Below are 115,343 nucleotides of genomic sequence, written 5' to 3'. Positions count from 1 at the left end.
AAATCATGAGATAAATCATGAACAGTTACAAAAGTTGAATGATTTGTTTGTTCGTATAGTGATTTTGAAATACTGATATCTACGTCTTGATCGGTGTCACTAGCAGCAATAAATAGCTTAGGTAAACTAGCTAGTGCATCCTCATCTAGACTATAGTCTTCTAATGTTAAGTTAGGGGCTAAAAGTTGTTTAACCCAAGTACCACGTTGCCTATATGATAAATAAATAGGAAAACGTTGTTCTATTGGTGCATTAGCTAAGATGTCTTTTTGAATAAAATTTTGCACTAGCATATCTGGCAATAATCCGTACTGATTGTAGTGCTGACTTGGCTGTTGTAAGGACATCTCTGATAAATCAAAATAACCATAAAATGAAACAACACCAATTGGCTTTGGAGTTAAGTATTTACTAGATAGTAGTACAGAAAGATATGCACCAGCAGACCTTCCAAATAAAAGATAAGGTTGATTTTCTTGATGAAGATAGTGCCTTGCAAATTCAATCCCACTGGTCAAAGTATTTAAAATAATGTCTAGTGTACTCTCTGGCAGCAAAGGATAATCCAGCATGACCACATCAGAGCCATTACTTGTTAATAATTCAATGTATTCTTTTGGTAAATCATGTCTAGAACCATAAATTAGTCCACCTCCGTGGATGTAATATATAGTTGGTTTCTTTTGTTGATTTGATTTGTTCCCTAAGTAAATAGATAACTCAATGGGTGTTTTTCCAATATGAGTATAAGTTAAGTGTTCAGGAGTCATGAGATTATCCCTTTCTTTAATTTTCAGATAGTTCTAGTGCTAAACGGAGTTTAAAGCTATGCTCTGGGGTATCAATTTCTAGTCCCAGTATTTCTTGAATGTTATCAATTCGGTATTTAACCGTATTACGGTGAATAAAAAGATCGTTAGCCGTTTTTGTGATTTCACATTGATTATCTAAAAAAGTTTTTAATGTTTTTCTAAGTTCTAAGTCCATGTCGGTTTGAGGAGAGTAAAGTGATTTCAAACAATCTTTTGCAAAATAGGTTGCCTCATCTTTTTGAATCGTATCAAGTAACCTTGCCATCCCTTTTGCTTTATACATGTAGACAATTTTTTGTTTAGTTTGTTCTAACATATCATGTTCAACAATTTTAGCTTCTGTTAAAGATTTACTAATTTCGTCTAAATGACTATAAGCTTGTCCGCAACTAAATTGAGTGAAAATAGGAAGTTTTTCATAAATAGTATCGTGGACATTTGTTAAAATTTTGGTTAGTGCAGTAGAACTAATAGGTTGTTGCAGTAAAATAATACAATGGTGTTGAGATTTGTCAGAAAATAGAACAGATTTTGGTAATATATTTGGTAGATTTGTATCGAGCCATTCATAGACAATCTGTTGTTTCTCTTCTAATATTTTATTGGAAATGACACTTGTATCATCTTGAATGATTGAAACAGAAATCATTTGATAGAATTTAGAAATTTCTAAATTAAAATTTGCTTCATAGGTAATCCACTGTTGTTCATCAAAATTGTTTTTTTCTTGTCGTTCAATAATTGTGGCAAGGTAATCACTTTTTCTATGCTTATCGACTTCATATAGTTTATCATTTTTAAGCAGAGTAAAACTAAGCACCATTTGCCCTTGTTCTATGGCAAATTCTGCTACAGGATAGCTCATTTTTTCTGGAGATAAAATAATTAAATAATAAGGATAGTATGTGTTACTTTTAATGGGATAAACATCAACTTCTGTTTGTTCATGTGATAGTGAGGTCACTAAAATATTGTGAGTTTTATTTTCAAATAGGTTTTCAAAACTAAACAATTCTTTCATCAAGTGCTCAGTAGACATATCTTTATTATCCCAATTATTAGATGTTGCAATGACTTCTTTTAAAGGATTCAATAATAAGATAGGTGTCTGGAGTACATCTCCAAATTCTTTTGTTATTTTATCCAAAGAAGCATCACTTAAGAGTAGAGAAGAAAATTTTCTTTGAATATCAAGGGCATAAGCAATTTCTTCTTCTTTAGATTCTCCGATGAAATGAGAAATTTCGGTTAAAATCCCACCTAAAGGCTTTGTAATAGGAATTTCAATAATAGGAAAGTTTTTACTTATAGCATAATCAATAATGTCACGGGGAATAATATCTAAAAATCTTCCAGTTTTGATACAAAGACCAGGGCATTGAATAGTCACTAAAGAGTCAATTAGTTGTATCATCTCTTTAGGTTTATCTTTATAATACATAGCTGTTGTTAGCAATAAAGTGCCACTAGATGTATAATTTGAAATATCAGGTGTTTCAGTGATTTCAACATTGATAACATCAATTTCTAAATCAACATTAGGAGTGATTAAAGTTAAATCATTAAATCTTGGTACACTAAGAATATCTTGTAATGTTTTCAAGTTTATTAAACTCCTTTCATTATTTATTATAAGCGTTTTATTTTGAAAGGAAAGTTAAAACCTATCATTTGTTTAAAATGATTAATAGTAGATTTTTTTTTGTGCAAGATGACAGATGATTAGCTGCTAATAGTGTTAGATAATTAAAGTAAACAAAGGAGAGGACGAAAATGATAGAACCATTAAACACACCAGTACGTACCATTATGACACCAGGACCAGTAGAGGCTTACCCTTCAGTTCTAAGAGCTATGTCTACACCGATACTTGGGCAGTTTGATCCAGCATTTGTCAGTATTATGGATGATGTTAAGGAAATGATTAGTCAAACCTTTCAAACAAAAAATGAACAGTCTTTTGTTGTTGACGGGACAAGTAGATCTGGTATTGAAGCTAGTTTAATTGCACTAATAGAACCGGGGGATAAAGTTTTAATTCCAGCTTATGGACGTTTTGCTTATTTGTTAGTTGAGATATGTGAACGTGCTCAGGCTGAAGTTATTTTACTTGAAAGAAAGTGGAATGGTGTTTTTTCAGAAGACGAAATTATAGAAGCAGTAAAAAAATACCAGCCTAAAGTTCTTGCAATGGTCCACGGAGAAACAGCAAATGCTCAAATGCAACCTTTAGCAAAAATTGGGCAGTTCTGTCAAACAACAGATACTATTTTTGTTGTGGATGTTGTTGCAACTTACGGTGGGACAGCTGTCTTAGTAGATGAGTGGGGTATTGATATTGCTATTGCTGGTACTCAAAAATGTTTAAGTGTTCCCTCAGGCTTATCTCTAGTGACTTACAATCAGCGTGTAGAAGAATTAATTACTAGTCGTTACCAAAAGGAATTAGGATTAGGAGATGATGTTAGAAATAATCATCCTATTAGCAGTAACTATCTTGATTTAAGTCAAATTCAACGCTATTGGAGTAAACAACGTATTAATCATCACACAGAAGCAACAAGTATGCTATATGCTCTTCATGAAGGATTAAGATTATTTTTAAATGAAGGATTAGACGTTAGGTTTGAGCGCCATGCTCTCAATCATTTGGCTATTACTTCTGGAATTGAGGCTATGGGCTTATCCATTTATGGTGATGTTGAAACAAAAATGCCAACAGTCATCCCAGTTGTCGTACCTGCCGGAGTAGATGCTGAAGAAGTTCGTCAGATGTTATTACAAGATTTTGGAGTGGAGATCGCCTCGTCTTTTGGTCCGCTTGCTGGTAAAATCTGGCGTATTGGTAACATGGGTTATAGTAGTCGTAAAGAAAATGTTCTACATGTATTAAGTGCTCTAGAAGCGACCCTAGTTTATTTTGATGTCCCAATTAATCAAGGTAGAGCTGTTCAAAAAGCATTAAGCATTTATGAGCAAGTGAAATAAACGAAAATAGGCTGGCTTTTGAAGTCAGCTTTTTATTATAGAACATTAGTTATAATATAAGTTGTTTTGAAATTTATTAAGCTTTTGCTATAATGATTTATGTGAATTCGCCAACAGAAAATTGTAATAGCTTAGGTTAGTTTAATTCTAGCTAAAAAGGCGAATCAATAAGGGGGGGTGAGAGCAGCAGTAATAAATATGGTTTGAGAACTTTTAGGGAAATAAAAGGATCAAATCAAGTTCAATAGTTTAGTTTGATAGCTATTAAATACATTACTGTTGTCAGTAATAACGTTTATTGAGGGATTTCTTTTTCACATAATGGTTAGTTATGTGCTAGCTATATTTGGCATACAAGGGATAACTCACCATTATGACACCATTACTGGGGAATTATATAGTAAGTAAGAACAGTCTTTATTCTGAGTTTAAGGGAACAAAGAACAAAGACGCATTTTTTACAGTATTAAATCAATATGTAGTTTACAACGGTGTAGGATATAAATCTAGGTAGTCAATGATGATTAACCTAATCATTGGTTTTATTATTATATAGACAATTTAAATGATATTGCTATTAAATTAGCAAGTTTAAGTGTCATGAATTAGAAATAGGGCAAATTATTGTCAAAGTCAGACTAGTACTATTAAGTTGCAACGTTTTAATAACTGGTTATTTGTTATATGCCGTATGACTAGACCATGTGATACATGTATCATTATATATTGCCGAATATTAAATAATGAATCAAGTTAAGAAGTCAGTCCTCTTGGATTGGCTTTTTTTAATACTTAAAAAAATATTAAGCACTAAGGTATTTAACTAAGAGGTTAGAAGATTGGTCGTTGACTAGAGTTTATAAATAAAAATAAATATCTCATTTGTTTGTTATGTTTTTAGTTTTTAGTAACCATCATTAAAAAATTCTCCAAGTGATACTTTTTTGTATCAAATTGTGATATAATATGCAAACTGTGAGTATTTTGAAAGAGGTTAAGAGATGAAAAAGTTAAAAGTTCAAGATTTAATTTTAATTGGTGTCTATGCTGCTATGTATTTTTTAATCGTATCAGTTGCAACGATGTTAGCTAGATTTACCATTCCGATATACAATAGTTTACTGATTCCAAGTGTATCAGCTTTAATTTCTGGTACACTTTATTTAATAGTTATTAATAAGGTGCCTAAATTTGGAGCCATTACTTTAGTTGGTGCGATTATGGCCATATTTTTCTTTGCCTTTGGTTATTTCCCTCTAGCTTTTTTACCTAGTATTTTATTTCCATTATTAGCTGATTTAATTCAGTACAAATCAAAATTTCCGCGTCAGTTAAAATCATATTTGAGTTATACTATTTTTAGTTTTGGATTAACTGGTCCTATTTTGCCTTTATGGTTTATGAAAGATGCTTATGTATCATCTTTATTAAAAAGAGGGAAAGATATGACTTATGTTCAAAGTGTTTTTGAACCTGTAACTAGTGTGAGTTTTATTGTTTCAATGCTTTTGGTTGTAGTAACTAGTTTGATTGGATTAAAAATTGGTTATAGCATTTATAATAAACACTTCTTACGTAAAAAGTGAGGGTAAAGGAGATTTTAATGACTCATCAGTATATATCATTTGATCCTAGAAGTAAGCTAGCAACGGTTATTTTTGCTAGTTTTTTATTAATATCTAGAGCTAGCCAGATAATTGAGCTAGCCTTTATGTTATTTATTTGTCTACTCCTTACTTTGAATGGTGCTGGGAGAAAAGGATTATTTTTAATTTCAACTTATGTATGTTTAATGTGGGTAACTTCCTTTTTTTTACAAAGTATTAAAGGGCCTATTTCGGCCTTTTTTTCTTTTATTTTAGTAGCTTATCTAATGCTACTTCCACCAGTTACAGCAGGCATATTTGCGACAGTCAACGTCTCGGTAGGCCAGTGGGTCTCTGCTATGAAAAAGTGGCATATTCCAAACTGGTTGATTATTCCTTTTGTAGTCGTTTGTCGTTTTTTCCCTGTTATTAAACAAGATTTTAAAGACATTAAGCAAGCTATGAAGTTAAGAGGTATTGGTTTGAGTGTGTGGGAGACATTTCTTCATCCTGTTCAAACCTTAGAATACATCATCGTTCCTTTGCTCATGGCTGTTGAAAAATCAGCTCAGGATCTATCAGCTTCAGCTCTTGTGAGAGGTTTGGGGAATGAAGGTGCGCATACAAGTATTTATGAAACTAAATTTAAAGTACAAGATTATATATTATTAGGCTGTTTATTTTGTTTTGTTATTTTTGAAGGAGCAATGTTATGATTGAATTAGAACATTTAAATCTAAACAAAGAAGGACACACTATTCTCTCAGATATTACTTTAGCGATTAAACAAGGTGAGTGTGTTATTTTAACAGGAGAAAGTGGTAGTGGGAAGACGTCTTTAATAAATAGCTTGAATGGGTTGATTCCTGAGCTGTATTCAGGAGACTTAACAGGAAAGTTATATGTTAATGGTGATAAGCTACCACCTATTGATTTTAATAACTATGTTAGAGAAATTGGCATGGTCTTTCAAAATCCAAAATCACAGTTTTTTACGACGACAGTCTTATCAGAGCTAGCTTTTTCTGTGGAAAATTACGGGGTAAGTCGGCAAGAAATATTAGAGAGAATTGATCAAATTGTAGCAGAATTTGATTTGTTTGATATATTGAATACAAAGATAAGTGATTTATCAGGAGGTCAAAAGCAGAAAGTGGCTTTTGCTTCAGCTTGTATGTTACCCCATCAGTTATTTTTATTTGATGAACCTTCAAGTAATTTAGATGAAGTAGGTATGGTTCAATTAAAAAAATTTATGAAGCAGCTAAAAAATAAAGGTTGTACGATGATTATTGCAGAACATAAATTACATTACTTAAGTGACGTGGCAGATTGGTATATTGTGTTACATGAAGGAAAAATTCGAGAAAAATTTTCAAAAGAAAGAGCACTTAATATCAGTGATAATAAGCGGAAATCTCTTGGGTTACGTTCTTTATCTACGGAAAAAGTTGAGATTAAGGAAGATAAAAGAACTATTCAAACAGGTATAAATACGACAGAATTAAGTTTTAAGTACAAAAAGAAGAACGTTTTGCATTTTGAATCCATGTTTTTTTCTTCTGAAAGTATAGTCGGGTTGATTGGTAAAAATGGTGTCGGAAAAACCACACTAGTTAAGATGTTAACAGGATTATTAAAACCTTCTTCAGGAAGTATTTTATATAACGGAGAATTAATACAGGAGAAAGAAAGACTGACTAAGAGCTATCTTGTTATGCAAGATGTTAATTTACAACTTTTTTTTGAAACAGTTGAAAAAGAAATTATTACAAAAGCAACTCGCCTTGATTTGTTTTCAGAGGTGGTTTCTCAATTAAATTTAATACATTTATTAGATAGGCATCCACAAACACTCTCAGGTGGAGAAAAACAACGCGTTGTCATTGCTAGTGCGATATTATCGGGTAAAAAATGGTTATTTCTAGACGAACCAACGAGTGGACTGGACTATAAAAATATGTTAGAAGTTAGTAATATGTTAAAATGGATACAAACAAATAATTTAACAATCATAGTCATTAGTCACGATCAAGAATTTTTAAATCTGACGTGTGATATGATTTATAAACTTTAACTTTAGGAGAATGTTAACATGTTGATGGGGGTTTTAGGATGAATTTATTGATGGTATTTTTAATTGGTTTAGTTATTGTTTTGATTTTTTTCTTATATTGGAATTATTTTAGGCCGACAAGTCTATGGACAGGTTTTTTCTTTTTAGTAGCACTTGCTGTGATATATCTTGGGCTAGTTGCCCTACTTTATCAGTACCATCCTAATTTAATGCTAGTTGTTGTCATACCCGTTATATTTATTATATTGGTACTAAGTATATTTGGTGTTACTGCTAGTGTTATTGGTCTTTTTTGGAATGAAAAAGTACTAATCAGTAGGGAAGGTAAGTCATTTAGTAACCTATTACCATTTTTACTAGGAGTAAGTGTTCTATTAGTTGAAATCATAACATTTATTTTATCGAGATTTCCGAAAAATCCCTATTTGTCACAATTGACTATGTTTATCTCATTTTGTTTTTTTTATGTTTTTGGGGTATTTTTACTATATACGGTAACATCCTTCCTATTCAATCACTTTCCAATTAAAAGAGAGGTTGATTACATCATTATTTTAGGTGCTGGGCTTATGGGTGGTGAGAAAGTAACGCCTTTACTAGCAGGTCGGGTGGATAGAGGTATTGCTTTATATAATAAACAAGTGGAGCAATTAAATCATCATCCTGTAATCGTTTTGTCAGGCGGACAAGGTAAAGATGAGAAAATATCTGAAGCAAAAGCAATGGAGAATTATATAAAAGATAAAGGTTATAAAGTAGAGACACTGTATTTGGAAGAAAAGTCAAAAAACACTGATGAAAATATTAAATTTTCAGAACACGTTATTGCTCAACGAGATAGTATTACTGATTTTAGGCAAAAAGAAATCATTTTAGCAACAAGTAACTATCATTTATTAAGAGCTGGAAAATTAGCCTTTCATCAGGGGATACCTGTTAGAGGTGTTGGATCAAAGACAAGACTTTATTACCTACCTACTGCTTTTATTAGGGAGTATATTGGTTATTTAGTTTTAACTAGAAAAAAACATTATGTTATTTTAGGAGCCATTACAATCATTTTTATTGCACAACTTCTTTTTACAGTACTCACATAATTATTAAGCTAGACAACAAAGAGGATGATTCAAAAAATCATCCTCTTTGTTTATTTAAGAGCTATTTTTATGAAATAGATAGGTCAGAGCTATTAGGTGAAAAGGCTTATTATTAGGTAATTTTTGTTTCATACAGTAAAATGGATATATAATAGATTAGGGGGATTTTTAATGAAAAAACAAGATACTACTTATACATTAGCAAATGGAAAAACGATTCCAAAAGTTGGTTTTGGTACATGGCAAACATCTGAGGAAGAAGCAGAAGAGGTAGTGAAGACTGCTATTCAAGCAGGCTATAGACATATTGATACAGCAAGTATTTATCATAATGAGGAAGGCGTTGGACTTGGTATTAAAAATAGTGGTGTCCCACGTGAAGAATTATTTATCACAACTAAATTGTGGAACACTGATAGAAGCTATATGGAAACAAAACGTGCTTTAGAGAATTCACTATCTAGGCTAGGTCTTGATTATGTCGATTTATACTTAATTCATTGGCCAAACCCTGCTGAACATAGAGATTCTTGGAAGGAATTGAATGCTGAATCATGGAAAGCTATGGAAGAAGCTATGGAAGAAGGTAAAATTAGAAGTATTGGTGTTTCTAACTTTATGCCTCATCACATTAAAGAATTAGAAAAAACAGCAAAAGTTATGCCTGTTGTCAATCAAATTTATTTAAATCCAAGTGATCAGCAAAAAGATGTCGTAGCATATTGCAAAGAAAAAAATATTTTAGTAGAAGCCTATAGTCCATTTGGAACAGGAGATATTTTTAAAGTTGGTGAGTTAGAAGGGATTGCTAACTATCATAAAAAAACAGTGGCTCAAATTGTCTTAAGATGGGCGATTCAAAAAGATCTTCTACCTTTACCAAAATCGGTAACACCATCAAGAATTAAAGAAAATATTGAGGTGTTTGATTTTGAATTAACAGAAAAAGATATGATGTTAATTGATCAATTACAAGGAAAAGCAGGCCACTCTAGAAACCCAGATGAAGTTGATTTCTAATAAAAATGATAGCCAGAAAAGAAGAAGACTAGCTACAACAGTCTTCTTCTTTTTTTCCTCTTAAATGATAATATTGGTAGATATATAAAGGATGCAATTAATACAGGGCTTGAAAATACCATGTTTTTACTATAAGATATTTTCAAGAAGCTTTTGATTTGGAGGGGATTTATTGAATAATATATTGAAAATTATGTCCAATCGTATTGTATTAATTGTTTTATTGATTGTGATACAGTTAGGGTTGTTATTTGGAGTTATTATTCGTTTCAATGATTATTTTGTTTATTTTTATTCAGTTTATTTAGTAGTATCAATGGCAGTCATTATAAAAATTGTAAATAATCGAAGTAATCCCGCTTATAAAATTGCCTGGATTATCCCCATTATGTTAATTCCAATTTTTGGAACGGTGATTTATTTAGTATTTGGGAATACTGGTTATAGTAAAAAAGAACAAATACGCATGTCAGCAGTTCAGGAAAGAGAAAAAGAAGCAAATCTTTTAACAAGTAATGCAAGTGAGATTATAGATGGTAATCTAGATGCTAAGGTTCAATCTACTTACTTAACGAGCTACGGAGAAGCAGCATTATTTGGACATACAACAAGTGAGTATTATGGTACTGGAGAAGAGTCTTTAAAAGGCATGCTAGATGCATTAGAAGCAGCTGAGCATTATATCTTTATGGAGTATTTTATTGTAGAAGAAGGTAAAATGTGGGATTCCATTTTGGAAGTTCTAGTTAGAAAAGCTGAGGAAGGATTAGATGTTAGATTTGTTTATGATGATTTTGGTTGCTTGCTGACTCTGCCACATCGCTACAATAAAAAATTAGAAGAATTAGGAATCAAGTGTTCTGTCTTTAATCCTTTCATTCCAGTTCTCTCACCTGTTTTTAACAACCGGAATCATCGTAAAATTACTGTGATTGATGGTAAAGTGGTATTTACTGGTGGGATTAACTTGGCTGATGAGTATATCAACAAAGTTGAGCGATTTGGTTATTGGAAGGATAATTCTATAAAAATTGAAGGAGAAGCTGCTTGGGGTTTTACCTTATTGTTCCTATCAATGTGGGATTTTATCAATAATACTCAAACAGACGTGAACCCTTTTATGCCAAATTATAAACCTGGGGAATTACCTGAAACAGATGGCTATTACCAACCTTACGTGGATTCACCTTTTGATGATGAGACAGTCGGGATGAATGTCTACTTAAACATGATTAACAAGGCCAAAGAATACGTATACTTTACAACACCTTATTTAGTGATTGATAATTTGTTAATGGAAGCTCTGTGTAGTGCTGCAAAAGGTGGGGTTGATGTGCGAATTATCACTCCACATATTCCTGATAAATGGTATGTCCATGCTGTAACTAAATCAAATTATGTTAGATTGATTGAAGCAGGTGTTAGAATATATGAATACACTCCTGGTTTTATTCATTCAAAGACTTGTGTCGTAGATGATTTATACGCTACAGTTGGAACGGTAAATTTAGATTTTAGAAGTCTATTTCTACATTTTGAATGTGGTGTATGGATGTATAAGGGAAGTGGGGTTAAGAGTGTCTATGATGATCACATGGCAACAGAGGGTGTTAGCCAGTTGATTACTTTGGAAGAAGCTACAAATATCTTTTGGTTTACTAAAATTGGTCGAGCCTGTTTAGCAGTATTTTCACCCTTAATGTAATCAACCCTCACCAGGTATGATTCAAAAAGCTACAAAACATAAAAGGCTGACTTTTTGGTCAGCCTTTTATACTTTGTATAAATAAGGGGTAGTTAAAATTAAGAAAGAAGAGTGATATAAATGAAACAAGCCGTATATTTAGATTATGCAGCGACAACACCTATGAACAAAGCTGTTATTGAAGAGATGAATCGTATCATGCTTGATTACTTTGGAAATCCTTCAAGTATTCATCAATTTGGAAGAAAGTCTCATTTTGAACTGGAGGAGGCAAGGAGTGTTATCGCTAATTCTATCAATGCTAAAAGTGATGAGATTATTTTTCACAGTGGTGGAACTGAAGGCGATAATACCATTTTATTAGGGGTTGCTAGGGCATTAAAGGAAAAGGGACAACACATTATTACAACTAATGTTGAGCATAGTGCTGTTTTAAAACCTCTGGCTATTTTGGAAAAAGAAGGTTTTGAAATCACGTATTTACCAGTTGATGAATCAGGAGGAATTACTCTTGAGCAGGTTGAATCGGTAGTGAGAGAGGATACTATTTTAGTTTCAGTTATGTATGGTAATAACGAAGTAGGTTCCATTAATCCTATTGCAGATATTGGTGAGTATTTAGCAGATAAACAAGCTTTATTCCATACAGATGCTGTTCAGGCTTTTGGGACAGAAGTCATTGATGTTAGGAAATTAAATGTTGACTATTTAACTGTTTCTGCTCATAAAATATATGGACCTAAAGGAGTAGGGTTTAGTTATTTAAGCTCAAATGTATTAGCTCCTATTTTGATTGTTGGTGGTGATCAAGAGGAGAAAAAACGTGGTGGTACAGAGAACTTAGCTGGTATTTGCGGTTTAGCAAAAGCAGTTGATTTATTAAAACCAGAAGAAAAAGAGCAAGCAAAAGCAGATTATAAAATTTATCAAGATATTATTTTGAGAGAATTAGAAGATGCTGGTATTGATCATCAGGTCAATGGTGGTTTGGAGTATAAGTTAGCACATATTTTAAATCTTTGGATTAAGGGGATTGATAATCAAATTTTGTTATCAAGACTTGATATGTCAGGATTTGCTGTATCAACAGGTTCAGCTTGTAGTTCAGGTACTGTTAGAGCATCTCGGGTTTTACAAGCCATGTACGGAGAAGACTCTCTTGCACCAGCTCAGTCGATTAGAATTAGTTTTGGTCAAGGCTTAACTTGTGATACAATTCAAACATTTGCCTCAAATCTAGTTGAACAGATTTTAGCTATAGGAAATAAATAGCCTTTTTGATGATTATTCTTTATAATAGATATATAACTTACTTAGGAGGATGATTATGTCATTTCTACAAAAAGCTACAGTGGAAGGTTGTCCACAACATTATAAGATTAATTCAAAAGCTAAAGCATATACGTTTAAAGATTATGGGTTTACTGAAACATCATCGGGGAATTTACAATTTAGCAGACCGCTTGATTTAAACCCACAAGTAAAGCAAGGTCCTAAATTTAAAATGACTGTCGCTAGAGATCTACAAACGTTAAAAATGTCAATCACGACAGCTAATGGTTTAAAAGCTATGAATATTTTTAAATCTGAAGCAAATAAAGATAAGCAAGATCAATTTTATTTTATTATGGATGATCTGATTGCTTTTGAATGTTTAGAAAAAGCTTAAAATAACTCTTAAGAATTACCTTTTGGTAGTTCTTTTTGTTTTTTAAGGATGAATTTTTTTAAAATTAGCGTTATAATGTGTGGACTGAAAAAAGATACGACCTTCAAATCGTAGTAGGTTTTCAGAATCTATAAAAGAAATGATGGTGATTAGTTTGACAGATAATAGTCAAATTAAAGTAGTAGTTGGTATGAGTGGTGGCGTTGATTCATCAGTCACAGCTCTCTTACTAAAAGAACAAGGTTATGATGTAGTGGGTGTGTTTATGAAGAATTGGGATGATACAGATGAAAATGGTGTATGTACAGCAACAGAAGATTATAAAGACGTGACAAAAGTTGCTAATCAAATCGGTATCCCTTATTATTCTGTAAACTTTGAAAAAGAATATTGGGATAGAGTGTTTCAGTATTTTTTAGATGAGTATACAAGAGGGAGAACACCTAATCCTGATGTTATGTGTAATAAAGAAATTAAATTTAAAGCCTTTTTAGATTATGCTATGCAATTAGGAGCAGATTTTGTAGCCACAGGTCACTACGCCCAAGTTATAAGAGATGAGTTTGGTGTGTCACATATGTTAAGAGGCATTGATAATAATAAAGATCAAACTTATTTTTTAAGCCAATTATCTCAAGAACAATTATCTAAAACGATGTTTCCTCTAGGTGGGATGGAGAAAAAAGAAGTGCGTGAGATTGCTGAAAAAGCAAATCTTGCTACTGCTAAAAAGAAAGATTCAACAGGTGTTTGCTTTATTGGGGAGAAAAATTTCAAGGAGTTTTTAAGTAAGTATTTACCAGCTAAACCTGGTAAAATGGTGACACTTGATGGTGATATTAAGGGAGATCATGCTGGTCTTATGTACTACACGATTGGTCAAAGGCAAGGGTTAGGAATTGGTGGTGGTCAAGGCGATTCACAAGAACCTTGGTTTGCTATTGGCAAGGACTTAACAACAAATACTCTTTATGTCGGTCAAGGATTTCATCATGAGAACTTATATTCAACTCACTTAGAAGCCAGTGAAATTCATTTTACAACGAATGATGACAAACCACGTGAGTTTACTTGCACTGCAAAATTTAGATACCGTCAACAAGATGTTGGTGTACGCGTTGTTTTAAATGAAGATGAAACAACAGGAACCGTTTATTTTGATGAACCAGTGAGAGCTATTACTCCAGGACAAGCTGTAGTGTTTTATGACGGAATGGAATGTTTAGGTGGTGGCATGATAGATGCTGCTTATTCAAATGAATTAAAAAGGCAATATATTTAACTTAAAGTGTTGTTGACAAGTTACTTTTTATAAGTTATAGTGATGTCTGTAAATAGAATAGATTAGTTAGGTGAGGCTCCTATACAAACATAGGCTACTGCCCAAAAATGTCGAGAGACGCCAATGGGTATAACAGAGATTATCGATATAAGGTTTTCTTTAACGTAGCTAAAGTAGTGATACTTTTACGTTGTATAGTGCTAAAACTCAACGATTAGATCTGATGGTTTATTTGTGATGACATAAATCCAAGTCTTTTGTTGAGGAATCAGCAAAGGACTTTTTTTGTGAATTTTGACAAAAAATTAGGATATATTGTTGTTATTAATTTGTTTTATAAATATATACAATCAAGGGAGATGGAAACACATGGACGACAGTAGTCAGAGTCGAAGTATTAAGGGCCAGTATCAGTGGAAAAGCGGTAAACATGTTTATTATTGTCTATCTGTTTCTATTAGCCAGATATGAGCATTTAAGTCGTAACCACTTATAATGACCCAAGTTGAAAAATTTAGGGAGAAGGTTACAAAAAATGAGAAAAACACAAGTAGAACGATATGAAGAGTATGCAAGAAAAAATATTGACTTTTTATCAGAGCAATACAGATCAAATTTAGAAGGTTTAACAAAAGAGCAGGCAGATAGTTTAAGAGAAGAATTTGGAGCAAACGTGATTTCACACAAGAAAAAACGTCCATTTATTTTAGAAGTATTAAAAGCGTATTTTACACCATTCACAAGTGTACTACTGGCTTTAGCTATTATTTCTTTCATTACTGATTATATGATTGTACCAGTACCAGAACGTGATTTAACAGGTGTCTTAATTATTATTTCAATGGTCATTTTAAGTGGGACTATGACTTTAGTTCAGTCAGTGAAATCAAATAATGCTGCTGAGAAGTTAAGTGATTTGGTTCAAGTTACAGCAACTGTTCTTCGGGATGGTAAAGAAATTGAATTACCAATTGAAGATATTGTTTGTGGAGATATTATCAAATTATCCGCAGGTGATATGTTACCAGCTGATGTGAGATTAATTAAAACAAAAGATTTATTTGTCTCTCAAGCTGCAATGACAGGTGAGAGTTATCCGGTTGAAAAACGTGCCGAGATAACAACTGAAGAGTATCAATCAGAAACAGATTACGAAAATATAGCTTATATGGGAAGTAACGTTGTCAGTGGTAGTGCAATCGGTATGGTTGTAGCTGTTGGTAATGATACATTATTTGGTCAAATTGCTAAAGATGTTTCAGAAGTACAAACAGTAACAAGTTTTGATGTTGGTATTTCAAAAACATCATGGTTATTAATTCGTTTCATGATGGTCATGGCACCAACTGTATTTTTAATTAATGGTTTTACAAAAGGTGATTGGTTAGAAGCGTTTCTTTTTGGTTTATCAGTAGCTGTTGGGTTAACACCAGAAATGTTACCAATGATTGTGACAACAAACCTTGTAAAAGGTGCCTCAACAATGGCTAAAAAAGGAACAATCATTAAAAACTTAAATTCTATCCAAAATTTTGGTGCTATTGATGTATTGTGTACAGATAAAACGGGAACATTAACGCAAGATAAAATTATTTTAGAATATCATTTAGATGTTGATGGAAAAGAAGATAACCGTGTACTACGTCATGCATTCTTTAATAGCTACTACCAAACTGGTTTAAAAAACTTAATGGATAAAGCGATTATTGAATCAACAGAAGAAGAATTAAATATTGATGTTAACAAATACACAAAAGTAGATGAAATTCCTTTTGATTTCCAACGCCGCCGTATGAGTGTTGTGATTGAAGATGAGTCAGGTAAAACTCAAATGATTACTAAAGGTGCCATTGAGGAAATGCTAGAAGTATCTACATATGTTGAGTATAAAGGTGAGGTTGTCCCTTTAACAGAAGGTATTAAATCAACGGTTTTAAAAACAGTTGATGAGTTAAATGAAGATGGCTTGCGTGTCATCGGAGTTTCTCAAAAAACAAATCCAAGTGTAGTTGATGAGTTTTCAGTTAAAGATGAAAGTGACATGGTATTAATTGGTTACCTAGCATTCCTTGATCCACCAAAAGAAACAACAAAAGATGCTCTAGAAGCTCTTAAAAAACATGGTGTAGGGGTTAAAGTATTAACTGGTGACAATGCTTTAGTTACTAAATCTGTTTGTAAACAAGTTGGATTAGAAAATGAAGATATCATCTCAAGTGGTGACATTGCAAAATTAAATGACGAAGGATTAAAAGAAATCGTAGAAAAATATAATATCTTTGTTAAATTAACACCATCTCAAAAAACACGTCTAGTTCGTGTACTAAGAGAAAATGGTCACACGGTTGGATTTATGGGTGATGGTATCAATGATGCCCCAGCTATGAAAGAAGCAGATGTTGGTATTTCTGTTGATACAGCCGTTGATATTGCTAAAGAGTCAGCAGATGTCATCTTACTTGAAAAAGATTTAATGGTTTTAGAGCGTGGTATTTTAGCTGGTCGTACAACGTTTGGTAACATTATGAAATATGTTAAAATGACTGCAAGTTCAAACTTTGGTAACATGTTCTCAGTTGTTGTAGCAAGTATTTTCTTACCATTCTTACCAATGCTGCCACTACAGTTACTATTCTTAAACTTAATTTATGATATTTCTTGTATGTCGATTCCGTGGGATAATATGGATCCTGAATATTTAGAAGAGCCTAAAAATTGGGATGCAACAAGTATTGGCTCATTTATGAAGTGGCTTGGACCAACAAGTTCAGTCTTTGATATTACAACGTATGCTGTTCTTTACTTTATTATTTGTCCAGCTGTTGTTGGTGGTTCATATCACACATTAAGTGTTGAACAACAAGCTATCTTTATTGGTGTTTTCCATGCAGGTTGGTTTGTAGAGTCACTATGGTCTCAAACTTTGGTTATCCATACATTAAGAACACCAAAATTACCATTTATTCAAAGTAATGCATCATTCATTTTAACAACTATTACAACACTAGGTATTGCTATTGGTACAATCTTACCTTTCACTGCATTTGGTCAAGACTTAGGCTTACTACCATTACCAGGAAGCTATTGGGGATTCTTAGCAGTAACTATTATTGCTTACTTAGTGCTTGTTATGTTTATTAAAAAAATATATGTGAAACGTTTTGGAGAATTACTATAATCAATACAAAAGAGATTAACTCACCAGGTTAGTCTCTTTTTTTTATTAGATTGATGTATAATAGTGGTTAAAGGATGGTGCTAGCTGATGACGAAATTAAACCGTAAAATTATCTCTATCATAGTTGGTGTTGTTTTTGCCTCTATTGTAGGTGGTAGTGCTTTATTTCGATTTGTTAGTGAAGGGAATGCGTGGGGAGTAGTTTTAAACAGTATATTCATGTTAGCTGTAGCCTACGTTTGGTATTAATTTGATAATCGTAACCGAGAATTCATAAAAAAGTTAAGTGATTATGTCAATCAGTATCACTTAACTTCAAAAGATTTAGGTGAGATAACGGGATTTAGCCAGTATGATTTTACACTAGATAATAAGAGACAGATGGGATTTGTATACATGTATAATAAAAAATAGGGAACAAGTTTTATTAGCATTACATGCCTATGAGGAAAATTTGAAAGAAAGATAATATGAAATAGCCTTGTTTCACAAACTAACAAAAGATAAACTAGTTAAGTCGTATTATTTGTCAATCTCTGATATTTCAAATAATCTAGACGTATGAGATTATGTGAAAGAGGCGAAAAAGATGTATCAAGTTATTCAAATATATGGAAATGATGAACCGTGGTGGTTTTTTGATGACTGGGAAAAAGACATTATAGAAGAAGCTGAGTTTGACACACTGGAAGAAGCTGAAGACTTATTTTTAGAGCTAAATAAAAAACTAGCCATTGATTTTGAGGAAACAAAATGTAAAAATCCGTATTTAGTTGCTTTTTGGAATCAGGGAGATATGATTTTTTGTGAAGACTGTGATGAAGATTTACAAGCATTTAGAGGATTAATGTTATTAAAAGACTATAAAAAACTTAATATGGAGGAAAACATAACAAATGAAGCAGTTAATTATAGCGGAAAAGCCAAGTGTTGCCAGAGATATAGCCAAAGTTCTAGGGGCAACTAATAAAACTAAAAATTATATTGAGGGAAAAAATGTGATAGTTACATGGGCATTAGGTCATTTGTTAGGACTTAAGATGCCAGAGGATTATAATTCGGCTTGGGCTCAGTGGGAGATGAACTCTCTACCAATGATTCCTAAAAAAGTAGGGATTAAACCTTTACCAAAAACACGTCCTCAACTGAAAGCCATTAGTCAACTTGCCAATCGTCAAGATGTTTCTGAGGCAGTGATAGCAACTGATGCTGGACGTGAGGGTGAACTTGTAGCAAGGTGGATTTTACAATATGTTAAATTTAAAAAACCAGTGAAACGTTTATGGATATCATCACAAACAGATAAAGCAATTAAGCAAGGATTTAATCAATTAAAACCAGCAAAAGATTATGATGATCTATATGCTTCAGCTCTAGCTCGTGCAGAGGCAGACTGGTTAGTTGGCTTAAATGTAACCCGTGCTTTGACGGTCAAATACAAAGATAGTCTGTCTGCTGGTAGAGTACAAACACCAACTCTTGCAATGGTTCGCCGCCAAGAGGAGAAAATTGAAACATTCAAACCTGAAAATTACTTCACTCTTGATTTAGAGAGTATGGGAGTTAAGGGAAGACTGCAATTAAAAAATCCAAAACAATATAAAAATAGACAAGATATTGAAAATCTTGTAACGAGTTTTAAAGGAAAACCAGTTAAGGTTACCAATATATCTGTTAAGGAAAAGAAAGAATATGCACCACTTCCATATGATTTAACCGAAATTCAGCGTGAAGCTAATGCTAGATATCAGTATTCAGCTAAAAAAACTTTATCTCTTGTTCAACGGTTATATGAGATTCATAAAATTGTTACCTATCCTAGGACAGACTCTAAGTATCTAACGACTGATATGAAACAAACTATGAGTGAGAGATTATCAGCTATGATGCAAATGGCTCCACAAATTGTGAAACCTTTAGTTAAACAAGGTGCTGTAGTAAAACAAACAAAAGTATTCCAGAATAGTAAAGTGACAGACCATCATGGTTTAATTCCGACCGAGCAAGTAGCAAGGCTTGAAAAATTAGATAATGATGAGATGCGTATCTATCAAATGATTGTTGAGCGTTTCTTAGGTTTATTTTTAAATGCCAATATCACTCGTCATGAAACGATAGAAGCTACTATCAATGATTCTACTTTTATATTTAAACACTCACGAGTACTTGAAGCTGGTTGGAAATTAAAAGATGCGTTACCAAAGAATACAATTAAAGCATCAGTAGGTGATAAGATAGAGGGACAATTTATTATTAATAAGGAAGTCACCTCACCTCAGCCGCCTTTATCAGAAAGTAGTCTATTAGGTGGTATGGAAAAACATAATTTAGGTACACCTGCAACTCGTGCTGAGATTATTGAAAAATTAATCAGCTCTGAACTTATGGAAAGACAATCTAATAAATTAAGTGTGACACCAAAGGGGAAACAATTGTTAAAACTAGTGAATCCGTCTTTAGTTACGCCAGAGCTAACCCAAGAATGGGAATTATCATTAGAGAAGATTGCTCAAGGTAAATTAAAAAGTGATACTTTTATTAAGGGAATTGAAAAAGAGACAACTCGTTTGGTTAATGAGATTAAAACTAGTGAAGATAAATATGTAGATCATGCTCTAACAAGCAAACCATGTCCAGATTGTCAATCACCATTACGTGAAAAACGTACAAGAGATGGTAAAATATATGTCTGTAGTAGTGATTCTTGTCGATACAGTAGAAGAAAAGATCCAAAAGTTTCTAATAAGCGCTGTCCGCAATGTAAGAAAAAAATGGCGATTTTAGAAAATAAAAATGGCTCATATTTCAAATGTAGCGGATGTCAGTATACAGAAAAGCTTGAAAAGGGTAAAAAAGGCAAGAAAAAAATGTCGAAGCATGAAGAAAGAAAGCTTGTGAAGAAATATAATCAAGCTGAAGAAATGGAGAGTCCTTTAGCTCTTGCTTTAAAGGCAGCTATGGAAAAAGAATAGTTATTTTCAATTTTGGCAAAAGAGGTTGACGAAAAGTTAACCTCTTTTCTTTACGTCTACATGACGATATAAATACTTTTGTGACGATAGTATAGTTAAAAAAATAATGATATGTTGTTAATCTTTATACTTCTATTTGGAGCTTAAAAATGGAGAAAAAAATTTTTTTATATAGTATAATGAATGAAGATAAATGTGGAGGTGCAGATGTGGCTAAGAAAAAGAAAAAAGCACCAACGAAAAAGCAGAAACAACAAAATGAAAAAGTGACTTATTTTATTATTGGAATAGCCTTTATAGTATTTGGCATTATTGGTGGTTTAAAATTAGGCTTTTTAGGGATGTTTATTGCAAATGTATTTCGTGCTTTAGTTGGTAATACGTATCTTATTATGTCAATCTTTTTAGTATTGTATGGTGTGTTAATACTTCTAATGGGGAAAGACCCAAAATTTAAGCGAAAGTCTATTATGGTTGGACTATTTGTTTTTTATTTTAGCTTTTTACTATTTATTGAGATTGGACTTTTTAAACAAATTAGTCGTAGTACAAATATATTAGGTTTAACTTGGGAAAAAATTGTTAGTGATGTGAGAGTGAATAATATTACCCAGTCAGTAGGTGGTGGGATGATAGGTGCTCTTTTATATACGGTAACTTACTTTCTAGTTTCAAAATTAGGCTCTTATGTTATCTCTTTTTTAGGTATGACTATTGGGGTTCTATTAGTTGCAAATGTTGGTATTACTGATGTTATGAATAAATTTTCAGAATGGGGTAGTTCTTTATTTACAACCATTGATAAAAAGAAACAAGAGGTCTCTGAAGAAAAAAAAAAGAAGTCAAAACTGAAAGAGAAGAAGAAACTTACTGAAAATAATAAAGTATCTAAAGTACCTCAAGTAGTGGTGGAAGAAGAAGGGATAGTTATCCAAGAAGAGTCTGGTCAAACTGTACTGGAGATTGATAATTATCAAGATCAATACAAGCAAAAAGAGCAAGCTACGATAGAACGGCCTCAAAAAGAAGTTAATGAGATGACTGACGAGCAGCCTATGTTTTTAGATTTACCAGACGAGGAAAACCTAAATTATGAATTGCCACCTGTTGAATTACTTAGTGCCATTCCGTTAACTGATCAACAGGCTGAATATAAATTGGTAGAAAAAAATGTAGCCGTTTTGGAAAAAACATTTAACAGTTTTGGTGTAGATGCCAAAGTTGTCAGAGCAAGTTTAGGTCCATCTGTGACAAGATTTGAAATTCAACCTGCAATTGGTGTCAAGGTAAGTAAGGTTGTCAGTCTGACAGATGATTTAGCTTTAGCTTTAGCAGCAAAAGATATCAGAATGGAAGCACCAATACCTGGTAAATCACTAATTGGGATAGAAGTACCTAATCAAACAACAAGTATGGTTTCCTTTAGAGATGTTGTCGAATCAGATGATAATCATGAAGAGTTACTTTTAGAAGTACCGTTAGGAAGAAGTATATCAGGAGATGTAACAGTGGCAGATTTAACTAAGATGCCTCATTTGTTGATTGCTGGTTCAACTGGTAGTGGTAAATCGGTTTGTATTAACACTATTATCTCTAGTATCTTGATGAAAGCTAAACCAAATGAAGTGAAGCTTATGATGATTGATCCAAAAATGGTAGAGCTCAATGTTTATAATGGTATTCCTCATCTACTAGCACCTGTTGTGACAAATCCAAGAAAAGCAGCTCAAGCTTTACAAAAAGTAGTTGAAGAGATGGAGAGACGTTATGAATTATTTGCTGGTTTTGGTGTAAGAAATATGACAGGTTATAATGATATGGTAAAAAAACATAACCAGCAAACAGGAGACAAAAAAGCCCCACTACCGTATATTGTGGTGATTGTAGATGAATTAGCTGATTTAATGATGGTAGCTAGTAATGAAGTGGAAGATGCTATTATTCGCCTGGCACAGATGGCAAGGGCAGCAGGCATTCATATGATTTTAGCTACACAAAGGCCTAGTGTAGATGTTATTACAGGGATAATTAAAGCAAACGTGCCATCTAGAATTGCATTTGCAGTTTCAAGTGGAATTGATTCAAGGACTATTATCGATAGCAATGGAGCTGAGAAGTTACTTGGACGAGGTGATATGTTATTTATGCCTATGGGTGAAAATAAACCTATTCGTGTCCAAGGAGCTTTTATTTCAGATGAAGAAGTGGAGCATATTGTCGAATTTGTTACCACTCAACAAGGTGCTGATTATCAAGAAGATATGATACCAACAGAAGATGTTTCAAGTGCTACTTCACAAGAGTCAACAGACGAGTATTATGAAGAGGCAAAGGCTTTGATTATTGAAATGCAGACAGCAAGTATTTCTCTTTTACAACGTCGTTTTAGAATTGGGTATAACCGTGCTGCTAGACTGATTGATGAATTAGAAGAACATGGTGTAGTAGGTGCTAGTGAGGGAAGTAAGCCTAGAAAGGTGCTTATGACCTATACTGAAGAGGCAACTACTGAAAATGATGAATAAAAAAGAGTTAACCCAATTAAAATGTACCCTATAGATTGGACACGAAAAAAAGCGTGCCTTCTATGGGGTATTTTATATGATAAATAAAAAGGACGTGACTAAAATGGGTATTAATAAATTTACCACTGAAGAAATTGAAGAGTTAAAACAAAATCCATATGTCAAACGAGTGAGCAGTTCTTCGATAACTTACACAAAAGAATTTAAAGAATTATTTGTGCTCAAACACTCTGAAGGGCAGTTACCTCATCAAATTTTTAGTGATGCTGGATTTGATATTACTGTGTTGAAACAGCGTAGAATTAATACTGCCAGCCACAGGTGGCGCGAAAAAGCAAAACAAGGAGAAAATCTAGAAGATTTACGACTTGGCAATAGTGGTCGCCCAAGACACAAAGAGTTAACTGAAAAAGAAGAATTAAAACGCTTAAAAGCAGAAGTGGCTTATCTAAAAGCTGAAAATGATTTTTTAAAAAAGCTAGAACAAGCAGAGAGAGAGGCGATTTGGAAAGCAAACTCACGGTCCACGAAAAATTCGAAGTCATAAGAAGACTCAGAGAGAAACATCAGAAAGTAACACAGGTGAAGCACCTGTGCCAGCTAGCAGGAGTGTCTCGTTCGGGTTACTATCATTACCTCCAAACATGCTTAGAGGCCTCTATTAAAAATCACCAAGATTACTCAGACTATACCTTGATTCTAGAAGCATACCGATTCAAGAACCGAAATAAAGGTGCTCGTTTAATCAAGATGACATTAGAAAAATACTTTAATACAGTCATGAACCTAAAAAAGATTAGACGTTTAATGAAAAAATTTAATCTTGTTTGTCCTATCAGAAAAGCAAATCCTTATCGACGAATGGCAAAAACACTCGGCACTAGTAACCATCATCCAAACCATCTTAATCGCCAATTCAATCCACCAAAACCTAGAAAGATATTTTTGACAGATATCACCTATCTACATTATCAAAATAAGCATGCTTATCTTTCAACAATTAAAGATAGTTGTACAAAAGAAATTGTAGCTTATCGTGTTTCACCAAACTTAAAACTTGATTTTGTTTTAGAAACATTAGAAGATTTGACTCCGTATCTAACGAACAGAGAAGAGTCAACTGCTCTCATTCATTCTGATCAAGGATGTCACTATACATCCAATGGATTTCAATCGCGAGTGAAAGAACTAGGTTTAATTCAATCAATGTCCCGTAGGGGCAACTGCTGGGACAATGCACCGCAAGAATCCTTTTATGGTCATATGAAAGATGAACTAAATCTTGACGCCTGTGTGACTTATGATGATGTTGTCACAGAAGTAGACGACTACATGGATTACTACAATCATTACCGTGGTCAGTGGACACTAAACAGAATGACGCCGCAGAGCTACTATGAATCGTTATGCACATAAAAAAGATGACTTCCTCTTTAGGAAATCATCTTGATGACAGACGAACTCTTTTTTATTATGTCCTTGACATAGGGTACATTTTATAAAACGGGTTAACTCTTTTTTATTTACTCTTCGCTTAAACTTCCTTGTAGGAAAGATGTCTCACTATAATTAACAGATTGCCTTAAAAGACTTGCTAAATCTGGTGAGATTCTTCCTTGTTCTAAAAGAGTCTGAATCACAGTTCTCTCCTCATCTAAAGCACGTAAGAAGTAATCTTGATAAAGTGTTTGATATTGATCTTCTTGTCGTAATCGGTAGTTTTTAATTCGATTAATTTTACTTTCATATTCCATGATGATTTGATTTATAATATTACTTTTTAAAATGAAGTAACGATCATTTTGATCAAGATCATCTTTTAACTCTTTTAAGACTCTCACTGCATATTTTGAACTGTCTGTTTCAAGTGTGGTAATATTTTTGACAGCATCATCTGAGTGCTTTTGTTTTTTCAGGAAAGTTTGAAACACAAGCCGTTTGGTTTTTCTTCTAGTTCGGTACATATATTGTCTAAACAAAATTTTAAAATTAGTTGAGTGAGCTCGCATTTTATAATCAAGCATCTCAAGATAATTTTTAGTTAATTGTTTTGGTAAGTTATTAGCTTCAATAACCTCAATAGCTCCTTTTTTTTCACTTTCAACCGCAATTTTACGATATTGAGTTTCTAAATCATGATAAAACTCATTAGAAGTTGAATCATCATCTAAATAAAGGAAGCGAAGTTGTTTATCAAAGTCTCGAAGTAGGTCGTTAACAACCACGCGATTGTCACTATCTTGCTCAGATCTAAGCATACTAATCACTTTTTTAGTCATTAACTTACGAGCTTCTACTTCAGGAAGCGCTGAGTTATCATCTTCTTTGTGTTGAATTTCTTGAAACACATCATCCCCTGTTAAAATAATACGTTTCTTTTGTTTTGTAAAGAAGGGAATAGTCACAACAGCAACTAGTAAACTCATTAAAATAACACCACTGGCTAGGAAAATAATCAAATAGCGTTCTTGGAAAATTTCGCCATCTGGTAAAAAGAAAGGAATAGACAACACCATTGCCATCGTAACGGCACCCCTAACACCAGTTAATCCAGTTAAGACAGCTGTTGAAAATTTAGGTTTTGTTTCTTTAGATTTTGATGTACGAATGTGGTCATACCACATGTACGCGTAAGACCAAAGCGTACGAATTATCATTAAGATTAACCAAATAATGATAACATATAAGATTAATAACCCATTATTAATACTTGGATTGATAATAGCAGCATGCATTACAAACGGTAGAATAGCTCCTAAAACAACGAAAACAATACCGTTTAGTAAATAAATTAAAATATCCCATAATTTATTTGTAACAATTTGAATTTCAGAAAATGGTCCGCGTTTGTAAAGAGGCTCTTGTTGAATAGCAACAACACCAGCTACAACAACTGCGATAACACCAGAGGCATGAATCACCTCAGCTGCGATAAAAATAACAAATGGTGTTAGAACTTGAATTAAAGAGTGTAACACCACATCTTGTATGCCTTGTCTTAATAATGACACTTGAATTAAATAGATGACTCTTGCTAAAACAAGACCGATGACAACACCAAAGAACGTCACATATAAAAAGTCTCCAGCAGCTTGTTGTAAGGAAAAATAACCTGTTAAAAAGGCTGCTAGGGCATATTTAAAGGCAATTAATCCACTGGCATCATTAATTAAACTCTCACCACTAATTAAGCTTAGAATTTTCTTGGGTAACTTAACCTGTTCAGCAATCCCTTGTACAGCTACTGGGTCAGTTGGAGATAAAACAGCAGCTAAGGCAAAGGCAAGAGGAAGGGATACTTCTGGAATAAAGGCATTAATCAAATACCCTCCAGCAATTGTGGTGATAAAAACAAGTAAAATAGCATTAGCAAAGATAGGAACCCGAAGCTCCCATAATTCTTTCTTTGGGAAATGCTTGGCATCGCTGTATAACAACGGGGCAACCAAAAGTAACATAAACCAATCTGTTTGAAGTTCGATAGTTAGGTTTAGGGTTACTGCGGCAATAACACCAACGGCAATTTCAATTAATGCTGTTGGAATAGATACTAAATAATGACTGATAATATTAGAAATGATTACTAATAGAATTAATAAAATCGTCGCTTCTAATACGGCCATACTCCACCTCCAATTATTTTATTAATAGTGTTATTATATCAAAAAGATGTATAAATAATAGTTTTTCTGTGAGTTATTTAATAAAAATTACGAAAAACTGGAAAAATTTAAATATTCATCACTCAAAAATAAAAAGAAAACACGATTACCTAATCAAGGATTTAATAGACAGATTTTCAAATTATTCATTTGACATAATCGTGTTTATTCCTTGGATTGTTGCATAACGAAATCCTTCTTTTTCAAGGGCAACTAATCCTTTAATTGTTGTGCCACCAGGTGAAGCGACGTTATCTTTTAACTGAGCTGGATGATCTTGTGTTCTTAGTAACAACTCAGCTGTGCCTTTAATCATACTTGCAGCTACTTTATAAGCCATTTCTCTATCCATTCCATGTAGACAAGCTCCATCACCTAAAGCCTCAATAAACACATCTACAAAAGCTGGTCCACAACCTGCTAGAGTGCCAAAAATAGCAATATTATCAGGACGTACTTCCTGAACATTACCTAATAAGGATAAACTGTGATTGATTATTTCTTTTTGACTATCTGCTAGATTCTTTCCGTAAACGATTCCAGTGATTCCTTGATTGATTTGAACAGGTGTATTAGGTATAGCTTGAGCAACTGGGTGATTAGGAACTACTTGCTGTAATTCCTGTGTACTTACCCCTGCAGACACTGATACAACAGGTATTTTATTATCCATTATGAAGGGAGCCAATTCGTTTAAAACAGGTAAGATAACAGGTGTTGGTGTTGCTAGAAAAATAATATCCATTTTTTGTAAGTCTTCATACTGATTTATTAATGTAAAATCAAGTTCCTTTTGTAAATGACTAGCAGTTAAACTTTTTCCACCTTTTACTGAAATATTTTTTGCCTCTACTTGTTTAGAGTTTATCCAACCTTTAATCATGGCAGACCCCATATGACCTGCACCAATTATTCCAATTTTCATTTATATCCTCTTCTTTCTATACTTAATATCATTATTATAGTCTAATAATTAAGATGATAATAGCTAAACTTATCGCTATTTTAGTATATCACTTTATGATATACTAATAAAAAATATGGGTTTAGGGGAGTATTAACATGGAGTTAATCATTAAAGATTTAATTAAAACATTTGATGGTAAAATGATTTTAGATCAAGCAAGTTTTACCTTTGAGAAAGGAAAAATTTACGGGTTGCTAGGCCGTAATGGGGCTGGGAAGACGACTTTATTTAATTGTATGTCAAAGGATATATCTATTGATTCTGGCGAACTAGTTTTACAAGTGGACGGTAAGTTAGAGGATTATGCTGATACTAAAGTGGGATTAGTTCAAGCAGTCCCTAATATTCCTGATTTTATGACAGGTTATGAATTTATCAAATTTTTTATTGATATGAATGGAAATAGTATGACACACGTTGAGAGTCCAGAGTATTATTTAGAAAAAATTGGAATAAAAAACAAGATCATCACCGTTTATTAAAAGATTACTCCCATGGTATGAAAAATAAAGTACAAATGATTGCTACAATTATGATTCAACCACCTATTTTGTTACTAGATGAGCCTTTAACTAGTTTTGATGTTGTGGCAGCTCATGATATCAAAGAGTTAATTCTATCTATAAAGCAAGACTCGATTGTTATTTTCTCAACACATATTCTCCAACTTGCTCAAGACCTATGTGATGAGATTGTTGTGTTACATGAAGGGGTCTTAACTGGGTATGATGCTAAAAAAATTCATTCTAACGATTTTGAAACAGAAATAGTAGCTCGTTTGTCTAGTGGAAGTGATGAACAAAAAGTCACATCACCTAGTCATGATACAGGCGGGGAAGAAGATGTTTGAATTTATAAAAAAAGGGATTAGACGATTTTGGCAATTAGAATTATATAAAGCATCCATTTTTACAAATGGTTTAATTTATTTTGCTGGGCGAATCCCTATTATTGGTCGTTTTGTTCCAACTAAGATGCTTTATCCAGAATATGGATTAAAAAGAGTGATTAGCTATATCAAAATAGCTTTGTCATTTTTGCTCAAATTATTATTGGCTTTTATACCTTTTATTTTAAGTTTTTTATGGCCCATACTACTAAGTAATATGTTTAATATTGAAGAAGCAACACCTTTTTTAATTTGGATTATCTTTTTTGTATTTATCTGGTCAAGTTTATCTATGTTCTTTGGTATGTTTGATAACAAAGAATTACAATTTATTAAAAATTTTCATGTGAGTAGAACTATGTTTTTTAAAGAACAGGCTGTTTTATCTTTATTTGGACGAACCTTACTGATTGTCCTAGGGCTCATCATGTTACTTTATTTAAGTCATAGTTCTCATCTTTTTTTAAGTTTAATTTTTGGTCTTAGTCTATATATTTTGACTAATTTTCTATTGTTATTTTTAAATGTTGTTTTAACAGTTAGGTCCCAAAAGTTCATAAAAAAATCATGGTCAGTGTCTTGTTAAGTGCCATCTTCCTTATTATAGGTCTTATATTAGTTAACTACCAACAAGAAATAGGGGGATAAGGACCATCTTGTTTAGTGTAGGCTCTATTGTTAACTTAGCTATATCAGCTATCTTAATGACACATTTTATTAAGTCAACTAAGATGATGAATTTTGTTAACAGTCAATTCCAATCATCGACTCAATTATTTTCTGATGAAGATACTGTGTATAAAACAAAACAGAAAAACTTTGTTGAAGGTCAAAATTTAAGTAAATCTATGCGGATTGAAGATGAAGATTTCAGTCATTTATCAGGAACAGATTATATTAATGCCTTATTTTTTAGACGTTTAAAGTGTGTTTTAAACCGCGGTGTTTATATTAAAGTTGCTATCATTAGTGCCATAGGTATGGGATTAACTTTATTTGCTTTATTTTTTCCCTTACCAAATGGGGAGACTTCTTTTGAAACAGTTTTATACAATGCGATTCCTTTTCTTTTTTATATTTTCTTTTTTATTTCAGTAGGAAGAAATGTAGTTCAAAGTATGTTTGTCAATTGTGATGTATCTGTGCTAAGTTACCCATTTTATAGACAAAAACAAGTTATCATTTCTAGTTTTTTCTACCGATTGAAAAGGATTTTTATTTATAACGGTGCTGTCAATGCTATCTTGTTCTTTTGGATTGTTGTGTTAAGTATAGTTGTTGTCGGGACAAAAGCTATCTCTTTTTTATGGGTTATCTTACTTATTATGTTAAGCTTAACTTTGTTGTTTTCTTTCCATGAGTTGTTTATTTATTATATTTTGCAACCATTCACAACTAATTTTCAAGTTGTTAATCCTGTTTATAAATGGGCTAATGGTTTGTTTTATATTTTTGCTATCATTAATTTACAAATTGATTCAGCTGACATGATTTATGTTGTATCTCTTGCAGATGTGTCACTTTTATATGTCATAATCGGTAGCATCGTCATCTCAAGAGTTGCTCCAAAAACATTTAAGTTAAAAAATTAAATATTGCTACTTGAAAAATTAACCTAAAGGTGCTTAAATAAGAGATATAGTAAATAGATATATTGTTGAGAAAGACACCAATTAGTGATTACTGTTTAACAGGGAGGAAAACCTAGACTGAGAGTTTTCTAAATAAGTCCATTAGTTGACCACTTTTGAAATACTAAGTTGAAACTTAGTCGGTCGTACCGTTAATACGCTAAGAAGATATAGTTTTATTTATATCTAAAACATTAGGTGGAACCACGATGATTCGTCCTAGTAGGCTAAATTGGCTTACTAGGACTTTTTTTATTCTATAAAACAAAAGGAGATAGAAAAAATGATTAAGATAACATTTCCAGACGGAGCAGTCAAAGAATTTGAGGAAAATGTAACAACACAAGACGTTGCTAAAAGTATTAGTAATAGCTTAGGTAAAAAAGCACTAGCAGGTAAATTTAATGGTGAGTTAGTTGATTTAACTTTACCACTTACTGAAGATGGTACTATTGAAATAGTAACGCCAGATCATGAGGATGCATTAGGTATTTTACGTCATTCGGCAGCTCATTTAATGGCAAATGCCATGAAACGCTTGTATCCAGAGATTCATTTTGGAGTAGGGCCTGCAATAGAAAATGGTTTTTACTATGATACTGATAACGGAGAAGCTGTTATCTCTGAAGAGAATTTAGCAGATATCGAAGCTGAGATGATGAAGATTGTGAAAGAAAACAATCCGATTATTAGAAAAGAATTATCACGTGAAGAAGCATTAGCTTTATTTAGTGATGATCCTTATAAAGTAGAACTAATTACTGACTTACCAGAAGATGAGGTCATTACAGTTTATGAGCAAGGTGACTTTGTTGATTTATGCCGCGGGGTTCATGTGCCTTCTACTGGTCGTATTCAAGTTTTTAAATTATTATCTGTAGCAGGTGCTTATTGGAGAGGGGATTCTGATAATGATATGATGCAACGTGTGTATGGTACAGCCTTTTTTGATAAAAAAGAATTAAAAGCTTACTTAAAAATGCGTGAAGAAGCTAAAGAGCGTGATCATCGTAAATTAGGTAAAGAACTAGATTTATTTATGATTAGTCCAGAAGTAGGCTCAGGACTACCTTTCTGGTTACCAAAAGGTGCGACAATTCGTCGTGTCATTGAGCGATATATCACTGACAAAGAATTAAGTTTAGGTTACCAACATGTTTATACACCAATTATGGCCGATGTAGAATTATACAAAACTAGTGGTCACTGGGATCATTATCATGAAGATATGTTCCCGCCAATGGATATGGGAGACGGTGAGATGTTAGTCTTGCGTCCAATGAACTGTCCACATCATATGATGGTTTATAAAAATGATATTCATAGTTACCGTGAGTTACCTATTCGTATTGCAGAACTTGGTATGATGCACCGCTATGAGAAGTCTGGTGCCTTGTCTGGGCTGCAACGCGTTCGTGAAATGACTTTAAATGATGGTCATACTTTTGTTAGACCTGATCAAATCAAAGATGAGTTTAAACGTACACTAGAACTTATGATAGCTGTTTATGAAGATTTTGATATTACTGATTACCGCTTCCGTTTAAGCTACCGTGATCCTAATAATACTGAAAAATACTTTGATGATGATGAGATGTGGAAAAAAGCTCAATTTATGCTAAAAGAAGCCATGGATGAAATGGAGTTAGAGTATTTTGAAGCAGATGGTGAGGCAGCCTTTTATGGTCCTAAACTAGATGTGCAGGTAAAAACTGCTATGGGCATTGAAGAAACATTATCAACTATTCAGCTAGATTTCTTATTACCAGAACGTTTTGATTTAACTTATGTAGGTGAAGATGGGGAAAATAATCATCGACCAGTGGTTATTCATAGAGGAATTGTCTCAACAATGGAGCGCTTTGTTGCCTACTTAACAGAAGTATATAAAGGGGCTTTCCCAACTTGGTTAGCACCAGTTCAAGGAACAATTATTCCAGTTAATCTTGATTTACATAGTGACTATGCTCTTAGTATTAAAGAAAAATTAAATGCTCATGGGCTTCGCTTTGATGTGGATCTTAGAAACGAGAAAATGGGATATAAAATTCGTGAATCTCAAACTCAAAAAATTCCTTACCAAATTGTCGTGGGAGATAAAGAGTTAGATAATGGTGAAGTCAATGTTCGTCGTTATGGTAGTAAAGAAACAGAAACTATGAACGTAGACATGTTTGTGGACTCAGTTGTAGTCGAAGTGAAAAATTTCAGTAAGTAAATATGATAACACCATCTCACATATTAATTTTTAAGTAGTGAGATAGTGGGGTTGCTTTTCTTAACTATATAAAAAAATGAAAGTAAGAGATTGGTTCTTATGCCAATCTCTTTTTCTATTGGTTTAGGAACAAATACCCAATAAGTTATCTTTGTTCTAAAATAACAGCTAGTAAAGAGATGAAGTATAGATTAAATACTAACTAATTGATTTTGATGAAAACATTTTTAAAATTTATGCAAAGAAGAATACTTTTCATTGAAAAAGAAAAGAAATAATGAGATACTCGTATTTGTTAATAAGGCAGTGTGTCCTTTGAGTAATAAGTGAATGAGGAGATTTTATATATATGAGTCAAAAGAATAAAGGCTGGCTTCCTTTTCGAAAAAAACAAAGTAAAAAAGGAAAATCCCATGTGCCGATTAGATTAGATTTTTTATTTTTTATTGTATTTATTTTATTTACAATGTTAATTGTCAGATTATCTGATTTACAAATTAAAAATCAAGAAAAATATCAAGAAATTGTTGTGAGTGGTCAAAAAAAGGTCATTCAAGAAAAAGCCCCACGTGGGAATATTTATGATTCAAATGGTACGTTGTTAGTTGGTAATAAAGCTAGCCAAGCAGTATTATTTACTAGAAGTGTTGGTATGACGGCTGAAGAAATCAGAGAAGTAAGCAAACAAATTGTTGATTTAATTGATATAAAACCAGATAAATTAACTCAAAGAGATAAAAAAGATTACTGGCTATCTGATCCTGAGAATTTAATGGTTGCTCAAAAAAGATTAACTGTTGGTGATAAGGTTAATAAAAAGGGTGAGCAATTATCTGAGGGAGATTTGTATGGTAAAGTTGTTGATAAAGTTTCAGATGACGAAATTAATTTTAATGATGAAGAGATGCGAAGAGCTACAGTGTTTAAACGTATTAATAGTACAGCAGCTCTGCAACCTGTTACTATTAAAAATAACGGTGTCACCCCTCAAGAGATTGCCAAAGTTGGAGAGAATGCAGCGACAATTCCAGGAATTAGTGTTGGAACCGATTGGACCCGTGATTATCCAGAAAATGACCAAATCAGGTCGATTTTAGGAACTGTTTCTTCTGAAAAACAAGGCTTACCCGAAAATGAATTGGATGAATATTTGAAAAAAGGATATGAACGTAACGATCGTGTTGGTTTGAGTTACTTAGAAAAATCATATGAAGATACGCTAAAGGGTAAAAAAGGTGAGTCGGAAATAGCGACAGACAAAAATCAAAAAATCATTTCCAAAAAAGAAGTTAAGCCAAGTGAGAATGGTGACAACTTAAAATTAACAATTAACTTAGATTTCCAACGTCGTGTTGAAGAGATTGCCGAAAATAATTTTAGTTACTTACAAAATTCTGGTAAGGCTGATTATGCTCCTGGAATATACGTTGTAGCCACAGACCCTAAGACAGGTGCTGTGTTGTCAATGGTAGGGTTATCTAAAAATGAGGAAACTGGTAAATTAGAAGATGACGCTCTTGGAACAATTAGTAAAGCGTTTGTTCCAGGCTCTTCCATTAAAGGTGCTACTGTTATGGCAGGATACCAAAACGGGGTGATTTCTGGAAATGAGACTATGATAGATGCGCCAATGATTTTTCAAGATGGCACTCATAAATCATCATTGTTTAACCAGTATAGCTCTATCCCTCTAACAACAGAACAAGCACTGGAAGTATCATCAAACGTTTATATGATGAAAATTGCTTTAGGTTTGATTGGTACAGAATATTCTGAAAAAATGACGTTACCTCTTGATACGGGTTTATTTGATAAACTAAGAAAAACGTATAATCAGTTTGGCTTAGGTACTGAAACAGGGATTGATATTCCAAATGAATCAGTAGGTGTTATTAATGAAGTTTATACAGATAAAGATGGCAATTATTTACCAGGAATTATGGGTAATGCTCTAGATTTATCTTTTGGTAACTATGAAGCTTACACTCCAATGCAACTTAATCAATACGTTGCTACTATTGCCAATGGTGGAACAAGAATCGCTCCTCATATTGTAGGTGGTATTTATGGAACAGATGATAAGGGTGAAGTAGGTAAAGAAATAAAAGCTATTGAACCAAAAGTCATGAGTAAGATTGAAGATAAAGATGCTGAGTTTGAAATTATTCAGAATGGATTTTATGGTGTTGTAAATGGACCGATGGGAACAGGTCATCGTTTACAAGGTGCCAGTTTACCTATCGCAGCTAAAACAGGTACAGCTGAAACATTTGCTGTAGATCCAAAAACAGATAAAGTAGTTGAAGTAATCAATAGTACTATTGTAGGCTATGCACCTTATAATGACCCAACAGTTGCAGTTAGTGTTATGATTCCACAAATTAAAGACGATGATGATGAGATCAATCGTATTATACTAAGAGAAGTAATTGATGCATATAATGATGTTTATAATACACAAAACCAAAATTAAGTGTCATTTGTTGTAAAGTAAAACTCCTTAACAAAATTTCTAAAAAGTATAGATATTTCATTTGAAACATGTTATGATATTCAAGTGTCAAGTGATACTTGAATATTTTTATTTTCGGAGGGAAACTATAATGCGTATTAACATCACATTAGAATGTACAGAATGTAAAGAAAGAAATTATCTTTCTAACAAAAACAAACGTAACAACCCAGATCGTTTGGAACTTAAAAAATATTGTCCACGTGAACGTAAGGTAACGCTGCACCGTGAAACAAAATAATTTTTAATGATTGTGAGCTAGAAGCCTTACGCGTTAAGGTTTCTAGCTTTTTTATTTTTACTTCATATATATTCAAGTCATATCATAAGGCTTATAACACTAGAATTTTTATTGCTTATGCTTATGTTAGAATGGATGTATCAAAATAATAGGGGTCATTTTATGTGTACATCATTAATTTATCAATCTCAGGATAAAACTAACTTTTTAGCTAGAACAATGGACTTTGCTTTTGAGTTAGATGCTGCACCTGTTTATTTACCAAAGGGCTATGTCATCAAAAGTGAAGTTGGAGCTGACGTCACTTTTGAAAATAAATATGCCCTATTAGGCGCTGGTCGTAAGTTAGAAGAGTATTTTTTTGCTGATGGATTAAATGAAAAAGGTTTGGCAGTTTGTGCTCTTTATTTTAGTGATTATGCTGAATATAATCCAAATGAAGAAGCAGATAAAATTAATGTTGCTCCTCATGAGTTTGTTACCTGGGTATTAGGTAATATTGCCAGTGTTGAAGAATTTAAGAAACAAGCCGAAAACATTAATGTAGTTGCTGTTAAAAATAATTTATTAGACATTGTTGTGCCACTACACTGGATTATTTCTGATAAGACAGGAGCTTCTGTAATTGTAGAAATTACAAAAAATGGTATGGCAGTTTATGATAACGAAGTACATGTTATGACTAACTCTCCAGAGTATCCATGGCACTTAGCTAACTTAAATCATTATTCATTTTTAACTAATAAAGTAACACCAGCAAGTCATTTTTATAATTTTAAACCAGATGCTGGAGAACTAGGTAATGGGTCACTAGGTCTACCTGGAGACTATACTTCAGAATCTCGCTTCATTAGAACAGTGTTTCATGCAGAATTTACTCAACCTGGAAAAGATACGCTATCAGCTATCAATAGCTTGTTCCACGTTTTATCTTCAGTTGATATTCCGTATGGTTCTAAAGTGAAAGATGATGGTACTTTTGATTATACACAGTATACTTTTGTGATGGATTTAACCCACTTAGACTACTATATGTCAGCATATCAAGATACATACCCATCTAAGATTTCACTTAATTCAGAGTTGTTAACTCATACTGATCCAGTTGTTTTTGGATTAAGTAAGGTACAACAATTTAATGTAGTTACTCCGTAGTATTTTATCTACTTTTCTTCAAAGAAATTTGATTGTTTAAAAATCTTAAGTATGATATGATTTTTTTTATAATATCTGTATAAAAAGTCTTGATGCTTAGTTGACATTAAACAATAATTAATATTGGAAAGCTAGAAGCCTTTTTACATAAGGCTTCTATTTTTTTATATGTACTGAAAACCACCTGCTATGCAGGTGGTTCTAAAGAGCTTCTAGCGTGGTATTAAAAAAGCCTCCTAAGATGATAAGATAGATTTGGTTTCCCGACCACAAACTATCAAATCACAAGGAGGTTCCTTATGAAAAAGGACAATCAAAGTTTATCACACACAACATGGAAATGTAAGTATCACATAGTTTTTGCTCCTAAATATAGACGCCAAATAATTTATGGAAAGTACAAAAAAAGCATAGGAGAAATATTACGAGATCTATGTGAAAGAAAAGGTGTTGAAATTATTGAAGTGAATGCTTGTAAAGATCATATCCATATATTAGTAAGTATACCACCTAAACTAAGTGTTTCTAGTTTTATAGGGTATTTAAAAGGTAAAAGTAGTTTAATGATTTTTGATAGGCATGCAGAATTGAAATATCGTTATGGGAACAGAAAATTTTGGTGTCGAGGTTATTATGTAGACACAGTTGGTAGAAATAAAAAACAAATTGAAGAATACATAAGAAATAAAATTCAAGAAGATTATGTAGCAGATCAACTTACGTTATTTGAAGAGTATGATCCATTTACAGGAGAAAAAAACAAAAAGAATTGAATAAGTAATCCTTTTAGGATTAGCGAGTAAATGTGGTGCACGAGGGGAACCATTCAGTAAGCCTTTTAGGCTTAGGCCGGAAAAAGAGGCTTCCAGCCGAAGAACAAACCTCCAGTTCACACTGGAGGTTTTGATTTTATGAATTTGAAGTGAGAGAAGGTAAGTTATGAAATCTAACATCAGGAAAGAGACATTAGAGAAATTAAATCAGTTGTCTCAATATTCTATGAAAAAAAATACTTGGGAAAAAGTTTTATATGAGAAGTTATTTGCAAGTAAAGAGTGGCAGGAAGCAAAAGTAGTTGCCACAACGTTATCTATGCCAATAGAGTGCGATACAACACCCATTGTTAAAAGAGCTTTTTTAGAAAAAAAACAAATTGTCTTACCTAAAACCAAAAAAGGTGGCATAATGGATTTTTATTTAGTTACAAAAGAAACTAGAATAGAGAAAACTAATTTTGGCGTTTATGAACCTATCACTAATCATAAGGTCAGCAAATCTTTTATTGATTTAATTATTGTACCCGGAGTCGCATTTTCTAAAGAAGGTTATAGAGTTGGTTTTGGTGGTGGCTTTTATGACCGGTATTTAGTTGGCTATTCGGGTAATACCATTAGCTTAGTTTTTCCTGAACAGTTACTCTTAGAATTTTTACCAGAATCACATGATATTTTAGTACAGAAATTATTGGAAGTGGGAGAAGATAGAGATGAATAAAGTTAATGTGACATGGGAGCGGTTAAAAAATGGTCCATACTGGACTTATCTATTTTTAGGTATACAGATAATTATATATATATTAATGGAGCTTACAGGGCTTAAAAAGGGGATTATGAATGGATCAGAGAATGTAAGTATTTTAATGAATTTTGGTGCTATTACCAAATATTCAATTATCGTTAATCATCAATATTGGCGGTTTGTTACACCGATATTTGTGCATATTGGCTTCTTCCATCTTCTATTGAATTCCTTAAGTTTATACTTTGTCGGTCGAATACTCGAGCCTTTAATCGGTCACTGGAGATATGTTATAGTATATCTTTTAAGTGGTATTTTAGGTAATCTTTTAAGTTTTGGTTTTGGTTCAGATTACTCTATCTCAGCAGGAGCAAGTACATCAATTTTTGGTATTTTTGCGGCTTTTATTGTATTAGGACGTATTTATCCTAATCATCCTGCTATTCAACATTTATCAAGAAATATGGCTCTTCTAATTGCTATGAACTTGATTATGAATATTTTCTCAACAGGTGTTGATATGTTGGGGCACATTGGTGGGGCAATTGGAGGCGTTTTACTGATGATTATGGTAGGCACACCTAACAATCCATATGTTTACAAACATAAAATAAAACTAAGCAATCGATTGCTTTCGCTAGTAGGATTTATCGGGTTAGTTATTTTCTGTCTATATAAAGGTTTTTCATATTAATTTTTAAGAAAAGTAATCAATTATAGTGATATAGAAAATGGATGTGGTAAAATGAGAACAGTTTATGATGTACAGCAACTTCTAAAAAAATATGGAACTATTATACATTTAGGCAATCGGTTGTGGGATATTGAATTGATGATGATAGAATTAAAGCAGCTAGAAGAGGTTGGTGTGTTGGATAGTGAGACTTTCATTCAAGCAATGTTAGTTTTGAAGCGTGAGCATCATGATGAAGAAAAACGTCAGGAGGAGAAATAAGTGAGTAAAAAATTAATAGGAATTGATTTAGGTGGGACGACAGCAAAATTTGCAATCTTAACAGAGTCAGGTGATATTCAACAAAAGTGGAGTATTCCGACCAATATTGAAGATGAAGGTTCTCATATTGTACCAGATATCATTGCCTCTATTAAGCATCGGTTAGGATTATATGGCATGACTCCTAGTGACTTTGTAGGTATTGGCATGGGGACACCAGGAACTGTTGATAAAGAAAATGGAACGGTAATAGGTGCCTATAACTTAAATTGGAAGACGCTTCAAGAAATAAGAAAACCAATTGAAGAGGCTTTTGGTATTCCTTTTGATTTAGACAATGATGCCAATGTTGCAGCTCTTGGTGAAAGATGGAAAGGTGCTGGTAATAACTCTCCAGATGTGACACTTATTACTCTTGGGACTGGTGTTGGGGGAGGCATTATCGCTGAGGGTCACTTATTACATGGAGCAGCTGGTGCAGCAGGGGAGATTGGACATATAACAGTAGACCCGACTGGTTTTGATTGTACTTGCGGTAAAAGGGGTTGTCTAGAAACGATCACTAGTGCCACAGGGATTGTTCGTCTAGCTAGAGAGATGTCTGAGGAATTCTCAGGAGAATCAGAACTTAAGAACATGATTGATGACGGACAAATGGTAACGAGTAAGGATGTTTTTGACTTAGCTAAAACGGAAGATGATTTTGCATTACTAGTTGTAGATAAAGTTTGTTTTTATTTAGGTCTAGCTTGTGGTAATATTGGTAATATGTTAAACCCAAGTGATATTGTAATTGGTGGGGGTGTCTCTGCTGCAGGTGAATTTTTAATTGAAAAAGTGCAACATTATTTCGAAGAGTTTACATTTCCTCAAGTAACAAACAGCACATCAATAAAATTAGCTGAATTAGGTAATGCGGCAGGGGTCATTGGTGCAGCATCACTTGCTTTGAAGTTTAGCGAAAATAATAAGTAAAGAAAGGTAAATGTCTCGTGGGTTTTTTAGGAACAGTTAGTGTTATTTTGTTAGTAGTTATCATAGGTTATATCTTGTATAAATTGTTTTTCGCTTTTAAACGTAAGCGTTCTGCTGAGTGGATTGAGCAAGATAAGTTACAAGAAATCATGCGCTCAGCCCAAGTTATTGATGTAAGGGAGAAAACAGATTTTGATCGTGGTCATATCTTAGGAGCTAGAAATATTCCTTATACAATGGCAAGAGCACATAAAGAGTACTTATTAGCTATTAGAAAAGATACGCCTATCTATTTATATGATAACCGTAACACAATGGCAATTTACATGGCCGGCTTGTTAAAAAAAGAAGGATATACAAATATCCATATTTTAAAGGGCGGCTATATGAATTGGACAGGTAAGACCAAAACGAAATAGTTGCTTGGTCTAACATAACTAAATAATGAAAAAACATCTCTGAAAAGACTAAAAATAGTCTTTTCAGAGATGTTTTTTTGTTTAAACAGATAAGTTAATAGGACTTGTTGGTATTGAGATACCATTATTAGTTAGCGCTTCTACGTAAGCTGTAGTCATTTTTGATTTGACTTTTACTTGATCCTCACTTATCACGTATACAGAAGCTCTAATAGCAAAATTACCATTTCCTAAGTCAGTTAAACCGATAATTTGAGGTTTAGAACGAACGTCTTCTAAATTATCAATATTTTCCTCATTGACTTTTTCCATAATAGAGATGATTTTGTCAATGTCATCATCAGGATGAACTCGAATATCTACGCAAATTTGCTGATTACCTCGGGAGAGATTACTCACAACTAAAATCTCACGGTTAGGAATATAGTTCATAGTTCCATTGGAACTTTTGACTTTAGTAGTTCGAAGTCCGATATCATCAACCGTTCCTTCAATTGAATCAATGATGACATAATCTCCAACATCTAGTTGGCGTTCATAGATTAAGAAAAATCCAGTGATGATATCATTGATGAAGCCTTGTGCACCAAGCCCAATAGCTATCCCAGCAATTCCTGCCCCAGCAATTAAAGATGCTACAGGTACACCGATAATAGTTAAAACAGAGTAGAGTCCAACGAAAAATAAAGAATACTGGATTGCGTTATCTGAAATTGTTCGTAAGGTTTTAACACGATTTTCACTATAATTATCTTTCTTTTGATAGTTTTCAAAAGATTTATTAACAATAGCAAAAAGCATTTTTTTAACAATCAAAAGAAAAATCAAGAGAAGAATTACTAAGATAACTTTATTAACCACTGTTCCAAAAATTTTATCCCAATCTTGAGAGTTAAAAAACTCATGGAATCCTTTAACATTTTTAGAAGCCTGAACAATTACTTCAGGCTCTTGGGTACTAGTTGTTTCTTTCAAAAATAAACACCTCGATATATGTAATGTTTTTAATTCTAGCCAATATAAATATACGACATATAATGGCTCTTTGTCAAATGATGTGGATGAGTAAAATTAAGTGAATTTAGGCAGCAGAAACCGAATGGTTTTTGCTGCTTTTTTGTTTGTCTTTAAAACTAAGTAAAATTCTGTATTTATAGTTCTGAAAATTTCTATAGCCGTAAGCTATTCGTTTGATTAATTTAATTTTGTTTATGGAACCTTCTAAACAACCATTTGAATAAGCGTATTTAAAGGTGTTTTCAATTCTTGGTAAATGCTTCTTTAGTGTTCGAATCGAGGTTTTCATTGGAATAGAGATATCTTCGTTAGCTAATAATAATAGATCAGAAAAAGTGTCAAAATCATTGTTTTTACTACAGTATAATAGTTCTTGATAAAGTTTATAAGTTTCTGATAACTCTTTGTTTAAGCTAAGTAAATAATCCATGACATCTGTTTCAGGTAAAATACTCTTAAATAAACGCTGATAACGATAATCTGTATAATTCAATTCATTAGAATCTTTTAAAAAGAGTTTCCAATATTTTTTTAGTTTTCGATAATTTTTCATGTCAGTTACATTCGATGTGCGATAACGATTCATCGTCTTAATTCTAGTTATGTTTAAAGAGCGACTGATAAGTTGAACTAAGTGAAAGCGATCAATAATCACCTCAGCATTAGGAAATAGCCTTTTGGCTAATTTAAAATAGGCTGCATTCATATCAACGACAATTGTTTTTACTTGGCGACGAACCTTTAGAGAGTACTTAAGAAAGTGTTTCTCTAGTGTTAGCTTTTTATTATCAATGAGAATATCGATAATTTGGTGTGTAGAGGAATCAGAGTAAATAAAACTGTACTTGCCACTATTGTTTTTAACCGAAGTAAATTCATCAAAACAAAGGTTTTGAGGTAAATATAAAAATTGATTAGATAAGTCTTTACCACCAGATACTAAAATTCTATTAATCGTTGTTGATGAAACAAAATGTCTTTTAGCTAAATCTTTAAACGAGATAGCATCACTTAACTCAATAAGAATTGATTGCTTCACTCTTTTAGCGATAAAACAATGTTTCTCAATTTCTGAAGATTCAGCTAGAAAAGAGGAGTCACAATGACGACAAAGAAATCTCTGTTTCTTTAATAAAAGATAGGTTGGGTAGTGAGCCACACTTAACCACTTTATTCGAGAAGAAATAAACCCATTTTTCACAATAGAAAATTGTTCATTTTTAATGCCACAACAAGGACAAGCCGAAGGAGTGTAAGTAAGAATACCTTTATAAATCTTGGATCTTATCCCTTTAATAAGCTGTTCCTCACAAAAAATAGAATCGAAATAAATATTTTTATCTTTTAAATCTAGCGATAGTCGAATACAATGGTTATGAGACATACGAATCTTCCTTTCTAAAATTTGGTTTGGTCACTTTAATTTTAACGGGAAAGTTCGTATGTTTCTATTATTTTGTAAAAAAATAGATGCGAATGAATTTCTTCATCCACATCAAAAATTATACAACCCATATAATTGGTTGAGAAATCAAAGAGATAATGGTATTCTAAGATTAGTCATTTAACGAAAGGTAGGAGAAAATTCTATGACAGGTACAGAAGTAGCAGCATTAATAGCAGCCATCGCTTTCGCCGTTTTAGTAGTCGTTATTATATTCTTTTTAATACAATTGAATAAAAATTTAACACAATCTACACAAAAAGTAAACCAAATTTTAGATAAATCAGATAAAACGATTACTGTGTTAACAGATGATGTGGACGTTTTGTTAAAACAAAGCGAAGAATTACTAGTAAATGGTAACGAACTCTTGGCTGATGTGAATCAAAAAGTTGAGACAATTGACCCGTTATTTCAAGCTATAGCTGATTTAGGAGAGAGCGTATCTGAAATCAATGCCTCAAGCAAAGAAGTACTAGCTAAAGTAGGAGATGTTAGTCGTTCGGCATCAAAAGCAGCAATAATTGGTAAGACAGCTAAAACAGCAGTTAATCTGTTTAGAAGATAATAAAAAGATAGGCAGCTATCTAGGGGGATAATACATGTCAAAAAAATCAAGTGGTTTTCTAATGGGAATGATAGTAGGAGGTACAGCAGCAATTTTGCTAACACCTAAAAGTGGAAAAGAAATTTACAGTGAATTAATCGCTCATTTAGATGGAGCAACTGAGGGTAAAGTAAGTCACTACCTTGAAATTGCCAAAGAAATAACTGCTGTTGAAAACTTAAATAAAGAAACAACTACTGTGACAGATCTATTTCAATCAGTAAGTCAAGACTCATCTAAAGACATTGAAATTGAGATTGAAGAAGATATTATTTTAGAAGATCAACATATGACAGATGATATCTCAATGGTTATCAATATTAATAACGAAAGTAATTAGTACTTGATAATTGTTGTATCAGCTATTATAGAAAAGGTGCTTACTCAAGGCATCTTTTTTTATGAAAAAAACATTAATTTTCATGAAAGTGTTTTTAAAACGCTTGCAAAAAGCCTTTGTTTCTGATAGTCTAAAATAACTAACAAGTAATAAACAAGATTCGTATAACTATCTAATGATAAAGGGAGAATAACCTTATGGAAAAACAAACTATTACAATTTATGATGTGGCTAGAGAAGCTGGCGTATCTATGGCAACTGTATCACGTGTTGTCAATGGTAACCCAAATGTGAAGCCTGCAACAAGAAAAAAAGTTCTTGAAGTTATTGATAAATTAGATTATCGTCCAAATGCAGTTGCGCGTGGATTAGCAAGTAAAAAAACGACAACTATTGGCGTTATCATTCCGGATGTAAGTAATACTTACTTTGCATCTTTAGCTAGAGGAATAGATGATGTGGCAACGATGTATAAATATAATATCATTTTAGCTAATTCTGATGGTGATGATGTGAAAGAAATAAACGTGTTAAATACATTACTTGCTAAACAAGTAGATGGTATTATGTTTATGGGTAACCATTTAACTGAACAAATTAGAGGAGAGTTTTCAAAATCTAAAACCCCTGTTGTTCTAGCAGGTTCAATAGACCCTGACAATCAAGTTGGTTCAGTTAATATCGACTATGAAAAAGCAACGGAAGAAGCAACAACAACATTAATCTCTACTGGTAATAAAAAAGTTGCCTTTGTATCAGGACCTTTAGTAGATCCTATTAATGGGGTTTACCGCCTAAATGGTTATAAAAAAGCATTAGCTAATTATCAACTTGATTTCAATGAAGGCTTAGTCTTTGAGGCAGAGTATGATTATAAATCAGGGCTTGGTTTACATGAGAGAATAATGAATAGTGGAGCAACTGCTGCTATGGTGTCTAGTGATGTTTTAGCTGTTGGTTTGATGAATAGCTTAACTGATCGAGGGATTAAAGTACCAGAGGAGTTTGAGATAATTACAAGTAATAATACGTTGTTTGCCGATATGGCACGACCAAGTATTACAAGTATTTCTCAACCTTTATACGATATTGGTGCTGTATCAATGCGTCTTTTAACAAAATTAATGAATAAAGAAGAAATTGAAGAGGAAGAAATCATTTTACCTCACAGCATGATTAAACGTCAATCAACTAAATAAAAAAAGCTGACTAGCTAGTCGGGACTGACCCAATAAATTAAGACACAAACAAAAAAGCATGTGTTAGGCTATAGATTTACGATATTCTATCGGAGATTTATAGTCTAATTTTTGTTGAATTCGAATTTTATTATAATAATTAATGTAATCTATAACCGTCTGTATTACAATAGATGTAGGTTCATTATTGAGCCTATCTAGGTAGAACGTTTCAGACTTTAGAGAGGAATGAAACGATTCGATACAAGCATTATCTGATGGTGTCCCTTTGCGGGACATACTCATGGTAATGCTTTTTCTTTGTACTTCTTTTTGATAACGGTATGAAGTGTAAACAGATCCTTGATCACTATGTAGTAAACAATCTGTTACTTCAGGTAATTGTTCCAACGTTTCAAGTACAAAATTAATATCTTGTTTTTCACCAATATTGTAGGCAATAATCTCACCATTATACAAATCCATGATAGAGGATAAATAGAGCTGCTTTCTCCCAAAAGGTAGATAAGTAATATCTGTCACTAGCTTTTGGAATCGTTTATTAGAAGTAAAATGACGGTTCAATTTATTTTCAACAACCTTAAAAGGTTGTCCCATTTTTTTACGTTTTTTAACTTTTACTTTGCAATTCCAATTATATTTTTGCATGATGCGTTGGACAGTATTTTTACTTACTTTTTTCTCCCTATTTAAGAGAGCAGTGATTTTTCTATAACCATATCTATATTTATTTTCTAAACATAGTCTTTGTATGTCTAATTCTAACTCTGTTAATTCACCAATATTTTTATCCTTAAGCCATCTATAATACGTAGAACGAGGTATTTGGAATAAGCGACACAACTCAGTAACAGTTATTTTCCCCTTCATACTAGAGACTAACTCTATGAATACTTTTGGCTCCACATCCTTTCCAATTCGTTGTACTTTTTTAGTATCTCTAGTTGCTGAGTTAAAAACCTATTTTCAACTTTTAATTGTTCTGTTTCAGACACATATTCAGGTCCTTTATTAAAGCTATACTGCTTTCCAACTGGTTGGAGGAACCTATGGGTTTCTCCATTTCTATACCAACGCCACCACGTTTCAACTTGTGTTTTATTTTTAATATTTAACTCTACCATTATTTCTTTAGTTGTCATTCCAGATAATTTTAATTCAATGACCTTATTTTTCACTTCGATTGGGTATGCTACTCTTGTTCCCATCAAAAAACACCTCCTGTTAAATTCATTTTAATCGAATTCAACAGAAAGTGCTTTTTTATTGTGTCTTATTATTTTGGGTCAGTTCAAGTCAGCTTTTTTTCTTCTTTGTTTCTTTTTTTGTTTTAGGTTTTTCTTTTGGTGCGGGTTTTTTCTCAGGTGGTCTGGTATAGGGAGTGAATGAGCGCCAAGCGTCCTGATAGTTGCTATCGGTGCCACCAATACCAAATCTAAACTGGCTATAAGGTACTTCGTCAGTAGCGTATAGATTAGTTGTCTCTTTTGAGCCTTTTAAATCAATACGTCTACCATCAACTTGTACAATACCAGGCTTTTCTCCTGTGAATTCTGCAACTTTTTCTTTTTTAACCGAAGAGTCTAAACTAAATTTTTGATCAACACCGAAAATATCTGGGTGTCTTTGATAGACGTAATTAGTAACATCAGCCCAATAAATCATGTTTTGTTTGTTCCATGTTTTATACATCTCTGTTGGTTCATCATAACCTATCCAACTACTTAAGGTAATGGTAGGTGTTGATGCTGTAAACCAGTAATCTTCTTGGTTTTCAGAAGTCCCTGTTTTTCCAACCCAATCAGCATTAGCTAAGGTTGCGCTATGATTATATAAAGTATTTCTAGCTTCTTGACCTGTTCCACTTTTTAAAACATCACGCATCATATCATTCATGATAGAAGCAGTAGCTGGTTTAAATACCTCAACAGGATTTTTTTCATGTTCAAAAATTGTCTCACCATCATTGTTTACAATTTTATCAATAGAATAGCCTGCATTATAAATCCCTTTATTAGCTAAAGTAGCATATGCTTCTGTTTCTTCTAAAACAGTTAAACCATGATCTGTACCTCCAAGAGGAATTGATTCTCTGTAATATTCATCAGGGTTTAGTCCTATATTCATTTTATCAAAATAGATTTTAGGGTCCGTTTCTTCTAGTAACTGATTATAAAGATTGACCACAGGGATATTTAAGGACCATTTCAGAGCATCTCTTGTTGTTTTAAAACTATTGCTTCCTTTATCTGAATAATTTTTAACTTCTTGCCCGCTATGATATTTTAATGGATAATCTGATAATCTAGATTCAGAACCAATTAAGCCCACGTCAATGGCTGGAGCATAAGCTAATATTGGTTTCATAGTCGAACCTGGAGAACGTCTTGTTTGGAAAGCATGGTTATTTTGATTTTCACTATAGTTACGCCCGCCAATAAAGCCATATATTCTTCCAGATTTATTATCCATTAAGACGCTACCTGTCTCAATCGTCTGTCCTCTACCATCATCTAGTACATACCCATATTGATCTACAGCTTCTTGCATGGCATTATGAATATCTTTATCAATTGTTGAGTGGATAGTATATCCATTACGACTAATGTCTGTTTTTGCTTTTTCAAAATATTTAAGGTAAAGCTGCTCAGAATCATTGATTTCTTCTTCTGTAATACCATCTGCTTCGTAATAGGTTGGCATTAATACCCTAGCAGCCTCATCATATATGTAGTTATACAAAAAACCAGTGTTGTAAATTTCTTTTGGGCTAGCTGGAATAAAATCTTTTTTTAAATCATATTCTTTAGCTTTGTCATACTCTTCTTTAGATATGAATTTTTTTCGGTACATATTATAAAGCACATCATTTTTTCGATTTAATCCAGCTTCAACATCTTCCTTCATCGTTCCTTCATTTGTGTATGGTGTATATTCAATTGGACTTTGAGGAAGACCTGCTAAAAAGGCAGCTTGAGGAAGTGAGACATCTTTAGCAGAGACACCAAATACCCCTTGGGCAGCTTCTTCAATACCAGCAATATTTTCCCCGTGATTATTACGACCAAAAGGAGAGACGTTTAAGTAAGTTACTAAAATATCTTCTTTTGAAAAAGTCTCCTCCGTTTTTAAAGCCAGTAACATTTCAGAAGCTTTTCGTTTATATGAAGTTTCATTTGTTAATAATTGTTGCTTAACCAGCTGTTGAGTAATCGTTGAACCACCTGATGTACTACCAACACCTAAGATATCAGATAAGGTGGCCCTTGCAATAGCTTTAGGGACAATACCTTGGTGCTCATAAAAATTTTCATCCTCCGTAGCAACTAAAGCATTTTTAATAAGTGGTGAAATACTTTTTCCTATCACTTTTGTTCTGACTAAATCTGATTGAATAACAGAAATCAAGGAACCGTCTGCATAAGTCATTCTAGATTGTTGGTCTAAATCATGAATTTGTTTCTCCAAATCTTTTTTATCAGGTACCTCTACTGTTTTAACTAGAGATCCAAAATACCCAACACCTGCACCAAGACCAAACATTCCTAAAGCTAAGAGACCAATAAATAAAACAATGATAATTGATTTTAAAACTCGGTATATCACATTAACTGAAAAGAAAAACTTGTTTTTTTCTTTATGTGCTTTTTCTTCTTGTAAATAATCTGTTCTCGTTTGATTAGTGGGGTCATTATTTTCTAAATGATTTGACTCATTTAAATCATCCAATTAATCACCTCCATTTTTATGTCATTTATTATAGCAAAAAAAGCAGTGCTTTCCTAGTTGAGAAACCCTTTTTAGAAAACATTGAAAAAAATGTCTTTTCCCTTTATTTTGCCTAAGCGATGAGTTAAGATAGGTAGTGAAATTAAAAAGGAGGAACTAATATGACAACGAATTTTTTATCAGAATTAAAGGATCGTGGTTTAGTCTATCAAATGACTGACGAGAAGGCATTAGAAAAATTACTGAATGAAGAGTCTGTGAAGTTGTATATTGGTTTTGATCCGACTGCAGATAGTTTACATATCGGTCATTTATTACCAGTACTTACTTTAAAGCGATTCCAAGATAATGGACATGTACCTGTGGCCTTAGTTGGTGGTGGTACGGGAATGATTGGAGACCCATCATTTAAAGATGCTGAACGTAGCTTGAATTCAACTGAAACAGTCCAGTCATGGTCAAATAGCTTAAAAAACCAATTATCACGCTTTATTGATTTTGAAGACCCAAAATATCCAGCTATTATTGCCAACAATGCTGATTGGTTGACGACAATCTCTCTAATCGAATTTTTAAGAGATGTAGGGAAAAATTTTACAATTAATTACATGATGAGTAAAGAAAGTGTAAAACGACGTATTGAAACAGGTATTTCTTACACTGAGTTTGCTTACCAGTTACTTCAAGCTTATGACTTTTTAAAATTATATGAAACTCAAGGTGTGAAACTTCAATTAGGTGGTAGTGACCAATGGGGAAACATCACATCTGGAATTGAGTTATTAAGACGTGAAAAAGAAGTCCAAGGATATGGCTTAACAATGCCATTAATCAAAAAAGCTGATGGAACCAAATTTGGTAAAACAGAAGGAAATGCTGTTTGGTTAGATGCAGACAAAACATCACCATACGAATTTTATCAGTTCTGGCTAAATACAGATGATCGTGATGCGGTTCAGTTCTTAAAATACTTTACTTTCTTAAGTTTAGAGGAAATTGCTGATATTGAAAAAGCTTTTGAAGCCGCTCCTCATGAGCGTGCAGCTCAAAAAGCTTTAGCAAAAGAAGTTACTACTCTTGTTCATGGTAAAAAAGCTTATGAGCAAGCGATAAAAATTTCAAAAGCACTATTTAGTGGTGACATTAAAGAACTAACAGCTGATGAAATTAAACAAGGGTTTAAAGATGTCCCAAGCTATGATGTAGCTAAGGATGATCATTTAGGCTTAGTTGAATTATTAGTTAATTCAGGAATTGAATCTTCAAAGCGTCAAGCTCGTGAAGATGTAACCAATGGTGCAATCTATATTAACGGGGATAGAGTACAAGATTTAGATTATGTTTTATCTGATGCTGACAAGATAGAATCTCAATTTATTGTTGTTCGCCGAGGTAAGAAAAAATATTTTTTATTAAAGTTTTAAAGTGATTAAAATAATCTAATAAAATAACTATTAAATAAACAACCACATCATTTATCAAGTTAATGACTTGAAGTTGATGTGGTTTTTTTGTGATAACATTTGTCTTTTATTTTTGCGAAACTTTACAGAATATTTAATTTGAGTATATAATGATTCCTGACAGGTTAAATTGGATTTTGATTAGAAAATTAAAAAATTATAATGTTTAACTAAAGAGGAGGCAATTACAATGATAAGATTTGAACATGTAGATAAATATTATGGTGACTTTCATGCGTTAAAAGATATCGATTTATTAATTGAAAAAGGTGAGGTCGTGGTAGCGCTAGGTCCGTCAGGTTCGGGAAAGAGTACGATGTTACGTTGTATCAATGCTCTTGAAGAAATCACAACAGGGAATTTAATTGTAGATGATATCAATGTTCATGATTCAAAAACAAATTTAAATGAATTAAGAAAACGATTAGGAATGGTCTTTCAACATTTTAATCTATATGCCAACATGACGGTATTAGAAAATGTCACCTTGGCTCCTATGAAAGTATTAAAAGAAAGTCGTGAAGAGGCAACTAAAAAAGCTGAGGCACTATTAGAAAGAGTTGGGATGCTAAGTAAAAAAGATTCTTATCCATCACAGTTATCAGGTGGACAACAGCAAAGAATTGCTATTGCAAGAAGTCTAGCAATGGAGCCTGATATTATGCTTTTTGACGAGCCAACTAGTGCCCTTGATCCAGAAATGGTAGGAGAAGTTCTAGATGTTATGAAACAATTAGCTAAAGAATCAGGCATGACTATGGTTGTTGTTACCCACGAGATGGGGTTTGCTAGGGAAGTGGCAGACCGAGTTGTGTTTATGGCAGATGGTCAAATTCTAGAAGACAGACCGTCAGAAGAATTTTTTGATAATCCACAAGACGTACGTGCTCAGCAGTTCTTAAGTACAATTATTAGCCATTAGGAGGAGAGATGATGAAAACATATTCTAAATTAATACTAGTTCTGTGCTTACCGTTACTTTTGGTGACACTTAGTGGTTGCTTGAAAACAAATGCCCAAGATAAAGATCTTTTAGAGCAGGTTAAGGAAAAACAAGAAATTAATTGGGGTGTTAAAAATGACACAGAGCTCTTTGGCTTAATGAATATTAAAACTAGAGAAGTAGAAGGCTTTGATATTGATATCGCTAAGGAAATTACGAAACGTTTATTAGGAGAAGAGGGGCAAGCGAATTTTATTGAAGTAACATCAAAGACAAGTATTCCCTTATTAAAAAATGGAAATATTGATGCGATTATTGCGACAATGACAATCAGTGATGAAAGAAAAAAACAAGTTGATTTTTCAGATATCTATTTCGCAGCTGGTCAGTCGCTTCTAGTCCCTAAAGATAGTAATATAAAAAAAGTAAGTGATTTAGGAAGTGAGAACACTGTTCTTGCAGTTAAAGGGTCAACATCAGCTGAAAATATCAGAGTTCATGCTAAAGATGCAAATATTTTAGAGTTGGAAAATTACGCTGAAGCATTCACTGCTCTTCAATCAGGTCAAGGAGATGCCATGACGACAGATAATAGTATTTTATTAGGCATGTCAGAAGAGAACCCTAACTTTATTTTAGCAGGTGATAATTTCACTAATGAACCTTACGGGATTGCAATTGATAAAGGTCAAGACAGTTTTGTTTTAGAAGTCAATCAAGCTTTAAAAGAGATGAAAGAGGACGACACTTATGCTGTTATTTATAAAAAATGGTTTAAAGAAGAACCAAAATAGAAAGGATTGAGATTATGTTAAATATTTTAATAGATTACCATCAAGATATACTCTCAGGACTTAAAGTGACACTATTAGCTAGTTTGACAGTTTTAGTTGGTAGCATGATAATTGGGACACTAATGGCCTTACTTCAAGGAGCTAAACGACATTGGATTAGACGAATTGGTAATACGTATGTTAATTTTTTTAGAAATGTGCCACTTTTAATTATTGTCATGTTTTTCTTTGTCGTTTTACCTTTATACGGCCTTAAAATGAATGGTATTTTGTCTGGAACTATAGGATTGACGCTTTATACGTCATCATTTATTGCTGATACTGTACGTGCGGGGATTGAAGCTGTACCTAAAGGTCAAACAGAAGCTGGTGTCTCGCAAGGGTTAACTCATTTTCAAATAATGTTTTACATTGTGTTACCTCAAGCTTTTAAATTAGCCCTGCCATCTTTAGGTAATCAATTTATTAATTTAGTGAAAAATTCATCCATCTTAGCCATGGTGGCAGGTGCAGACTTGATGTATCAAGGTGATATTATTGCAAGTACCACATTCAATACTATCGGGACGTATACATTAATAGGATTGATTTATTTGGCTATGACACTACCCTTATCATATGTGATGCGTTATGTGGAGAAAAAATTAGCTGTAAGTTAGAGGGGAGGAAAAACGAATGGGATTTGTTGAAGCATTTACTTGGTCTAATATTTTATTTATTTTAGATGGACTTGTTGTGACTCTTGAAGTTGCTACTTTATCTATTATTTTTAGTTTTGTGATTGGTGGTACACTAGGGGTTATTAGGTATATGAGGGTCCCTTTTTTATCAGGTATTGTTGGTTTTATTGTGGATATTATTAGAAATCTGCCTTTACTTTTAATTATCTTCTTTACTTATTTTGCCCTGCCACAAATTGGGATTCAGTTTAGTATCTTCTGGTCAGCTGTGATAGCTTTAACTGTTTTTGAATCAGCTATGATTTCAGAGATTATTCGTGGGGGTATCGAGGCAGTACCTAAAGGACAATTAGAAGCTGGCAGATCAACAGGGCTTACGATGATTCAAAGTATGAGATATATTATGTTGCCTCAAGGCATTAAACTAATGGTACCACCATTAGTTAGTCAGTTTGTTTCTTTAATACGTGATACATCTTTAGCAGTGGTAATTTCCTTACCAGAATTAACTCACAATACAAAGATTATTTACGCACAAAAACCAAATACTGTACTAGCGATGTTTTTTATGATGACAGTTTGTTATTTTGTTGTTTGTTACTCTTTATCTACCTACTCAAAACGATTTGAGATGACTTATAATCGCTAAGCAATTATCTTGTTTCGGTCATTAAAAAACGATACAATTATTTGAGTGAGTTTTTAGAAAAGGGGTTAAATTATGTTATTAGGGTCACACGTTAGTATGAGTGGAAAAGACATGTTACTTGGGTCAGCTAAACAAGCTAATGATCACGGGGCATCAACATTTATGATTTACACAGGAGCACCTCAAAATACAAGAAGAAAGCCAATTGAAGAGTTGAACATTGATGCTGCCAAAGAATTCATGTTAGCTAATGATTTTGATATAGAAAAAATTGTCGTTCATGCTCCTTATATTATCAACTTAGGAAACACGACAAAACCACAAAACTTTGGATTTGCCACTGAATTTTTAAGGCAAGAAATTGAAAGGGTTCAAGCGATTGGAGCCACTCAAATTACGATGCATCCAGGTGCTCATGTTGGGGCAGGAGCTGATGCTGGTATCGCTCAAATTATCAAAGGGTTAAATGAAGTACTAACTGCAGATCAAGTACCTCAAATCGCGTTAGAAACTATGGCAGGTAAAGGGACAGAGATTGGCCGAAATTTTGAAGAGTTAGCCAGAATTATTGATGGTGTGAAGTATAATGACAAATTATCTGTAACACTTGATACTTGTCACATTAATGATGCGGGTTATAATGTTCGTGAAGATTTTGATGGTGTCTTAGAAGAATTTGATAGAATCATCGGTCTAGATCGTTTGAAAGTTGTTCATGTCAATGATTCTAAAAATCCACAAGGCTCCCATAAGGACCGCCATGCTAATATTGGTTTTGGTACTATCGGCTTTGATGCTTTAAATGGTGTGGTTCATCATGAGAAATTGAAGGACATTCCTAAGATATTAGAAACACCTTTTGTAGGTGAGGATAAAAAAAGTGCTAAGGCTCCATATAAACATGAAATTGCTATGTTGAAATCTCAAACTTTTAATCCTAATTTACTAGAAGAGATTCAAAATAATCAGTAAAAAATAAGAAATCCCCTTCCTTTTATAATCGTTTTCTAGTACAATAAAAAGACGTGAATGAAATGAAACGATAAGAAGGAGAATTATTTAGATGAGTACAGGATTAGCTATTTTATTTATTATTATTGCCTTAATTTTAGGTGCAGTAGGTGGCTTCTTTTTAGCCAAAAAGACATTTGAAGATCAATTAGCAAAAAATCCTCCCGTTAATGAGGATATGTTACGTATGATGCTGGCACAGATGGGACAAAAACCATCAGAAAAGAAAGTTCGTCAAATGATGCAAAACATGAAAGCACAAAATAATAAAAAAGCTAAAAAATAATATTTTGTGGTAACTTAAAACATAGCAAACGGGTGCGTTTTTTTAACGCGCCTGTTTTTTTATTTTATCTTTTTAAAAAGGACGTGAGAGATTTGAGCGTATTTAGAAAACTAGCTTGGTTTTTTAAAACTGAAAAAAAAACATATATCATTGGGGTTGGTGCTTTAATTTTAGTAGCTATTATTCAATTAGTTCCACCAAGAATTATTGGTTTAGTTGTAGATGCCATTGATGAAAAGACACTAACAACACATAAATTATTAGTATTAGTTGGCATACTTGTAGTATCAGCTTTAGTAGTGTACCTATTAAGATATATTTGGCGAACTCATATTTGGGGTGGGGCAGCTAGGCTTGAAAAAGTAATGCGTCGCCGTTTATTTCACCACTTTACTATTATGGATCAAAACTTTTATCAAAAGTACCGAACTGGAGACTTAATGGCTCATGCCACAAATGATTTAAATGCCATTCAAAATGTAGCAGGTGGTGGCATTTTAACTTTTGCAGATGCCTTTATTACTGGGGCAATTACTATAGTGGCTATGATTATTTTTATTGATTGGAGGCTAACTCTCTTAGCCTTACTACCTTTTCCCTTACTAGCTGTGTTATCAAGTAAGTTAGGAGGTAAATTACATGTGGCATTTAAACAGTCTCAAGATGCTTTTTCACAATTAAATGATAAAACTCAAGAAAGTATCACTGGGATTAAGGTGATTAAAACTTTTGGACAAGAAAAAGAAGATATCCAAGATTTTAAGAAGAAAGTTAATTATTCTATCGAAAAAAATAACCGAGTTAACTTTTTAGATGCCTTATTTGATCCACTGATTACTTTAATCATTGGAATGAGCTACATGATCTCCATCACTCTAGGTGGTTACCTAGTTAAAACAGGGGCAATTACTATCGGGCAGTTGATTTCATTTTTTAATTATATTGGTATGTTAGTTTGGCCAATGTTTGCTATCGGTCGCTTTTTTAATATTTTACAGCGTGGTAATGCTAGTTATGATAGGGTGGATACTCTACTTAGTGAATCATCTCATATTGTTGAAATGAAAACAGGAATTAACACACCTGCCAAAGGTAATCTGCATTACAAAATTAATGAGTTTATTTATCCAGGTGATGAAAAACCTGCTTTGAAAGATATTGATTTTACTGTTTATGAAGGTGAGACTTTAGGTATTGTTGGTAAAACAGGGGCAGGGAAAACGACATTACTTAAATTACTTATGAGAGAATATGATGATTATGAGGGCGAGATTACTTTTGGTAATGAAAAAATTCAACATTACACATTAGATGCTCTTCTTCATTCTATTGGTTATGTTCCCCAAGATCATTTTCTATTCTCAATGACTGTAAGAGATAATATTCGTTTTGGTCGTCCACAAGCTAATCAAGAGTTAGTAGAAAAAATTGCAAAGCAAGCTGCCGTTAATGAGGATATTTTAGGGTTTTCTGAGGGGTATGACACCATGGTTGGTGAGAGGGGAGTATCTTTATCTGGTGGGCAAAAACAAAGGTTATCAATTGCTAGGGCCTTATTAGTTGAACCAGAATTACTAATTTTAGATGATGCCTTATCAGCTATTGATGCTAAAACAGAAGAAGAAATTCTAAATAATTTAAAAGAAACAAGACAAAATAAAACAACTATTATTAGTACTCATAGATTGAGTAGTGTGAAGCATGCTAAAGAAATTATCGTCGTAGATGAAGGTAAGATTATTGAGCGAGGCACTCATGATGAGTTGATAGCACTTAATGGTTGGTACAAGAAAATGTATGATCACCAGCAATTAGAAGATAAAATTGAAGGAGGGGAACGCTAATGGAGGAAAATCAATCAGCTTGGTCAAAGTCTTTTACCTCTAGTGAGCAAAAGAATATTATTAAACGTTTATTGACCTTTGCTAAACCATTTCGTAAGTATTTTGTTGGCTCTCTTATTTTTGCTGTTTTACTTGCTTTAGTGAATATCACTCTCCCTAAAATTTTACAAATATTTATGGATGATCATTTGACTGATGCTTCTACAACTATGAAAGTCATTTTATATTTTGCTGGACTATATGGTCTTGGGATTTTATTTAAAGCTGTCGTTTGGTTTGGTCAATGGATTTTGTACTACAGAGGATCTTTAAACACGTATCAATCTGTCAGAGTTAAATTGTTTTCAAAATTAGAAACTATGGGGATGCGTTATTTTGATCAGACACCAGCTGGATCTATCGTTTCTAGGGTGACAAATGATACAGAGACTTTATTTGAATTTTGGTTAGTCTTTTTAATGGTTTTATCAGCACTTTTTGGTATAACAGCATCATTTATTGCAATGGCTATGATTAATGTCCAATTAATGTTAACCTGCTTAGTATTTTTCCCGATTTTACTTGTTATTATTTGGTATTATCAAAAGTTTAGTTCTAGAATTTACCGTAGTATGCGTGAGAGGTTAAGTGAGTTAAATACGAAGCTTAACGAATCAATTTCTGGCATGCAGATCGTACAATATTTTAGGCAAGAAGATCGCTTAGAGGAAGAATTTGAAGCAAGTAATGATGATTATTTACAAACAAAATATGCCATGATTAGAACTAATTCCCTTCTTTTAGCACCTATTATTAATTTGCTTTTTGCTTTAGCTACTGCCATGATTTTAGCCTTCTTTGGTTTTAAATCATTTAACTCTCTTGTTGAAGTTGGGATGATTTATGCTTTTATTTCTTATGTTCAACAGTTCTTTAATCCAATGACTCAAATGATGGATTTTTTAAGTACGTTTCAGGACGGATTAGTTGCAGGAAGTCGTATTATCTCGATTTTAGATAATGATGAACTAGCACCTGAGCAACATCCAGGTGCAGATGCAACGATTACAAATGCCAAAATCGAGTTTCGTGATGTGAGTTTTTCTTATGATGGTAAACATAATGTGCTAAACCATATCAGTTTCACTGCTATGCCTGGTGAGACAGTAGCTCTGGTAGGACACACAGGAAGTGGTAAAAGTTCAATTATTAATGTGTTAATGCGTTTTTATGAATTTTATGATGGTGAGATTCTAATTGATGATGTCAATATTAAAGACTACCCTATGGAAGAATTAAGAGAAAAAATGGGTCTTGTTTTACAAGATGCGTTTATGTTTTACGGAGATATTGCTAGTAACATACGTTTGCTCAATACATCTATTACGGATGAACAAGTTATAAAAGCTGCTCAGTTTGTTCAAGCAGATAAGTTTATAGAACAACTACCTAAGAAATATCATGCCCTTGTATCAGAAGGGGGAACGAGTTTTTCTAGTGGTCAAAGACAGCTAATCTCTTTTGCTAGAACCATCGTGACTGATCCAAAAATTTTAGTATTAGATGAAGCTACAGCAAATATTGATACTGAAACGGAGAGTTTAATTCAAGAAGGCTTAGCTAAGATGCGTCAAGGTAGAACGACAATAGCGATTGCTCACCGTCTATCTACTATTAAGGATGCCAACCTTATCTTAGTTCTTGAAAAAGGACATATTGTTGAGCGAGGGACACATGATGAGTTAATTCAAAAAGAAGGATTATATTACGATATGTACCGCTTACAAAATAATCAAATTTAAAAAATAACGGGGGTGAAAAGTACCTAGGTGAAAATTTCGCCCCTACCATGTAAAAAAGAGGAAAAGAGATTGACTGAAAAGTTGATCTCTTTTTCTTGTAGAGAAATAATACTCTTTGTTAAAGGGACAAATTTGTTTACAATAATAAGAGAAGCTAAGTTAGTTAAAAAACGTATTAAGGATGAAAAACTTTAGCTTTTAAGGGATATTTACAAAGATTTTTGCTATAATAGAAAAGGATTTGAACAGAAAGGATGTTCGTGGTATATGTCTAATGAAAATAAATTGTTAGCTGGTTTAAATAACAAGCAACAAGAAGCAGTCAAAACAACACAAGGACCTTTGCTAATTATGGCAGGTGCCGGTAGCGGGAAAACAAGCGTGTTAACTCGCCGTGTTGCTTTTTTAATTGATGAGAAAGAAGTTAATCCTTGGAATATTTTAGCTATAACATTTACTAATAAAGCAGCAAAAGAGATGAAGGAGAGAATCATAGCTCTTCTTGGAATTGACGGGGAGAGTGTGTGGGTATCTACATTTCACTCTATGTGTGTACGTATGCTAAGACGTGATTCAGATTTGATTGGTTACAATAGAAATTTTACTATTATTGATGCTGGCGACCAACAGACACTGATTAAGCGTATTTTGAAAGAAGAAAATATTGATCCTAAAAAACATGATCCAAGAAGTATTTTAGCACAAATTAGTAATGCCAAAAATGAGTTATTAACTCCTGAAAAGTACGAAGCCAGATATACTGGATATTTCGAAACTATTGTAGCTAGGGTTTATAATAAATACCAAAAAGAATTACGTCATAACCAAGCAATGGATTTTGATGATCTAATTATGTTAACGATTCGTTTATTTGAAGAGAGTCCTGAAACACTATCTTATTATCAAAATAAGTTCCAGTACATTCACGTAGATGAGTATCAAGATACTAACCATGCCCAGTATACCTTAGTTAATTTACTAGCTAAACGTTTCAACAATTTGTGTGTTGTAGGAGATGCTGATCAGAGTATTTATGGCTGGCGCGGGGCTGATATGCAAAATATTTTAGATTTTGAAAAAGATTACCCTGATGCTAACACTATTTTGCTTGAGCAAAATTACCGTTCAACTAAAAATATTTTAAAAGCTGCTAATAGTGTCATTACACGTAATGATAATCGTAAGGATAAGAATTTATGGACTGATAATGCTCATGGTGAAAAGATTATACATTTTGGTGCTGGTAGTGATAGAGAAGAGGTACAGTTTATTGTCTCTAACATTCAGGAATTAAAACGTGAAGAATCAGCTTCATATGGCGATTTTTGTATTTTATATAGAACAAATGCGATGAGTCGTATTGTAGAGGATGCTTTTTTGAAATCAAACATTCCCTATAAGATGGTTGGTGGACATAAGTTCTATGACCGTAAAGAAATTAAAGATATTTTAGGGTATCTAAATGTTCTATCTAATGAAATGGATTCTCTAAGCTTTACTCGTGTAGTCAATGTACCAAAGCGTGGTATTGGTCCTGGTACGATTGAAAAATTACGAGAATTTGCCACGTTTCATGATTGGTCTCTTCTACAAGCCTCAATGGATATTGATTTGACCCCAATTACAGGAAAAGCGCGTAAAGAATTAAGTGACTTCTCAAATTTAATCATAAATTTACGCAAGATGATTCCATTTTTAACTATTACCGAATTAGTGGAAGAAACACTAGACAAGAGTGGTTATAGACAAGATCTAATTAATCAAAATTCACTAGAAGCTCAAACAAGATTAGAAAATTTAGATGAATTTTTAACAGTGACAAAAGAATTTGATAAGCGCTATGAAAATGGTGATTATGAAGATGAAGGTGTTAGTGATGAGGATAAGTTAGCTCTATTCTTAAATGACTTAGCCCTTGTATCAGATATAGATCCTCTGGAAGAGGAAAGTTCACAAGTTACTTTGATGACACTTCATGCAGCTAAAGGATTAGAGTTTCCTTATGTCTTTTTAGTTGGAATGGAAGAAACTATTTTTCCATTATCACGAGCTATTCTAGAGCAAGATGAGTTAGAAGAAGAAAGACGCTTAGCTTATGTGGGAATTACCCGAGCTGAAAAACAATTATTTTTAACTAATTCATCAAGTCGTATGCTTTACGGACGCACCCAGTATAATAGGCCATCTAGATTTTTAGAAGAAATTGATGAGACTGTGATTGAAAAAGTTGGAGGAGCTAAAAAAGTTGCCAGCCAAAGACCAGTCGGAACAAGTACAAGAAAACCTGCCTACCATCAACCAGAAACAACAGTTATCTCAAGTAAACAACAAACTGGCGGGGAAAAATCAATGTGGCAAGCAGGAGATAAGGTCGAACATAAAGCTTGGGGAATAGGAACGGTTGTTAAAGTCAGTGGAAATGCTAAAGATTTAGAACTAGACGTAGCCTTTCCTGCTCAAGGTGTTAAAAGACTTTTGGCAGCATTTGCTCCTATTACAAAGGTAGACTAGATAAAGGGGGAGATTAATTTTGGAAAAAGTAAAGCCAGAGGCACAAATTAAAGAGATAAGAAAAAAATTAAATAAGTGGGCTCATGCTTACTATGTTTTAGATACGCCTTTAGTATCAGATAGCGATTATGATAAATTGTACCGTGAGTTACAAGACTTAGAAACAGTTTACCCAGAATTAATTACAACAGATTCTATCACCCAACGTGTCGGTGGTAAATTGCTTGATGGATTTAAAAAAATTGAACATAAAACCCCTATGATGAGTCTAGGTAATGCTTTTAATGAGGCTGAGTTAAGAGAGTTTGATGCTAGAGTTAAAAAAGGAACAAATCAAGCTATTAGTTACATGGTAGAACTTAAAATTGATGGTTTAGCAATCAATTTATCCTACGTAAATAGTCAATTAGTAACTGGAGCTACTAGAGGAGACGGCGTAATTGGTGAGGATATTACTCAAAATTTAAGAACCGTTTACTCTATTCCTTTATCCCTAGAAGCTGATTTAACTATTGATGTCCGCGGGGAGTGTTTTATGCCAAAAGCATCTTTTGCTTCATTAAATGAAAGAAGAGATTTAGAAGGTGAAGCTGTTTTTGCTAATCCAAGAAATGCCGCAGCTGGTAGTTTACGACAATTAGACTCTAAAGTAACAGCTAAAAGACAATTAAGTACCTTTATTTATACGATTGCAAACCCTGAGCAATTTGGTTTAACTAGTCAAGCTCAAGCCCTTGATTTTTTAGATAATCATGGATTTAAAACAAATCATAGAAGACAACTATGTCAAAACATTGATGAAGTTTGGGCATATATTGAAGAGTTTCGTGATAAGCGTCACTCTCTTGATTATGAAATTGATGGGATTGTGATAAAAGTCAATGAGTTTAGTGCCCAAGAAGAATTAGGTTTTACAGTGAAGGCACCAAAATGGGCTATTGCTTATAAATTTCCAGCTGAAGAAGCTGAAACAGTGATTCGTGATATTGAATGGACGGTAGGAAGAACTGGTGTCGTGACACCAACAGCTATTATGGACTCTGTTCAATTAGCTGGTACAAGTGTTGCTAGAGCTAGTTTGCATAACTATGATTTGATTAAAGAAAAGGATATTCGTTTGTTGGATACTGTTATGGTTCATAAAGCAGGGGATATTATTCCAGAGGTAACAAGAGTTGTACTAGATAAGCGTCCAAAAGACTCTAGAGCATATCCAGAGCCAACTCATTGTCCAGTTTGTGATTCAGTCTTAGAGAAAATTGAATCAGAAGTGGCTATTCGTTGCATGAACCCCTTATGTCCTGCACAAATCAAAGAAGGACTCAATCACTTTGTGTCTCGTAATGCCATGAATATCGATGGTTTGGGACCGAAAGTTTTAGAACAACTTTACGATAAAGGTTTCATAAAACAGGTTTCTGATTTATACTATTTAACAGAGTCTGATTTACTCCAATTGGATAAAATCAAAGAAAAATCAGCCAATAATATTTTAACAGCAATTAATGCCAGTAAAACGAATTCGTTGGAGAAGTTGTTATTTGGTCTAGGTATTCAGCATGTCGGAGCGAAGGCTGCTAAATTAATTGCTGAAGAATTTAAGACGATGACAAATATTATGAGTGCCTCAAAAGAGTCCATTAATCAAATTGATTCTATTGGACCGGTGATTGTTGATAGTATCCATAAGTACTTTTTAGTACCAGGAGCAACAGAATTGATTAACTCCTTAATTAGTGCAGGGGTTAATATGGATTACCTTGGATTAAACTTGGCTGATACTTTGCAAGTAGACTCTATTTTTAATGGTAAAACGGTTGTTTTAACAGGTAAATTATTCACTTATAATCGCCGTGAAGCTAAAGAAAAAATGGAATCATTAGGTGCTAAAGTAACAGGTAGTGTTTCTAAGAAAACTGATATTGTTGTTGCCGGAGAAGAGGCAGGTAGTAAATTAGAAAAAGCTCTGGAGTTAGGTATTACTGTTTGGAGCGAAGAAGAGATGGTTGAAGCATTTAATGAGTCAAAAGACAATTAAATAAATGATATAAATGATAAAAGAGGAGTTAAGAAAATGGCGATTTCAAAAGAAGAAGTACAACGTGTTGCAGCTTTGTCAAAGTTATCTTTTTCAGATACTGAGTTAGACAATATGACTAACCAACTAGGAAAAATTATTGATATGATGGAAAATTTAGAAAAAGTTGATACAACAGGTGTCCCTTTTACATCTAACGTCACAGAAGAGGTTAATATTTTTAGATCAGATAAAAGTATTGCTGGAGAAGACCGCGCGGAATTACTTAAAAATGTTCATGAGTCAGAAAGTGGTTATATTAAAGTTCCAGCAATTATGGATAACGGGGAGGCAGGCGCGTAATGTCAGAATTATATCAATTATCAGTTAAAGAATTAAGTGAGTTATTAAATTCAGGTGAAGTATCTTCAGAAGAAGTGGTGAAGAGTTCATTTGAACAAATTGATAAAACAGAACCTAAAATAGAAGCATTTATCACCTTAACAGAGGATAAAGCTCTACAAGAAGCTAAAGCAATTGATGAAGCTGGACGTGATGCTAGTAAACCACTTGCTGGTGTACCAATCGGAATTAAAGATAACATTGTTACAAAAGGTGTTTTAACGACAGCAGCTAGTAAAATGCTTTATAATTTTGATCCAATTTATTCTGCTACTTCAGTGGAAAAATTAGAGGAATCAGGCTTTATTTCTCTTGGCAAACTTAACTTAGATGAGTTTGCTATGGGCTCAGCAACAGAAACATCATATTTTAAGAAAACTAAAAATGCATGGAACCAAGATAAAGTTCCTGGTGGCTCCTCTGGTGGCTCAGCAGCTAGTGTAGCAGCTGGACAAGTCCCTGCTGCTCTTGGATCAGATACTGGTGGTAGTATTAGACAACCAGCAGCATTTAACGGGGTTGTAGGGGTTAAACCAACTTATGGACGAATTTCTCGCTACGGATTAATTGCCTTCTCATCAAGTTTAGATCAAATTGGACCAATTACTCGTACTGTAGAAGATAATGCTTTAGTTTTAAATGCAATTGCAGGTCATGATCCAAAAGATAGCACGAGTTCTCGTCGTTTAACACCAGATTTTACATCTTTAATCGGTCAAGATATTAAAGGAATGCGTATAGGTGTTCCAAAAGAATATATGGGTGAGGGTGTTCATGAAGATACAAAAAATGCAGTAAAAGATGCGATTAAAACGTTTGAAAAATTAGGAGCTATTGTTGAAGAAGTCAGTCTACCACATTCAAAATATGGTGTAGAAGTTTATTATATTATTGCTTCATCAGAAGCGTCATCTAACTTACAACGTTTTGATGGTATTCGTTATGGGTATCGTTCTGAGAATGTATCAAACTTAGAAGATGTTTACATTAATTCTCGTTCTGAAGGTTTTGGAGAGGAAGTTAAGCGTCGTATTATGTTAGGTACTTTCTCACTAAGCTCAGGCTATTATGACGCTTACTTTAAAAAAGCTGGACAAGTTCGTACGTTAATTATGAATGACTTTAAAGAAGTCTTTAATAACTACGATTTACTTTTAGGACCAGTATCACCAACAGTTGCTTTTGATTTTGAATCATCAGTAGATAATCCAGTGACAGCTTATATGCGTGATATTCTAACTATTCCAGTTAACTTAGCTGGACTTCCAGGAATGAGTTTACCAGGCGGCTTCTCAGAAGGGATGCCAATTGGTATTCAACTAATTGGAAATCATTTTGAAGAAGAAAAGATGTATCAAGCAGCTTTTGCCTTTGAACAAGCAACAGATTTTCATAAGAAACAACCAGTGATTTTAGGAGGTAGAGCATAATGAACTTTGAAACAGTCATTGGACTTGAGATCCATGTGGAATTAAAAACAGAATCAAAAATTTTCTCAACATCAGCTGCCCATTTTGGTGCTGAGCCAAATACAAACACAAATGTGATTGATTTTAGTATGCCAGGTGTTTTACCGCTATTAAATATGGGGGCTGTAGAATATGGGATGCGTGCAGCACTAGCTCTAAATTGTAAAATTAATCGTCACTCTCATTTTGATCGTAAAAATTATTTTTACCCAGATAATCCAAAAGCCTATCAAATTTCTCAAGATGATGAGCCAATTGGTTATGATGGTTGGGTAGAAATTGAAGTTGAAGGTAAAAAGAAAAAAATTCGTATTGAACGTGTTCATTTAGAAGAAGATGCTGGTAAAAATATCCATGGAACAGATGGTTATTCGTATGTTGATTTGAACCGTCAAGGAACACCGTTGATTGAAATTGTTTCAGAAGCAGACATGAGATCACCAGAAGAAGCTTATGCTTACCTTGAGGCCATTAGATCGATTATTCAATTTACTGGTGTGAGTGATGTCAAAATGGAAGAAGGGTCAATGAGATGTGATGCAAATATTTCTCTAAGACCTTACGGACAGGAAAAGTTTGGTACAAAAGCTGAGCTTAAAAACTTAAACTCACTTAATTATGTTAAACAAGGATTAATCTTTGAAGAAAAACGTCAAGCTAAAGTATTAATGTCAGGTGGTATTATTCAACAAGAAACACGTCGCTATGATGAAGCAACAAAACAAACGATTTTAATGCGTGTTAAAGAAGGTGCAAGTGACTACCGCTACTTCCCAGAGCCAGATCTTCCAAAAATTGAAGTATCTGACGAATGGATTGAAGCGATCAGACAATCTATTCCAGAGCTTCCTGCAGCAAGACGTGTGCGTTATGTGTCAGAACTTGGATTACCAGAATATGATGCTATGGTTCTAACTTTATCAAGTGATATGTCAGATTTCTTTGATAATACAGTTAAAGAAGGAGCAGATCCTAAGCAAGCATCAAACTGGCTAATGGGTGAAGTATCAGCTTATCTAAATAGCGAAAAATTAGAACTAAATGAAACAAAATTAACACCTGATAATTTAGCAGGAATGATTAATTTAATTGAAGATGGCACTATCAGCTCAAAAATTGCTAAAAAAGTGTTTAAAGAATTAATTGAAAATGGTGGTAATGCTAAAGAAGTCGTTGAAGCAAAAGGTTTAGTTCAATTATCTGACCCAGCACAGTTATTACCAATAATTAATGATATACTAGATCAAAATGAGCAATCAATTGAAGATTTTAAAAATGGAAAAGACCGTGCTGTAGGTTTCTTAGTAGGTCAAATTATGAAAGCAACAAAAGGTAAAGCAAATCCTGGTGTTGTGAATAAGTTATTAGTGGAAGAACTAGGAAAGCGTTAATAGGGTCAGACAAGGAGTCATTTTATGAGAGCAAGACTGATATATAATCCAACTTCTGGAAAAGAAACATTGAAGAAAAATTTAGCAGAAATTTTGATGGTCATTGAAAAAGCAGGTTATGAAACAAGCGCTTATGCGACAACACCTGAAGATTTCTCTGCTAAACATGAGGCAACAAGGGCTGCTATGGCTGGTTTTGATTTAATTATTGCAGCAGGTGGTGATGGTACGATTAATGAAGTGATTAATGGTATCGCCCCTTTAGAAAATCGTCCAAAATTAGCGATTATTCCAGGTGGGACAACTAATGATTTTGCAAGAGCGTTACATATTCCAAGAGATAACGTAGTTAAAGCAGCAGAGGTAATCTTAAAAAATCAAACAATTAAATCAGATATTGGTAAAGCTGGCAATACTTATTTTATGAATATCGCAGCAGGTGGTTACCTAACAGAGTTGACGTATGAAGTCCCTTCTCATTTAAAGAGTGTCTTTGGCTATCTAGCTTACTTAGCTAAGGGTGCAGAAATGTTACCTCGTGTGAAACCAATTAATATGAAATTGACTTATGATGATGGAGTTTTTGATGGTAAAGCATCTATGTTTTTCTTAGGATTGACTAATTCTATTGGTGGTTTTGAACAAATTTCACCTGATGCAAGGCTAGATGATGGAAAATTTTCTTTAATTATTATTAAGACAGCCAATGTGATAGAAATTATGCATTTGATTACTCTTATGATAAATGGGGGTAAACACGTTAATGATTCTCGTGTTATTTACACGAAAACGTCAAGTCTGTATGCTGAAACGATAAATGATGATTTTAGAATGATGATTAATTTAGATGGTGAATATGGTGGGGATGCTCCTATGCAGTTTACTAATTATAAACAGCATATCGAAATGTTTGCTAATCTTGATGATATTCCAGAATCAGCTGTGTCAAAAGAAGAAGAAGAATTTATTAAACAAGTTGAGAAATTAACAAATGAAGATTTAGATGGTGATGGAAAGATTGCTTAAAAAAAGAAAGAGGCTACTATGAAAAAAGAACTTAGAGATGTACCAGTGAAAAAGAATGAACGTATGACGGTTACGATTGTTGATTTAACTTATGACGGACGAGGTGTAGCCAAAGTTGATGGGTTTCCAATTTTTATTGAAGAGGGGATTCCAGGCGAGCGTGTACAAATTCATATCTTAAAAGTGATGAAAAAATTTGCTTTTGCTAAGATTACATCTTGGGAAGAAAAAAGTGAAGACCGCGTTGAATCAGTTGAAAAAAACTTAATCCGTACAGGAATTGCTCCACTTCATCATATAAAATATAGTCGTCAATTAGAATTTAAGCAACAACAAGTGGAACAAGCTATGAAGAGAATTGGTGGTTTTGATAATATTGAAGTGACACCAACTATCGGTATGACAGATCCAACTCATTACCGCAATAAAGCTCAAATTCCAGTTCGAATGATGGGTGGCGATGTAGAGTTAGGTTTCTTTAGAAAAAATAGTCATGATCTAATTGTTGTGGAAGACTATTTAATTCAAGATGAGCGAATTGATGAGATTTTATTATTCTTAAAAGCTCAATTAAATGAATTTAATATTAAACCTTACGATGAAAAACAAAATACTGGTCACTTAAAAAATATTGTGATCAGACGTGGGCATTATTCAGGTGAAGTGATGGTAATGTTTGTAACACGTAAGAAGAAAATTTTCTACTTACAAGATATTGTAGAAAACTTAAAAAATGAGTTCCCTGATGTCGTTTCTGTCTTACAAAATGTACAACCTAAGGCAACAAATAAAGTTATTGGTGATACAATTTACGTTTTATATGGTAGAGAATATATCACTGATGAATTACTAGGTAAAATATATCGTATATCAGCTCAATCATTCTATCAAATCAATACGGTTCAAGCAGAAAAAATCTATGAAAAAGCCATTGAATTAGCTAATCTTAAAAAAACAGATGTCGTGTTAGATGCTTATTGTGGTATTGGAACAATTGGTTTAAGTCTAGCTGATAAAGTAGATACTGTTTATGGTGTGGATGTTGTGCCAGAAGCTATTGATGATGCTAAACGAAATGCAAAATTAAACAAAGTAGACAATGCTATCTTTGAAGTAGGTCATGCTGATATCGTATTAAAACAATGGACAGAAGAAAAAGTTAAATTTAATGTTATTGTTGTTGATCCACCAAGAAAAGGATTAACAGAAGAATTTATTACAGAATCTGTTGAATTAAATCCAGAAAAAATTATCTATATCTCTTGTGACCCAAGTACTTTAGCACGAGACATGAAATTATATGCAGAACATGGTTACACTGCAAGTGTAGTCTCACCTGTAGATATGTTTCCACAGACAACACATATTGAATGTGTGACTGTTTTAAGTAAGTAAGGAAAACATAAAAAAAAACGGGCTCTTTGTCAAATCGGACTGATGAGACAAATATTGAAGATGATGAATTTGAGAATTTTCTCAAATTCATCATCTTTTTTAGTTATTCAATTGTGACAAGGCCGTTTATCATAAAAATTCTTATCCTCATATTACTAAAAGATTTGAAGCCATAAGATACTCTTTTTAATGGCTTAGTTGTAAAATCAAGTTAGCCACTCTAAAATAATAAAAAAACACCATGGTAAAAATTCGTGTATCATTGAAGTAACTACCCAACAACGAAAGGAATTTTTATCATGGTGAAAATTAAGAATAACACAAAGACATCTAGTTATAAACATCTTTCCTTAAAGGAAAGGCAGCTTATTGAAGTTTGGCATAATATGGGAGACTCTAATAGAGAAATTGGTAGACGATTAGGCCGACACCATCAAACAATAAGTAATGAGCTTAAACGAGGAACGACCACGCAAATCAAAGAAAATAAGAAACCTAAACAACTCTATTTTGCTGATACGGGGCAAGCTAAATACATAGAAAACAGGAAACACTGTGGTTCGAAATCTAAGCTAGTTAGTGCTGTTGATTTTATTAATTATGCTTGTAAACAAATGATAGACTTTAATTGGTCACCAGATGCAATTGTTGGCTTTATCAAGTCTTTAGGGACTTGGGATAAACCTATTGTTTCTACTAAGACACTTTATAACTATATTGATAAAGGTTTTTTACCAGTCAGAAATCATCACCTCAAGATGAAAGTTAGACTATCACCTAAAAAGAAAAGAAGTCGTCAGCATAAAAAAGCTCTTGGAAAATCAATTGATGAACGACCTAGCAAAATTGATTCTAGACAAGAGTTTGGTCATTGGGAAATAGACAGTGTCATTGGTTCAAAATCTAAAGATGATAATGCTCTACTTACACTTGTTGAAAGAAAAACTCGCTACATGATTACTGTTGTTCTAGATGATCATACTGAAGAGTCTGTTAGTTACGCTATTAAACAGTTAAAATATGAGTTTGGAAGAGCCCGATTTAGTAGCATATTTCAATCGATTATTGCTGATAATGGCAGTGAATTTAGCTCACTTGATGATACTCTGCAACAAATGACTGATATCTACTTTGCTCACCCTTATTCATCTTGGGAACGAGGAACAAACGAAAGACATAATGGTTTATTACGGCAATTTGTTCCGAAAGGAACGCCTATCTGTCACTACTCAAAGCAGTTCATACAACTGGCTACTGAAAAAGTTAATCTTTTGCCGCGTAAAATTTTAGACTATAGACAACCAGCAACATTATTTTTAGAAGAAATTCAAAATCTAAAGATCGAAACATGTTGGTAAGTAAGGGGTTCAATAAAATAACACTGATATTTAGATATTTTTACCAGAGTGGCTAACTTAATGTTGCAATTTAGAGTCTTGATCTTTTTAAAGTATCAGCAACATGTTTAACTTTTTTAGCTTGGTGATAATAAGATTCTATTAAAACAAGCTCGTCTGTAGTAAGATGTATATAGGTCATTTGTGATCACTCTCCTTGTTTTCTTTCGTCGGAAATACAATTTGGACAATTTGAGTGTATCACAAATGATTTTTTTATTTGTCTAGCTTAATTTTACAATCGGCGATTGTATAAATCAGGTATTGTTTTCCCCGTTTGAAACTGTCTTTTTAGAAATACAAATGTTATTTGCTAGCTCTTCTTGGGTTTGAGTCTGTTTTTTTCGTTGTCGTTTAATGGTTTTAGAGATATCCATATTAATAATCCTTAATTGAGGTGGGTTTATTATATAAGATGGTTATGAAATTAGCCATAAAAAGTCAGGTTATTTTTAAGGACAATCTGTTTCTACTTAGTATGAATACTGATAGCAAACAAAAGTCACTATTCAACATTCGAATAGTGACTTTTAGTTTATTTTTTATCTTGTTCTTTTTGTTTAGCTTCTTCTTGTTCTTGGTATTGCTTATATGTTTTTGTTTCGAAAATATCAACGGTTGATTTGTTACCATTTTGTGAATAGATACTTGTAGAATCACTATCTTTATCTTCTTCAATTTTAGTAATCTTCTCAACAGCATCCTTATAATCATATTGTGTTGGGTCGACGGGCTGTAGACCACTTTCTGTGTAGAACCTTAGTAAATCTCCATTAGTTAAGGCATCAGACATGTTAAGTTGAGTACCAGCTTTTTCTTTAATATCAGCAATATCGTCTATTTGTTTTTGAGTTAAATCTTCTAATAATTCACCTGTTTTAGTATCATAAACATTAGGTCCAAGAATTGTATAGACAGGTGTGACAATATGCCCATTTCTAAAGACAACAATTTGATCTTTATCTTTAGATGTGAAATCTTGTCCAAGTTGAATATAATTATCTGTTTCAATACCTAATAAGTGTAGTAGAGTAGGTAATACATCAACTTGACCACCATAAGTGTGAGAAATGCCACCTTTTTCTTGACCAGGAATATGAAACATCACAGGGACACGTTGTAGTTGTGCATCATCCCACTCTGTCCAATCATCCTTTGATTTACCAAGTAAGTCAGCTAAATACTTATTACGAGAGTTAGAAATTCCGTAATGATCACCATATAAAACAATGATAGAATCATCATACACGCCAGTTTGTTTTAAGTAAGTAAATAATTCTTCAACAGCTTGATCTAAATAGTTTGCAGTAGCAAAATAACCATTGATTGTTGTATCTGGTGTTTTAGCAATCGGAAACCCAGCATTATCATCTTTAAATTGTGAATATGGGTAATGATTTGTAACTAAAATAAATTTAGAGTAAAAAGGCTGTTGTAGATGCTCTAAATATTGAACGGACTGTGCTAAAAATGGCTTGTCATGTAAACCATATTGGAAAGAGTTTTCCTCGTTAACATCATAATAACTAGCATCAAAGAAATAGTCATAGCCAATATGTTTATACGTTTCATTTCTATTCCAAAATGAGCCGCCATTACCATGGAACACAGCACTTGTATAACCTTGAGTTTGTCCTAAAATGGCTGGAGCTGATTGGAAACTATTTTTATCACCTAATTGAGAAAATAAAGGACCTTGACCAAGTCCAAAGAATGAATTTTCAAGTAAGGTTTCAGCATCACTTGTTTTACCAGAACCAACTTGATGGAAAGCATTGTCATAGCTAAATGTATCATTTGAATGATATAAACTGTTTAAAAATGGTGTGACTTCATGCTCCACGCCTTCTTCATCTTTTAACTTATAATCAATTAAAAATTGTTGGAAACTCTCTAGATGAACATAAATCACATTTTTTCCTTTAGCTATTCCAAATGTATCATCATTAGGTGAGGTGTGATGCTCTTTAACGTAGTTTTGAACATCTACCAAATCACTTTCACTTGCCTGAGCACGTCGCTGGTTAGCGTGATATGTTTGAACACCATCATAAACGGTGAAGGCATTCATACCTAAATATTTTACAATGTGATCTCTTGAGAATGTCCTTTTTAAAAGTTCAGGACGATCTGTTTCAGCTAATGTTAAGTTTGCTGAAAAAAGTAGAACAGAAAAACTTGTGACAGCAAAAGCAGATCTTGCTTTAACTGGTTTTTCATCAATTTTTATCTTTTTAGTAGCAAGTAAAATGATAATCACAATAGTATCTGACCAGTATAATACATCATATGGCCTGAACATACGAAGAGCACTCTCTCCAAGACCAGATGATACCTTACCAGCTCCAAGCATAGTATTAACTGTAATAAAATCTGTAAATTCTCTGTAATACACAATGTTTGAAAAGAGCAGTAACGTTGTTAGAGCTGAAATCACGACTAAAGTAATGTATGATTTTTTAGGGCTTTTAATATATAAAGCCGCAGAGAATAAAAAGATAGTTGTTGCAACAGGACTAATAAAAAGAATAAATTGTTGAAAAGTTGACTCAATATTTAAGTTAAAATCAATAGAATAAGCAAATAAACTTTTAATCCAGAACAAGATGACCATTAAGGTGAAAAATCCCATTCTCGTATTAATCCAATTTGTATTATATTTATGTTTCAATTAAAAACATCCTTTCTATAACAAGACAAAGAGGCTAAATCTAGCCGAAAGCTTCATATCATATAATACCGTTTCAGTAAAGGCATGTCAATTGAAGAAAGAAGTAAAAAGTGTGAATTTTTATGAAAAAAGGTAAATTTAATTAATGAAAACTTAGCCAAGACGAAAAAAAACTGATATAGTGTAGTAGTATATGTATAGATTTATTCAGAGGGATTGACTAAATGGAAAAAATAAAGATAAAACAAGCAAGTGTGAAAAAATATAGAAAAGACTACCCCTTGATTCAGGATATAGACTTAGTCACATATCCAAAAGAGTTACCAAAGGGTTGGGTAAGTTTTTATACTCAAAACGAGGAATTTATTGGATATGGTTATTTAGGGAAACAAAATAAGGGGATAGGTTGGTTGATTAGTTTTAAAGAAAACCAGCCATTAAAACCAGCTTTTTTTAGTAAACTATTTAATGAAGCAAAACAAGAACGTCAATCATTTTTCTTAGATGAAAGTACTACAGCTTTTCGCTTATTTAATGGTGAAGGGGATGGTTTGGGAGGCATGACGATTGATTGGTATGATGGTTATTTAGTTATATCTTGGTATAACGAAACGATTTATGGTTTAAAACATGAGATTTTAAAAGCCTTACAGCAATCAGGCATTCCCGCTATTGGTATTTATGAAAAAGTAAGATTTAAAAAAGATGGTTTACAAGACTCTTCTTTTTTATGGGGTGAAAAAGCACCTGAGCCTTTGATTGTTAAAGAAAACAATATTAATTATGCAACTTACTTAAATGAAGGACTGATGACAGGTATCTTTTTAGATCAACGTGATGTGAGGCGTGAGCTATCAGAAGGTTTGAGTACAGGTAAGACGTTACTTAACACATTTAGCTATACAGGGGCTTTTTCAGTTGCAGCTGCTTATGGTGGTGCAACACATACAACGAGTGTTGACTTAGCTAAACGAAGCTTAGAAAAAACGAAGGAACAATTTGAGGTAAACGGTATTGATGGAGACAAACAAGCTATTATAGTGATGGATGTTTTTGATTATTTCAAATATGCTTTAAGAAAAGAGATGACATTTGATATAGTAGTGATGGACCCACCGAGTTTTGCGCGAAATAAAAAACGAACTTTTTCAGTCGCCAAAGATTATGGTAAACTAACTTATGAAGCAGCTCAACTAGTCAAACAAAATGGTTTACTCATAGCATCAACAAATGCTGCTAATGTATCTATGGATAAATTTAGAAGCATGGTAGAAAATGGTATTAAAGAAACAGGAAGAACATTTTCCTTAAGTGCTAAATATCACTTGCCTACTGACTTTAAAGTGTCAGATACATTCAAAGAAGCAAATTATTTAAAAGTCTTATTTTATAATATTAAGTAGTCGTAATTTATGAGTGATAGGTGGGAGTAGGATGTCAAGATTAAAACTAAGAAACCTTACATTAGGTGAAAATGAGCCCAAAGTATGTGTTTCTCTAATAGCGAGAAATTTTGAGGAGTTATTTGCAGAGGCGATGCGTTTAAATGCGCTTGATTGTGATATGATAGAGTGGCGTGCTGACTATTTTATGTATGTAAACGATCCACATTTCATGAAAAAAGCAGCTTATTTTATTCGTTATGCCATTGAAGAAAAACCTTTGATTTTTACTTTTAGAACTCTTCAAGAAGGAGGGGGACAAAGTATTGACTTGGATTATTATTTTGAATTAAATAAAGTTATGATGGAAACTGGACTTGTTGATATTGTAGATTTAGAATTTGAAATGTTATTAAAAAAAGAATCAGATGTACAGGACTTTGCCAAATTACATGATGTGAAAGTCTTGATGTCAAACCATGATGGTGGTAAAACACCTTCTAATCAAGAGATGCTAGAAACAATTTATGAGATGCGTGAATTTGGTGCTGATATTTGTAAACTAGCTGTGATGCCTCACGACATGAGTGATGTTTTAAGAATATTGGATGTCTCAAACCATATTCAAACTACAAAACCAGATTTAACATTTACTTTAATAGGTATGGGAGATATTGGTCGTTTAACTAGGTTGACTGGGGAATTATTTGGCTCAAGTATTACATATGCATCAAATGGCAAACACATGTCAGCCCCAGGGCAACTACCCATAGGACCTCTTAGAAAAGGGATGGATGTTATTGGCTTGTCAAAACCAAGAGGGCGATGATAATGGCTAAGAAAAAAATTAAAACAAATGCTATACGTCATCTAGAAGCTCAACAGATTGTTTTTCATACCACTGAGTATCGGTGGGATGAGGAGACACTTAGTGCTGTTGATGCAGCACGTGATTTAGGGGTTGCTCCAGATGAAATATATAAAACCTTAGTTTTAACAGGAACTACAACACCTTATCTTGTTGCCGTTATTCCTGGTGATGCTACTCTAGATTTAAAAAAATTAGCTAAAATAAGTGGGAATAAAAAAGTAGATATGCTACCGATGAAAGAGTTAGAATCTTTAACAGGTTATGTTCACGGTGGCTGTTCACCGATTGGTATGAAAAAGAAATTCCCTACTTTTTACTTTGAGAATATGTTGTCTCTAAGTGAAGTAAGGGTATCAGCTGGTAAACGGGGTTTGCAATTAGTGATAGACCCAAGTTATTTAGTAGAAGTTACAGATGGTATTCTTGGAGATATTATAAAATAATATTAAAACACTCATTCATGAGTGTTTTTCTTTTTGTTTTAAATAAAAACGAACATTAAAATGATTTTTTAAATTAAAATTCATTTTTTTGTTGATTTATTTAATTAGGATAGCTATAATCAAATTTGTTAGGAAACGAACAAATGATAAATTGAGAGGATGTATTGTTAAGAAATGGAAAAGTTTTTTAAGTTAAAAGAAAATGGAACAACAGTATCAACAGAAATAATGGCAGGGCTCACGACCTTTTTTGCAATGAGTTATATTTTATTCGTTAACCCATCAATTCTCTCGCTTTCAGGGATGCCTTTTCAAGCGGTCTTTTTAGCAACTATTATCTCCTCAGCAGTAGGAACATTAATTATGGGATTATTTGCTAATGTCCCTTATGCTCAAGCTCCAGGTATGGGACTTAATGCTTTCTTTACTTTTACAGTAGTGATGGGGTTGGGATATTCTTGGGAACAAGGTTTAGCTATGGTATTTATTTGTGGTATTATCAACATTGTTATTACCATTACAAAGCTTAGAAAACTAATAATTCAGTCAATCCCCATCAGTTTACAACATGCTATTGGTGGTGGTATTGGTATTTTTATAGCCTATGTCGGCATTAAAAATGCAGGACTATTACAATTTACATCAGATCAAAACACAATTGTTTCTTCTACAGTTGATGGAGATAAAGCTATTAACGTCGTATCAAATGGTGGTATTGTACCTGCTTTAGCTAACTTTAATAATCCAGCTATCATTTTAGCTTTGATAGGTATTATCATAACAACTATTTTAGTGATAAAAAATGTCAAAGGTGGTATTTTGATTGGGATCATTGCAACAACAATTCTTGCTATTCCAATGGGTGTTGTTGATTTAAGTAGCATTAATTTTGAACAAAATTCTTTAGGGAATTCTTTTAAAGAGTTAGGCGTGACGTTTGGTGCAGCTTTTGGTCCAAATGGTATGCCCTCACTTTTCTCAGACGTAGAAAAAATACCACAAGTGTTATTAACCATATTGGCATTTAGTCTATCTGATATTTTTGATACAATTGGAACATTTATTGGTACAGGTAGACGAACTGGTATTTTCTCTCAAGCTGATGAAGAATCTGTAAAAGAAAATAAAGGGATTCAATCTAAAATGTACAAGGCATTATTCTCAGATGCCATTGCAACTAGTGTAGGGGCAGTGGTTGGAACAAGTAATGTCACGACCTATGTAGAAAGTGCTGCTGGTATTAGTGTTGGTGGTAGAACAGGTTTAACTAGTGTTGTAGTTGCTATTATGTTTTTATTAAGTAGCTTCCTATCACCAGTTGTAGGTGTTGTACCTGCCCAAGCGACAGCGCCAGCTTTGATTATTGTAGGAATTATGATGATGGCTTCATTTAAAGAAATCGAATGGACTAATCTAGAAGATGCCATCCCAGCCTTTTTTACTTCGATATTCATGGGTCTTGCTTATAGTATTTCTTATGGTATTGCAGCAGGATTTATCTTTTATGTGATTGTGAAAGTTGTAAAAGGTAAATTCAAAGAAGTTTCTCCAGTCTTATGGGTTGTTACTGGATTGTTTGTAATTAATTTTATCGTTTTAGCCACTATGTAGCAGGTTAAATATATTTAATGAAAATACCTATCAGTGATTCTATTCTACTGATAGGTATTTTTTGGTGAATGAGTTGATAACAATAGAAATCTTGTAGAATTTAGCGTATGATAATTAAGAGGTGATAGAGATGGAAAAAAGAAGTCATTCGATAGAATTAAAAGACTTAATTCAAACATATAGAGAAAACTCTTTAAAAGTAAGTCTTAACACTCAAGAAATCAAAGTCTTTGAAGATGTGTTATCTGAGTCTAATAGGTTAGTCGATCAGCTAAATGGCCTAAAAGAGACTTTAGAGGATTCTAATCTCTCTTTGGTAGGAGAGGATATTTCTAAATCAACCCATGATTTTAATTTAGAAATTAAATATATACTGGAAGAACTATCAGCTGAGTAAGAGAAATGTTAATTAGAAAAGGATGTCGTTGTTGTTCATGGAGATTGATTGGAAACGAAATATGTATATTGCTTGGCTCGGTTGTTTTTTTACAGGAGTCAGCTTTAGTTTAGTTATGCCCTTTATCCCGATATATATAGAAGAACTAGGAGCTCCGCAAAATAAAGTAGAGTTTTATGCTGGATTATCAATTAGTATCACTGCTCTTTCAGCAGCCTTAGTTGCTCCTTTATGGGGGAATATGGCAGATAGAAGAGGTCGTAAATTAATGATGGTTAGAGCAGCAGCTGGTATGACGATTACTATGGGCTCGCTTGCTTTTGTTCCTAACGTTTTTTGGTTGCTGGTTATGCGTTTTTTTAATGGATTATTATCAGGTTATGTTCCTAATGCTACTGCTATGATTGCCTCACAAGCTCCAAAAGATAAGAGTGGTTGGGCATTAGGTACGTTAGCAACTGGTGCTGTGGCAGGTAGTTTGATAGGGCCATCTTTAGGTGGTTTTTTGGCACAGACCGTTGGAATTAGAAATGTATTTATTGTAACGGGTGTCATTTTATTAATTAATACGATTTTAACTATGTTTTTTGTTAAGGAAGATTTTACACCGATTGAACGGGCTGAGGTTATGCCAACCAAGGAGATGCTAAAGAGCATCAAACAACCTAGGCTGCTGTTTGGTTTGTTACTAACTACTTTTATTATTCAAATTGGTATGACAACTATTAGTCCAATTCTAACTCTTTATATCAGACAATTAGGTGGTCAAAACGATAATATTTTATTTGTTAGTGGCTTAATTGTATCAATCGCTGGTTTTTCAACTTTTATATCAGCTCCCTTATTAGGTAAATTAGGAGATAAATTCGGTAATCAATATGTGTTAATTTTTGGTTTATCTCTATCTTTTCTTTGTATATTACCTATGGGATTTATCAAAACACCCTTTCAATTAGGTGTGTTAAGATTTTTATTAGGTTTTTCAACGGGAGCGCTTATGCCTTCTGTTAATTCTCTAATTAGTAAGCTTACCCCAGCTAATGGAGTGAGTCGAATATTTAGTTTTAATCAAATGTTCACTAACTTTGGTCAAGTGGCAGGACCACTTCTAGGATCATTAGTGGCTAACCGATCAGATTATAGTACCGTTTTTATCGTTACCAGTGGCTTAATTGGGATAAATATTGCGTTAACTTTATTTAATTTTAGAGGTAAATTATCATTAAAAGAATTAATTAATGAAATAAAAAATAGTGTGACACCGTAATAGGAGTGATGTGCTTGGCAACACTAACAGATGTAGCAAAAAAAGCTAATGTATCAAAAATGACTGTATCACGAGTTTTAAATCATCCAGAAAAAGTGACAGATGAGTTAAAAGAATTAGTATTTCAAGCGATGAAAGAGCTTAATTATCGTCCTAATATAGCCGCAAAGGCGCTTGCTAATAACCGAAGTCAAGTTATTAATTTTTTTATCTTAGAAGAGATGGATACAACTGAGCCTTATTTTATGTCTTTGCTTATGGGGATTTCAAGAGAATTAGATAAACATCACTATTCCTTACAGTTGTTGACAGAAAACAGTATTGATACTGGACAAAGTGATGGATTGATTATCACAGGTATGCGGAAGTCTGATTTTTTATGGATAAAAGATTTAGATAAACCATTTATTTTGTTTGGAGAAAATAAATTAGGATATGATTATGTTGACACAGATAATCAAAAAGGTGTTGAGTTATCAACAGAGTATGTTATCAGCTTAGGATATGAACATATTGTGTTTATAGGGATTGATGTTGATGAACCATTTGAGTGTTCTAGAGAGAAGGGTTATTTAAAAATGATGAAGAAACATCATTTAGAGCCTGTTATTTATAAATTTGAAAATTGTTCTCGCTATGCTAGGTGTTTTATTGAGAGTAATAAAGGGAAATTTCCTAAAAATACGGCTTTTGTTTGTGCCAGTGACCGTTTAGCCATTGGAATAGAAAGAGGTTTGTTAAGTCAAGATTGTATCATTCCAGATGATTTTGGAGTTATTGGTTATGATGGTGTCTTTTTGGACCAAGTGGCTTACCCCAGACTATCAACTATCAAACAACCAGTTTTAGAGATGGGACAGGCTTGTGCTAGCTTGTTGCTAGATAAAATTAATCAGAGGGGAGAAGAACAGGGGTTTAAAATTTTTGAACCGACTTTAATTAAGCGAGATAGTACAAGATAGCTAGAGACTGTTTTAGATATCAGTTTCTAGCTATCTTTTTTATATTTTGTTATCGCTAACAAGAAAAGAAAGGTTGTCCTTTTTGAACCTATCTCCTACACTATGATTAAAGAATGAACTAGGAGGTAAATGTATGTCAGACTCAATAAAAAGTAAAGAAATTATTTATCAAATTTATCCAAAAAGTTTTAAAGATAGTTCACATAGTGGTATTGGTGATTTACGTGGTGTGATCGAATCTTTAGACTACATCAAACAAATCGGTGTGACAACCATTTGGTTAAACCCTATATTTTTATCCCCTCAAATAGATAATGGGTATGATGTGTCAGATTATGAAAGTATTGATCCCATTTTTGGGAGTATGAGAGACGTTGAGGTATTAATAAAACAAGCACATCAACGCGGTCTAAAAATCATGTTTGACTTAGTATTAAATCATACATCTAGTAAACATCCATGGTTTATTTCAGCCACAGAAGATAAGAATAGTTTGTACCGAGATTTTTATCTTTGGGAAGATTTAAAGGAGGGAAATGAACTGCCAAATAATTGGGCTTCTTTTTTTGGTGGACCAGTATGGGAGAGAGAACCATATTTTAATCAAGTTTACTTTCATCTATTTGATAAAGAGATGCCAGACTTAAATTGGGATAATCCTAAAGTTAGAGAAGCCATGCTAAATGTCGCTTTATTTTGGTTAGAAAAAGGGGTCGATGGCTTTAGATTAGATGCTTTCATTCATATGAAAAAAGCAGATTTTTCACTAATAGTTAAAGAAGATCCTGAAAAAACATTAATTGCAGAGGAATATTATGCTAATTTACCTGAAGTTTCCATATATTTAGAAGAATTTATTGAAGCTCTAAAAAAGCGAAAACCTTCTCTTTTTATCCTTGGGGAAGCAGCATCAGCCACACCAGTATTAGCAAAATCTTATTTAGGTCCTAATTTATGTGATGCGGTAATATCTTTTGATCATATTCAAGATAAATTAGATATTAATGAAGAGGAGTTAGACTTAGGATTAACTAAAAAAGTAATAGATGTTAAAGGTATCAAAGGTCGCTTAAAAGCATGGCAGACAGAGCTAGATAATGATGAATTACCAAGTTTATATTGGAATAATCATGACATGCCAAGACTTGTTTCAAGATTTGGCCAGACAGGAAAACTAAGAGTCAAAAGCATCAAACCATTGTCTACAGGTATGTATTTATTACGAGGGATTCCTGTGATTCTTTACGGAGAAGAAATTGGAATGAAGAAATTGGAATGAAGAATTTAGAAATTGATGATGTGAATACATTTTATGATGATATAACAAGGTGTCAGTATGATTACTTAATTGAACGCGGCTGGGAGCATCATGAGGCGATGGAGAGAATTACGGCACAAAATAAGGAAGCAAGTCGAGGATTTATGCAGTGGGAAAGCGAATCTAATCAGACAAATAATTGAATTGGGGAAAATAAAGAAGCAGTCTTTAATGTTAGTGACCAACTTGCAAGTGAAGATGGTATTTTAACTCATTATCAAGAATTATTTTCATTGAAACAAGATGACTTATTTGCTAATGCTCAAGTGGAATTTATTGAATCTAGTGATAATATGATTATTTACAAGAGGAAGCTTAAAGGACAAGAGGCACTTATTATTTGTGAGTGGGCTAATCAACCAGTAAAACTTCCTGATGTACTAAAAGAATGGGATAACGCAGAATTAATTTTAGGAATTGATATAGTACGACAAGAATCAATATATCCTTATGACTATGCTGTTTATCTAAAAAGATAATGGTAATAAAAAAACGGAAAATGGGATTAACCATGTTCCGTTTTTGTTGTATCCATACCAAAAATTAATCCAAAAGCTAGCATAGTAGATACTAATGCCGTTCCTCCTTGACTAAGGAAGGGAAGAGGGATACCTGTTAGGGGTAGTAATCCAATTGAAGCACCAATATTTTCAAAGGTTTGGAAAACTAACATAAAGACAATCCCTACACAAATATAAATATTAAATGTTGAGTTACTTTTGATTCCGGTAAAGAAGATTTGGAAAAATAAGTAGAAGTAAAGTAAGATGACAGCAGTTGCTCCGATGAATCCATAAGCTTCACCTACAAAAGTGAAAATCATATCTGATTCACGAACAGGCACGTAAACTTGTACGCCTGTTGTCCCTTTACCAAACATCCCACCAGAACCAATAGCTAGTAGTCCTTGTACTTGCTGATAGGCAATAGTACCTGCATACTCAAACGGGTCGACCCAAGCTCTAACGCGGTTTAACTGGTACTCTTTAAAGTGTAAAGAGGAGAGAATGGCTTGACCGGACTCGGTAAATACTAAAAATATTAAGCTGCCACCAATGACACCTAAAATAGCAAAAAGAACAGCTACAATTCGCCAGTTAATACCTGAGGCAATAATTAATGCTCCTAGTACGGTAATAAATACTAAACTTGTTCCAAAATCTTTTTGAACAAACATTAAAAAGAATAAAGGGGCACTCACAATAGCTAGCCAACCAATCATTTTTAAATCTGTTTTAATCGTTTTTCCTTCTCTTTTCTGGTTATACTTGACGAGTTCTTTTGATATAAATAAGATATAAGCTGTTTTTGCAAGCTCAGAAGGTTGGAACTGGATACCAAAGATATCTAACCATCTTTTTGTTCCTGTGATGTCATACATATGAACATCATAGAAAAAATACAAAGAACCCATTAGTAATAAAGAAAATAAGTAAAACCAAGGGACAGCTTTCCATATAATATCTCTTCTTATATATTTAACCCCAAACATACAAACTGTTCCGACAAGAACAAATATAACCTGCTTACCAGCTTGTTTAAGGGGGTTATTATCATCATAATAACCAACCCAATATTGTAACCAAATGCTAAGAAGTAACATTAAAAAAATGGGTAACAATAAGGCATAATTAAAATTACTCTGTTGTTGATAATCTCTACGTTTCATAGTTACATCCTTTACTCATTTACTTTCATATGGCTTGTCACACTTTATATACGCTACCACTTTTTAAGCAAATTGACTAGAGAAAAGGGTAATTTAAATAATTTTTTAATTTTTATTCTTCTTTTATGTTTTATTTATTTATGGAAGAAGGAATGAAAAGAGTGACGTCACATATGACCATTCTACATGAAGACGAATGAATGGACAATAAGGAATTTACAAGTTAAAGTAAGGTTAGTTAAATGATTTGGAGGATTAGTATGAAAGACGTTATTATTATTGGTTCAGGACCAGGAGGCATGACTGCAGCACTATATGCTTCACGCTCAGATTTATCTGTTTTAGTTATTGAAAGAGGTGCACCAGGAGGTCAGCTGATGAATACAGCAGATGTTGAAAACTATCCAGGTGTTGGACTTGTCACAGGCCCAGATCTTGCTATGAGTATGTATGAAAATTCATCTAATTTTGGAGCAGAGCATGCTTATGGAAATGTTATTTCAATTGAAGATCACGGAGCAGTTAAAAAGGTGATTTGTGATGATGCTACGTATGAAGCTAAGGCTGTTATTATTGCTAGTGGTAGCGATCATAGAAAAATTGGCATTCCCGGTGAAGAGGAGTACTCTGGTCGTGGTGTCTCTTATTGTGCAGTCTGTGATGGTGCTTTTTTCAAGGATCGCCACTTAGTTGTTATTGGTGGGGGAGATTCAGCAGTTGAAGAAGGTCTTTATTTAACACAATTTGCTAGTAGAGTGACCATTGTTCACCGACGTGATGAACTCAGAGCACAAAAGATTTTACAAGAGAGAGCCTTTAAGAATGAAAAAATTGACTTTCAGTGGAATAAAGTACCTGTTGCTATTGAAGGAGATGATGTTAAAGTTCAGTCGGTCCAATTAAAAGATACTCAAACAGGTGAGGTAGAAAACTTCTTAGCTGATGGTGTATTTATCTATATAGGATTAGATCCATTAACAGAATTTGCTAAGGATTTATCTATTACTAATGAAGAAGGTTGGATTCAAACAAACAATCATATGGAAACACGCTTACCTGGTATCTATGCTATTGGTGATGTTCGTGATACTGTATTAAGACAAATTGCAACAGCCGTTGGAGATGGTAGTATTGCTGGTCAAGAAGTTTATAAATATATAACAAGCCTAGAGGATTAACTGATTTACAAGTGTTTTGTTATAAAGATATATTTATACAATAAAGAGGATGGACTTTTTGTTCATCCTCTTTTTTCTTTAGGAAAAAGCGCTTAAAAATGATACAATAGTGTTATAAATTGAAAATTGAGGTGTAATTATATGGAATGGCAAACAACATATAAGGAGTGGTTAGATTATGATAACCTTTCTCCAATGGTTAGAGAAAATTTAGTTAGTTTAGTAGATAATCAAACAGAGCTAGAAGATGCTTTTTATGCGCCTTTAGAATTTGGAACAGCAGGCATGCGAGGGAAATTAGGCGCAGGTATTAATCGTATGAATATTTATACAGTTAGGCAAGCAGCTGAAGGTTTAGCACGTTTTATTGAAAATCAAGGAGAAGAGGCTAAAAAAAGAGGTGTTGCAATCGCTTATGACTCTAGACATCAATCATCTGAATTTGCAATGGAATCAGGACGTGTTTTGGCAGCTCACGGTATTAAATCTTACATATTTGAAAATCTAAGACCAACACCAGAGTTGTCATTTACAGTCAGAGAACTTCATTGTATAGCAGGTATTATGATTACAGCTAGCCATAATCCAGCAGAATACAATGGTTTTAAAGTATATGGTGCTGATGGAGGGCAAATGCCACCTCATGATGCAGATGAAGTGATTAAATATGTTCGTAGTATTGAAAACCCATTAAATATTAAAACCTTACCTATTACAGAATCAAAAGACTTTATTAAAATGATTGGTGAAGACATTGATGACTTGTATTTGGATCAATTAAAAACAGTTACAATTAACAATGAAATGATTAAGCGAAGTGGTAAGCAACTAAATATGGTCTTTACACCACTACATGGTACTGGGAAAATGTTAGGTGAGAAGGCACTACTAGAAGCTGGGTTTACAAATGTTGCCTTAGTTGAGGAACAAGCTATTGCAGATCCTAATTTTTCAACAGTCGATTCTCCTAATCCTGAGGAAAAAAATGCCTTTGAATATGCGATTTCATTAGGAAAACAAAACGGGGCAGATGTTTTAGTTGCAACCGATCCAGATGCAGATCGTTTGGCAGCAGCTGTTCGTATGCCTAATGGTGATTATGAAGTGTTATCAGGTAATCAACTAGCAAGTGTTATGATTCATTACATCCTATCTCAAAAAGCAGATAATGAAGAACTACCAAAAAATGCTGTTGTCCTAAAATCTATCGTATCAAGTGAGCTACCAACGGCTATTTGCCAAAAATATAAGGTCAAAATGGAAAGTGTCTTAACTGGGTTTAAATTTATTGCAGAAAAAATTAAACAATATGAAGAGACAAAAGAATATACGTTTATGTTTGGTTTTGAAGAGAGTTATGGTTACTTAATTAAACCATTTGTTCGCGATAAAGATGCTATTCAGACACTGGTTCTATTAGCTGAAATTGCTACTTACTATAGAGAAAAAGAACAAACTCTATATGATGGCTTACAAGAGATTTATACAGAATTTGGTTTCTTTGAAGAAAAGACGATATCTTTAACAAAACAAGGTGTTGAAGGATTAAAAGAAATTCAAGATATAATTAACTCAATTCGTCAAGAATTACCTAATATGTTTGGAGAATTAGCTGTGAGTTATGTGGAAGATTATTTAACTCAAACACGTCACAAGCAAGATGGTACAACAGAAACACTAACATTACCTTCAGCAAATGTGTTGAAATTCTTTTTAGAAGATGGAAGCTGGATTGCCGTCAGACCATCTGGTACAGAACCAAAGATTAAATTTTACATGGGAATAGTTGGCAAATCAAAAGACGTCACAGAAAAAAAACTATCTATGCTTGAATCATCACTTGCAGCCTATATAGAATAAACGTGAAAGTTGGCAGGGGGAATCAACATGAGATATTTAAATCAAGAGACGATTCAAGAAACAAGTAAGCTTTTTAAAACAATTGGTGATGCGACAAGGTTAAAGATATTATTAGCATTGTCAGAGACAGAAATGAATGTGTCTGCTATTACAGAGTATCTTGAGATGGAACAATCTGCTGTGTCTCATCAATTAAAACTTCTAAGGGAAAATCATTTAGTGAAATCTAGAAAAGAAGGAAAGACTGTTGTTTACTCTTTAGATGATAATCATGTAAAAAGTATTTTATCTCAAATAATTGATCATATGAATCATATTAATCAAGAAAAAAAGAACTGACATCACATTGTCAGTTCTTTTTTGATAACTATTTACGCTGTTGCTTTCCAACATTACGCCCATTTGTTTGTTTATTTGTTTGTTTTTGTACAGCTTTCTTTGGTGTCACGTCTTTATTTGTTGTTGGAGTGACAACCTTAACTGGATTTTTTTCAAAATGTTCAGCAATTTCACGTTTTACTTTTGGTTTATGGTAAAGAGTTGTAATAAGAGATTGGATACACCCAAAAATACCACCGACTACCCAATAAAGAGTCACGCCAGCTGGAGCATTTAATGAGAAGAAGATAATCATAATTGGTGAGATAAAACTCATCATCTTCATTTGTTTCTTCTGCTCAGCGCTCATACCAATTGTGCTGATATAACTTTGTAAGAAATAACTAATACCAGCAAGAGCAACTAGTAGCATACTTGGTTTTCCTAAATTAATTCCTAAAAAGACAGATTCAGAAATACCTGGAGTGACTTTTGCGGCAAAGAAGAGTGCTGTAAAGATAGGCATTTGAATTAATAAAGGTAAACACCCAATACCGCCCATGATATTAATATCATTTTCTTTATAAAGTTGTTGTAATTCCATTTGAGCAGCCATTTTTTGCTCTTGTGAAGTAGCATTTTTCATCTTTTGATTAATAGCATCCATATGAGGCTTGATAGCAGCCATTTTTTCTTGTTGAACCATTGATTTTTTCATTTGATTTAAGCCAAGAGGCAAAATAATCAAGCGAACAATACAAGTCAGCAAGACAATGGACCAACCAAAACCTAACCCCCAATTTTCAGCGAAAAAGGTAACCAAGTTACTCATTGGTTTTACTAAAAAGTTATAAATAAATCCTTCTCCTGTTGGTTTTCCTGTTGAGTCTGTTTTCACACACCCTGATAAAAAAACTAAAAGACTAAAAAGTCCCGAGCTAATCATAAAACGTTTTAAATTTTTCATTTGGTTCTTCCTTTTCTTTAATATCTGAAAATCTACATATGATATACTATATCGAATTATATTTGATAATTCAATCACTTTATGAATAAATTACCTTTTCTAGACAATCTTGAATGACGTGTAGTCTTTAAAATCAGGATCGAAATTAATTTTGTAATCATCAACTCTACCCATTGGTGCCGGAGATTTTTTGACTTCTTCAATGAATTGTTGAATATTTAGTTTATCACCATTGGCCTCAATATAAACACTGCCATCTATTTGGTTTGTCACAATACCATAAATATTTAGCTCATCAGCTAATAGTTTTGTCATATAGCGAAATGCAACACCTTGAACTCGTCCGTAGACAGTCATTGAAATTTTCATTTATATGCATCCTTTCTTTATATTTATGCTTATTATAGCGTTTTTTAGAAACTTAAACAGTAAAATTTTATAAAAATCTGATATAATACAGGAGAATTAGGAGGGTTTTGATGAAAATAATTGAATCAGCATCTAACCAGTGGATGAAACAAATAAAAAAATTACATAAAAAGAAATTTCGTGATGAGACACAAACCTATTTGATTGAAGGTGAGCATCTTGTTGAGGAAGCACTTGATTATCATGCAGATATTGCTTGGATTATCACAACTGAAGAGGGATTAATTAAGTATAGTCAATTGATTTCTAGAATTGAGGATGAAAAATGTGTGATTATTCCTCATAAATTATTAAAAGACTTATCAGAATTACCAACACCCCAAGAAATAATTGCTGTTGTGAAGAAGCAACAAGAGTTTGATATATTAGATACACAACAACATTATTTACTTCTAGATAACATTCAAGACCCAGGTAATTTAGGAACAATGATTAGAACGGCTGATGCAGCAGGATTTTCAACAGTTGTTTTAGGTATAGGCACGACCGATTTATATGCCTCTAAAGTACAGCGTGCTATGCAAGGTAGTCAATTTCATATTAATATTTTGTCACACATTGATTTAGTGAGGTGGACAAAAGAAGCGAGAGAAAAGGGATTATTAGTTGTCGCTTCTGCTTTAGATTCACAAGCTATGTCATTTAAAGAGCTAAATAGACAGACACCAACAGCTATTATCATGGGAAATGAAGGGCAAGGTGTATCACCACAACTTCTAGCAGTTGTAGATAAAAAAATCTATATCCCAATGAAGGGTCTATCAGAATCTTTAAACGTAGCGGTCGCTGCTGGTATACTTATGTTTCACTTTTAGTCCTTTAAATATTATAAAATTATTAATTTCATTCTTAAATGTCGACAAGCTTAATTGTAATTGTTATGATGAGTGAGGAATTGGAGAAGTTAGGGCTTATAGAAGGAAAGTGATACGATGACTTTAAAATGGCAAAATGATGATGAATACATTGCATTAGTTGAAGACTTAATTTATACAGAAGATGTCCAAAAGTTAAAAGAATTTACCCAACACCATTACTCCAATCGATTAGATCATTCAATTCAAGTATCTTATAAAAGTTACTTATTAGCTAAAAAATTTGGTGGTGATAAGCGTGCCACAGCTAGAGCTGGTCTTTTACATGACTTGTTTTATTATGACTGGCGAGATACAAAGATGGGTGAGGGAACTCATGCTTATGTTCATCCAAGAATAGCTTTAGAGAATGCAAAAAAATTAACAGATATTTCACCTTTAGAAGAAGATATTATTGTGAAGCACATGTTTGGTGCAACCATTGCCCCACCGAAGTACAAAGAAAGTTATATTGTGACTTTAGTGGATAAATACTGTGCTTGTGAAGAAGTTGTTAAACCGCTTTACCAAAAATTTAAGAAAAAAGCAGGAAACTATTCACATATGATTCACCTATAAAAGTGTAAGCTGACAGATAGCCTTTGTCAGCTTTTTGTTTTATACTATAAATAAGTAAGGAGGGGAAAATGATGAATCCATGCGAAAAAAGAAAATTTCAGATTTGTCCAAAATTTGAGAAGACATTTGAAATTCTTGGAAAAAAATGGAATGGTTTGATTATTGATGTGTTATTAGAAGATGGTCCCCAACGTTTTGTTGAATTAGCTAATAAAATACCTGAAGTAAGTGATAGGGTTCTTGTAGAGAGATTAAAAGAATTAGAAGAAAAACAAGTTGTAATAAGAAAAGAGCATCCAACAGAGAAAAAGCGAATTGATTATTCTTTAACAAAGAAAGGCCAAGCCTTAAGACCTGTCATGCTAGAAATTCAAAAGTGGGGCGAGGACTGGCTAACAGTGTAGCCTTGACGAGTTGTCATTTTTCTTGTAGACTGATGACAATAAATAAAAAACGTTAAAGGAAAAGAGTAACTTAAGCCATTTTTCATCAGGGAGACTTGTCGTAGACTGAAAGCAAGTTGAAAAATAGTTAAGTGAAGTTCACTTCCTTAGTTGTTTGCTAAGCAAACCGGTGATGCCATCGTTAACAAAGAGAGATACTTTTTAGTATGAAATTTGGATGGTACCACGAGACATCGTTCCTTTTACACGGAGCGGTGTCTTTTTTTTATGAGAAAGGATGGAAAATATGGAGATCAAAGAAACATTAGAGTCATTAAAAAGTACGACATTAGTTAAAATTGAGCAGGCAACAACACTAGATGAGTTAAATACTATTCGTGTGAGCACATTAGGTAAAAAAGGGTCAATGACTGAAGTTTTACGTGGTATGAAAGATCTATCACCTGAGATGCGACCTGTTGTAGGTAGTTTAGCTAATGAGGTACGTGATACATTAACTGAGGCACTTGAAGCGAAAAAAGAAATGTTAGAGACAAAAGCGATGAATGAAGCTCTCTTAAATGAGACAATTGATGTTACCTTACCTGGTAAAGAGTTAAATAATGGAACACCACACATTTTAACTCAAGTTATGGAAGAAATTGAAGATGTCTTTTTAGGTCTAGGCTATGAAATTATTGAAGGCTATGAAGTTGAAAAAGATTATTACAACTTTGAGCGAATGAACTTACCAAAAGATCATCCAGCTCGTGATATGCAAGATACCTTTTACATAACTGAAGATATGCTACTTAGAACTCATACATCACCAGTCCAAGCTCGCACAATGGAGAAACATGATTTTACAAAAGCACCACTTCGTATGATTAGTCCAGGTAAAGTCTATCGTCGTGATAGTGATGATGCGACTCATTCACATCAGTTCCATCAAATTGAAGGGTTAGTGATTGATGAGAACATCACTATGGCTGATTTAAAAGGGACACTTGAAGTATTACTTAAAAAACTATTTGGTGAAGACCGAAAACTTCGTCTTCGTCCAAGTTACTTCCCATTCACAGAACCTTCTGTTGAGGTAGATATTAGCTGTTTTAAGTGTGGTGGTAAGGGTTGTAATGTTTGTAAACACACTGGTTGGATTGAAATCTTAGGAGCAGGAATTGTTCATCCAAGTGTTCTAGAAATGTCAGGAGTAGATTCTGAAAAATATAGTGGATTTGCTTTTGGTTTAGGACCAGACCGTGTTGCTATGCTGAAATATGGCGTGAATGATATTCGTAATTTTTATCAAAATGATATTCGCTTTTTAGAACAATTTAAGGTAAAGGGGTAATCAGATGTTAGTATCATATAAATGGTTAGAAGAATTAGTTGATTTAAAGGGGATTTCCCCAGAAGAATTATCAGATAAGATGTCTCGTTCTGGAATTGAAGTAGAAGATATTACAATTCCACAAGAGGGATTAAAGAAAATTGTAGTCGGCCATGTATTAGATTGTATGCCGCATCCAGATAGTGATCACTTATCAATTTGTCAAGTCGATGTTGGTGAAGATGAGCCTTACCAAATTGTTTGCGGGGCACCTAATATTTCAGCAGGACAAAATGTGATAGTAGCCTTACCAAACTCAAGAATTGCTGGTAATGTTAAAATTAAAAAAGGTAAGATGCGCGGGGAAGTTTCTCTTGGTATGATTTGCTCTCTTGATGAATTAGGGATATCTGCCAGTGTAGTTCCAAAAGAATATGCAGATGGTATTTATGTGTTACCAAGTGAGGCAGTGCCAGGAGATGATGTGTATCCTTATTTAGCTATGGATGATGCGATCATTGAATTATCTGTTACACCAAATAGAGCAGATGCTCTAAGTATGATTGGTGTAGCCTATGAAGTTGCTGCCATTTACAATAGAGAATTAAACTTACCAAAAATTTCTATAGAAGAAGATGCGACAGTTAACATTGAGGATTGTGTTAAAGTAAGCATTGAAAACGAAGAAGATACACCTTCTTATGGCATGCGTGTCATTAAAAATGTGACAGTCAAAGAAAGTCCAATGTGGTTACAAACTAGGCTGATGAATGAAGGGATTCGCCCGATTAATAATATTGTTGATGTTACAAATTACACCTTATTATTATTTGGTCAACCTCAACATGCCTTTGATTATGATAAATTGGAACAAAAAGAAATTTTTGTTAGGCGAGCAATTGAAGGTGAGATGCTAACAACTCTTGATGAAGTAGAACGTCCGCTAACTCCTGATAATTTAGTCATCACAGATGGTAAACAAGCCATTGCCTTAGCAGGTGTGATGGGTGGAATGGATACTGAAATTACAAATAACACGACAACTGTAGCCCTTGAAACAGCTGTCTTTGAACCTACTTTAATCCGTCGTACAGCTCGTCGTTTAGGTTTATCAAGTGAATCTAGTCGTCGTTTTGAACGTGGTTTAAACTGGTCAGTAATTCGTGATGCTAGCGAATTTTCTGCTAATTTAATGGCAGAACTTAGTGGGGGAACTGTGGTCACTGGTGAGGCTTTAGTAGAAGGAGAAAAACCTGTTGAACCAACCGTTGAGATTACATTGACTAAAATTAATAAATCTTTAGGAACAACTTTATCTCTAGAAGAAGTAGAGGCCATTTTTAATCAATTAGGCTTTAAAGTTGTTTTAACAGATGAATTATTTGCTGTAACAATTCCTCTACGTAGATGGGATATTACAATTCCAGCTGATTTAATTGAAGAGGTTGCTCGTATTTATGGTTATGATAACTTACCATCAACTCTGCCAAGTGGAGAGTCTCTTCCTGGTAAGTTAACGTTTGAACAACAAACACTACGTTCAATTCGTCATTTACTAGAAAATGAAGGCTTAACTGAGGCGATTAGTTATGCTCTAACAACACCAATTTTGGCAAAAGAATTTGCTGTTGATAAGGCTAATGTCGTAGAGCTTGATTTACCAATGAGTGAGGAGCATTCTGTCTTGCGTCAAAGTATTACAAGTGGCTTGTTACAAGATGTTGCTTATAATATGGCTAGAAAAGCTTCAGGTGTTGCTTTATATGAAGTAGGAAATGTCTTTGATTGGTCTAATAAATCTGAATTGCCAAAAGAGAGCAAACATTTAGGTATTGCTATGACAGGTGTTTGGAACAAGGCAGATTGGCAAACAAATGTAGAGGTTGTTGATTTTTATACATTAAAAGGTGTGGTAGAAAGTGTCTTTAATTTCTTAGGAATGACAGAGATAGTTCGTTATGCTCAAACAAGTGATATGAAAGAGATGCACCCAGGACGTACAGCTAATATTTTAATTGGCGATACTCATATTGGATTTTTAGGTCAAGTTCATCCAGGGATGAGTAAAGAGATGGATTTAAAGGAAACTTATGTCGCTGAAATTGATTTGGAATTATTATTTGAATCCGTTCCAGAAACTATCTCTTATAAAGAAGTTGGAAAATACCCTTCAATTAAGCGTGACATCGCATTACTTGCTAATAAGGAAGTGACTCATCAACAAATTATTGATGTGATTGAAAGTAAAGGTGGTAAATATTTAACATCGATTCAATTATTTGACTTGTATACTGGTGAAAAATTAGGTGAAGATAAAAAATCACTGGCTTATTCATTAATATTCAGAAATGATGCGGCAACACTAGTCGATGAAGATATCACAAGTGTCATGGCTAAGATAGAAGGAGCTTTAATAGCTGATTTAGGTATTGAAGTTAGGTAGTAATAATTCAGTCGCTTTGCATGAAGCGACTGATTTTTTTGTGCTAGATTTTAGTATCTTTTTAAAAAAGGAATGTTATACTGTGGATAGTATTATTTTTAGAAATGAAAGGGTGTTTTAATGTGAATGAAACAATCAAAACGCAATTAAATCACAGGAGTATTCGTCAATTCACTACGGAAAAGATAACTGATTCGACGATTGATTTATTAGTAGATGTGGCAAGACACACCGCCACTAGTAATTTTTTACAAGCTTATAGTATCATTTGTCTTGAGTCAAAAGAAAAGAAAGAAAAATTAGCAAAGATATGTAACCAGCCTTATGTTGCACAAGCTAGTCATATTTTTATTTTTATAGCTGATCAGTACCGTAACCAGCAAATTGCAAAAGAACATCATCAAGACACAGCTATTTTACATAATATGGAACGCTACATGTCTGCTTCAACTGATGCTATTTTAGCTGCTCAAAATGTCAACCTAGCAGCTGAGAGTATAGGTCTTGGAACGGTCTTTTTAGGAAGTATTTTAAATGATAATCAAGCTGTGATTGACTTGTTAGATTTACCTGAACTTACTTTTGCAGTTTTAGGTTTAGCAATGGGTTACCCAGATCAAGAGCCACAATTGAAACCTCGTCTAAAAAAAGATGTGATGTTTCATAAAGAAACTTATAAAAGGTTTGATAATTACACAAAAGAACTTGTTGATTATGATGCATCAGTAACTGAGTATTATGATTTACGAGATACAAGTAAAAGAGTCGATTCTTTCACTAATCAAGTGAGTCAATCTATGAATAGAAAACCATTAAAACGTATGAGAGCTAAAGAAGATATTGAATCTCAAGGGTTTATGACAAAATAAGTTGTGAAGGTAAGGAGGATGTTTTTGTGGGGAATATTACAGAAGCATATCGTAAAAATGAATTATTTAAGCAAATTTTAATTATAATTTTTACAGGTTTGGCAATTGCCGTTGGATTAAATATGTTTTTAATCCCAGCTAATGTCTTTTCAGCTGGAGTCAATGGTATCGCTCAGTTAATTTCTAGTACATTAGGTGAGATGTTTGGTATTAATATTGGGACAGGGATTTTAATCTTCATTTTAAATATCCCCATTGCCATTTTAGGTTGGATTAAGCTTGGTAAATCTTCTACGATTTTAAGTTTATTGACAGTGCTATCTGTAACGATTATGACAATTTTTATACCTGAGTCCCAAGTGACCGATAATCCTTTAATGAATGCTATTGTTGGTGGGGTATTAACAGGTATTGCTGTTGGTATGACGATGAAATATGGATTTAGTACTGGTGGTATGGATATTGTTTCTTTAGTATTGTCAAAAACGACAGGGCGCTCAGTGGGTTCTTTAATGTTTATGATTAATTTATTCATTATTGCAGCTGCCGGCTTTATTTTTAGTTGGGAATCTGCTCTTTATACCATTATTTCAATTTTTTGTACGACTCAAGTGGTGGATAAAATTCACACAAGTCACCAAAAAGTCACTGCTTTTATTATGACTGGAAAACCAGAAGAAGTTATTTTTTCTATTCAACAGGAAATTGTTCGCGGTATGACGATGTTGCCTGGTAAAGGTGTTTATACAAGAAAAGATGTCTCAGTTATTATGATGGTGATTTCTCGTTATGAATTATATGATTTAGAACAGGCTGTCTATAATGCAGATGCTAATGCTTTTATTAATATTTTACCGACTCAAAATGTTTATGGACAGTTTTGGAGTCAGGATGATCAGAAGAAATTTAAAGCTGAAAGAAAAGAAATGAGTTAATTTCTTTTCTTTTTTTTTATTGTTAAATCAAGGGTTATCACATGTTTTTGTCAATATTAGAAAAAATTAATTTAAAAAAGGCTTGCATTTAAAATGAGTTTTGTATATAGTTTGAATATCAAATGATTTGATTATCAAACAATTCGAGAAAGAGGTATATAAGAATGGATAAGCACATAGATTTAGTTAACGATCAATTAATCAGGGTATTTAATGATATTTTGACGATTGAAGAAACGGAATTAAAAAAAGGTGACTTTTCAGATTTATCGATTAAAGAAATGCATACTATCGAAGCAATTGGTATGAGGGAAAAAAGAACAACTGGTGAAGTAGCAAAATCACTGTCAATCACTGTAGGAACTTTGACTGTGGCAATCAATAATTTGGTTAAAAAAGGTTATGTAGAACGTGTTAGGAGTGAAGAAGATAGACGAATTGTCAGGTTGCAATTAACTAACCGAGGAAGGTTATTTTACCGGGCGCATCAACATTTTCACAAAAGTATGGTAAAAGCAGCATTAGAAGAGATGAGCCAAGATGAGAAAGAGGCTTTAATGAAAGGGTTAGGTAGCCTTCATAAGTTCTTGAAACAATACTATTAAAGTTAGGAGTAACAGCATGCTTTATCCTAAAATCACACAAGTCGCACATGTTCTACCGACTAAGGTAGTCAGCAATAGTGATTTAGAAGCCATTTTAGATACGAGTGATGAATGGATTTATTCCAGAACAGGTATTAAAGAAAGACGAGTAGCTATAGATGAGAGCACTTCTAGTTTAGCTACTGAAGTAGGCAAGATTCTACTTCAAAAAGCAAATACAAAGGATGTTGATTTTATTATTGTAGCTACTATGACCTCAGATGAGGCGACACCATCGACTGCTTGTTTAGTACAAGATGGGCTGGGTTTAACTCAAGCATTTTGTTTTGATATTAATGCTGCATGCTCTGGATTTATCTATGCCTTATCTGTGGCTGAAAAATTTTTATTAAGTCAGAAATATCAAAAAGGAATGGTTATTGGTGTCGATGTGATGTCTAATCTAATAGATTATTCAGACCGAGGAACTGCTGTTTTATTTGGAGACGGAGCAGCTGGTGTGTTAGTTGAAAATATATCATCTACACCTAATTTTATCAGTGAACTAATACAGTCTGATGGTAATAGGTATGAAGCTCTACACGGATTAAGTAGTAATAGGTCTAATCCTTTTAAAATAGTTCACAACCAATCTCCATATTTATTGATGAATGGTAAACAAATCTTTGACTTTGTATTAAGAGACGTATCAAAAAACATGTTACAAGCACTAAAAGAAAGTGGCTTGGAACATGAAGACATTGATTTTGTATTAGCCCACCAAGCTAATCAGCGCTTGTTAAATGCATTAGCCAAAAAAATAAATATGCCTAAAGAAAAATTCTTATCCAATGTGGCATATTACGGTAATACCTCATCAGCCTCTGTTCCTCTACTCTTATCAGAGTCAGTAGATAAGAAAGAGTTAGTGCTAGGTAGGAATCAAAAAATCCTTTTCACTGGTTACGGAGCAGGGCTGACTTGGGGGAGCTTATTAATTAATATTTAAACAGAAAAATTTAAAATTATCGGGGGGAATTATTATGTCAACCTTTGTAAAAATTCAAGAAATTATTGTGGATCAATTAGGTAAAGAAGAAGACGAGGTACAATTAACCACAAACTTTCGTGAAGAATTAGAAGCAGATAGCTTAGATTTATTCCAAATACTAAACGATATTGAGGACGCCTTTGAAGATGATAACGTTAAAATTGAAACTGACGAGGGGTTAGTGACTGTTCAAGATTTAGTAACTTTTGTGGACAATCAAATAGCAAATAATAAATAAAAATAGCTTAGAGTAATGTTAATTACTCTAGCTATTTTTTTAAAAGAGAAAGGTTGAGCCAATGAAACAATCAAAAATATGTCAATTATTAGATATTAAATACCCAATTTTTCAAGGTGCCATGGCATGGGTAGCAGAAGAAGGATTAGCAAGTGCTGTTTCTAACGCAGGTGGTTTAGGATTAATTGCATCAGGACATGCTCCTAAATACATTATTAAAGAAAAAATTGATTTAGCAAGAGGGATGACTTCAAACACTTTTGGTGTCAATATCATGTTAATGTCACCTTTTGTTGAGGACATTGTGGATTTAGTCATTGAAGAAAAAGTTAAGGTGATAACAACCGGTGCTGGCTCTCCTGGAAAATATATGAAACGATTTAAAGAAGCGGGAATTATTGTCATACCCGTTGTCGCCTCAGTAGCTCAAGCTAGAAGAATGGAAAAAGAGGGTGCTGATGCTGTTGTTGTTGAAGGAATGGAAGGTGGCGGTCATATTGGTAAATCAACGACAATGACCTTAGTGCCACAAGTTGTTGATGCTGTCAGTATACCAGTTATTGCTGCTGGAGGAATTGGAGATGGACGCGGTGTTGCGGCTGCTTTGATGCTAGGTGCTGATGCTGTTCAGCTTGGGACAAGGTTTTTAGTTTCTACAGAATCCATTGCTCATGATAATTTCAAAGGGAAAGTTGTAAAAGCTAAAGACATTGATACTGTTGTGACAGGACTTTTAACAGGACACCCTGTCCGCGGATTAAGAAATAGGCTAACGAAAACATTTGAAAAAGCAGAACGTGAAGAAGGTGGCAAAGAAAATCCTAATTTTGATCGTTTAGAAGATCTTGGAAAAGGTGCCCTAAAAAGAGCAGTGATAGATGGGGAGACAAAAAATAGCTCTATGATGGCAGGTCAAATTGCTGGAATGATAAAAACAGATCAACAAAGCTGTCGTGATATTATTCAAGAACTAATGTTAGAAACAAAAGAAGTATTAAAAGAAAGGTACTTTGAGTGGGTATAGAGGTTAACATGATGACAATAGGATTTGTATTTAGTGGTCAAGGTAGTCAGTTTAATGGTATGGGTCAAGATTTATATGAGTATTCAGATGTCTTTAAAGAAACGATAAATGAAGCAAGTCGTATTTTGAATCTGGATATGCTTGAGTTATTATTTACTCAAAATGATAGGCTTCATCAGACAAAGTATACACAACCAGCTATTTTAACAATGAGTATTGGTATATCTCGCATGATGCGTGAGGAACTTAATTTAACGCCAAGAATAGTAGCTGGTTTAAGTTTAGGGGAGATCAGTGCTTTAGTTGAAAGTAACATGTTAACTTTCTCAGATGCTTTAGTATTAGTAAAAAAACGTGGAGAATTAATGGAAACAGCAGTTGAAGATGGTGTTGGAGCAATGAGTGCTATTTTGGGACTAGATAGGCAGTTAATTGACAACATTTGCCAAGAAATAAGTCAACCTAACTGTCTTGTTGAAGCAGTTAATTACAATATGCCAGCTCAAACAGTGATTGCAGGACACACTAAAGCTGTAGAAAAAGCTGAACAATATCTTAGTAAAAATGGTGCTAAACGTGTCATTCGCTTAAATGTAAGTGGCCCTTTTCATACATCATTAATGAGTCAAGCAGCTAATGATTTTGAAAAAGAAGTTAGGAAAAAAGAAATCAAGAATATGAGTATACCACTAATAACTAATATTAACGGAAAAATATTAGATCAACACATTGATTTAGCAGAACATTTAAATATGCAAATGCAATCACCTGTTTATTTTGAAGAGTGTATCAATGAGATGAAGAGGCAAGGTGTGGATATATTAATTGAAGTCGGCGCTGGAAAGTCTTTATGTCAATTTATTAAAAAAATTGATGCTTCTATTCATGTACAACATGTTGATAGTGTTAAAAGTTTTGAGCAATTGAAGAAAAAACTAGAAAAGTGGGTGTCATAGTGTTACACAATAAAACAGTCATTATAACAGGAAGTTCAAGAGGTATCGGTTTAGATATTGCAAAATATTTTTCTCGTGAAAAAGCCAATATCGTATCAAATGCTAGAAAAGATATTTCTCAAGATATTATTCAAGAATTAGAAAAATCTGGATCAAAAGTCCTAGTTGTATTGGGTGATGTGAGTCATTTTGATACTGCAAAAGAGTTAATTGAAACAACAAAAGAGGTATTTGGTTCTGTGGATATTTTGATTAACAATGCCGGTATTGCCAAAGATAATCTTATTATGAGAATGAGTGAAAAAGATTTTGATGATGTGATAAATGTTAACCTAAAAGGGACATTTAACACTATTCATTTTGCATCTAAAATCATGCTAAAACAACGTTCAGGTGTCATTATTAATGTATCAAGTGTGATCGGTTTAACTGGCAATATTGGTCAATCAAATTATGCTGCTAGTAAAGCTGGCGTTATTGGACTAACTAAATCTGTAGCTAAAGAGTTAGCACCAAGAGGTATTACATGTAATGCCGTTGCTCCGGGATTTATTGAAACAGATATGACACATGGGTTATCTAATATTGTTATAGATAATACACTTGCCCATATTCCATTAAAAAAATTAGGGAAAACAAGTGATGTAGCCGAAGCGGTATTATTTTTAGCAAAATAGCCATATATCACAGGTCAAGTTATCAATATTGATGGTGGTATGGTAATGAATGCTTAGGAGGAACAAGATGAAACGAGTCGTTATTACAGGTATTGGGGCAGTCACGCCAATTGGCAACACAGCAGATGATTTTATAAAAAATTTAAAATGTGGTGTGAACGGTATTGGTCCAATCACAAACTTTGATGCCACACAAACTGGTATTCATGTGGCAGCTCAAGTAAAAGATTTTGACCCCACTTTATATATGGAGAAAAAAGAAGTCAAGCGAATGGATATGTTTTCTGTCTATGGTATTGCAGCAGCTGTTCAGGCTGTTGAGGATAGCCATATTAACATTAATGACATAGATGCTGACCGATTTGGTGTTATAGTCAGCTCAGGTATTGGGGGTATGAAAACCATCCAAGATCAAGTCATTCGTATGAATCAAAAAGGTCCAAAACGCGTAGCACCTTTTTTTGTTCCTATGTCAATTGGTAATATGGTGGCAGGAAATATTGCGATTAAAGTTGGCGCTAAAGGAATTTGTACTTCAGTTGTCACAGCTTGTGCTTCTTCTACAAATGCTATTGGAGAAGCTTTTAGAAATATCAAGCATGGTGACTCAGATATTATTTTAGCAGGTGGTGCTGAGGCAACGATTTGTGAAATTGGTATTTCAGGTTTTGCCTCTTTAACAGCCTTATCAACGAGTGATGATCCAAATAGAGCTTCCATTCCATTTGATAAAGAACGTAATGGTTTTGTTATGGGTGAAGGTAGTGGTGTGTTAGTTTTAGAAGAATTAGAACATGCTAAAGATCGTGGGGCTAATATATATGCAGAAGTTGTAGGTTACGGGAGTAATTGTGATGCTTTTCATATCACAAGTCCTAATCCAGATGGATCTGGTGCTGGAAAATGTATGACTTTAGCTATGGAAGAAGCTGGTATTACTGCAAGCGAGGTTAGTTATATCAATGCTCATGGGACAAGTACACCTACTAATGATGGGGCTGAGACGACAGCGATTAAGTATGCGATGAAGGAGTATGCTAAAGATATTCCTATATCAAGTACAAAAAGCATGGTCGGACATTTACTTGGTGCAGCAGGTGCTATTGAGGCTATTACTTGTTTAAGTGCCTTAAGAGATAATGTCATCCCACCAACGATTGGTTTAGAAGAAACAGATGAAACGTGTGATTTAGATTATGTCCCAACTAATAGTCGAAAAACAGAAGTGGAATACGCATTGAGTAACTCTTTAGGTTTTGGTGGACATAATGCAGTCATTGCGATGAAAAAATGGCGAGGTGAGTAGATGTCAATTGAGGAAATAAAAAAATTAATAGAGCAGTTTCAAAACAGTGATATTAATGAAATGGACCTTTCTATTCCTGAATTATCCCTTTATTTAAGTAAGCATAATGAACCAAAAAAAATAACTGGAAATACTGTGGTGACGCAACCTCTAATACAACAAGAGGAAGTCCCTATTTCAAATAAAGAAATACTGCTTAATCAGGAAAAATCAGAAGATTTCGTTGAGGTACAAAGCATTACCTCTCCTATTGTGGGTGTGATCTATACTCAGAATCAACCAGGAGACCCTGAATTTGTGAAAAAAGGTGACAAGATAGAAGTTGGTGATACGTTATTTATTATTGAAGCGATGAAAATTATGAATGAAATTAAAAGTGATAAAGCAGGTATAGTACAAGATATTTTAGTCGGTAATGAAGATATGGTTGAGTTTGGTCAAACTTTATTAACCATTGTTTAGCAGGAAGAAATAAATGCAATTAAATGTACAAGAAATTATGGAAATCATTCCAAACAGATACCCAATTATGATGGTGGATAAAGTGGTTGAGTTAGAACCTGGAAAATATGTGAAGGCAATTAAAAATGTGACTTATAATGAACAATTTTTCCCGGGACATTTTCCAGGTGAGCCTGTGATGCCTGGTGTCTTAATCTTAGAAGCCTTAGCTCAAACAGGATCTATTCCCTTATTAAAGAGTGAAGAATTTGTTGGTAAAACAGGCTATTTAGGTGGTATTGATAAGGTGAAATTCCGTCAAAAAGTTGTTCCTGGAGACGTGTTGATTATGGAGATGGAAATTATCAAGCAAAAAGGGAATATTGGGGTTGGTAGAGCGACAGCTACTGTTGAGGGTAAAAAAGTGTGTGAAGCTCTAATGACTTTTATTATTGGTGCTTAATATGTTTAATAAAGTGTTGATTGCCAACAGAGGAGAAATTGCAGTTAGAATTATTAGAGCTTGTCAGGAGATGGAGATTGAAACAGTTGCTATTTACTCAGAAGCAGATAAAGATGCTCTACATGTTCAGCTAGCTGACGAATCGGTTTGTGTCGGTCCTGATAAGGCGAGTGATTCTTATTTAAATATGCATCATATTTTAAGTGCAGCTATCACAACCGGTGCTCAGGCTATTCATCCAGGTTTTGGTTTTCTAGCAGAAAATAGTTTATTTGCAGAGATGTGTGAAGAATGCTCCATTGAATTTATCGGACCATCATCTCGAATAATTGAAGCCATGGGGAATAAAATTAATGCTAGAAAGCTAATGATAGAAGCAGAGGTTCCTGTTATTCCAGGTAGTGACGGGGAGGTATCTGATTTAGCTGAAGCAACAAGAATCGCTAAGGAAATTGGTTATCCTTTAATGTTAAAAGCTGCTGCTGGTGGTGGTGGTAAGGGAATTAGAAAAGTATTTGATGCAAGTCAGTTACAAGAGCAATTTCTATCAGCTCAATCAGAGGCCCGACTTGCTTTTGGGAATGATCAAATGTATTTAGAAAAAATTATTTACCCAGCTAAACATATTGAAGTTCAAGTATTAGGGGATAAGTATGGTCATGTCATCCACTTAGGAGAAAGAGATTGTTCTTTGCAAAGGCAAAATCAAAAAGTTTTAGAAGAAGCATCAGCTTTTTCTTTAAGTGATAATTTAAGACAAAAAATAGCTCAAGCAGCGGTAAAGGCTAGTCTTGCTGTATCTTATGAAAGTGCTGGAACGATTGAATTTTTAGTAGATGAGAGTGGTCATTTTTATTTTATGGAGATGAATACTAGAATTCAAGTGGAACACCCTATAACTGAAATGATTACAGGAGTGGATATTGTTAAATGGCAACTAGATATTGCTCAAGGCAAACCTTTAAATATTAATCAAGCTGAAATTGAGTTTACTGGTTATGCTATAGAATGCCGAATTAATGCTGAAAATCCACAATTTAATTTTGCACCTTCACCTGGGGTCATTACTAAGCTTCATTTTCCCGGAGGATTAGGTGTTAGAATCGATAGTGCTGTTTATCAAAATTATATGATTCCCTCTTTTTATGACTCCATGATTGCCAAAGTGATTGTTCATGGGAGTACACGAGAGGAAGCTTTACTTAAGATGAGACGGGCTTTACATGAGTTGAGTATTGAAGGGGTAATCACAAACCAATTTTTTCAAATGGATTTATTATCTCACCCAAATATGATTGTAGGAGATTATGACACAGCATTTTTACAAGATTTATTTTTAAAGGATTGGGTTAGTACAGAAGATTAAGGAGGAGAAAAATGGGGTTATTTAAAAAAAGAGATTACATACGTATCACTCCATTAGCACCTGCATCATCTGATCATTTAAAACCCATAGTACCAGATGGTTTGTGGGAAAAATGTCCGAATTGTAAACGAGTTCATCATAAAAAAGAATTAAGTCGTTTTAAAACATGTAGCCATTGTAATTATGGTTTTAGAATGAGTGTAGCAGAAAGACTTGAGGTGACACTTGATGACAATTCATTTTTTGAGCTTTTTAAAGACTTGCCTTTTAAAAACCATTTGAATTTTCCAGGTTACACAGATAAGATAGAACAAACTAAAAAAGAAACAGGACTGGATGAGGCTGTTGTCACTGGACGAGGAACTATTTTAGGTCATAAGACTTACATTGGTATTATGGATAGTCATTTTATTATGGGAAGTATGAGTCAAATTGTTGGGGAGAAAATCACTTGTCTTTTTGAAGAGGCTACAAAAGAAGGGTTACCTGTGATTTTATTCACTGCATCTGGTGGAGCTAGGATGCAGGAGGGAATTATCTCTTTAATGCAAATGGCTAAAATTTCAGGTGCTGTAAAACAACATAGTGAGGCAGGATTATTATATATAACAGTTCTAACAGATCCTACAACAGGTGGTGTCACGGCTAGTTTTGCGATGCAAGGAGATATTATTTTATCAGAACCTAAAGCTTTGATAGGTTTTGCTGGTAGACGTGTGATTGAACAAACGATTAATCAAACATTGCCAGATGATTTTCAAAAAGCAGAATTTCTTTTAAAACGTGGCTTTATAGATCAAATTATCAAACGAGAAGAATTAAGAAATAGATTGGGTTTATTACTTATGATGCATCAAGGTGGTGAATATATTGACTAAACTAAATGCCCATGATGTGGTTCAACTAGCAAGAAGTAGTAAGAGGTTAAGGACGATAGAAATTATTGATTATATCACAGACTCCTTTATAGAGTGTCACGGAGATAGGTATTACGGAGACGATTCAGCTGTTATTGGTGGTATTGGTTTGATTTCTGGGGAACCTGTTACCTTAATCGGTATCCAAAAGGGTCAGACTTTGGAAGAAAATATCGATACTCATTTTGGTTCACCTAGTCCTGAAGGGTATAGAAAATCATTACGCTTAATGAAACAGGCTGAAAAATTTAATCGACCAATTATTACACTAGTTAACACACCTGGTGCTTATTGTGGAATAGAAGCAGAAGAGCGTGGTGAAGGTGAGGCGATTGCTAGAAATTTATTAGAGATGAGCCAGTTAGGTGTACCGATTCTCTCTATTATGACTGGTGAAGGGGGTAGTGGTGGTGCATTAGCACTTGCTGTGGCTAATGATGTGTGGATGCTAGAACATAGTATTTATTCGGTTCTCTCCCCAGAAGGTTTTGCATCCATTCTATGGAAAGATAGTTTGAGGGCTAGTGAGGCCAGTGATATTATGAAACTAATAGCTCCAGACTTAAAAGAGTTACATGTGATAGATAAAATTATTTCTGAAAGAAGTGATGAGGGTCTGTTATCTCATGAAACGATATTAGAACAGTTAAAAAGTGATATTATCAACCAGCTAGGTATTTATAAATCAAAATCAGTTGATGACATAAAATCAGAAAGATATAAAAGGTTTAGACAGTTTTAAGTAAGAGGCTTAAAACTGTCTATTTTTTCTATTTAAAATGATGAATTAGGTTCTTTTAAAAAGGCTATTTCATCAGGTGTTGACTGGCGTCCTAGAATGTTATTTCGATGAGGATAGCGACCAAAGCGTTTGATAATCTCATAGTGACGATTTTCAAAATCAAGATATGTTTCAAGACCTGGTTCTGAAAATAAGACTTCTGCTTGTTGGTGAATTAAATCAGATTCAGAATGCATGTAAGGCATGTATAAAAAGGCCTTTTCTTGAGTAGTCAGCTCATCTATATCAGGTTGACGAATGGCTTCTTCAGCTAATATGAGTGCCAGTGAATCATAAGCAAAAGCTTCTTTTTCCCCGCGGTACATATTCCTTGAAAATTGATCTAAGACAATAATCTCAGCAAGTCTACCATGGATCGTATCGCGCCAAGTATATGTTTCACCAGCTACAATAGCCTTATGGATTTCTGAAAAACGTTCTTTAATGTCTTGATCTAGTTTTTCATTTTTTTCGAAATGCTGGTTTGGTGTTAATTCTTTAAACCAAAAATTTAATACATCTTGAGGTGTCATAAATGTCTCTCCTTTTTAAAATATTGTGTCTATTTAGTCTAACATAATATTTGTTAAATGTTTCTTTACACGCCTTCTTTCTCATTTACAAATGTCTTATTCTCAGTTAAGATATAGATGACCTTATTTTGAAAGGAGCTTTTTCTTTGGGTGAAAAAAAATGGACAGAAGAAGAAATTAAAACAATTCAAGAAGACATATTAGCCTCATTAGAAACAGTAATTGACCCAGAACTAGGGATTGATATTGTAAATTTAGGCTTAATTTATGAAGTAGAATTAGATGAAGATGGTTTTTGTGTGATTAAAATGACACTAACAACAATGGGATGCCCATTAGCAGATGTCATCACCGAACAAATCCACCAAGCAGTCAGTGAAGTTGAAGAAGTCAAAAAAGTAGATGTTCAACTTGTCTGGTACCCGGCATGGACGACAGATAGAATGAGCCGATATGCAAGGATTTCGCTTGGGATAAGGTAGTTTAGTGATTCATCTTAAATTATGTGATTAAATATATTTTTAGTATATAATTTTTTCTGAAAAATGAAGGGATATGTTATTTTGCCGAAACTATATTCGATTAGAGCATATGAAAATGTTATGAATGATACAAAAAAATGGTTAAATGATTTTAAGGAATCGGCTTATTATCAAGAACTATCTGAATCTGAAAAAAAACAAGCACAAACTATTGTCGAAATGTTTACAGAATTACATTATAATCATGAAATAAGAAAACCAAGAGAATGGACGAGAAATTCAGTAGAGGATATTATAACTGGTCCACTTGTTGAAAAAGAAGGGGTTAGTCAAGTATTTCTTAAACAGACACAGCTTGTGTTAACACAATATTTTTTATTTTTAAACGGATTAGGAAAAATAAAAAATGCACGAGTTTTAATTAATACTATTAATGAGTTGATTCCTATGATGATTAATTTTGGAGAATTTGTTTTAGAATCAACGAATTCTCCAATAGGAATTGATGGTCCTCTAGGGTATGAGATGGAAGGCTTAGATGAATTTGAAGTGTTTATCCGGCTCGAAAATCCATTAGACAATACTTGATAATTAGACATGATTTCTTATAAGTAGAAGACATATAAGGGTAGTTGATTAAACAATTTAAAAACCACGTAAGGTCAGGAAATACTGATCTTACGTGGTTTTATTCATTTAAATAATGCCTGACTAAGTTTAAAAGTACCATAAGCTACTGCTTGAATAATTGAGAATAATATAATGAAAATCAATGCTTTAACTGAAAACAAACCACCTAGCGTATTTATAATTTTAGATGGTTCTGTAATAAGGTCAATACTATTTAATCTTAAGAATCTTCCCAAAAATACACCAGTACTTAATACAATAAATCCTAAAAAGTACCAAATAAATACCCAAATAGATGACCATTGGTATGTGTTCCTTAATTTATCTAGCATAACAAATTCAGTTTTAAATCCTATCATTAAAAGGCTCAAAATACCTATCACAAGTAAAGTAAACATGACCCAAACAATACTTTTTTCAGTCATAATCCCACTTGTCAAAGGGTAAAAATTAATTCGATTTAAGTGAATCAAGTCTGTCATCAAATATAAATTATTTGGTAAAAAAATTAAATAAAAGAATGCAACAATCAAAGCGCTGTTATGCTTGCTATTTTTCTGATATAAAAAAAATAATTCAATAGGAACATAAGCCAATATAGAATCAATAAATAAAAAATGAATAGGCAAATTTAGATAAAAAAATGGAAAAATTAAACAACAATAGATCAAAAAATATATTCTAAGGTAAGTCATGGGTTGCTTCATACTATGTATCCTTTCTAACATGTGATTTCAGGCCTTATAAGCTTCTCGTAGTGTATCATAATATATGAAAGCAAGCAGTATAAAAATAGCCTTTGTTCTAAATAAAGGACATTAAGTTACAAATAGTTAAAAAGATGATACACTTTTATATAGATAAGCAGTACAGTAGTGTACTGAATAAATACTTAAGGAGAGATAAGATGATGACATCTATTTTTATTGCTATGCCATTACCGGAAGAATCAATCAATGTTCTAAAAGAGAATAAGTTATCCTATACTATTTGGGATAGTTTAGACCATATTACAGAGGATCAGTTATGTGAAAAAGTAAAAGATGTGACTGTTTTAATTAGCAGTGTGAGTGTGAATGTGTCCCAAGAAGTCATAGAAAGTGCTCCAAATTTAAAATTAATCGCCAATGTTGGAGATGGATATAGCAATATTGATATGGATGTGGCCAAAGCAAAAGGTATCACTGTGACAAATGCACCAACCATTGATTCCATTGCTTCAACTGCGGAGCAAACAGTGACTCTACTACTTGCCTTATCAAGACAAATTCTGGCAGGAGATAAGATGATGCGCAATCATGCTTTTCCTGGTTGGAGTGTAACCGGCTATTTAGGCGGGGATCAAGTCTATGGTAAGAAAATGGTGATCATTGGACTTGGACGGGTAGGGAAAATGGTCGCTCAAATGATGCAACCATTTAATATGGATTTGTATTACGTAGATCCAATTAAAGCAGATAATGAATTTGAAAAAGCAAATCACATCAAACGAGTTTCCTTAGAAGAAGGACTGGCTTTAGCAGACTATGTGACGCTAAATTGTGATTTGAATGCGGATAATTATCATATGTTTACTCTTGATACGTTTAATTTGATGAAGCCATCAGCTTACTGGATTAATTGTGCTAGAGGTCCACTAGTTAAAGAAGCGGACTTAGTGACTGCTCTTCAAGATAAAAAAATCGCCGGAGCTGCTCTTGATGTTTATGAATTCGAACCAGAAGTCAGTGATGCGTTAGCTGAGATTCCTAATACAGTTTTAACTCCTCATGGGGGGAATGCTACAGTTGAGGCAAGAAAAGAAATGGCAATGGATGCTGTGATGCAAGCAGTTCACTTTACTAAAGGTGAGCCTTTAGAATATGTTGTCAAATAATAGTAGTTATTATGAGAAGAGGTTGGCTTAACGGCCCCCTCTTCTTTGATCACCCAAATTTTATCTCCCATTATTCCTTATATCTATTTAAGAATTATTCAATCTTGAATAAAAGGAAAGCAAAGTAATAAGTAAAAGGATATGACAAGTGATGAATTAACAAGTTTTTATTTTTTATATAAAATATATTTTATATAAAGTTATGAATAAGTTGAATAGGACAGTATTAAGTTTATGTATCTATTGTATATTTTTAGTAAATCTGTAGATGAAAATGGCATCAAAATTTAACTAGTATTGTGTAATTTAAACAAACGTGTTATTTTTATTGAACGAACTTTTATAGAATATGATATAATAAAATAGAAATTTTATTTTGTAGAAGGATAACCACACGAAAATATTAGACTAGATGATTTTAAAGCAATGATGCTAAAAAATAACTAATAGGAATGTTTCAATGAAGAAATAGTGTTGGTTAAAATATGAGGATGGTGCAAAACATGGCTAAAGAATTTTCGGTAAAAGTATTAGATAATATTATGAATAATACAGAGGACTGGCTAAACTTGTTTAAGAAAGATGAGGGGTATACTAGTTTATCGACATCTGAGCAAGAAGACAGTGAATTTATTATTGAAATGTTCACAGAATGGCATTATACGTTTGATTCTAGGCGTCCAAGAGAGTGGACAAAGGCCTCACTTAAATATGTGCTAATAGATTTATTTCCAGCTCAATTAGCTTTTGGAAGAACATTTTTTGAAAATGTAGAACCGGTTTTAACTCAATATTTTTTATTTTTAGATAAAATAGGTAAAATAAAAAATGCTCAAGCTCTATTGAAAGAGTTAAAAGAAGTATCTCCTGTAATGATTGAAGAGGCTTTAACAGATACTAGTTTAGGTCTGGGTCAAACTTTAATAGATGCTGCAGAAGAGGAGAAAATAGAAATACATAATGGAGAGGAATTTCAACATTTTATCGCCATGTTAAATCAGTTAGATGGACATGGTAAACAGAAAATTTGAAGTTAGGAGTTGTGAAGAATGAGTGATCCGATTTTTAATTATTAGCAAGAATTTTGTCGTAAGAATGAAATTCATGACGAGTTAGATTTTGAAGCTTATAATTTTGGTAATTCTCCAATCTTAGCTGATAAGTTAGCAGATTTAGTATTAAGAGGTAAAAAAGACAGCCACAAGTTCAGGTTTAGCTCTTTATGAGATAGAAGGTGATGATTTGCCTCAAATTGATGATTATGCTGTAATATTAAATAGCCATGGCGAACCTATTTGTGTTATTCAAACAAAGACAGTAGAGATTCTTGATTTTAGCAATGTTAGTGCTAAGCAGGCAAAACAAGAAGGAGACTTATCTCTTTCATTTTGGAGACAAGCTCATCAAGCTTTTTTACAACCTATTTATCAAGATCTAGGCTTAGTGTTTAATAATGATACTAAAATTGTATACGAAACCTTTCAAGTTGTTTATAAATGAATATTAGTATGGAAAACTGCCCTTGATATTAGCTTGTGAGTTATTTAATGATTTGTTTAAATAATGAAACGTTTTCAAAAAAGTAGTTGTAAAATTTATTTGGTTATTGTACAATTAATTCAGGATAGTTATTGCACGTGCAAGCTACACCTATATATACCTAAATTTTTTTGTTGTGAAAAAATTTGGGATATATAGGTGTTTTTCTATTTTAAAGGAGGATATAGTTGTGGTTATTGAAAAAATCATAAACAATAATGTTGTTTTTTCAAAAGATAAATCGGGAAAAGAGATTGTTGTAGCTGGAAAGGGAATTGCTTTTCAAAAAAAATCGGTATGGAAATAGAAACTGATCGCATCGAAAAAATATTCCATACAAAGGATTATGCAGATTCTAAAAATATTGACAAATTACTTGAAGAAATCCCAGTAGAAATTTTTGAGATAACCAATGATGTGATTGAGTACGGTAAAGTATTATTAAATAAAGATGTGAGTGATAGTTTACTTCTATCTTTAAGTGATCATATCCATACTGTTTTAAAAAGAATGAAGGATGGTATGACCATTATTAACCCTAATATATGGGAAATTAAACGTTACTACCCTGATGAGTATTTAGTGGGGAAAAAAGCTTTAGAGCTCATAGAGGAGAAGACAGAAATATCGCTTCCAGAAGATGAGGTAGGTTTTATTGCAGTTTATTTTGTAAATGCCACAATGTATGATAAGCCAGACGAAATATATAGCGTCATGACTCTCATCCAAGAAATTTCTACAATCATAAAATATCATTTTAAAAAAGATTTTGATGAAGAATCTATCTACTACTATCGTTTTATTACACATCTTAAGTTCTTTAGCCAACGATTATTTGAAAATAAACAAGCTGATAGTCAAAATCAGGGAGATTTATTTGAAATCTTAAAAGATAAATATATTAATTCTTATGAGTGTGTGACATTAATTGATAAATTATTACAAGATAAGTATCAATATGCTTTATCAAAAGACGAGATGTTGTATTTAATTATTCATATTGAGCGGTTGATCTATACATCTGATGTGTAAATCAATCCCTATATTATAAATTAAACAATAAAGGAGGATAGACGTATTAATCCTTGGATAGTTACATTAAGTTGGCTACACCTTCAGTAATATTATTTTATTATCATATTGGAGGAAGAAAAATGGAAAAGTATAAGCAATTATCACAAAATATTATAGAAAATGTGGGTGGGTCTGAAAATATTGTTAGTCTAACCCACTGTATTACCCGTTTACGATTTGTCTTAAAAGATGAGTCTATTGCAAATGATGATGTTTTAAAAAATATGGACGGTGTCGTAACAGTTATGAAGGCTGGTGGACAATACCAAGTTGTTATTGGAAACCATGTACCAGATGTTTATAAAACCGTGTTAGAAGAAGCTGGTATTTCAGGTGAATCTTCAGATAGTGATGTTCAAAAGCAAATGAATTTTAAAGATAAATTCTTTGATTTAGTATCAGGAATTATGATGCCTTCTATTGCGATTTTATCAGCATCAGGGATTATCAAAGGATTAAATACCCTGTTAGCCATATTCGGCCTGTTCTCGATGGAGAGTGCTTACTACGTATTATTTAATGCTATTGGAGATGCTATGTTCTTCTTCTTCCCAGTTTTCTTAGGGTATAACACTGCTAAAAAACTAAAGGCTAATCCGTTTTTAGGTCTAGCTATTGGAGCAATTCTGTGTTATCCAGCAATTAATGGAGTGGATTTAAATTTTTCTGGTTATACGGTAAATGCTACATACACAAGTTCTGTACTACCAGTTATTTTAATTGTAGCACTAGCTGCTCCTCTTGAGAGATATCTAAATAAAATTATTCCAGATGTTGTCAAAACATTTATTGTGCCAATGATTGTGATGTTGATTTGTGTTCCTTTAGGATTTTTAATTATTGGACCGTTTGCTAATTTAATTGGATTATGGTTGAGTATGGGGTTAGATGTTGTTATTGGATTTAGCCCAACTCTTGCAGGGATTATTATTGGTGCAACATGGCAAATTCTTGTTATTTTTGGTGTACATATGGTTATCATTATACCAGGTATGATGAATCTTCTAGCTGGAACCCCTGACTCACTGATGGCATTACTTGGGTCTGTCTCCTTTGCGCAAACTGCGGTTGTATTTGCGATTTGGTTAAAAACAAAAGACAAAACACTAAAAAAAATAGCTTTTCCAGCTTGGATTTCAGGAATTTTTGGTGTTACAGAGCCAGCTATCTACGGTGTAACCTTACCACGAATTAAAATGTTTGTGATCTCATGTATTGGTGGTGCTATTGGTGGAGGAATTGTTGGGTTCTTAAATGTTAGAATGTATACAATGGCAGGTCTTGGATTGTTTAGTTTACCTGGACTAATTGAGCCAGAAGCAGGAAGTTTAAGTAGTTTATACGGCATGTTAATCGCCATAGTTGTATCAATGGTATTTTCTTTTGTCGCTGCTTATGTTCTATATAAAGATGATGTGAAAGAAGAAATAGATGAAGATAAATATTTTAATCCAGGTAGTCGTGTTGATAAAGAAATTATTGTCAGTCCTTTAAAAGGACATATTATGCCTTTAAAAGATATTGCTGACGAGGCTTTTTCTAAAGAATTATTAGGTAAAGGGATTGCCATTAAACCTAGTGAAGGCACTGTCTATGCTCCTTGTGATGGGACTGTGATGACAGTGTTTCCTACAAAACATGCTATTGGGTTAATTTCTGATGGTGGTTGTGAGATTTTAATTCACTTAGGAATGGATACAGTAAAACTTGACGGTAAATATTTTGAAGCTCATGTCACAAGTGAGCAAAAAGTTAAAAAAGGCGACAAGTTAGTCAGCTTTGATTTAGAAAAAATTACTGAAGCAGGCTATTCAATGGATACCCCGATTATTGTGACTAATTCTGCTGATTATTTTGATATTATTTCTATGCAAAAAGGTAGTGTTAATGTAGGGGATGATCTTCTAACTTGTTTATTAGGTGAATCAACTGCTCAAACATTAGCTACTGAAGGAGGAAGATAAGATGAGTTATCCAAAGAATTTTTTATGGGGCGGTGCGATTGCTGCCAATCAAGCAGAAGGAGCTTGGGATATTGACGGCAAGGGTGAGAGTATTTGTGATCATAAACGTGGTGGGAGTTTAAAAAAACAACGAGTTTTCGATAAAGTAATCTTAGAAGATGAGTATTACCCAAGTCATGAGGCTGTTGATTTCTATCATCATTATAAAGAAGATATTGCTATGTTTGGTGAGATGGGCTTTAAAGTGTTCCGTTTATCAATTGCTTGGAGTCGTATTTTTCCAAATGGGGATGAGACTGAGCCTAATGAAGCAGGTTTAGCCTTTTATGATAAAGTTTTTGATGAGTGTATCAAACACGGTATCGAACCTTTAGTTACTTTAAGCCATTTTGAGATGCCTTATCATCTAGTTAAAGAATATAACGGATTTTCAGACCGTCGTGTTATTGACTTTTTCTTAAATTATACAACCACAGTGATGGAGCGTTATAAAGACAAAGTGAAATATTGGCTAACCTTTAATGAAATTAACTTTGCTACCATGCCATTTGGTGGTCTAACAGTGTTAGGTATTCAAAATGAAAATGATGAAGATAATATGGCATTACGCTTCCAAGCGCTACATAATACCTTTATTGCCAGTGCAAAAACAGTAGTAGAAGGTCATAAAATCAATTCTGAGTTTAAAATTGGTTGCATGTTAGCTCACATGACCTTCTATCCTTTAACACCAAACCCAGAAGATATGTTACTTGTACAACAATGGGATAATTTATTAAATAATTTCTGTGGTGACGTGCAAGTGAAAGGGAAATACCCATATTTTATGAGTGAATACTTTAAAGATAACAATATTGATATTGTGTTTGAAGAAAGTGATAAAGAACTTCTGAAAGAAGGTAAAGTCGATTTTTATTCATTCTCATATTACTCAACAAATTGTGCTTCTATTGATCAAGGTAGAGAAATGACAATGGGTAACTTGATGGGTGGCATTAAAAATCCATATCTAGAGGCAAGTGAATGGGGTTGGCAAATTGACCCTACAGGACTTCGCTATACTCTAAATAAATTATATGACCGTTATGAGGTTCCTTTAATGGTTGTTGAAAATGGTTTAGGGGCAGTTGATGTAGTGGAAGAAGATGGTTCAATCATTGATGATTACCGTATTGATTATTTAAGAGAACATGTGATTGCAATGAACGAGGCAATTGAAGATGGTGTTGATTTATTCGGTTATACTATGTGGGGATGTATTGACTTGGTTTCTGCTGGAACTGGAGAAATGAAAAAGCGTTACGGATTTATCTATGTTGACAAAGATAATAATGGAGAAGGGACGCTAAAACGTAGTAAGAAAAAATCATTTAATTGGTATAAAAAAGTGATTGCATCAAATGGTGTGGATATTGCTTAATAAAATAAAAACACGACTGGAATTTCCAGTCGTGTTTTTATTTGGGTTGTTCAGCAAAGTAATTGTTTAGCGCATAAATATAGCTATCTTTTAAGAATGTAGTGGCTTCTTTTGAGATATCTGCTTGGCTATCAATGAGATCAAACGCATGGTAACAGCCTTCATATACTTTAAAATGAACTGGTACGCCAGCGATTTTTAAGCGGTGGAGGGTTTGTCAAGTTAAGTGTGTAAATTCCTTAAAAATAAAAATAGAAACTCAATTTGACAATGAGTCGTCCTGTGATAATCTCTAGGAATAAGAGGGTATTTTTAATAAACCTCTTGTCCCGATAAAAAATCGCAGGACGAGAGACTCGTTGTCAAATTTTATATGTCTCACTTATTTTGATTAGTAACGATTATATTTTTCGACACGTTTTGAAAAAGAGTCGTTGACCGTTAATTGGTTAAGCACCATAGCCCAATTATGAACATGCCCACCTTCCCATTTACTTTGAAGTTCTTTCACTCGAAGATATAATAGCTTAAGAAGGGCATTCTCATTAGGGAAAGCTCCTTTTTTAGTTACCTTGCGGAAACTAGAGTGAACACTTTCTACAGCATTTGTCGTGTACATTATTTTTCGAATAGCTGAGCCGTAATCAAATAATTGTTCGACATGGTGGAAATTTCTTTTCCAAACATCAATAGCTCCAGGATAGACTGCCCACTTTGTTTGAAAGGTATCAAAAGCTGTTTGAGCCGCTTTTAAAGAGGAGGCACTGTAAAAAGACTTCATATCCTTACAAACCTCTTTATAACTTTTACTTGGCACATAACGAAGGGCATTTCTAACTAAATGGACCAGACAACGTTGAACGACAACACCTGGGAAAATAGCTTTGGCTCCATTTTCAAGCCCTGATACACCATCCATTGAAATAAACAAAATATCTTCAACGCCACGCTCTTTAATCTCATCAAAAATCTGCATCCATCTATTTTTCGATTCTGTTTGATTTAGCCAAAGACCTAGAATTTCTTTATTTCCTTTTAAATCATAACCAAGAATTGTATACACCGCACATTCTTTCACTTCATAATTTTCTCTTAGAGTGACATACATACAATCGACAAACAAGAAGGCATAGCATTTGGCCAGAGGTCTGATTTGCCATTCCTCAAGTTCTGGTAATATTTGATCTGTGATATCCGACACCATATCATGAGAAATAGTAAAACCATAAATATCTTCAATTGTCGAGGCAATATCTCGTTGACTCATGCCTTTGGCATACATAGAAAGAACTTTTCCTTCAATACTTGAAACGTCTCTGCTTCTTTTAGGAATAATTTCTGGCTCAAAAGAAGCGTCTCTATCTCTAGGAACCTGAATGTCTAATTCACCAAAACTTGTTTTTAATTTTTTATTTCCATATCCATTCCGTCTGTTTTGAGTTTCTTTTTCTTGTCTTGACTGATTCTCATAACCTAAATGATTATCTAATTCTCCACGAAGCATTGCTTCAAACATCGGTCCAAAAACATCTTTTAGGGCTTCTTGCATGTCTTCAACCGATTCTGGTTGATAGGCATCAATAATTGATTGAGCTAACTTCGCTGATTTTTGATCTTTTTTCTTTTTTGTCATGACTTACCACTCCTTTAATCTATTGTAAAAAAAGAAAAACCGCGAAGCAACCCACTACCTAGGATGGTAGGTTACTTACACGGTTTATATTACACTCTCGCGGTGGACATAAATTTCTGTTTCGTCACAAAAAGGTTCAATACTCCCTTGTTATCATGACTACACGAATACCTGCACTTTGGCACTGGGTAATATGTTCTC

Annotated in this window: 104 protein-coding genes, 3 pseudogenes, 1 riboswitch and 1 other annotated feature (2 of these 109 running past the window's edge); of the genes and pseudogenes, 90 read left to right on the top strand and 17 right to left on the bottom strand. The window is 33.4% G+C overall.

Annotated elements, in window-relative coordinates; all coding sequences use genetic code 11:
* On the bottom strand, positions 1-770 hold the 5' portion of the coding sequence (locus VSF34_RS06170; protein ID WP_326716482.1) for an alpha/beta hydrolase fold domain-containing protein. Its footprint begins 73 nt before the window's first position; the window shows 770 of its 843 coding nt (coding positions 1-770); it begins with the start codon at positions 768-770; the stop codon falls past the left edge of the window.
* Between the two features lie 16 nt (positions 771-786).
* Positions 787-2,415, bottom strand: coding sequence for a PucR family transcriptional regulator (locus VSF34_RS06165; RefSeq protein WP_326716481.1), 1,629 nt, complete (start codon positions 2,413-2,415; stop codon positions 787-789).
* A 170-nt stretch (positions 2,416-2,585) separates the two neighbouring features.
* Here VSF34_RS06165 and VSF34_RS06160 point away from each other — a divergent pair, with 170 nt between their 5' ends.
* The 16 genes and pseudogenes from VSF34_RS06160 (at position 2,586) to VSF34_RS06085 (ending at position 24,327) form a co-directional block, all read left to right on the top strand.
* Positions 2,586-3,800 (top strand): pyridoxal-phosphate-dependent aminotransferase family protein, encoded by a 1,215-nt coding sequence (locus VSF34_RS06160; protein ID WP_326716480.1) that lies wholly within the window; start codon positions 2,586-2,588, stop codon positions 3,798-3,800.
* A 1,001-nt stretch (positions 3,801-4,801) separates the two neighbouring features.
* Positions 4,802-5,386, top strand: a complete 585-nt coding sequence (locus VSF34_RS06155) for an MptD family putative ECF transporter S component (RefSeq protein ID WP_326716479.1) — start codon at positions 4,802-4,804, stop codon at positions 5,384-5,386.
* Between the two features lie 17 nt (positions 5,387-5,403).
* Entirely contained in the window at positions 5,404-6,102 is a 699-nt protein-coding gene (locus tag VSF34_RS06150) for an energy-coupling factor transporter transmembrane component T (RefSeq protein WP_326716478.1), read from the top strand.
* On the top strand, positions 6,099-7,463 hold the full coding sequence (locus VSF34_RS06145) for an ABC transporter ATP-binding protein (RefSeq protein ID WP_326716477.1): 1,365 nt from the start codon (positions 6,099-6,101) through the stop codon (positions 7,461-7,463). Before VSF34_RS06150 ends, VSF34_RS06145 begins: the two co-directional genes overlap by 4 nt.
* Before the next feature lie 38 nt (positions 7,464-7,501).
* Complete coding sequence (locus VSF34_RS06140) at positions 7,502-8,560, top strand: YdcF family protein (protein ID WP_326716476.1); 1,059 nt, start codon at positions 7,502-7,504, stop codon at positions 8,558-8,560.
* A 171-nt stretch (positions 8,561-8,731) separates the two neighbouring features.
* Entirely contained in the window at positions 8,732-9,580 is an 849-nt protein-coding gene (locus VSF34_RS06135) for an aldo/keto reductase (RefSeq protein WP_326716475.1), read from the top strand.
* A 172-nt stretch (positions 9,581-9,752) separates the two neighbouring features.
* Positions 9,753-11,285, top strand: a complete 1,533-nt coding sequence (cls, locus tag VSF34_RS06130) for a cardiolipin synthase (RefSeq protein ID WP_326716474.1) — start codon at positions 9,753-9,755, stop codon at positions 11,283-11,285.
* Positions 11,286-11,405: 120 nt separating this feature from the next.
* Positions 11,406-12,557 (top strand): cysteine desulfurase family protein, encoded by a 1,152-nt coding sequence (locus tag VSF34_RS06125; protein WP_326716473.1) that lies wholly within the window; start codon positions 11,406-11,408, stop codon positions 12,555-12,557.
* Between the two features lie 55 nt (positions 12,558-12,612).
* On the top strand, positions 12,613-12,954 hold the full coding sequence (locus VSF34_RS06120) for a cysteine desulfurase (protein ID WP_326716472.1): 342 nt from the start codon (positions 12,613-12,615) through the stop codon (positions 12,952-12,954).
* Positions 12,955-13,108: 154 nt separating this feature from the next.
* Entirely contained in the window at positions 13,109-14,236 is a 1,128-nt protein-coding gene (gene mnmA, locus VSF34_RS06115) for a tRNA 2-thiouridine(34) synthase MnmA (protein WP_326718039.1), read from the top strand.
* Between the two features lie 55 nt (positions 14,237-14,291).
* A riboswitch (M-box (ykoK) riboswitch) is annotated at positions 14,292-14,462 on the top strand.
* Positions 14,463-14,771: 309 nt separating this feature from the next.
* On the top strand, positions 14,772-17,414 hold the full coding sequence (mgtA, locus tag VSF34_RS06110) for a magnesium-translocating P-type ATPase (protein WP_326716471.1): 2,643 nt from the start codon (positions 14,772-14,774) through the stop codon (positions 17,412-17,414).
* A gap of 87 nt (positions 17,415-17,501) precedes the next feature.
* A complete protein-coding gene (locus VSF34_RS06105; RefSeq protein WP_326716470.1) occupies positions 17,502-17,663 on the top strand; it encodes a hypothetical protein in 162 nt (53 codons plus the stop codon).
* Positions 17,664-18,003: 340 nt separating this feature from the next.
* Positions 18,004-18,381, top strand: a complete 378-nt coding sequence (locus VSF34_RS06100) for a DUF1033 family protein (protein ID WP_326716469.1) — start codon at positions 18,004-18,006, stop codon at positions 18,379-18,381.
* A complete protein-coding gene (locus VSF34_RS06095) occupies positions 18,311-20,386 on the top strand; it encodes a DNA topoisomerase 3 (RefSeq protein WP_326716468.1) in 2,076 nt (691 codons plus the stop codon). Before VSF34_RS06100 ends, VSF34_RS06095 begins: the two co-directional genes overlap by 71 nt.
* A gap of 179 nt (positions 20,387-20,565) precedes the next feature.
* Positions 20,566-22,911, top strand: a complete 2,346-nt coding sequence (locus tag VSF34_RS06090; protein ID WP_326716467.1) for a DNA translocase FtsK — start codon at positions 20,566-20,568, stop codon at positions 22,909-22,911.
* A 103-nt stretch (positions 22,912-23,014) separates the two neighbouring features.
* Positions 23,015-24,327 (top strand): annotated as a pseudogene (locus tag VSF34_RS06085) (IS3 family transposase).
* A 107-nt stretch (positions 24,328-24,434) separates the two neighbouring features.
* Here the strand turns inward: VSF34_RS06085 and VSF34_RS06080 are convergent.
* Both VSF34_RS06080 and proC read right to left on the bottom strand, forming a co-directional pair.
* Entirely contained in the window at positions 24,435-26,534 is a 2,100-nt protein-coding gene (locus tag VSF34_RS06080) for a Na+/H+ antiporter (RefSeq protein WP_326716466.1), read from the bottom strand.
* Between the two features lie 181 nt (positions 26,535-26,715).
* Positions 26,716-27,498 carry a pyrroline-5-carboxylate reductase gene (proC, locus tag VSF34_RS06075; protein ID WP_326716465.1) on the bottom strand — a complete coding sequence of 261 codons (783 nt, stop codon included), beginning with the start codon at positions 27,496-27,498 and terminating at the stop codon, positions 26,716-26,718.
* A gap of 137 nt (positions 27,499-27,635) precedes the next feature.
* Between proC and VSF34_RS06070 the strand changes: the two are divergent.
* The 13 genes and pseudogenes from VSF34_RS06070 to VSF34_RS06010 all read left to right on the top strand — a co-directional run bounded on the left by VSF34_RS06070 (position 27,636) and on the right by VSF34_RS06010 (position 40,053).
* Positions 27,636-28,390: pseudogene (locus tag VSF34_RS06070) on the top strand (ABC transporter ATP-binding protein).
* The gene (locus tag VSF34_RS06065; protein ID WP_326716464.1) at positions 28,383-29,015 is read left to right on the top strand and encodes a hypothetical protein; all 633 of its coding nucleotides are present in this window, start codon (positions 28,383-28,385) and stop codon (positions 29,013-29,015) included. The pseudogene VSF34_RS06070 and the gene VSF34_RS06065 overlap by 8 nt, the downstream one beginning before the upstream one ends.
* A 70-nt stretch (positions 29,016-29,085) precedes the next feature.
* Positions 29,086-30,021, top strand: a complete 936-nt coding sequence (locus VSF34_RS06060) for a hypothetical protein (RefSeq protein ID WP_326716463.1) — start codon at positions 29,086-29,088, stop codon at positions 30,019-30,021.
* Positions 30,022-30,343: 322 nt separating this feature from the next.
* Positions 30,344-32,278, top strand: coding sequence for a threonine--tRNA ligase (thrS, locus tag VSF34_RS06055; protein WP_326716462.1), 1,935 nt, complete (start codon positions 30,344-30,346; stop codon positions 32,276-32,278).
* A gap of 349 nt (positions 32,279-32,627) precedes the next feature.
* Positions 32,628-34,751, top strand: a complete 2,124-nt coding sequence (locus VSF34_RS06050) for a penicillin-binding transpeptidase domain-containing protein (RefSeq protein ID WP_326716461.1) — start codon at positions 32,628-32,630, stop codon at positions 34,749-34,751.
* A 130-nt stretch (positions 34,752-34,881) separates the two neighbouring features.
* Positions 34,882-35,031 carry a 50S ribosomal protein L33 gene (gene rpmG / locus VSF34_RS06045; RefSeq protein ID WP_326716460.1) on the top strand — a complete coding sequence of 50 codons (150 nt, stop codon included), beginning with the start codon at positions 34,882-34,884 and terminating at the stop codon, positions 35,029-35,031.
* A gap of 162 nt (positions 35,032-35,193) precedes the next feature.
* Positions 35,194-36,186: a linear amide C-N hydrolase gene (locus VSF34_RS06040; RefSeq protein WP_326716459.1), complete on the top strand. Its 993-nt coding sequence runs from the start codon at positions 35,194-35,196 to the stop codon at positions 36,184-36,186.
* A gap of 299 nt (positions 36,187-36,485) precedes the next feature.
* Positions 36,486-36,959: an IS200/IS605 family transposase gene (tnpA, locus tag VSF34_RS06035; RefSeq protein WP_326716458.1), complete on the top strand. Its 474-nt coding sequence runs from the start codon at positions 36,486-36,488 to the stop codon at positions 36,957-36,959.
* A 226-nt stretch (positions 36,960-37,185) separates the two neighbouring features.
* Positions 37,186-37,680 carry a 5-formyltetrahydrofolate cyclo-ligase gene (locus VSF34_RS06030; protein ID WP_326716457.1) on the top strand — a complete coding sequence of 165 codons (495 nt, stop codon included), beginning with the start codon at positions 37,186-37,188 and terminating at the stop codon, positions 37,678-37,680.
* On the top strand, positions 37,673-38,398 hold the full coding sequence (locus VSF34_RS06025; RefSeq protein ID WP_326716456.1) for a rhomboid family intramembrane serine protease: 726 nt from the start codon (positions 37,673-37,675) through the stop codon (positions 38,396-38,398). Before VSF34_RS06030 ends, VSF34_RS06025 begins: the two co-directional genes overlap by 8 nt.
* 51 nt (positions 38,399-38,449) lie before the next feature.
* The gene (locus VSF34_RS06020) at positions 38,450-38,659 is read left to right on the top strand and encodes a YqgQ family protein (protein ID WP_326716455.1); all 210 of its coding nucleotides are present in this window, start codon (positions 38,450-38,452) and stop codon (positions 38,657-38,659) included.
* Entirely contained in the window at positions 38,660-39,634 is a 975-nt protein-coding gene (locus VSF34_RS06015) for an ROK family glucokinase (protein ID WP_326716454.1), read from the top strand.
* Between the two features lie 17 nt (positions 39,635-39,651).
* Entirely contained in the window at positions 39,652-40,053 is a 402-nt protein-coding gene (locus VSF34_RS06010; RefSeq protein WP_326716453.1) for a rhodanese-like domain-containing protein, read from the top strand.
* A gap of 81 nt (positions 40,054-40,134) precedes the next feature.
* Here the strand turns inward: VSF34_RS06010 and VSF34_RS06005 are convergent, their stop codons facing one another.
* Both VSF34_RS06005 and VSF34_RS06000 read right to left on the bottom strand, forming a co-directional pair.
* The gene (locus tag VSF34_RS06005; RefSeq protein ID WP_326716452.1) at positions 40,135-41,028 is read right to left on the bottom strand and encodes a mechanosensitive ion channel family protein; all 894 of its coding nucleotides are present in this window, start codon (positions 41,026-41,028) and stop codon (positions 40,135-40,137) included.
* A gap of 106 nt (positions 41,029-41,134) precedes the next feature.
* A complete protein-coding gene (locus VSF34_RS06000; protein WP_311873860.1) occupies positions 41,135-42,454 on the bottom strand; it encodes an ISL3 family transposase in 1,320 nt (439 codons plus the stop codon).
* 205 nt (positions 42,455-42,659) lie between these two features.
* Between VSF34_RS06000 and VSF34_RS05995 the strand changes: the two genes are divergently transcribed.
* The 3 genes from VSF34_RS05995 to ccpA all read left to right on the top strand — a co-directional run bounded on the left by VSF34_RS05995 (position 42,660) and on the right by ccpA (position 44,660).
* Positions 42,660-43,082 carry a DUF948 domain-containing protein gene (locus VSF34_RS05995; RefSeq protein ID WP_326716451.1) on the top strand — a complete coding sequence of 141 codons (423 nt, stop codon included), beginning with the start codon at positions 42,660-42,662 and terminating at the stop codon, positions 43,080-43,082.
* Between the two features lie 34 nt (positions 43,083-43,116).
* Positions 43,117-43,461, top strand: a complete 345-nt coding sequence (locus tag VSF34_RS05990) for a YtxH domain-containing protein (protein ID WP_326716450.1) — start codon at positions 43,117-43,119, stop codon at positions 43,459-43,461.
* Between the two features lie 197 nt (positions 43,462-43,658).
* Entirely contained in the window at positions 43,659-44,660 is a 1,002-nt protein-coding gene (gene ccpA, locus VSF34_RS05985) for a catabolite control protein A (RefSeq protein WP_326716449.1), read from the top strand.
* Between the two features lie 63 nt (positions 44,661-44,723).
* On the opposite strand, the gene VSF34_RS05980 is transcribed toward ccpA, so the two are convergent.
* Together VSF34_RS05980 and VSF34_RS05975 are read right to left on the bottom strand one after the other, a co-directional pair.
* A protein-coding gene (locus tag VSF34_RS05980) for an IS3 family transposase (RefSeq protein WP_326716448.1) occupies positions 44,724-45,868 on the bottom strand; the annotation gives its coding sequence in 2 pieces (ribosomal slippage) (positions 44,724-45,595 and positions 45,595-45,868; 1,146 coding nt in all).
* 88 nt (positions 45,869-45,956) lie between these two features.
* Positions 45,957-48,389, bottom strand: a complete 2,433-nt coding sequence (locus tag VSF34_RS05975) for a transglycosylase domain-containing protein (protein ID WP_326716447.1) — start codon at positions 48,387-48,389, stop codon at positions 45,957-45,959.
* Between the two features lie 161 nt (positions 48,390-48,550).
* Here VSF34_RS05975 and tyrS point away from each other — a divergent pair, with 161 nt between their 5' ends.
* The 17 genes from tyrS to VSF34_RS05890 all read left to right on the top strand — a co-directional run bounded on the left by tyrS (position 48,551) and on the right by VSF34_RS05890 (position 69,409).
* Positions 48,551-49,813, top strand: a complete 1,263-nt coding sequence (tyrS, locus tag VSF34_RS05970) for a tyrosine--tRNA ligase (RefSeq protein WP_326716446.1) — start codon at positions 48,551-48,553, stop codon at positions 49,811-49,813.
* A gap of 223 nt (positions 49,814-50,036) precedes the next feature.
* Positions 50,037-50,774 carry an amino acid ABC transporter ATP-binding protein gene (locus VSF34_RS05965; protein WP_326718038.1) on the top strand — a complete coding sequence of 246 codons (738 nt, stop codon included), beginning with the start codon at positions 50,037-50,039 and terminating at the stop codon, positions 50,772-50,774.
* An 11-nt stretch (positions 50,775-50,785) separates the two neighbouring features.
* The gene (locus tag VSF34_RS05960) at positions 50,786-51,589 is read left to right on the top strand and encodes a transporter substrate-binding domain-containing protein (RefSeq protein WP_326716445.1); all 804 of its coding nucleotides are present in this window, start codon (positions 50,786-50,788) and stop codon (positions 51,587-51,589) included.
* Positions 51,590-51,603: 14 nt separating this feature from the next.
* Positions 51,604-52,248 (top strand): amino acid ABC transporter permease, encoded by a 645-nt coding sequence (locus VSF34_RS05955; protein WP_326716444.1) that lies wholly within the window; start codon positions 51,604-51,606, stop codon positions 52,246-52,248.
* Between the two features lie 16 nt (positions 52,249-52,264).
* Positions 52,265-52,918: an amino acid ABC transporter permease gene (locus VSF34_RS05950; RefSeq protein ID WP_326716443.1), complete on the top strand. Its 654-nt coding sequence runs from the start codon at positions 52,265-52,267 to the stop codon at positions 52,916-52,918.
* Positions 52,919-52,990: 72 nt separating this feature from the next.
* Positions 52,991-53,890: a deoxyribonuclease IV gene (locus VSF34_RS05945; RefSeq protein WP_326716442.1), complete on the top strand. Its 900-nt coding sequence runs from the start codon at positions 52,991-52,993 to the stop codon at positions 53,888-53,890.
* A 91-nt stretch (positions 53,891-53,981) separates the two neighbouring features.
* Positions 53,982-54,215 (top strand): YneF family protein, encoded by a 234-nt coding sequence (locus VSF34_RS05940; RefSeq protein WP_326716441.1) that lies wholly within the window; start codon positions 53,982-53,984, stop codon positions 54,213-54,215.
* Positions 54,216-54,307: 92 nt separating this feature from the next.
* Positions 54,308-56,059 carry an ABC transporter ATP-binding protein gene (locus tag VSF34_RS05935; RefSeq protein ID WP_326716440.1) on the top strand — a complete coding sequence of 584 codons (1,752 nt, stop codon included), beginning with the start codon at positions 54,308-54,310 and terminating at the stop codon, positions 56,057-56,059.
* The gene (locus tag VSF34_RS05930) at positions 56,059-57,840 is read left to right on the top strand and encodes an ABC transporter ATP-binding protein (RefSeq protein ID WP_326716439.1); all 1,782 of its coding nucleotides are present in this window, start codon (positions 56,059-56,061) and stop codon (positions 57,838-57,840) included. Before VSF34_RS05935 ends, VSF34_RS05930 begins: the two co-directional genes overlap by 1 nt.
* 267 nt (positions 57,841-58,107) lie before the next feature.
* Positions 58,108-60,351: a DNA helicase PcrA gene (gene pcrA / locus VSF34_RS05925; RefSeq protein WP_326716438.1), complete on the top strand. Its 2,244-nt coding sequence runs from the start codon at positions 58,108-58,110 to the stop codon at positions 60,349-60,351.
* 19 nt (positions 60,352-60,370) lie between these two features.
* Complete coding sequence (gene ligA, locus VSF34_RS05920) at positions 60,371-62,389, top strand: NAD-dependent DNA ligase LigA (RefSeq protein WP_326716437.1); 2,019 nt, start codon at positions 60,371-60,373, stop codon at positions 62,387-62,389.
* Positions 62,390-62,425: 36 nt separating this feature from the next.
* A complete protein-coding gene (gene gatC, locus VSF34_RS05915; protein WP_326716436.1) occupies positions 62,426-62,731 on the top strand; it encodes an Asp-tRNA(Asn)/Glu-tRNA(Gln) amidotransferase subunit GatC in 306 nt (101 codons plus the stop codon).
* Positions 62,731-64,200: an Asp-tRNA(Asn)/Glu-tRNA(Gln) amidotransferase subunit GatA gene (gatA, locus tag VSF34_RS05910; RefSeq protein WP_326716435.1), complete on the top strand. Its 1,470-nt coding sequence runs from the start codon at positions 62,731-62,733 to the stop codon at positions 64,198-64,200. Before gatC ends, gatA begins: the two co-directional genes overlap by 1 nt.
* Positions 64,200-65,630, top strand: a complete 1,431-nt coding sequence (gatB, locus tag VSF34_RS05905) for an Asp-tRNA(Asn)/Glu-tRNA(Gln) amidotransferase subunit GatB (RefSeq protein ID WP_326716434.1) — start codon at positions 64,200-64,202, stop codon at positions 65,628-65,630. The genes gatA and gatB overlap by 1 nt, the downstream gene beginning before the upstream one ends.
* Positions 65,631-65,654: 24 nt before the next feature.
* On the top strand, positions 65,655-66,656 hold the full coding sequence (locus VSF34_RS05900) for a diacylglycerol kinase (RefSeq protein ID WP_326716433.1): 1,002 nt from the start codon (positions 65,655-65,657) through the stop codon (positions 66,654-66,656).
* Between the two features lie 18 nt (positions 66,657-66,674).
* Positions 66,675-68,051 (top strand): 23S rRNA (uracil(1939)-C(5))-methyltransferase RlmD, encoded by a 1,377-nt coding sequence (rlmD, locus tag VSF34_RS05895; protein WP_326716432.1) that lies wholly within the window; start codon positions 66,675-66,677, stop codon positions 68,049-68,051.
* Positions 68,052-68,350: 299 nt separating this feature from the next.
* On the top strand, positions 68,351-69,409 hold the full coding sequence (locus VSF34_RS05890; RefSeq protein WP_326716431.1) for an IS30 family transposase: 1,059 nt from the start codon (positions 68,351-68,353) through the stop codon (positions 69,407-69,409).
* Positions 69,410-69,485: 76 nt separating this feature from the next.
* Here the strand turns inward: VSF34_RS05890 and VSF34_RS05885 are convergent.
* Both VSF34_RS05885 and VSF34_RS05880 read right to left on the bottom strand, forming a co-directional pair.
* Positions 69,486-69,590, bottom strand: a pseudogene (locus tag VSF34_RS05885) (IS30 family transposase); the annotation flags it as partial.
* 393 nt (positions 69,591-69,983) lie between these two features.
* Positions 69,984-72,119, bottom strand: a complete 2,136-nt coding sequence (locus tag VSF34_RS05880) for an LTA synthase family protein (RefSeq protein WP_370659248.1) — start codon at positions 72,117-72,119, stop codon at positions 69,984-69,986.
* Between the two features lie 224 nt (positions 72,120-72,343).
* Here VSF34_RS05880 and VSF34_RS05875 point away from each other — a divergent pair, with 224 nt between their 5' ends.
* The 10 genes from VSF34_RS05875 to VSF34_RS05830 all read left to right on the top strand — a co-directional run bounded on the left by VSF34_RS05875 (position 72,344) and on the right by VSF34_RS05830 (position 80,849).
* Positions 72,344-73,522, top strand: coding sequence for a class I SAM-dependent rRNA methyltransferase (locus VSF34_RS05875; protein ID WP_326716430.1), 1,179 nt, complete (start codon positions 72,344-72,346; stop codon positions 73,520-73,522).
* A gap of 31 nt (positions 73,523-73,553) precedes the next feature.
* Complete coding sequence (aroD, locus tag VSF34_RS05870) at positions 73,554-74,330, top strand: type I 3-dehydroquinate dehydratase (RefSeq protein WP_326716429.1); 777 nt, start codon at positions 73,554-73,556, stop codon at positions 74,328-74,330.
* Between the two features lie 2 nt (positions 74,331-74,332).
* Positions 74,333-74,815, top strand: a complete 483-nt coding sequence (ybaK, locus tag VSF34_RS05865; RefSeq protein ID WP_326716428.1) for a Cys-tRNA(Pro) deacylase — start codon at positions 74,333-74,335, stop codon at positions 74,813-74,815.
* Positions 74,816-74,989: 174 nt separating this feature from the next.
* The gene (locus tag VSF34_RS05860; RefSeq protein WP_326716427.1) at positions 74,990-76,426 is read left to right on the top strand and encodes an NCS2 family permease; all 1,437 of its coding nucleotides are present in this window, start codon (positions 74,990-74,992) and stop codon (positions 76,424-76,426) included.
* A gap of 130 nt (positions 76,427-76,556) precedes the next feature.
* On the top strand, positions 76,557-76,823 hold the full coding sequence (locus VSF34_RS05855; RefSeq protein WP_326716426.1) for a hypothetical protein: 267 nt from the start codon (positions 76,557-76,559) through the stop codon (positions 76,821-76,823).
* Positions 76,824-76,860: 37 nt separating this feature from the next.
* Positions 76,861-78,090, top strand: a complete 1,230-nt coding sequence (locus VSF34_RS05850) for a multidrug efflux MFS transporter (protein ID WP_326716425.1) — start codon at positions 76,861-76,863, stop codon at positions 78,088-78,090.
* A 14-nt stretch (positions 78,091-78,104) separates the two neighbouring features.
* On the top strand, positions 78,105-79,052 hold the full coding sequence (locus VSF34_RS05845; RefSeq protein WP_326716424.1) for a LacI family DNA-binding transcriptional regulator: 948 nt from the start codon (positions 78,105-78,107) through the stop codon (positions 79,050-79,052).
* A 133-nt stretch (positions 79,053-79,185) separates the two neighbouring features.
* Entirely contained in the window at positions 79,186-80,331 is a 1,146-nt protein-coding gene (locus VSF34_RS05840; RefSeq protein ID WP_326716423.1) for an alpha-amylase family glycosyl hydrolase, read from the top strand.
* Positions 80,328-80,513 carry a hypothetical protein gene (locus VSF34_RS05835; RefSeq protein ID WP_326716422.1) on the top strand — a complete coding sequence of 62 codons (186 nt, stop codon included), beginning with the start codon at positions 80,328-80,330 and terminating at the stop codon, positions 80,511-80,513. The genes VSF34_RS05840 and VSF34_RS05835 overlap by 4 nt, the downstream gene beginning before the upstream one ends.
* A 90-nt stretch (positions 80,514-80,603) precedes the next feature.
* Complete coding sequence (locus VSF34_RS05830) at positions 80,604-80,849, top strand: hypothetical protein (RefSeq protein WP_326716421.1); 246 nt, start codon at positions 80,604-80,606, stop codon at positions 80,847-80,849.
* A gap of 26 nt (positions 80,850-80,875) precedes the next feature.
* Here VSF34_RS05830 and VSF34_RS05825 read toward each other — a convergent pair whose 3' ends face one another.
* Positions 80,876-82,039, bottom strand: a complete 1,164-nt coding sequence (locus VSF34_RS05825) for an FtsW/RodA/SpoVE family cell cycle protein (RefSeq protein WP_326716420.1) — start codon at positions 82,037-82,039, stop codon at positions 80,876-80,878.
* 260 nt (positions 82,040-82,299) lie between these two features.
* On the opposite strand from VSF34_RS05825, the gene trxB reads away from it, so the two are divergent.
* The 3 genes from trxB (at position 82,300) to VSF34_RS05810 (ending at position 85,416) form a co-directional block, all read left to right on the top strand.
* The gene (gene trxB / locus VSF34_RS05820; protein ID WP_326716419.1) at positions 82,300-83,217 is read left to right on the top strand and encodes a thioredoxin-disulfide reductase; all 918 of its coding nucleotides are present in this window, start codon (positions 82,300-82,302) and stop codon (positions 83,215-83,217) included.
* 141 nt (positions 83,218-83,358) lie between these two features.
* Positions 83,359-85,077 carry a phospho-sugar mutase gene (locus VSF34_RS05815; RefSeq protein WP_326716418.1) on the top strand — a complete coding sequence of 573 codons (1,719 nt, stop codon included), beginning with the start codon at positions 83,359-83,361 and terminating at the stop codon, positions 85,075-85,077.
* 27 nt (positions 85,078-85,104) lie between these two features.
* Positions 85,105-85,416 (top strand): ArsR/SmtB family transcription factor, encoded by a 312-nt coding sequence (locus VSF34_RS05810; RefSeq protein ID WP_326716417.1) that lies wholly within the window; start codon positions 85,105-85,107, stop codon positions 85,414-85,416.
* Between the two features lie 28 nt (positions 85,417-85,444).
* Here VSF34_RS05810 and yidC read toward each other — a convergent pair whose 3' ends face one another.
* Together yidC and VSF34_RS05800 are read right to left on the bottom strand one after the other, a co-directional pair.
* Positions 85,445-86,362 carry a membrane protein insertase YidC gene (yidC, locus tag VSF34_RS05805; RefSeq protein WP_326716416.1) on the bottom strand — a complete coding sequence of 306 codons (918 nt, stop codon included), beginning with the start codon at positions 86,360-86,362 and terminating at the stop codon, positions 85,445-85,447.
* 99 nt (positions 86,363-86,461) lie between these two features.
* Positions 86,462-86,731 (bottom strand): acylphosphatase, encoded by a 270-nt coding sequence (locus tag VSF34_RS05800; protein ID WP_326716415.1) that lies wholly within the window; start codon positions 86,729-86,731, stop codon positions 86,462-86,464.
* 110 nt (positions 86,732-86,841) lie between these two features.
* Here VSF34_RS05800 and VSF34_RS05795 point away from each other — a divergent pair, with 110 nt between their 5' ends.
* The 19 genes from VSF34_RS05795 to accA all read left to right on the top strand — a co-directional run bounded on the left by VSF34_RS05795 (position 86,842) and on the right by accA (position 103,952).
* Positions 86,842-87,606, top strand: a complete 765-nt coding sequence (locus VSF34_RS05795) for a TrmH family RNA methyltransferase (protein WP_326716414.1) — start codon at positions 86,842-86,844, stop codon at positions 87,604-87,606.
* 117 nt (positions 87,607-87,723) lie between these two features.
* Positions 87,724-88,224 carry an HD domain-containing protein gene (locus tag VSF34_RS05790; protein WP_326716413.1) on the top strand — a complete coding sequence of 167 codons (501 nt, stop codon included), beginning with the start codon at positions 87,724-87,726 and terminating at the stop codon, positions 88,222-88,224.
* Positions 88,225-88,295: 71 nt separating this feature from the next.
* Positions 88,296-88,628 (top strand): winged helix-turn-helix transcriptional regulator, encoded by a 333-nt coding sequence (locus tag VSF34_RS05785; protein ID WP_326718036.1) that lies wholly within the window; start codon positions 88,296-88,298, stop codon positions 88,626-88,628.
* A 43-nt stretch (positions 88,629-88,671) separates the two neighbouring features.
* Positions 88,672-88,872 (top strand) — a binding site (T-box leader).
* Between the two features lie 42 nt (positions 88,873-88,914).
* The gene (gene pheS, locus VSF34_RS05780) at positions 88,915-89,961 is read left to right on the top strand and encodes a phenylalanine--tRNA ligase subunit alpha (protein WP_326716412.1); all 1,047 of its coding nucleotides are present in this window, start codon (positions 88,915-88,917) and stop codon (positions 89,959-89,961) included.
* 4 nt (positions 89,962-89,965) lie between these two features.
* Positions 89,966-92,383, top strand: a complete 2,418-nt coding sequence (gene pheT / locus VSF34_RS05775) for a phenylalanine--tRNA ligase subunit beta (RefSeq protein WP_326716411.1) — start codon at positions 89,966-89,968, stop codon at positions 92,381-92,383.
* A gap of 122 nt (positions 92,384-92,505) precedes the next feature.
* A complete protein-coding gene (locus VSF34_RS05770) occupies positions 92,506-93,252 on the top strand; it encodes an NADPH-dependent oxidoreductase (protein ID WP_326716410.1) in 747 nt (248 codons plus the stop codon).
* Between the two features lie 26 nt (positions 93,253-93,278).
* Positions 93,279-94,187 (top strand): YitT family protein, encoded by a 909-nt coding sequence (locus VSF34_RS05765; RefSeq protein ID WP_326716409.1) that lies wholly within the window; start codon positions 93,279-93,281, stop codon positions 94,185-94,187.
* A gap of 164 nt (positions 94,188-94,351) precedes the next feature.
* Entirely contained in the window at positions 94,352-94,792 is a 441-nt protein-coding gene (locus tag VSF34_RS05760) for a MarR family winged helix-turn-helix transcriptional regulator (RefSeq protein ID WP_326716408.1), read from the top strand.
* 16 nt (positions 94,793-94,808) lie between these two features.
* The gene (locus VSF34_RS05755) at positions 94,809-95,780 is read left to right on the top strand and encodes a beta-ketoacyl-ACP synthase III (protein WP_326716407.1); all 972 of its coding nucleotides are present in this window, start codon (positions 94,809-94,811) and stop codon (positions 95,778-95,780) included.
* Positions 95,781-95,814: 34 nt separating this feature from the next.
* Positions 95,815-96,060: an acyl carrier protein gene (locus VSF34_RS05750; RefSeq protein WP_326716406.1), complete on the top strand. Its 246-nt coding sequence runs from the start codon at positions 95,815-95,817 to the stop codon at positions 96,058-96,060.
* Between the two features lie 61 nt (positions 96,061-96,121).
* Entirely contained in the window at positions 96,122-97,084 is a 963-nt protein-coding gene (fabK, locus tag VSF34_RS05745) for an enoyl-[acyl-carrier-protein] reductase FabK (protein WP_326716405.1), read from the top strand.
* 11 nt (positions 97,085-97,095) lie between these two features.
* Complete coding sequence (fabD, locus tag VSF34_RS05740) at positions 97,096-98,040, top strand: ACP S-malonyltransferase (RefSeq protein ID WP_326716404.1); 945 nt, start codon at positions 97,096-97,098, stop codon at positions 98,038-98,040.
* A complete protein-coding gene (locus VSF34_RS05735; protein ID WP_326718035.1) occupies positions 98,037-98,717 on the top strand; it encodes a 3-oxoacyl-ACP reductase family protein in 681 nt (226 codons plus the stop codon). The genes fabD and VSF34_RS05735 overlap by 4 nt, the downstream gene beginning before the upstream one ends.
* A gap of 67 nt (positions 98,718-98,784) precedes the next feature.
* Positions 98,785-100,023, top strand: coding sequence for a beta-ketoacyl-ACP synthase II (fabF, locus tag VSF34_RS05730; protein ID WP_326716403.1), 1,239 nt, complete (start codon positions 98,785-98,787; stop codon positions 100,021-100,023).
* Positions 100,024-100,485, top strand: coding sequence for an acetyl-CoA carboxylase biotin carboxyl carrier protein (gene accB, locus VSF34_RS05725; RefSeq protein WP_326716402.1), 462 nt, complete (start codon positions 100,024-100,026; stop codon positions 100,483-100,485).
* Between the two features lie 13 nt (positions 100,486-100,498).
* Positions 100,499-100,927 (top strand): 3-hydroxyacyl-ACP dehydratase FabZ, encoded by a 429-nt coding sequence (gene fabZ / locus VSF34_RS05720; RefSeq protein WP_326716401.1) that lies wholly within the window; start codon positions 100,499-100,501, stop codon positions 100,925-100,927.
* Between the two features lies 1 nt (position 100,928).
* Positions 100,929-102,293 carry an acetyl-CoA carboxylase biotin carboxylase subunit gene (accC, locus tag VSF34_RS05715; RefSeq protein WP_326716400.1) on the top strand — a complete coding sequence of 455 codons (1,365 nt, stop codon included), beginning with the start codon at positions 100,929-100,931 and terminating at the stop codon, positions 102,291-102,293.
* An 11-nt stretch (positions 102,294-102,304) separates the two neighbouring features.
* A complete protein-coding gene (gene accD, locus VSF34_RS05710) occupies positions 102,305-103,171 on the top strand; it encodes an acetyl-CoA carboxylase, carboxyltransferase subunit beta (RefSeq protein ID WP_326716399.1) in 867 nt (288 codons plus the stop codon).
* Entirely contained in the window at positions 103,164-103,952 is a 789-nt protein-coding gene (gene accA / locus VSF34_RS05705; protein WP_326716398.1) for an acetyl-CoA carboxylase carboxyl transferase subunit alpha, read from the top strand. The genes accD and accA overlap by 8 nt, the downstream gene beginning before the upstream one ends.
* A 32-nt stretch (positions 103,953-103,984) precedes the next feature.
* On the opposite strand, the gene VSF34_RS05700 is transcribed toward accA, so the two are convergent.
* Entirely contained in the window at positions 103,985-104,524 is a 540-nt protein-coding gene (locus VSF34_RS05700; RefSeq protein ID WP_326716397.1) for a DUF924 family protein, read from the bottom strand.
* 146 nt (positions 104,525-104,670) lie between these two features.
* Between VSF34_RS05700 and VSF34_RS05695 the strand changes: the two genes are divergently transcribed.
* Positions 104,671-105,006 (top strand): metal-sulfur cluster assembly factor, encoded by a 336-nt coding sequence (locus tag VSF34_RS05695; RefSeq protein ID WP_326716396.1) that lies wholly within the window; start codon positions 104,671-104,673, stop codon positions 105,004-105,006.
* A 120-nt stretch (positions 105,007-105,126) separates the two neighbouring features.
* Positions 105,127-105,594: a hypothetical protein gene (locus tag VSF34_RS05690; protein ID WP_326716395.1), complete on the top strand. Its 468-nt coding sequence runs from the start codon at positions 105,127-105,129 to the stop codon at positions 105,592-105,594.
* Between the two features lie 104 nt (positions 105,595-105,698).
* On the opposite strand, the gene VSF34_RS05685 is transcribed toward VSF34_RS05690, so the two are convergent.
* Positions 105,699-106,331 carry a DUF1361 domain-containing protein gene (locus VSF34_RS05685; protein ID WP_326718034.1) on the bottom strand — a complete coding sequence of 211 codons (633 nt, stop codon included), beginning with the start codon at positions 106,329-106,331 and terminating at the stop codon, positions 105,699-105,701.
* A 212-nt stretch (positions 106,332-106,543) separates the two neighbouring features.
* On the opposite strand from VSF34_RS05685, the gene VSF34_RS05680 reads away from it, so the two are divergent.
* From VSF34_RS05680 to VSF34_RS05650, 7 genes are all read left to right on the top strand, one after another.
* Positions 106,544-107,512 (top strand): NAD(P)-dependent oxidoreductase, encoded by a 969-nt coding sequence (locus VSF34_RS05680; RefSeq protein ID WP_326716394.1) that lies wholly within the window; start codon positions 106,544-106,546, stop codon positions 107,510-107,512.
* Positions 107,513-108,003: 491 nt separating this feature from the next.
* Positions 108,004-108,543, top strand: coding sequence for a hypothetical protein (locus VSF34_RS05675; protein WP_326716393.1), 540 nt, complete (start codon positions 108,004-108,006; stop codon positions 108,541-108,543).
* A 211-nt stretch (positions 108,544-108,754) separates the two neighbouring features.
* The gene (locus VSF34_RS05670; protein WP_326716392.1) at positions 108,755-109,012 is read left to right on the top strand and encodes an ASCH domain-containing protein; all 258 of its coding nucleotides are present in this window, start codon (positions 108,755-108,757) and stop codon (positions 109,010-109,012) included.
* 229 nt (positions 109,013-109,241) lie between these two features.
* On the top strand, positions 109,242-109,358 hold the full coding sequence (locus VSF34_RS05665) for a CAT RNA binding domain-containing protein (protein ID WP_326716391.1): 117 nt from the start codon (positions 109,242-109,244) through the stop codon (positions 109,356-109,358).
* Entirely contained in the window at positions 109,349-110,083 is a 735-nt protein-coding gene (locus VSF34_RS05660; protein WP_326716390.1) for a PRD domain-containing protein, read from the top strand. Before VSF34_RS05665 ends, VSF34_RS05660 begins: the two co-directional genes overlap by 10 nt.
* Positions 110,084-110,205: 122 nt before the next feature.
* Entirely contained in the window at positions 110,206-112,089 is a 1,884-nt protein-coding gene (locus VSF34_RS05655) for a beta-glucoside-specific PTS transporter subunit IIABC (RefSeq protein ID WP_326716389.1), read from the top strand.
* A gap of 1 nt (position 112,090) precedes the next feature.
* Positions 112,091-113,509, top strand: a complete 1,419-nt coding sequence (locus VSF34_RS05650) for a glycoside hydrolase family 1 protein (protein ID WP_326716388.1) — start codon at positions 112,091-112,093, stop codon at positions 113,507-113,509.
* 391 nt (positions 113,510-113,900) lie between these two features.
* Here the strand turns inward: VSF34_RS05650 and VSF34_RS05645 are convergent, their stop codons facing one another.
* Together VSF34_RS05645 and VSF34_RS05640 are read right to left on the bottom strand one after the other, a co-directional pair.
* A complete protein-coding gene (locus tag VSF34_RS05645) occupies positions 113,901-115,142 on the bottom strand; it encodes an IS256 family transposase (protein ID WP_227258472.1) in 1,242 nt (413 codons plus the stop codon).
* A gap of 136 nt (positions 115,143-115,278) precedes the next feature.
* Positions 115,279-115,343 carry the 3' portion of a cation-translocating P-type ATPase gene (locus tag VSF34_RS05640; protein ID WP_326716387.1) on the bottom strand. Its footprint extends 676 nt past the window's final position, so only the last 65 of its 741 coding nucleotides appear in the window; its start codon lies beyond the right edge, outside the window — the gene reads right to left on this strand; it ends in the stop codon at positions 115,279-115,281.

Source organism: Vagococcus jeotgali, assembly GCF_035918315.1.
Taxonomy (GTDB): Bacteria; Bacillota; Bacilli; order Lactobacillales; family Vagococcaceae; genus Vagococcus; species Vagococcus jeotgali.
Note: the sequence above shows the minus strand (reverse complement) of the source record. Positions and strands in the feature narration are given on the sequence as shown.

Coding starts and splice junctions, on each gene's coding strand:
- thrS (WP_326716462.1), top strand. CDS start 30,344: ATGATTAAGATAACATTTCCAGACGGAGCAGTCAAAGAATTTGAGGAA.
- VSF34_RS05700 (WP_326716397.1), bottom strand. CDS start 104,524: ATGACACCTCAAGATGTATTAAATTTTTGGTTTAAAGAATTAACACCA.
- pheT (WP_326716411.1), top strand. CDS start 89,966: ATGTTAGTATCATATAAATGGTTAGAAGAATTAGTTGATTTAAAGGGG.
- fabF (WP_326716403.1), top strand. CDS start 98,785: ATGAAACGAGTCGTTATTACAGGTATTGGGGCAGTCACGCCAATTGGC.
- VSF34_RS05800 (WP_326716415.1), bottom strand. CDS start 86,731: ATGAAAATTTCAATGACTGTCTACGGACGAGTTCAAGGTGTTGCATTT.
- VSF34_RS06090 (WP_326716467.1), top strand. CDS start 20,566: ATGAATGAAGATAAATGTGGAGGTGCAGATGTGGCTAAGAAAAAGAAA.
- VSF34_RS05875 (WP_326716430.1), top strand. CDS start 72,344: ATGGAAAAAATAAAGATAAAACAAGCAAGTGTGAAAAAATATAGAAAA.
- fabD (WP_326716404.1), top strand. CDS start 97,096: ATGACAATAGGATTTGTATTTAGTGGTCAAGGTAGTCAGTTTAATGGT.
- VSF34_RS05815 (WP_326716418.1), top strand. CDS start 83,359: ATGGAATGGCAAACAACATATAAGGAGTGGTTAGATTATGATAACCTT.
- VSF34_RS06135 (WP_326716475.1), top strand. CDS start 8,732: ATGAAAAAACAAGATACTACTTATACATTAGCAAATGGAAAAACGATT.
- VSF34_RS06000 (WP_311873860.1), bottom strand. CDS start 42,454: ATGTCTCATAACCATTGTATTCGACTATCGCTAGATTTAAAAGATAAA.
- VSF34_RS05650 (WP_326716388.1), top strand. CDS start 112,091: ATGAGTTATCCAAAGAATTTTTTATGGGGCGGTGCGATTGCTGCCAAT.
- VSF34_RS06100 (WP_326716469.1), top strand. CDS start 18,004: ATGTATCAAGTTATTCAAATATATGGAAATGATGAACCGTGGTGGTTT.
- accD (WP_326716399.1), top strand. CDS start 102,305: ATGGGGTTATTTAAAAAAAGAGATTACATACGTATCACTCCATTAGCA.
- VSF34_RS06080 (WP_326716466.1), bottom strand. CDS start 26,534: ATGGCCGTATTAGAAGCGACGATTTTATTAATTCTATTAGTAATCATT.
- VSF34_RS05835 (WP_326716422.1), top strand. CDS start 80,328: ATGAAGAATTTAGAAATTGATGATGTGAATACATTTTATGATGATATA.
- mgtA (WP_326716471.1), top strand. CDS start 14,772: ATGAGAAAAACACAAGTAGAACGATATGAAGAGTATGCAAGAAAAAAT.
- trxB (WP_326716419.1), top strand. CDS start 82,300: ATGAAAGACGTTATTATTATTGGTTCAGGACCAGGAGGCATGACTGCA.
- VSF34_RS05655 (WP_326716389.1), top strand. CDS start 110,206: ATGGAAAAGTATAAGCAATTATCACAAAATATTATAGAAAATGTGGGT.
- VSF34_RS05760 (WP_326716408.1), top strand. CDS start 94,352: ATGGATAAGCACATAGATTTAGTTAACGATCAATTAATCAGGGTATTT.
- tnpA (WP_326716458.1), top strand. CDS start 36,486: ATGAAAAAGGACAATCAAAGTTTATCACACACAACATGGAAATGTAAG.
- VSF34_RS05900 (WP_326716433.1), top strand. CDS start 65,655: ATGAGAGCAAGACTGATATATAATCCAACTTCTGGAAAAGAAACATTG.
- VSF34_RS06105 (WP_326716470.1), top strand. CDS start 17,502: ATGACGAAATTAAACCGTAAAATTATCTCTATCATAGTTGGTGTTGTT.
- VSF34_RS06025 (WP_326716456.1), top strand. CDS start 37,673: ATGAATAAAGTTAATGTGACATGGGAGCGGTTAAAAAATGGTCCATAC.
- VSF34_RS05790 (WP_326716413.1), top strand. CDS start 87,724: ATGACTTTAAAATGGCAAAATGATGATGAATACATTGCATTAGTTGAA.
- gatB (WP_326716434.1), top strand. CDS start 64,200: ATGAACTTTGAAACAGTCATTGGACTTGAGATCCATGTGGAATTAAAA.
- VSF34_RS05930 (WP_326716439.1), top strand. CDS start 56,059: ATGGAGGAAAATCAATCAGCTTGGTCAAAGTCTTTTACCTCTAGTGAG.
- VSF34_RS05675 (WP_326716393.1), top strand. CDS start 108,004: ATGGTGCAAAACATGGCTAAAGAATTTTCGGTAAAAGTATTAGATAAT.
- VSF34_RS05750 (WP_326716406.1), top strand. CDS start 95,815: ATGTCAACCTTTGTAAAAATTCAAGAAATTATTGTGGATCAATTAGGT.
- VSF34_RS05940 (WP_326716441.1), top strand. CDS start 53,982: ATGAGTACAGGATTAGCTATTTTATTTATTATTATTGCCTTAATTTTA.
- aroD (WP_326716429.1), top strand. CDS start 73,554: ATGTCAAGATTAAAACTAAGAAACCTTACATTAGGTGAAAATGAGCCC.
- rlmD (WP_326716432.1), top strand. CDS start 66,675: ATGAAAAAAGAACTTAGAGATGTACCAGTGAAAAAGAATGAACGTATG.
- VSF34_RS06140 (WP_326716476.1), top strand. CDS start 7,502: ATGAATTTATTGATGGTATTTTTAATTGGTTTAGTTATTGTTTTGATT.
- gatC (WP_326716436.1), top strand. CDS start 62,426: ATGGCGATTTCAAAAGAAGAAGTACAACGTGTTGCAGCTTTGTCAAAG.
- VSF34_RS06155 (WP_326716479.1), top strand. CDS start 4,802: ATGAAAAAGTTAAAAGTTCAAGATTTAATTTTAATTGGTGTCTATGCT.
- pcrA (WP_326716438.1), top strand. CDS start 58,108: ATGTCTAATGAAAATAAATTGTTAGCTGGTTTAAATAACAAGCAACAA.
- yidC (WP_326716416.1), bottom strand. CDS start 86,362: ATGAAAAATTTAAAACGTTTTATGATTAGCTCGGGACTTTTTAGTCTT.
- VSF34_RS05960 (WP_326716445.1), top strand. CDS start 50,786: ATGAAAACATATTCTAAATTAATACTAGTTCTGTGCTTACCGTTACTT.
- VSF34_RS06120 (WP_326716472.1), top strand. CDS start 12,613: ATGTCATTTCTACAAAAAGCTACAGTGGAAGGTTGTCCACAACATTAT.
- VSF34_RS05645 (WP_227258472.1), bottom strand. CDS start 115,142: ATGACAAAAAAGAAAAAAGATCAAAAATCAGCGAAGTTAGCTCAATCA.
- VSF34_RS06040 (WP_326716459.1), top strand. CDS start 35,194: ATGTGTACATCATTAATTTATCAATCTCAGGATAAAACTAACTTTTTA.
- VSF34_RS06065 (WP_326716464.1), top strand. CDS start 28,383: ATGTTTGAATTTATAAAAAAAGGGATTAGACGATTTTGGCAATTAGAA.
- VSF34_RS05785 (WP_326718036.1), top strand. CDS start 88,296: ATGAATCCATGCGAAAAAAGAAAATTTCAGATTTGTCCAAAATTTGAG.
- rpmG (WP_326716460.1), top strand. CDS start 34,882: ATGCGTATTAACATCACATTAGAATGTACAGAATGTAAAGAAAGAAAT.
- VSF34_RS05690 (WP_326716395.1), top strand. CDS start 105,127: ATGAATGATACAAAAAAATGGTTAAATGATTTTAAGGAATCGGCTTAT.
- VSF34_RS06050 (WP_326716461.1), top strand. CDS start 32,628: ATGAGTCAAAAGAATAAAGGCTGGCTTCCTTTTCGAAAAAAACAAAGT.
- proC (WP_326716465.1), bottom strand. CDS start 27,498: ATGAAAATTGGAATAATTGGTGCAGGTCATATGGGGTCTGCCATGATT.
- VSF34_RS06160 (WP_326716480.1), top strand. CDS start 2,586: ATGATAGAACCATTAAACACACCAGTACGTACCATTATGACACCAGGA.
- VSF34_RS05860 (WP_326716427.1), top strand. CDS start 74,990: ATGGAAAAGTTTTTTAAGTTAAAAGAAAATGGAACAACAGTATCAACA.
- gatA (WP_326716435.1), top strand. CDS start 62,731: ATGTCAGAATTATATCAATTATCAGTTAAAGAATTAAGTGAGTTATTA.
- VSF34_RS05850 (WP_326716425.1), top strand. CDS start 76,861: ATGGAGATTGATTGGAAACGAAATATGTATATTGCTTGGCTCGGTTGT.
- VSF34_RS06095 (WP_326716468.1), top strand. CDS start 18,311: ATGAAGCAGTTAATTATAGCGGAAAAGCCAAGTGTTGCCAGAGATATA.
- VSF34_RS05795 (WP_326716414.1), top strand. CDS start 86,842: ATGAAAATAATTGAATCAGCATCTAACCAGTGGATGAAACAAATAAAA.
- fabK (WP_326716405.1), top strand. CDS start 96,122: ATGAAACAATCAAAAATATGTCAATTATTAGATATTAAATACCCAATT.
- ybaK (WP_326716428.1), top strand. CDS start 74,333: ATGGCTAAGAAAAAAATTAAAACAAATGCTATACGTCATCTAGAAGCT.
- VSF34_RS05660 (WP_326716390.1), top strand. CDS start 109,349: ATGGAAATAGAAACTGATCGCATCGAAAAAATATTCCATACAAAGGAT.
- pheS (WP_326716412.1), top strand. CDS start 88,915: ATGGAGATCAAAGAAACATTAGAGTCATTAAAAAGTACGACATTAGTT.
- tyrS (WP_326716446.1), top strand. CDS start 48,551: ATGACAACGAATTTTTTATCAGAATTAAAGGATCGTGGTTTAGTCTAT.
- VSF34_RS05685 (WP_326718034.1), bottom strand. CDS start 106,331: ATGACTTACCTTAGAATATATTTTTTGATCTATTGTTGTTTAATTTTT.
- VSF34_RS05840 (WP_326716423.1), top strand. CDS start 79,186: ATGTCAGACTCAATAAAAAGTAAAGAAATTATTTATCAAATTTATCCA.
- accC (WP_326716400.1), top strand. CDS start 100,929: ATGTTTAATAAAGTGTTGATTGCCAACAGAGGAGAAATTGCAGTTAGA.
- VSF34_RS05945 (WP_326716442.1), top strand. CDS start 52,991: ATGTTATTAGGGTCACACGTTAGTATGAGTGGAAAAGACATGTTACTT.
- VSF34_RS05950 (WP_326716443.1), top strand. CDS start 52,265: ATGGGATTTGTTGAAGCATTTACTTGGTCTAATATTTTATTTATTTTA.
- VSF34_RS05680 (WP_326716394.1), top strand. CDS start 106,544: ATGATGACATCTATTTTTATTGCTATGCCATTACCGGAAGAATCAATC.
- ccpA (WP_326716449.1), top strand. CDS start 43,659: ATGGAAAAACAAACTATTACAATTTATGATGTGGCTAGAGAAGCTGGC.
- VSF34_RS05810 (WP_326716417.1), top strand. CDS start 85,105: ATGAGATATTTAAATCAAGAGACGATTCAAGAAACAAGTAAGCTTTTT.
- VSF34_RS05995 (WP_326716451.1), top strand. CDS start 42,660: ATGACAGGTACAGAAGTAGCAGCATTAATAGCAGCCATCGCTTTCGCC.
- VSF34_RS05955 (WP_326716444.1), top strand. CDS start 51,604: ATGTTAAATATTTTAATAGATTACCATCAAGATATACTCTCAGGACTT.
- VSF34_RS05855 (WP_326716426.1), top strand. CDS start 76,557: ATGGAAAAAAGAAGTCATTCGATAGAATTAAAAGACTTAATTCAAACA.
- VSF34_RS06020 (WP_326716455.1), top strand. CDS start 38,450: ATGAGAACAGTTTATGATGTACAGCAACTTCTAAAAAAATATGGAACT.
- VSF34_RS05755 (WP_326716407.1), top strand. CDS start 94,809: ATGCTTTATCCTAAAATCACACAAGTCGCACATGTTCTACCGACTAAG.
- VSF34_RS06125 (WP_326716473.1), top strand. CDS start 11,406: ATGAAACAAGCCGTATATTTAGATTATGCAGCGACAACACCTATGAAC.
- VSF34_RS05990 (WP_326716450.1), top strand. CDS start 43,117: ATGTCAAAAAAATCAAGTGGTTTTCTAATGGGAATGATAGTAGGAGGT.
- accB (WP_326716402.1), top strand. CDS start 100,024: ATGTCAATTGAGGAAATAAAAAAATTAATAGAGCAGTTTCAAAACAGT.
- VSF34_RS06145 (WP_326716477.1), top strand. CDS start 6,099: ATGATTGAATTAGAACATTTAAATCTAAACAAAGAAGGACACACTATT.
- VSF34_RS05890 (WP_326716431.1), top strand. CDS start 68,351: ATGGTGAAAATTAAGAATAACACAAAGACATCTAGTTATAAACATCTT.
- VSF34_RS06030 (WP_326716457.1), top strand. CDS start 37,186: ATGAAAAAAAATACTTGGGAAAAAGTTTTATATGAGAAGTTATTTGCA.
- fabZ (WP_326716401.1), top strand. CDS start 100,499: ATGCAATTAAATGTACAAGAAATTATGGAAATCATTCCAAACAGATAC.
- VSF34_RS06150 (WP_326716478.1), top strand. CDS start 5,404: ATGACTCATCAGTATATATCATTTGATCCTAGAAGTAAGCTAGCAACG.
- VSF34_RS05825 (WP_326716420.1), bottom strand. CDS start 82,039: ATGAAACGTAGAGATTATCAACAACAGAGTAATTTTAATTATGCCTTA.